Genomic DNA, 112,673 nt, shown 5'->3' on the forward strand with positions numbered 1-112,673 from the left:
GCCCCGGGGCGCCCCCGCCCGGAGGAGACCCGCGACTGTGGCCAAGGCCACGAAGGACCCCTCCCGGCCCTCGCCCCGGTGACACGGGCGGGCTCGACGGGGCCGGCGCGGGGCGCCGACCGGCTGCGTAATAGGGTCGCCGCATGCTTGCTGCACTGACGATCGCGACCGCGGTGGCGGCGCTCGCGCTCGCCGCCTGGTGCGCCTTCGCCGCGTACCGCGACCAGCCCACCAAGGACTGGCACTTCATCGGGATGGTCGTGGTGTCCCTGCTGGCGCTCGCCCAGCTCGTGGTGGGGATCGTCCAGCTGGCGCGCGGGGAGAAGCCCGAGAAGGGCACCGCGATCTTCGTCGGGTACCTCATCGGCTCGGCGAGCTGCATCCCCGCCGCCGGCTTCCTGTCGCTCGCGGAGCGCACCCGCTGGGGTTCGGTGACGGTCGCGGCGGGCGGCGTGGTGCTCGCGGTCCTCCAGGTGCGGCTGTACGACATCTGGGGAGGTTGAGATGACGGAGGCCGGCCCACGGGCGCCGGGCGGGCGCACCCGGTTGATCAGCGGACCGGGGACCCTGCTGCTCTGGCTCTACGGGGTGATGGTCGTCGGAGCGGTGTCGCGCTCCGTCGTCCAGATCACCACCGACTTCGGACGGGCCCCGCTGGCCTACGCCCTGTCCGCCGTCGCCGGCCTGGTGTACGGATTCATCACGTACTCCCTGGTGCGCGGCGGGGAGAAGGCCCGCCGGGCGGCCTTGGTCTGCTGCGCCGTCGAGCTGGCCGGGGTCCTGGTGGTGGGCACCTGGACGGTGCTCGACCCCTCGGCGTTCCCCGACACCACGGTCTGGTCGGAGTACGGCATGGGCTACCTGTTCATCCCGGTGCTGCTGCCGTTGACCGCCGTGTACTGGCTGCGTCGGGCCCGGACCGCTCGGCCCGGGCCGACGCCCTCCTGACCCACCGCTCCGCCCGTCCGCGGCCGAGAGGCCCTCCTCCGCCGCCGGGTGCGTCAGGTCGCGGTGGTGAAGTCGCCCGCCTGCTTGGCGAGGGTGACGACGGTGAGCCGCTCGTCCACCTGACGGCTGCCGACCGGCGCGTAGCCGTGCTTGCGGTACAGCCGCAGGTTCCGGTCGGAGCGTCCGCCGGTGAACAGTTCGAAGCGGGTGGCCGTGCCGGCCGCCTCCAGCCGCTGCTCGATGGCGGCGAGCAGCCGTCCGCCGATCCCGTGGCTGCGCATCCGGGGGTGGACCATGAGCTTGCCGATGTGGGCGACGCCCTCGGCGTCGACCGAGCCGCGCACCGAGGCGATCACCTCGTCGCCGAGCCGGGCGACCAGGACCAGTCCCCGGGCCAACTCCGCCCGGACGGACGCCAACGTCTGGGTGAGGGGTTCGATGGAGTAGTCCCCGTAGAGCTCCGCCTCGCTCTGGTAGCACAGGTACTGCAACTTCAGGATCTGTTCGGCGTCCTGCTCGGCCGCCGCGGAGATGGTCACGCTCATGCCCATGTGCGCATGCCTCCTGCTTACCTACTCCACCGGTTGTCTTAACGCTCCCTTCCCCTCGGGTCGGGAACCGCAACCTCCGCCGCGAGCATTCTGCGCAGACATCCCAGGCATCGGGAACGTTCCGGCCCTAGACTTCCCTGTGAGATACCCAACTCTCCTGCGATTTCTCGGTACGTCAGGTCATACGGCGAAAGAAGAGCGGTCATCAGCTTCCGGCAGCGCACGGGCATGCGCCGCACCGCCGCCCGCAGCCGCCGCCCGCGGTCGGCCACCAGGGCCATCTCCTCGGGGTCCGGCTGCGGATCACCGGGCAGGCGGGTGCCGCACGGCAGTTCGCGCTCCAGCAGTCGGTGGCTGCGGTGGACCTCCGAGCGGACTGCGGCGCTCAACCAGCCGGCGGGGTCGGCGGGCGGGCCGGCGGAGGCCCACTGTTCGAGCAGGCGCAGCCAGACCTCCTGGAGGAGGTCCTCGCGGGCGTCACCGGCGCAGGGCGCCTGCGCCACCACCTCCCGCACGAGCAAGGGGGCGAGGGTCTCCCACGGCAACGACAGCCGGGGCGGGGTGCGGTGGTCCATGTCCGCCCGAACGGCGGCGCCGGCCGTCGAGTTGTCGCACCGGGCGACGTTTCAGCCGTGTGAGGGGGCGCCCGCGGGGGCCGGTTGACGCGTCCGGACGGCCCCACCACCAGTGACGGAAGCGTGACACGACGTGACGATCCGGGGAGCCCGATGTGCGCGCGAGGGCGCCGCGCGAGTATCGTCCTCACCTGCACGGACTGGCGGCAGGCCGTGACCGGCGCAGCCTCGAATCCCGACCCCGGAGGGCCCGTTGTCCCGTTTTGCGCTCATCAAGGCAGTGCTCGGACCGATCATCCGCCTGGTCTTCCGGCTCCGGGTGGAGGGCGTCCAGCACGTTCCGGGAACGGGTCCGGTCATCCTGGCCGGCAATCACCTGACCTTCATCGACTCCATGATCCTGCCCCTCGTCTGCGACCGCCAGGTGGTCTTCATCGGCAAGGACGAGTACGTGACCGGCAAGGGCCTCAAGGGGCGGCTGATGGCGTGGTTCTTCACCGGGGTCGGCATGGTCCCGGTGGACCGCGACGGCGGCCGGGGCGGGGTGGCCGCCCTGATGACGGGCCGTCGCATCCTGGAGGACGGCCGCGTCTTCGGGATCTACCCCGAGGGCACCCGCTCCCCCGACGGACGGCTGTACCGGGGGCGCACCGGGATCGCCCGGCTGACCCTGATGACCGGGGCCCCCGTGGTGCCGTTCGCGATGATCGGCACCGACAAGCTCCAGCCCGGCGGCCGGGGCATCCCGCACCCGGGCAAGGTCACCGTCCGGTTCGGCGAGCCGATGGAGTTCTCCCGCTACGAGGGCATGGACCGCGACCGCTACGTGCTGCGGGCCGTCACCGACTCCGTGATGGCGGAGGTCATGCGGCTGTCCGGCCAGGAGTACGTCGACATCTACGCCACCAAGGCCAAGGCCGCCTAGGTCCTCCCGTTCCGACCCTGCCGGGCCCGCGCGCCCCGGCGCCCGCACCCTCCGGCCCGCCCGTGACCCGCTCACGGGCGGGCCGGGTGGTGTCGGGTGGCGTGGAGCCGGGTCCAGCGCCCCCGGTGCGCCCGGGCGAGTTCCGCCGCGCGGGCCGCGGCCGGTTCCGGCACCCGCTGGGCGTGGAGCTCGGCCAGCGCCCCTTCCATGCGCCGGGCGAACCGGGTGCCGACCGGGGTGAGCCGCCCGCTGTCCAGCAGCGTGCCGTTGGCCTCCCGGGTGACGTCCCGCCAGCGGGCGAACTCGACCCAGGCCCGTTGACGCCCCGCCGGTTCCCGCGCCACGCCCAGTTGGCGCAGCCAGAAGCGGGCGACGCCCAGATGCGCGTACACCCCGTGCAGCAGCCCGACGAGCGGGCGGGGGTCCTCGCGCCAGGGCGCGTAGAACAGCTCGCCGGGGCGGTCGTCGACCAGGTCGAAGAGGTGGGTCAAGGCGGCCAGCTTGTTGTGTTGGGCCTCGTGGGCCAGGTCCAGGGCGAACCCGAGGGCGGTGCGCGGGGCGGACATCCCGGTGCAGCCGAAGGTCTCGTTGGAACTGCCGCTCAGATCGCGGAAGTCGGGTGACAGCACCGGAACCACCGCCCGGAACACCGCGCCCACCTCGGCCAGTTGCTCTGGATGGGCGATCCGCAGGACCCGGCGGGCACGGGCGAACGCCCGTTGCCAGCGCACCCGTTCCGCCGCCGGGAGCCGGCCGGCGCCCGCCGAGGCGGGAAAGGCGTCCGGGTCGAGGTCGTCGAGGACCGGGCCCTTCCCGTCTCCGGCCAGCCCGTGCAGGGCCAGCCATCCGGTACCGTCCGGCTCCGGATCGTCCGGCGAGGTGGACGCCGCCCCCGGCGCCAGGGCGCGCACCCGCTGCCCGCCGACGCTCACGGTGGTGCCCGCCGGACCGGTGCGCACGCACGCGGGCTCGCCGTGCGCGGCGCCGCCGAACTGGGCCGCGCCCAGCGAGGGCAGGAGGACCCGACCGTGACGCACCGGGAGCGTCACCGCTCCGCTGAGCCCCGCCCGACCGGCGGCGACCACGGCGGTGGCCAACAGCAGGTCCGTGTCGGCGGGGCCCGCGGCGGGGCCCAGGAGCGTGCCGAGGGAGCGCAGTTGGGCCGGGCCCACGGACGGATAGGTGAGCGTCTCGACCACCGCAGTGGGGTTCGAGCGGTACGCGGCTGCCAGCAACTCCCAGGCCCGGTCGGCGTGTTCGGCGGCCGAACCGCCGTGCTCCCGCGCCCGGGCCACCACCTCGCGGACCAGCATCAGCCGTCGGCTGTACTGGGCGCTCCGCAGCACGCGTACGGCCTCGGGGCCGCCGTCGCCGACGGCGATCCGGTCGAAGAGCTCCCCGCCGAGCCGGTGCCGGGGCGCCGTCACGGAGCGCCCACCACCGGGCGGGCGAGCAACCGCCCCAGGTCCGCGGCGAGTCGACGTCCGACGTGGCCGATGAGGGCGGCGAGGTCGGGACAGTACACGCTGGGATTGGCGAAGCCCGAGCCGTCCGCACGGTAGCGGTGGGTGACGTGCCCGCCTCCGCAGACCCGGTGCAGCGGGCAGGCGCGGCAGGTCGTCGAGAGTCCGGCGAGCCCGGGGCCCGGGACCGCCCCGGTCGGGGCGGCCAGCGCACGGTCGAAGGGGTCGCGCAGCACGTGCAGCCCGGTGTCGATGGCCCCCGGGTAGGTGGTGCGCAGCGTGGCGTCCCGGCCGATCGCCCCGTCCGTCTCCACCACCGCGTAGCCCACCGGGGCGAGCCCCAGGCCCTCCGTCTCCGCCCGGCCGCCGAGCAGCAGGGCGAGCAGGTCGTCCAGCAGCCGCACCCGGGTCTCGCGGACCGGCGCGTCGAACCAGACGTCGAACACCGCCGCCAACCAGTCGGCGTACGGGGTGTCGACCCGGTCGGGACGGCGCCCCGGTGGGGGTGCGGACCAGTTGCCGTGCGGCAGCAGGAAGTCGATCACCGGGGGGCGGTGGCCGAGCAGGTGCCGATAGGTGGCGAGCGGATCGTTGCGCACGTCGATCACGCACAACAACCCGCTGAACAGGTGCCGGTGGGGCCCGTCTGCCAGGCGTCGCAGCGCGGCGGACACCTCCGCGTGGCTGCCGCGCCCGTCGGCCCGTCGACGGTGCCGGTCGTGGGCGGCCGCGTCTCCGTCGAGGCTGACCCCGATGCGGACGCCCAACTCGGCGAGGAGGTCCAGACGGCGCCCGTCCAGGCCCAGGCCGTTGGTCTGCACGAGCACGTCCAGGCGGACCCCCGGCGGGAGGGCCCGCCGCAGCACCCGGACCGTGCGGGTCAGCGCGGCGGGGCCGAGCAGCAACGGTTCCCCGCCGTGCAGCACGACCTTGACCGCCGGCAGTCGGTGCGCGGCGACGTGCTCGGCGATCCGGTCCGCGGTGCGGTCGAGCACCGCCGGGGCCATGGTCCGGGGGCGACCGCGCCAACTCTGGTCGGGCCCCTCGTACATGTAGCAGTAGTCGCAGGCGAGGTCGCACCGACCGTGGACCTTGAGGACGAAGGAGTGGAAGGGCGGAGGTGCGGGGGGTGGGGCCGGCGGCCCGGTGGCGGTCCGGGTCGGTACGCGGACCTCGCTCGTCCCCGGCTCACCGGTTCGGGCCGGATTCACGTCGCGCACGGTGCGTGCACTCCTCAGAACGGTCGTGCTGGGCCGGGTCCGACAGAAAGCCCGTTCAGTATTTTCAGTGGCCCTCGCGATCGTCAAGCGGGCGAATCGGCCGACCTGCCGTGCGCCGCCGCGCACCTGGTGGTCGGGGCGGCGCCCGAGGCCGCGCGGGGGTTTGCTCCGGTGACGCGGCGGGGGCGGGGCGAGCGGGGCGACGGGCACATCCGAGCGAGGGGTGACGGCCCGGTGCCGCCCCGTCGCCCCACGGGTGTGGTGGGCGTGCGACCTGGTTGACGGGGCGGCCCGAAACCTGGTTCCCCCTCGCCCGGGTGGCTACGATGGGACCACCGTGCGCCCGTCGGTGCGGACCCGCGGACGAGAAGGGTGGACGATCGCCCCATGGCCGACCCGGCCGAAGTGATAGACGACCTCGAATCCCTGTTGGCGGACCTCTCCGCACTGCCCTTCGAGACGGTGGCGGAGTTGCCGGCCTCGGCTCTCGGGTGCGCGCTGCGCCGACTCCACGAGGCGGCGCGGACCCCGGACCGGATGTTCGCCTCGCAGTACCAGGATTCCCTGTAGCGGTCCGGGACGGATCGATCGCCACCCCACGCGTCCGGCGGGGTCCGGCCGGTCCCGGACGTCCAGAAGTGGAGCGACCACCATGGCAGTTGAGGCCGGCAGCGAGATCCTCCGGGGCCCGCGCGTCACCCTGTTCTGTTCCCCGACGGAGAACATCGGCCAGACCACCACGGTCCTCAACACCGCACTCGTCCTCGCCGAGGCCGGCCGCCGCGTCCTCGTCGTCGACGCGGCGGTGAGCGGGGGCGCCCGGGTCGGCGCCGCACGCTACCTCGGTGCGCTGCCCGACGTGCAGCGCGAGGTGCCGCCCGGCACGCTGCCCGGCACCGGACTGCCCCGCCCCACCCGGTGGAGCCTGGTCACGCAGGGGGCTCCCCTGTCCCTGGACGTGCTGACCACCCGGGACGCCTCGGACCTCGCCGACCTCCCGGTCCGACAGCGCGGGACCGCCGCGGGACGGGCGCAACTGGCCGGGTACGACGACGTCCTGATCGATGCGCCGGTGACCCGCACCACCGACGACCACGCCGTCCTCGGACCGCTGCCGCACGTCATCGCGGCCTGCTTCACCCTCAACTCCTGGCTGATCGAAGGGGCCGCGGCACTCGCCCGGGGACTGCGCCGCCACGCCTCCGGACGGGTGGGGGTGCTCGCGGTGGGGCTGAAGGCCGACAGTCGCACCAGCGACCAACTGCGCATCGCCCGGGCCCTGATCCGGGACTCCTTCGACCCCTTCGGCGACGGTGCGGGCGCCCACTACGTGGAGTTCCCCTACGACCCGCTGTACACCCAGTCCGACACCCTGGCCGTGGTCGAGGAGCGCGACGGCGCACCGGACGAGGGGGAGGGTCTGCGGCCCGGTTTCCTCCAGCTCGCCGCGGAGCTCGCCCGCTCCCGGGCCGTGGAACTGCGTCGGGTGACCCTGCTGCACACCTGCCGCCACCTGGCCTGGGCGGAGTGGGTGGAGGCCCAGTTGGAGGCCCGCGGCATCGCGGTGCGCAGATTCGGCTTCGCCGCCTACAAGGGGGAGGTGCCGGCGCCCGGCAGCATGCTGCTCGCGCTCTCCCCCATCGGGGTGACCCCGGAACAGGCCGACCGGCTCGCCACCCTCTCCCACCCCGACGTGCGCATGGTCCTGGTCGACGAGGAGCCGCTGCCCCGCGGGCTGGGCCACCACGAACAGATCGTGCTGCGCCGGCTCACCGAACCGGAGGCGCTGCTCCGGCTGCGCCGAGGGCTGCGGTTGCCGCCCGGCGGCGAACGGTCCGTCGCGATGCGCCGCTTCCCCCGGTTGCCCGCCCGGCACAACCTGCGCCCCCGCAACCTGGGCTTCGTGGGCCGGGACGAGGTCTTCGAACGGATCAGGGCGGTGCTCGACGCGGCGGAGCGGGCCCGCAGCCACTGCGTCCTGATCGGCGCGCCCGGCGTCGGCAAGAGCCAGTTCGCCCTGGAGTACTGCCACCGCTTCCCCGGGGAGTACGACGTGGTGTGGTGGGTGCGGGCCGACGGCGCGGGCGCCGTCCGCCGCAGTCTGACCCAGCTCGCGGAGCGGCTCGGCGTGCCCACCGTGGGGGACGTGCCGAGCCGGGTGCTGGACCACCTGCGCTCCGCCGGCGCCGGTTCCTGGCTGCTGGTCTACGACGACGTCCGGGATCCCGAACTCCTCTTCGACACACGGCTGTTGCCGCCCTCCGGGGACGGCGGACACGTGCTGCTGACCGCCCGCCGCTCGGCCGGTCTGCCGGCCCGGCACCGGCTGGACCTCGCCTCGTTCTCCGAGTCGGAGAGCCGGGACCTGCTGGCCGGCCGGGTGCGCGGGCTGACCGTCGAGCACGCCGACCGGATCAGCCGCACCGTCGCCCACGTCCCCCTGCTCGTCCATCTGGCCGCGGCCTGGGTCGAGGTCCGCGCCTCGCTGCTCACCACCCTCAACCGGCCCCGTACCGAGGCCGTCGAACGGGCGGTCGAGGAGTTCGGCGACGCCTTCCTGTCCCAGCAGCAGGAGTTGCTGGGACGGCACAAGGAGGTCTCGCTGTCCCGGGTCATGCTGGAGGTCTCCCTACGGGCGCTGCGCGACTCCCCCGCCGCCGAGGCGTGGAGCCACGAGCGGGGCGACAGCGCCGTCACCCGGTGGTTGCTGGAGTGCTGCGCGCTGCTCACCGGCCCCGGGGCCAGCCTGCAACTGCTGCGCTCCGCGCAGATGCAGTACGCGCTGGCGCAGCGCACGGCCGCCCCCGGCGACGCACCCGACGCGTCGATCAGCGATGCGCTGATGGTCGACGTCGCCCTGTGGACCACCGCCCGCTACGGCCTGGTGGAGGTCGACTTCGCCCGCCCCGAGCGTCCCGTCCGCCAGCACCAGGTGTTGCGGGACGCGGTGCTGGCCCGGATGGGCACCGCCGAGCGGCGCCAGCGCGAACACGAGCTGCGGGCGGTCGTCGCCGGCTTCTCGTCCGCCGAGCCCCAGGGCCGCGCGGGCACCGACTTCAGCGACCAGCAGGCCCGGCAGCTGACCGCGCTGCGGATCTGGGAGGACCCCCGGCCCGAGGTGCGCAGACGCCTCATCGACCACCTGCTGAACCTGGCCCGCACCCGGGACGAACTGCGGCTGCGGGAGGTCCTGGAGCTGGGCGGGCGGGCGCACAAGCACTGGCAGGAGGACGAGCCCTCGGCGGAGTACCTCCGACTGCACCAGGTGATGGCCGCGGCGCTGCGCATCCTCGGGGAGTACGCGGAGGCGTCCCGGCACGCCCGGCTGGCGCTGCGCGGCTACCGGTCGACCTTCGGCGTCAACCACCCCCGCACCCTGCTGTCCGCGGACGCCTACGGGGCGCTGCTCCGGGCCGACGGGCACTTCGCGGACGCCCTGGCCGAGGGCCACCACGTCCACCAGCGGGTGCGCGAACTCCTCGGCCCCCACCATCCGACGACGGCGCAGGCCGAGCACAACCTCGCCCTGTCCGAGTCGCTGGTCGGCAAGGTGGCCTCCGCGCTGGACCGGCTCCAGGGCCAGCTGAACCGGCGGCGGGCGATCGGCGGCCCCGACGACCCGGCCGCCTGGAGCGTGGTCGTCCCGCTCGCCGCCGCCCAGCGGGCCCTCGGCCAGGACCGGGAGGCGTACGACCTGCTCAAGCAGTACGTGAGTTGGCAGAGCGGGGCCACCGGGGCCCGCATCCCGTACGCGGAGCTGGCCCGGGTGGAGACCGGGCTGGCCGTGTGCGAACGCCGGCTGGGGAACCCGACCGGGGCGTGGGAGCGGGATGACCGGGTGTTGCGGGAGTGCCTGCGCCAGCTCGGGGCGTCCAACCCGGTCACGGTGCGCACCCGGTTCGGCCTCGCGAGCGACCTGCACGCGCTGGGCCGGCAGGACGAGGCGCTGGACCAGTCGGCCCGGTGCCTGAGGGCCCTGGACACCAGCATGGGCACCGACCACCCCTACACCCACCTGGCGCGCATCCGGCACGCCGTGCACGAGCGGGGGGCGGGACGGCTGGAAGCGGCGCTGGAGGGCGGCGGGCACGCCTACCGGCGGTTGGAGGCGCGACTGGGGCCCACCCATCCGTGGACGGTCGCCGCGGCCTCGGCGCTCGCCGGGTCCCTGGTCGCGGACGAGGCCTACGAGGAAGCCGAGTGGCTGGAGGAGCGGGCCCTGGACGGCTTCGAGGAACTCCGCATGACCCAGCACCCGTCGCGGGCGGTGGTCGCGGCCAACCTGCTCGACACGCGGGCCCGGTTGGACACCGGACGGCCCGCGCCGGGCGTGCAGCGGGCCGACGTCGATCTGGAGCTGCCCGGTGTATGACGGAGACGGTGCGGGCAGGCCGCACCGAGGGCACGGGCGAGGGAGTGACAGGACGTGAGTGCAGAACACGGTCCCGGGGAACGGGAGTCCGCCGTCCTCGACCCGCTGTACGCGGAGCACTGGGACCGGGCACCGTTCGCCGAGGTCAGCGAGCGCTGCGAGCGCACCGTGGCCGGCTGTCCGGCGCTGCGGTCGCTGAGCTACTTCAACAACGGCATCGTGGACTTCGTGGTCCGGCCGGCCGGGGCCCGGCCGCTGCCCGGCGGGCGGGAGTCGGACCTGCCGATCGACGTGGAGAGCCGGCCGGGCAACCAGCTCGTGCTGAGCATGGAGACCTTCGACAAGGCGTTGGCGCCCCTGCTGACCGGTTCGCTGATGCGGATGGTGGTCGCCACCCCCTCCGGCGGGCTGTACTGCGGACGGGTGAAGGAACAGCAGCACCTCGTCGGCGTCTCGCTGCGCGGGGACGGCGTGGCGCCCATGGACCGGGCCCTGAACGACCTGGTGACGGACATCCGGGTGCACGTGCTGAGCCGGTCGGCGGAGAACCCCGGCGGCATACCGGATCAGCCGTACCACACGCCGGACGGCACCGTGGAGCCGCACTTCACGGCGGGTGCGCGGGTGGACGAGCCGATGGTGGCCAGGTTGCGCGGGATCTGGGGGCGCCACCTCAACCCGGTGGACCTCCAGTACCTGGGGTACTACGAGGACTGGCGGTTGACGTGCGTGGGCGACGCCTTCGACGACCCCCGGATAGGGAAGCGGTTCCTGAACATCAAGCCGGCGGCACGGCGTCGCAAGTACCGCGACCTGGCCGATCGGCTGCGGGACGACATCGCCCGGCTGAGGGACATGCTGCTGTTGGTGAGCCAGGAGCCGATGGACCGGCTGGTCCTGGACGTGGAGGAGGGCTGCGTCTTCTTCCACTGGCTGCCCGGTGGCCGGGGCGGCGACTTCGTGTGCGGGGTGACGCTCGACCAGCACGAGGTGGGCAACGCGGAGCGCCGGTTGCGGGAGTTGGTCAGCGAACTGCCGCGGAGGGCTCCCCGCCCCCGTTCCGGCCGTTGGTGACCGACGCCAACACGGCGGCCTGCACCCGCTCGGCCAGGGTGCTCAGCATCTCGGCGACCTGAGTGCTGCGCACTTCCCGGGTGCCGCGGTCCAGGGCGTCGGGTCCCGGCGGCAGGGTGTCGGGACGGATCTCCGGCAGCACCTCCACGGTGATCTCGAAGCTGCGGCACAGCACGAAGAGGCTGTTGCGCTCCTCCTCGGTGGGGTCCGCGCCGCCGTCGGCGACGGTGGCGAGCCAGTCGCCGACGCTGTCACGGAAGGTCCGGATGAGCATGCGGACCAGGGTGGTGACGCCGATCGCCTGGAACTGCGGTGCGGTGAAGGTGACGCGCTGGGGGCGGCCGTCCGGGGGGGCCATGCCCGTCGCGTCGACGCCGAGGGACCGGCGCAGGTCCACGGGCTCGCCCATGAGCCGGTCGAGGGCGTCCACCGCTTCGGTGAACAGCCTGCGCACCGTCTGCGGGAGGGCGGCTCCCCCGCCGTCGCCGGCGGAACCCGGCCCGCCGTCCGTGCGGACGGGCGCCAGGGCCAGCCGTTCGAGGCGGGCGTCGAGGTGCTCTATGCGCTCCAGGGTGCCGCTCTGCTGCTCGGTGACGCGGCCGAGCCGGGCCCGCACCTGGTCCAGGGTGCTTTCGCGCTGGGCGGCTTCCAGCCGGCGGGCGAGGACGTCCACGGCGTGGTCGAGCCGTTCGGCGAACCCGGTGTCGGTGACCACGACGGGCGAGGTGCGGGTGGTCTCCGCGATCCGGTCGCGCATCGCCCGGGAGACGTATCCGTTGGCGACCACCAGGATCTCGCACTCGCCGCGGGGGAACGCCCGGTGCGCGGCACGGGTGACCCGGCCGATCCGTTCGACGTCGTACGGCTCCAGCACGGACGCGGCCGGCAGCACCCCGAGGACGGCTCCGGCTCCCACCCGTACCCAGTAGGCGACCTCCCGGGTCCCGGGCGGGGCGGGGTCGCCGAGCTCCGGGGGTCGGGACTCGCGCCGCCACTGTCCCTGGGCGAGGGCGCGTTCGACGGTGCGCAGGACGTCGGCGTCGGCCCGCTGCTCGTACATCTGCCGTACGGCTGCGTGCACCTGGGCGACGTCCACCACGGGGGCGGCCTCGGGCGGCGGGCCGGTGGCGCCGTCGGCGGGCGTGACCGCGGCGGCGGCCTGCACGGCGAGCGCGTCCCGGGTGAGCTGCCACGCCTGGCGGCAGACCTTGAGCACTTCGCGCGGGACGCCGTTGGAGAGTTCGGCGACCGCGGCGACGGCCTCCGGGGTGAAGGGCGTGACGAGCACCTCCTCGGTGTCGTCGCGGGTGGGCGCCTCGGTGGTGTCGAAGTCGCTGGGGTCCGTGTGGTCCTCGTGCCCCGGGTCGGCCGCTCCCGTCCCGGGGCGGAAGCCGCCGACGCGGAGGTAGCCGCTGACGAGCCGGGCGGTCTCGGGTCCGTCGAGCCCGGTGGGCCAGAGCTGGAGCACCCGCTCGTGGAGTCCCTGCGGCATCCGGCTCCAGGGTTCGGGCTGGATGCACATGACCAGCAGCCCGTCCTGGTTGACGTAGGTGTTGACGAGCTTCTCGAAGCCGTTCATGAACTCGCTGCGTTCGCGCTGCGGCCAGCTCAGGACCGTCTCCAGCGCGTCGATGACCAGGACGTACCGCTGGCCCACCCGGCCTTGGAGGAAGCTGAAGACGCAGAGCGCGTCGAAGACCGCCTCGGTACTGTCGATGGGGCCGTCGATGCCCCTCTCCCGCAGTGCCTGGCTGGGCTCCGCGGCGGTCAGCCAGTCCCACACCTCCCGTTTGAAGTCGCCCTCCAGGAGCAGGGCCAGGGCGACGGCGAACCTCCGGTGGTCGACCGCGACCCGTAGGTGCTCGCGCAGGTGCCGGTGCATCAGTTCCTTGTCGATGCCGAACGCCTGGATGACCTTGCGCGGGTCGAAGGTGCCGTCGCTGAGTCCGGCGATCACGGCCTTGTGCTGGGGGCCGATGTGGAGGTCCGCCGCATCGGGCCCGGTCAGGAGTTCCACCACCACGTTGGCGTAGTAGGCGGAGACCACCCGCTCGAACGCGATCCGGGCCTCGGTCTCGTGGCGCAGGCTGACCATGCGGTTGCGGTAGACCACGACGAGGTCGAGGGCGGGCTGGTTGATGACCCAGAGCGGGATGGAGGCGTCGGCGCGGATGGCGGCGGTCACCTCCCGGGCCATGTGGGTCTTGCCGACGCCGAAGTCCCCGACCAGGGCCACCGCGCGCCCCAGGTCTCCGCCGGGCCCGGGGCGTTCCAGGTACTCGGCGACCTGGCGGCGGAGCCGGGCGAGTTCGGCGGTGACGATCGTCGGATACCGCTTGGGCCGTCGGGTGCCCATGCGCACCGCGTCGGCGAAGCTGCCCAGCTGCACGACCGGACTGGAGGGGAAGGGGTTGTCCTTCCGCAGGAAGTCGTCGGTCTGGCTCATCGTCGGTGGTCCTTCCCGGGCCGTGCGGTCAGCTTCAGAACTTCAAGGCCGACGGGTCGACCAGGGACCGGCGTTCGGTGAAGCGGCGCAGGCGATTCATCCTGACCGCGGCTTCCTGATTCCGGATCGCCTCGTCCGACACGTCATGCAGGAATCCCTGCAATTGTCTGACATTTCTGTACAGATGCCGCTCTGGGCGGTTCTGAATGACTTCATCCGCAAAGGTGATGCTGTCCCCCGGAAGTCCATCAACCACTGTACGGCGCTCGATGAACACATCCCAGTCCTCGACGTTCACCAATCCCATCTCCAGAAGCGTCAGATGGGGCTCGCGCACGCCCTCGAACTCCATCTCCAGCTCTTCCCGGAGTCCGGTGTGCGAGGTCTCCAGGAAGAAGACGATGAAGGGCTGGGCCCAACTGTGGAAACTGCTGACGAACTGGGTGGTCAACCCGTTGTCCAACCAGCGCATGTCCGGAACGATGACCAGCAGAATGCGTGGCAGAACGCTCAGGCGCTCGCTGATGTCCTCATAGACGTGGGAGAGGTCATCGTCATTTCTTCGACTCTGGTCGAATCCCTGCCAGAATTCCTCGTCCCGGCTGAGCCTTTCCAATACGCGATCGGCGATCTTCCGGTTGAGTTCATCCACGGTACTCCTGCGGCCGTTGCGACGGCTGAATCCGTTGTCCTCGTTCCGGAAGCCGACCAGGGGAATGATCTCCACCCCCGGATATCCGTCCCGGGGCGACCACATTTCCGTTCCGTCCTCGTCCTGCAACCCTCTCCGGGTCTGCTGGACGGCGGTCGGGGCGAGCCGTCTGGCCAGGTCGTCCACGCACCGGTTGAGCAGGGAGGTCTTGCCCGTGCCGCCGGAACCGCTGACGACCACGACGTGGCCGTGGTTGCTGGTGTCGGCGAGCACCACCGGGTCGGGCCCCTGCTCGACGAACCGCTTGAACAGCACCTCCGTGTGGTCCACCGGCACCCACAGGTCGGCATGGCCGCGGATCCACCACGGGGTGAGCGGTGCGTCCGCCTCCCAGCGGACCAGACCCGGGTGCCCGGGACCCCGTTCGTAGCTCACGGGCACCCCGAAGGGGTTGAACGAGACCCCGTCCGAACTCCGCTGCTCCGGCAGCGGTGTCGACGACGCCACGTCATCGGATGGGCTCATCGACCGTCACCCCCTCCTTCGGATCGTCCCCGCAGCCGACGTGCCGCACGCACCCCGACGGCCCCGGCGCGCGCCGCACCCCGCAGGGCGCGTCGGGTGTGCCACACCATGAACGAGGCGTTCAGCGCCTCGGTTCCGGCCACGGCGTCCGAAAGGAGGGTCCGTTGCCGGGTCGCTTCGGCGCGCAACTGGTCCACGCCGAGCGGACTGTACCCGCGTGCGCCCGCGCGCACCGAGGTGGCGAGCGGCTCGGGGAGTGGCAGGTGCTCGGCGAGGGCGAGGGCGTGCCGGCGGCGGGAGCCGGTGTCCCGCAGTCCGCGCAGTGCGGTGGCGAGTTCGGCCCGGCAGCGTCCCACCTCCTCGTGGAGGGTGCTGGCGCCGGTCTGCCAGCCGGCGAGGTACGTCTCGGCGGCGTAGGAGTAGGCGTGCACGGCGGCGGTGAGCGCCTCGGCGCGTTGCCGGCGGTAGGTGGCACCGCGTTCGACGGCGCTGCCCAGCACCGTGAACGCGGCGGCGACGGCGGCCAGCAGCAGTCCGGTGGCCAGCCCCCCGGCGGCGTCGCCGCCCTTGTCCGGGGCGTCCCCGTTGGCCGCCATCACCGTGCGGCACACCCGCCGGAAGTCGTCGGGACGCCGCTCGGCCCACTGCTGGACCGTCAGCTCCCCGCCCGAACCGGGTCCGGTGCGCACCTGCTCGGCCTCGCCGGGCACCGCGGTCACGGTGCCGAGGCGGACGGCGGCGGTGACCACCTCGGCGCGGCGGTCGTCGGCGAGGCAGTACACGCGGTGCAGGTCGTCCTCGGGGCCCGCGGCGGCGGGCGGTGCGGCGGTCAGCAGCACCGTCCCGGTCAGCAGGAGGACGGTCGTACGGGCACGGGCGGGGCGGCGGGGTGCGCCGGTGGTCATCGGGGTTCCGTCCGGTCAGGGGCGTGCGGTGTCTCCGGCGGGGCGGGCGGGGTCGTGGCGGACGGGCGGTTCGGCGGGCACGACGCTCTCGGGCGTTGGGGCCGACGGGGCGGCGGCACCGGGGTGTTGCCGGGGCTGGTCCCCGGGCGCCGAGCGGGAGGTGCGCTGATGCTGGGGCGGTGGGTCGTCCACGGGCGGGCGCGGGGTGCGGGCGCCGAGGGCGTGCCACAGGCCGCCGGCCGCGTAGTGCAGGGTGTTGACGACGAGGACGGCCGGACCGACGATCGCCACCGTGCCGGGGAAGTCGGGTTCCAGGGCGAGGGCCAGGATCACGGCGGTGATGCCGTTCTGTTGGCCGATCCCGAGGTGGACCCGGTCGTCCCGGCCGAGGCCGGGGAAGAGCAGCGGGGCGATCAGCAGTCCGATGACGGCCTGCGCCCCGAAGGCGGCGAGTCCGAGGACGAGCCCCGGACCGAGGGCGACGCCGTCCGCGAGGAGCAGTCCGAGGACGAGGGCGGCCAGCACGAAGGCGATCGTGACGGCGCGGTCGACGAGGGCGGCGTACCGGCCGGTGCGCACCAGCAGCCCGAGCCCGGCGACGGCGAGCATCAGCATGTACGGCGCGGCCACGGCCACCACCAGGACGACCAGCAGCAGGGCCGTCGCGTCGGTGCGCCCGGGGCGGGGGGCGCGCTCCGACCGGGCGCGGGGGCCCCGGCGCAGCACCTGCCAGAGGCCGGCGGCGACGGCGAAGAGCAGCAGGTTGCCGCCGAGGGTGACGGCGTGGGCCGCGAGCCCTTCGCCGGTGGCGACGGCCGGGGCGCCCTCCCGGCCGGCGAGCCGGAAGGCGACGACCGTGGTGGTGAGGGTGAGCAGGACGGTCACCGGGTCGTCGAAGGACGCCCAGACGGAGAGCAGGTTCTTGGCGCGCGGCGACATCCGGCTGCTCCGGGTCATCGCCGCCACGGAGAGCGGGTCGATCTGGGCGACGGCGATGCCGAGGACGAGGTACTCCGGTTCCCGGAAGAGGGCGACCATGACGCCGGCGATCAGGGCGGCCTTGAGGAGCACGCCCAGGGTCACCGTGAGGAGCAGGGCCCGCAGGTCCCGGCGGACCTCCCGCAGGTCGATCGCGTGGGTGCTGCCGTAGAGGCCGACGGCGAGGAGGAGCCCGGCCAGGACGGGGTACCACGGCGTCGCGGTGAGCGCACGGGGGTCGAGGAGGTGGCCGGCGAGCAGGCCGGCGGCGACGGCGGCACCGGCGGCGACCAGGGTCCGGGGCACGGCGGGGCGACGCGCGTCAGGTCGTAAGAAGCGCTTCCTCACGTGTCGTTCCCCCGTTCCTCGTCGGCACCGCCCCCACGGGTGCGCCGGGTCCTCGTGGGGCGCGGCCGGGGCACGGGGCGTGCCGTCGGGCCGGACCGGTCGGGGCACCGTCCGTGCGGGCGCTTCATCATGCCGTACGGGGCGGGGAGTTCGCCGCGCGACCTCGACGGTTCCCGGGTCCGCGGGCCCGGGCCTCCGTTGCCCCGACCGGCACTCGTTCAAAAGTGCCCGGTGGGCGGGCGAATCTCAAGGGGCCCCGGACCGTCGGCTCCCGGTGTCGGGGGCCCGGGGGCGCTCGTGGTGGCGACGCCCGCGCGGACCCGTTGGAGGTTCGCTCCGCCACGCGCTCCGGGTGCTTCCGGTGGACGCGCTTCTCGTCAACGCGCCGCCGGGCCGGCTCCGTACGGGGGAATTCCCGGTACGGAGCCGGCCCGGCGTGTCGGGCGCGGGTGGTTCAGGAGACCGCCGCGTCGGACGGCTCCTCGGCGGAGACGTCCTCCAGCTTCTGCCCGCGCAGGGTGAACCAGGCGGCCACGGCGGTGGCCAGCAGCACCAGGGCGCCGACGCCGGCCGCGAGGCGCATGCCGTCCACGAACGCGTCCTGGGCGGCCGAGACGAGTGCGTGGGCCTGCTCCGGCGGGAGGGCGCTCGCCGCCTGGACCGCTCCGCCGAGGGACTCGTGGGCGGCGTCCGCGATCTGCGGCGGGGTCCCCGGCGGGGAGGTGAACCCGCGGTAGACGCCGGTGAGGATCGAGCCGAGCAGGGCGATGCCGAGGGCGGCGCCGAGTTCGTAGGCGGTCTCGGAGACGGCGGAGGCGGAGCCGGCGTGCTCCTTGGGCACGCTGGAGAGGATCACGTCCGCGGTGACGGTGAACGAGAAGCCCGCGCCGAGACCGACGACCAGCAGCGACGCGCCCAGGATCGGGTAGTCGGTGGAGCGGTCGAGGAAGGCGAGCGCGCCCAGGGCCAGGCCGATCGCGGCGAGGCCCGCGGCGACCACCGCGCGCACCGAGTAGCGACGGGCCATCCGGCCGGCGATCAGACCGGCGACCACCGCGCCGAAGGCGGCCGGCAGTTCGGCCACGCCGGCCTGGAGCGGGCCGCGCCCCTGGACGAGTTGGAAGAACTGGGACAGGAAGAAGACGATGCCGGCCAGGCCCAGGATGGTGAGCAGGTCCGCGAGGACCGCGCCGGAGAAGCCCCGGTGCTTGAACAGCCGCATGTCCAACAGCGGATCGGTGAGGGTCAGCTGGCGCCGGACGAACAGGTACAGGGCGAGCGCGCCGACCAGGGCGGCACCGGCCGAACCCACCGAGACGCCGTGTGCGGCGGTCTCCTTGATCGCGTACACCACGCCGATCATGCCGACCAGCGAGAGCAGGACGCTGGTCATGTCCCACGGGCCGGGGTTCGGGTTGCGGGACTCCGGCAGGAGCTTCACTCCGACCAGGACGAGGACCGCCATCACGGGGAGGTTGATCAGGAAGACCGAGCCCCACCAGAAGTGTTCGAGCAGGAACCCGCCGACCACGGGGCCGACCGCGGCGCCCGCGGAGGCCGCGGCGCCCCAGATGCCGATGGCGAGGCTGCGCTCGCGGGGGTCGTGGAAGAGGTTGCGGATCAGCGCCAGGGTGGAGGGCATCAGCGTCGCACCGGCGACACCGAGCAGCGCCCGGGCCAGGATCAGCATTTCGGGTGAGGTGGCGTACGCGTTGAGGACGGACACCGCGCCGAAGGCGACGGCGCCGATCAGCAGCAGTTTCTTGCGGCCGATGCGGTCGCCGAGGCTGCCCATCGAGACCAGCAGACCGGCGATGACGAACGAGTAGACGTCACCGATCCACAGCAACTGGGTGCCCGAGGGGGCCAGGTCCTCGCTGATGTAGGGGGTGGCGAGGCCCAGCACGGTCGCGTCGACCGCGACGAGCAGGACGGCGAGCACCAGGACCGCGAGGGCGATCCACCGCCCCGGCCCGCGCTCGTGGGTCTCCGGCCCGTTCGCGGGCTGCTTCTCGCTGGTCATGGGGTCAATCTCCGTCGTACTCCGCCGAGCAGCAACTCGACGATCATGGGTTGGAAGTCCTTGCGGGCCGTGCGCCCGCTGGCCACGGCCCAGGAGGCGGAACTGAGGAGCCCGTAGAACGCCTCGCTGAGCCAGGCGGCGCCGAGGTCGATGCGGAACTCGCCGTTCTCCTGGCCGCGGCGGAACAGGCCCTCGATCCGGTGGTCGAGCCGGCCCCAGCCTTCGTTGACGACTTCGCCCTCGAAGAGCTGGTTCTCGGTGATCAGGAAGGCGATCAGCCCGGCCGAGGGCTCCGCGGCGGCCACCAGCCGCCGCAGTGCGGACTCGGCGGTGCCCTCGTCGAGACGTGCCTCGTCGAGGGCCGCCTCACAGGCGCGCAGCCCGAAGTCCTCCAGTGCCCGGATCAACGCGTCCCGGCCCGCGAAGTGGCGGTGCAGGGTGGCGCGGCTGATGCCGGCGGCCTTCGCCACCTCGTCCAGGGTGGCGGTGGCCTTGCGGGTGAGGAGTGCGGCGGCACTGCACAACACGTCTTCGCGATCGACAGCCATGAGACAACCATAGCCCAGATGAGACATCAACGTCTCACCGGGAGGGGTGGACGCACCGCGGGCCCGGTCGCTCGGCACCGTGGTGGACGGATGCCGGGCGACCGGGCCCGGGCGTGCGGGACCGCGGAGGGGCGCCTACTGCTGCGGGACGGACCGCCCCTCGGGGTCGACCCACGCCCGCTGCACCGCGAGGTCGAACTTGACCTCGACGAGCTGGAGGGCGACCGCGGAGGGCGCGGTGCCGCCCCGCCCGTTGCGGGCGGCGAGGGCGCCGGGGACGTCGAGGACCGAGCGGACCTCGGGCGTCAGGTGCGGGGAGATCTTCGCGAACTGTTCGTCGGTGAGCTGGTCCAGCTCGATCCCGTGCGCCTCGCACTCCTTGACGCACCCGCCCGCGACCTCGTGCGCGACCCGGAACGGCACCCCGCGCTTGACCAGCCACTCCGCGATGTCGGTGGCCAGCGAGAACCCGGCCGGAGCCAGCTCCTCCATCCGCTCCCGGTTGACGGTGAGGGTGGCCATCATGCCGGTGAAGGCCGGCAGCAGCACCTCCAGCTGGTCGCAGGAGTCGAAGACCGGCTCCTTGTCCTCCTGGAGGTCCCGGTTGTACGCGAGCGGCAAGGCCTTCAGGGTGGCGAGCAGCCCGGTCAGGTTGCCGATCAGCCGGCCGCTCTTGCCCCGCGCCAGTTCGGCGATGTCGGGGTTCTTCTTCTGCGGCATGATCGACGAGCCGGTGGAGAACGCGTCGTGCAGGGTGACGAAGGAGAACTCCTTCGTGTTCCAGATGATGACCTCCTCCGCGATCCGGGAGAGGTCGACGCCGATCATCGCCGTGATGAACGCGAACTCCGCCACGAAGTCGCGGGCGGCGGTGCCGTCGATGGAGTTGCCCGACGAGCCGCGCTCGAAGCCGAGCTCACGGGCCACGGCCACCGGGTCGAGGCCGAGCGAGGAGCCGGCGAGCGCCCCGGAACCGTACGGGGAGACGGCCGTGCGCCCGTCCCACTGGCGCAGCCGCTCGGCGTCCCGGGAGAGCGCCTGGACGTGGGCGAGCACATGGTGGGCGAAGAGCACCGGCTGGGCGTGCTGGAGGTGGGTGCGGCCCGGCATCGCCACGTCCGCGTGCGCCTCGGCGAGGCCGACCAGCGCGTCCTGGAGGTCCACCAGGAGCCCGCCGATGATCCGGGCGTGGTCGCGCAGGTACATCCGGAACAGGGTGGCGATCTGGTCGTTGCGGGACCGGCCCGCGCGCAGCTTGCCCCCCAGCTCGGCGCCGAGCCGCTCCAGCAACCCCCGCTCCAGCGCGGTGTGCACGTCCTCGTCGGCGACGGTGCCGGTGAAGGAGCCGTCCGCCACGTCGGCCTCCAGGCGGTCGAGGCCGGCGAGCATCCGCTCCAGCTCGTCCGCGCTGAGGAGGTCGGCCGTGTGCAGCGCCCGGGCGTGGGCGCGCGATCCGGCGATGTCGTACGGGGCGAGCCGCCAGTCGAAGTGGACGGAGGCGGAGAGTTTCGCCAGGGCCTCGGCGGGGCCGTCGGCGAACCTGGCGCCCCAGAGCCGGACGTCTCCGCTGTTGCTGGTCACTGCACTTGCTCCTTGGCTCTGCTGCGATGGGTGGTGCGGGGCCGCGGGCCGCCCGGTGCGGGGCCGCGGCCGATGCGCGACCGCCTCCCGGCCGGGGCGGCGAGGAGGCGGTGCGTACGCTACGGGGTCCGGCGGGTGCCGGACGCCGGCTCAGGCCAGGTCGCGCTTGGCGGCGATCTTCGAGGAGAGCGCGAAGATGTCGATGAAGCCCTGCGCCTTGGACTGGTCGAAGGTGTCGCCGGTGTCGTAGGTGGCGAGGTTGAAGTCGTACAGCGACTCCGGGGAGCGGCGGCCCGTGACCACGGCGCGGCCGCCGTGCAGGGTCATCCGGACCTCACCGGTGACGTGCTGGTTGGCCTCCTGGATGAAGCCGTCCAGGGCGCGCTTGAGCGGCGAGAACCACAGGCCGTCGTAGACCAGTTCGCCCCAGCGCTGCTCGACCTGCCGCTTGTAGCGGGCCAGTTCGCGCTCGACGGTGACGTTCTCCAGCTCCTGGTGGGCGGTGATCAGCGCGATCGCCCCCGGCGCCTCGTACACCTCGCGGGACTTGATGCCGACGAGGCGGTCCTCGACCATGTCGATCCGGCCGATGCCCTGGGCGCCGGCGCGCTCGTTGAGCTGCTGGATGGCCTGGAGGACGGTGACGGGCTTGCCGTCGATGGCGACCGGGACGCCCTCCTTGAAGGAGATGAGGACCTCGTCGGCCTCCCGCGCCACCGCCGGGTTCTGCGTGTACTCGTAGATGTCCTCGATCGGGGCGTTCCAGATGTCCTCCAGGAAGCCCGTCTCGACCGCGCGCCCGAAGACGTTCTGGTCGATGGAGTACGGGGACTTCTTGGAGGTGGCGATCGGGAGGTTCTTCACCTCGGCGAAGGCGATGGCCTTGTCCCGGGTCATGGCGTAGTCGCGGACCGGGGCGATGCACTTGAGGTCGGGCGCGAGGGCGACGATGCCGGCCTCGAAGCGGACCTGGTCGTTGCCCTTGCCGGTGCAGCCGTGGGCGACCGTGTCGGCGCCGTGCTTCTTGGCGGCGGCGACCAGGTGCTTGACGATCGCCGGGCGGGACAGCGCCGACACCAGCGGGTAGCGGTCCATGTAGAGGGCGTTGGCCTGGATCGCCGGCAGACAGTACTCGTCGGCGAACTCGTCCCTGGCGTCGGCGACCTCCGCCTCCACCGCACCGCAGGCGAGCGCGCGCTTGCGGATGACGTCCAGGTCCTCGCCGCCCTGGCCGACGTCCACGGCGACGGCGATGACCTCGGCGCCCGTCTCCTCGGCGATCCAGCCGATGGCGACGGAGGTGTCCAGGCCGCCCGAGTAGGCGAGTACGACGCGCTCGGTCACGGGTTTCTCCTCACAGTGCATTCGCTGATATGCATGAGTATGCAGTCCTTCGCATGCTTCGTCAATCCCAGGCTTTCGACCTGCACCGACGGGCGGCAGCCCGGACGGCCCCGCCCGGGCTGCCGCCGCCGCGCGGGCGCACTACGGTGCGCCCATGCGCACCGGTGCCCCCGCCCTGCTGACCGTCGCCCTCCTCCTCACCCAGGCCGCCCCCGCCCCCGCCGCCGGGCCCGGACCGCTGCCCGCCCGGATGGCGGACACCGGCGGCAGCCAGCTGATCACCGCGGTCGCTCCCTCCCCCGACGCCACCACCGGCACCCTCACCTGGTGGGACCGGCGGGGCGGACGGTGGACCGCCACCGGAACGGCGCCCGCACGGTTCGGCGCGGGCGGCCTGGTCGAGGGCAGCGTCCGCCGCCAGGGCACCCGCACCACCCCCACCGGCCTGTACGGCCTGCCCTTCGCCTTCGGCAGCACGGCGCCCCCGCCCGGCACCCGCACCCCGTACCGTCCGGTGCGCCCCACCTCCTGGTGGTGCCAGGACAACGCCGCCGCGGCCTACAACCGGTGGGTCGACCCGCTGCCCGCGGACTGCCGCGCCGAGGAGGCCGAGCGTCTGCTCGACTACGGCGCGCAGTACGCCCACGCCCTGGTGGTCGACTTCAACTACCACCGCCCGGTACGGGGCCGGGGCGCCGGCATCTTCCTCCACGTGAACGGCGAGGGCGCCACCGCCGGCTGCGTGTCCGTGCCCGCCCCCGCGATGGCCGCGCTACTGCGCTGGGCCGAGCCGGCCCGCCGGCCGCACCTCGCCATCGGCACCGAGTCCGGCGCGACGGCCGTGATCCGGTACTGAGACGCGCGAAGGCCGGTCGGCCACCGGGGACGCGCCCCGGGAGCCGACCGGCCCGTACCGCCGCCGCGCCCGTCAGCGCGCGTTCTGCGCCAGTCGGAGCAGGTGCTCGGCGAGCGCGCGGCCGCCCTGCGGCTCCCGGCTGATGAGCAACAGCGTGTCGTCCCCCGCGATCGTCCCCAGGATGTCGTGCAGTTCGGCCTGGTCGATGGCGGAGGCGAGGAACTGGGCGGCCCCGGGCGGGGTGCGCAGGACGACGAGGTTGGCGGACGCCTCGGCGGAGATCAGCAGTTCGCCGGAGAGCCGGCGCATCCGTTCCTCCTTCGCCGACTCCCCGAGCGGGGCCCGCGGGGTGCGGAAGCCGCCCTCGCTGGGCACCGCGTAGATGAGGTCCCCGTCGGTGTCGCGGATCTTCACCGCGTTCAGCTCGTCGAGGTCCCGGGAGAGCGTCGCCTGGGTGACGCTCAGCCCGTCGTCCGCGAGGAGCTTGGCCAGCTGGCTCTGGGAGCGCACAGGCTGCCGGTTGAGGATGTCCACGATCCTGCGGTGCCGCGCCGTGCGGGTCTGCGGCACCGCGGCGCCCGTCTGCTCGTTGCCCTGCGCCTGCGTCATCGTCGCTTCATTCTCCGGCTCGTCCGTCCTCGTGGGCTGTGTCGAGGGCGCCGGGCAGGGCCTGGAGGAACGCTTCCGCCTCGTCGTCGCGGAGGTTCAGCGGCGGCATCAGCCGGACGACATCGGGGGCGGGCGCATTGACCAGGAGACCGGCGTCCTGCGCCGCGCGCTGCACCTGGGCGGCGCGCGGTTCGGTGAGCACGATACCGAGCAGCAGCCCGGCGCCCCGGACCCGGCGGACCAAGGGGTGCCCCCACGACTCGATCGCCTCGCGCAGCACCGCGCCCTGCCGCTTGACGTTGGCAAGCAGGTCCTCGCCGGCCAGGGCGTCCAGGACGGCGAGTCCGGCGGCGCAACAGACCGGGTTGCCGCCGAAGGTGGTGCCGTGCTGACCGGGCCGCAGCAGTTCGGCGGCCGGCCCGAAGGCGAGCACCGCGCCCAGCGGCAGCCCGCCGCCGAGCCCCTTGGCGAGGGTGACCACGTCGGGTCGGACGTCCTCGTGCGCCTGGTGCGCGAACCAGTGCCCGGTGCGGCCCACGCCCGTCTGGACCTCGTCCAGCACCAGCAGGGTGCCGGTGGCCTCGGTGATCGCCCGGGCGGCGGTGAGGTAGCCGGGGGGCGGGACGACGACGCCGTTCTCCCCCTGGATCGGTTCGATGATGACGAGGGCGGTCTCCTCGGTCACCGCCGCCCGCAGGGCCGCCACGTCGCCGTAGGGGACGTGGGTGACCTCTCCCGGCAGCGGGCGGAAAGGCTCCTGCTTGCCGGGCTGGCCGGTGAGCGCGAGGGACCCCATGGTGCGGCCGTGGAACCCGCCCTCGGTGGCGACCATGTGGGTGCGCCCGGTCAGCCGGCCGATCTTGAAGGCGCCCTCGTTGGCCTCGGCCCCGGAGTTGCAGAAGAACACCCGTCCGTCCCGGCCGGCCAGCTGGAGGAGGCGTTCGGCGAGGGCGACCGGCGGTTCGGCGACGAACAGGTTGGAGACGTGCCCCAGGGTGGCGATCTGTCGGCCGACCGCCTCCACGACGGCGGGGTGGCCGTGTCCGAGCGCGTTGACGGCGATCCCGCCGACGAAGTCGAGGTACCCGGTGCCGTCCGCGTCCCACACCCGGGTGCCCTCGCCCCGCACCAGCGGCAGCGCGGGGGTGCCGTAGTTGTCCATCAGGGCGCCCTGCCAGCGCCGGGTCAGCTCCTCGTTGGCGGTGGTCACTGCGTTCCCCCTCCGGTGGTGGCGTGGTGCGGTCGAGCGGCGTCGTCGGGCACGACCATGGTGCCGATGCCCTCGTCGGTGAAGATCTCCAGCAGGATCGAGTGCGGGACCCGTCCGTCGATGACGCGGGCGGTGCGCACCCCGTTGCGGACGGCGTACAGGCACCCCTCCATCTTGGGGACCATGCCGCTGGCCAACTCGGGCAGCAGCTTCTCCAGTTCGCGGGCGGTCAGTCGGCTGATGACCTCGTCGGTGTGGGGCCAGTCCTCGTAGAGGCCCTCGACGTCGGTGAGGACCATCAGCGTCTCGGCGCCGAGGGCCGCGGCGAGCGCGGCGGCGGCGGTGTCGGCGTTGACGTTGTACACGTGGTCGTCGTCGATCGAGCGGGCGATCGAGGAGACGACCGGGATGCGGCCGTCCGCGAGCAGCGCCTCGACGGCCCCGGAGTCGATGTCGGTGATCTCCCCGACCCGTCCGATGTCGACCAACTCGCCGTCGATCTCGGGCCGGTGCTTGCGTGCGGTCAGGGTGTGGGCGTCCTCGCCGGTCAGTCCGACGGCGAGCGGGCCGTGCCGGTTGAGCAGGCCGACCAGCTCGCGCTGCACCTGTCCGGCGAGCACCATGCGGACCACGTCCATGGCCTCGGGGGTGGTGACGCGCAGCCCCGCCTTGAACTCGCTGACCAGGCCCTGTCGGTCCAGTTGGGCGCTGATCTGGGGGCCGCCGCCGTGCACCACGACGGGCTTGAGCCCGGCGTGGCGCAGGAAGACGACGTCCTGGGCGAAGGCGGCCTTCAGCTCGTCGTCCACCATGGCGTTGCCGCCGAACTTGATGACGACGACCTTGCCGTGGTGCCGGGTCAGCCAGGGCAGTGCCTCGATGAGGGTCTGCGCCTTGGGCAGGGCGGTGTGTTTGCGGGTGCTCATGGCTCCTCGGGTTCCTGGGGTGCGGATGTCCACGGCCCGCCGAGGGCGCGGGTGGCGCGGGCGGGCCGGGTCGTGCTCCGTCCGGGCCCCGGGCCGCCGGGGGTGGCCCGGGCGGCCCGGCGGTGGTCAGGAGGAGTACGCGCTGTTCTCGTGGACGTAGTCGGCGGTGAGGTCGTTGGTCCAGATGGTGGCGGACTCCCCGCCGGCGGCGAGGTCGGCGGTGATCACGACCTCCCGGTAGCGCATGTCGACGAGGTCGCGGTCCTCGCCCACGCTGCCGTTCTTGCACACCCACACACCGTTGATGGCCACATTGAGCCGGTCTGCTTCAAAGGCTGCGGAGGTGGTGCCGATCGCGGACAGCACCCGGCCCCAGTTGGGGTCCTCGCCGTGCAGGGCGCACTTGAGGAGGTTGTTGCGGGCGATGGACCGGCCGACCTCGACGGCGTCGGCCTCGCTGGCCGCGCCCACCACGTCGATGCGGATGTCCTTGCTGGCGCCCTCGGCGTCCCCGATGAGCTGCCGCCCGAGGTCGTCGCACACCTCGCGCACGGCCCGGTCGAAGGCGTCCGCGTCGGGGGTGGTCCCGCTGGCCCCGGAGGCCAGCAGCAGCACGGTGTCGTTGGTGGACATGCAGCCGTCGGAGTCGACCCGGTCGAAGGTGACCCGGGTGGCGGCGCGCAGCGCGCGGTCGAGCCCGGCAGCGTCCACGTCGGCGTCGGTGGTGAGGACGACGAGCATGGTGGCCAGTCCCGGGGCGAGCATCCCGGCGCCCTTGGCCATGCCGCCGACGGTCCAGCCGTCCCCGGTGCGGACGGCCGTCTTGTGGACGGTGTCGGTGGTCTTGATGGCGATGGCGGCCTTCTCGCCGCCGTGTTCGCTGAGTTCGGCGGCGGCCGCGGCGACGCCGGGCAGCAGCTTGTCCATCGGCAGGGTCACGCCGATCAGGCCGGTGGACGCCACGGCGACCTCCCCCGCGTTGACCCCGAGGACCGAGGCGACCTGCTCGGCGGTGGCGTGGGTGTCCTGGAAGCCGGTCGGGCCGGTGCAGGCGTTGGCCCCGCCGGAGTTGAGGATCACCGCGGAGACCCGGCCGCCCTTGAGGACCTGCTCGGACCAGAGGACGGGGGCGGCCTTGACCCGGTTGGAGGTGAAGACGCCCGCGGCGGCGAGGCGCGGACCGTTGTTGACGACGAGGGCGAGGTCGGGGTTGCCGTTGCTCTTGATCCCGGCGGCGATGCCGGCCGCCGCGAATCCCTGTGCTGCCGTGACGCTCACTGCATCTCCTTGTCGCTGCCGGCGCGCGCGGGCGGCCGGGTTTCCGCTTCTCCGCGCGGTCGGCGGGGCGGGGCGGGGCGCTGGTCCTGGTGGGGCGGGGTGGTGGCTCAGGGGGCGAGGCCGACGGTGGACAGCCCGGTGGTCTCGGGCAGGCCGAGGGCGATGTTCATGCTCTGGATCGCGCCGCCCGCGGTGCCCTTGGTGAGGTTGTCGATGGCGCTCACCGCGATCACCCGCTGCGCGGCCGCATCGTGGACGACCTGGAGGTGCACCGCGTTGGAGCCGTACACCGAGGCGGTGGCGGGCCACTGGCCCTCGGGCAGCAGCCGCACGAACGGCTCGTCGGCGAACGCCTTCTCGTAGGCGGCGCGCACCGCCTCGCCGGTCACCCCCGCCCGGGCCCGGGCGGAGCAGGTGGCGAGGATGCCCCGGGACATCGGCACCAGGGTCGGGGTGAAGGAGACGCTCACCGGCCCGCCCGCCACCGCGCCGAGGTTCTGGCTCATCTCGGGGGTGTGCCGGTGGACGCCGCCGACCCCGTACGGGGAGGCCGAGCCCATGACCTCGCTGCCCAGCAGGTGAGGCTTGGGCGCCTTGCCCGCACCGGAGGTGCCGGAGGCGGCGACGACCACGGCCTCCGGCTCGACCAGGCCCGCCGCGTAGGCGGGGAACAGGGCGAGGGTCACGGCGGTCGGGTAGCAACCGGGCACCGCGATGCGCTTGGACCCCTCCAGCGCAGCGCGGCCACCCGGCAGTTCGGGGAGGCCGTAGGGCCAGGTACCGGCGTGCGGGGAACCGTAGAAGCGCTCCCAGTCGGCCGCGTCGCGCAGCCGGAAGTCGGCGCCCATGTCGATGACGAGCACGTCGGGGCCGAGTTGCTCGGCCACGGCGGCGGACTCGCCGTGCGGCAGCGCCAGGAAGACCACGTCGTGTCCGGCGAGGGCCTCGGGGGTCGTGGCCTCCAGCACCCGCTCGGCCAGCGGCAGCAGGTGCGGCTGGAGGGCGCCGAGCCGCTGGCCCGCATTGGAGTTGCCGGTCAGCGCTCCGATCTCCACGTCCGGATGCCCGATCAACAGTCGCAGCACCTCGCCCCCGGCGTACCCACTGGCCCCGGCCACCGCCACCCGCGTCGTCATGCCGTTCCTCTCCTCTGGATGACATGACTATACGCAGGCATGCACATTTATGCAATGGAGGCGCAGGGCGGGCACTAGCCTGTGCCGCATGGAGGAGATCGCGGGGGTAGAGGTCATCGCCTACGGGGACGCCGCGGCGTTCGAGGGCTGGCTGGCCGAACACCACACGCGCCGGGAGGGCGTGTGGATCAAGGTGGCCAAGAAGAAGTCCGGCATCCCGACGGTCACCGACGACGAATTGGTCGACATCGGGCTGTGCTACGGGTGGATCTCCGGACAGCGACGGTCGTTCGACGAGCAGTACTACCTGCAGAAGTACGTACCGCGTCGACCCGGGAGCCTCTGGTCGCAGGTGAACGTGGACAAGGTGGCGGCGCTGACGGCCGCCGGTCGGATGCGCGAACCGGGGCTGGCCGAGGTGCGCAGGGCGCAGGAGGACGGACGCTGGGCCGCGGCCTACGCATCGCAGAGCACGGCGACGGTGCCGTCCGACCTCGCGGCGGCCCTCGACGCCGACCCCCGGGCCGGGGCGGCGTTCGAGGCGCTCGACAGGACCGGCCGCTACCTGCTGGTCCTGCCGCTGCTCCAGGCGCGCACCCCAAAGACCAGGCGGGTCCGGCTCGACAGGGCCCTCCGCCTGCTGCGCAGCGGCGACCCGGAGGAGTAGGGCTCCCGCTCCCGGCGGACGACGGGCCGTCGCCCCGAGGGGACCGCCCCGTGGACTACAGTGCCCGTGGGTCGTGACTGGCGCTGAGGTGGAGCACCACCGGGGAGCGACCCGGCGAATGCGTCGTTGCCGTGCGCCTGGGCGAAGTGGTCCCACCACGCCCAGGAGGCAGTCGTGTCCCCCACCCGGACGGCACAGCTCATGGACGGCACCGGCCCGGCCCGGCGCCTGCTCGAAGAAACGGCCCGCCGGGCCGAGGAGTTCACCCGGCGCACGGGGACGGAACCGTGCCTGGCGACCGTGCTCGTGGGCGAGGACCCCGCATCGGTCACCTACGTGCGGATGAAGCGGGCCCGCTGCGCGAAGGTCGGCATCCGCTCCCGTCACCTCGGATTGCCCGCCACCACCACGACCGCGGAACTGGTCGACGCGCTCACCGCGCTCTCCCGGGACCCCCAGGTGCACGGCATCCTGCTGCAACACCCCGCGGGCCCGCACATCGACGAGCGGGCGGCCTTCGAGGCCATCGCACCGGAGAAGGACGTCGACGGGGTCACCATGCGCTCCTTCGCCGCGATGGGTTTCGCCCTCCCCGGCTTCGTCTCGTGCACTCCCGGCGGCATCGTGCGCCTGCTGGACGAGTACGACGTGGAACTGGCCGGCAAGCACGCCGTCGTGATCGGCCGCAGCGCGATCCTGGGCCGGCCGACCGGCATGCTCCTGCTCGCGAGGGACGCCACCGTGACGTACTGCCACTCCCGCACCGCGGACCTGTCCGCGCACGTCAGGGAGGCCGACGTGGTGGTCGCCGCGGTGGGGGTGCCCCGTCTGGTGCGCGGCGAGGACGTCAAGCCGGGCGCCGTCGTGATCGACGCCGGCTACAACGCGGGCAACGTCGGTGACGTCGACTTCGACGCCGCCCGCACCCGGGCCCGTCTGATCACCCCCGTCCCCGGCGGGGTCGGTCCGATGACCATCGCGGTGCTGCTGGCCCAGACCGTGGACGCCGCCCGGCAGCAACTCGACGCGTGAGGCCCCGGCCGGCGTGCGGTGCCGCCGGCCGGGCGGCGGGGCGTACGGCATCCCGATGACGTCCGGCGCCGCGGCGCCCTGCGATGTCAGTGCGCCGGGTTAGGGTCCCTCCCACTGTCCCACCCAGCAGGACCGGCCCGGGGAGAACGCCATGAGCAGCGCGGACGACAGCACGAGCAAGGGCTTCACGGCCGAGGAACGGGCCGCGATGAAGGAGCACGCCCAGGAACTGAGGAAGGAGGCGCGCCGCGCCTCCCGGGCCGACAAGGCGGAGGCCGCCGCACGAGACGTGGTCGCGAAGATCGCCGAGATGCCGGAGGCGGACCGGATCATCGCCGAGCGCGTGCACGCCCTCGTCACGGCCAACGCTCCGGACCTGGCGCCCAAGCTCTGGTACGGCATGCCCGCCTACGCCCTGGACGGCAAGGTCGTCTGCTTCTTCCAGGGCGCCGACAAGTTCAAGGCCCGCTACGCGACCCTCGGTTTCAACGACGGGGCGAAGCTGGACGAGGGGGCGATGTGGGCGACCGCCTTCGCCCTGACCGAAGTGACCCCCGAGGTGGAGGCGCGGATCACCGAGTTGGTCCGGCGGGCGGTCGACTGACCCCGGCGGTCAAGGCGCGCCCTCAGCGGACCGGCCCGTTCGCGGCCCCGCCCGACGCCCACTCGGCGGACGGGGCCGGCGACCGCGGAACCGCGGTCGAGGGCGGGGTGGACGAGGGCGAGGGGGACGGCGAGGAGTTCTCGGCCGGCAGGTCGAACACGTGCCGCGGGGTGACGAGCTCGGTGATCGCCCGGCCGAACAGGGTGCTGGGCTGTTGGCCGTCGTGCACCGTGTCGGTGTTGAGCAGCACCACCAGGGTCGCCTTCGGTCCGGGGAGGTAGATCGTCAGCGACTCGTACCCGGGCAACGACCCGTTGTGACCGAGCCAGCCCTGGACGTTGAAGATGCCCAGGCCGTAGCCGGCACCGGGAACGATGGCGGGTCCGGTCTTCAGCCGTTCGGCCTGGGTCTCGGGGGTGAGCAGGGTGCCGTTGGCGAGGACCGGCGCCCAGATGCGCAGGTCGTGCAGGTTGCTGATCATCGCTCCGGCGGCCCAGCCCCAGGAGGGGTTCCAGTCGGTGGCGTCCTCGGTGCGGCCGGAGGCGGTCTGGTCGGTGTAGCCGTGCGCGTGCGGGCTGGGAAAGGCCGCGTCGGTGGGGAAGACGGTGTGGCGCAGCCCCGCGGGGTCCAGGACGTTGCGCTGGACGTACTCGTCGAGGGGCATGCCGCCCGCCTGCTCCACGACCAGCCCCAGCAGGATGAGGTTGGTGTTGCTGTACTCGAACTGCGTCCCGGGTTCGAACTGGAGGGGGTGCTTGAACGCGTAGTCGAGCAACTCCTGTGGGGTGAAGGGGCGTTCCGGGTCGGAGGTGAGCGCCTTGAAGAAGTCCTCGTCCATCGAGTAGTTGAACAGCCCGCTGCGCATGCCGGCCAGCTCCCGGAGCGTGATGCGGTCGCCGCTCGGGACTCCGTCGACGTACCGGGAGATCGGGTCGTCGAGTCCCACCTTGCCCTGGTCGACGAGTTCCAGCAGGGCGGTGACGGTGAAGGTCTTGGTCTCGCTGCCGATCCGCAGGAAGAGGTCGGGGTCCATCCGCTCCCCCGTGGTCTTGTCGGCGACGCCGAAGGAACGGACGTAGCTGCCCTTGCCGGGGGCCCAGAGCCCCACGGTCACGCCCGGCACGTTCGCCTCGGACATGACCTTGCGGACGGCGTCGTCGAGGCGTGCGGAGAGATCGGCGTCGAGTTCGGGGAAGGCGGTGCCGGTGGACGTGGGCGGTGGGGACGGGGTGTCGGAGGCGGCGGTCACCGCGGGGGGCGTGGTGGTCACCGCGACCCCGGAGGACACGGGGACGACGAGCAGTCCCGCCGTCACCGCCACCGTGCACACCGTGCGCCAGTGCCTGCGCGAGTACCGCATGGGGCCTCCTGCCGGCCGAGGACAACGGCCTTCCCAGGCTAGGCCCGTCCCGCCGGCCCCGCACGGCGGCCCGCGGTCAGGGGGCGGCGCGCAGACAGACCTGTGCGGAGAACCGGGAGTCCGGGACGCCGGACGGGCTCTCCAGCGCACGGGCGATCCGCTCCCGCTCGACCCGTCGCGCCAGCTCCTCGCAGGACTCCGCGAGCGGGTCCACGGAGTCCTGCGACGGGTCGTTGCACAGCGACGGGTCCCGGGTGCAGTCGGCCGTCCTCCAGGCCCCCCGCTGCTCCGGCAAGGGGCTGGTGGACGTCGTGTCGTTGAGGTGGTCGGTGGCCGCCCAGCCCACGGCGCTCACCAGCAGCGCACCGGCCACGAAGCCCTTCGTCCGTCGTGCTCCGGTGCCCTTCTCGGCCGTCATCCGTGCCTCCCCCACGGCGCCTGGGTCAGGGGCACCGCTGTGAATCCTCGCCCGTGTGCGTCCTCATCCTAGGCCCGCGGCAAGGGAGTTGGGCTCGCGGGGTGCCTAGCCCAGCCGTAGGCTCCACTGTCCGGCGCCGCCGGTGAGGGTCACCGCCGACAGGGGGCGGGCGTCGATGCTCCAGTACGTCAGGGGCGGCACCCTCAGGGCGTAGACGAGGACCGCACGGACCACGGCCGGTTCGGCGACGGCGACGATGCTCACCCCGCCGTCGGCGGGGCGGGTGTCCAGCCAGTGCCCCACCCGGCCGATGAAGCGCCACAGCGACTCGCCGCCGTGCGGGGCGAGTCGGGGGTCGCGCAGCCAGGCGTCGAAGGCGGCCGGTTCCCGCACCGCCACCTCGGCGAGGGTGTGACCGCGCCAGCGACCCATGTCGCAGTCGCTGAGCGCGGGCTGGACGAGGGGGGCGAACCCGAGCGCGGTGCCGGTGTCCCGGCTGCGCGGGGTCGGCGAGCAGTAGCGCAGTTCCGCGGCGCCGAACGGGACGAGGGCGGGGGCGGCGAGGCGCACCTCCTGCCAGCCGGCCTCGTCGAGCGACCGGTCCTCGTCGAAGCGCTCCGCGAGCAGCGGGGAGCTGCGGGCGGCCGCGATGAGCGTGACCCGAACCTGCATGCGGCGATCGTGGGGGCCGGCGAAGCTCAGGTCAAGGCTTAACGGAAGGTAATCTTCCGCTGCGAACCCCCGAACCGGACGTAAACTGGCGAACACGGGCACAACCGATGAGCACCGCGGCACGGGTCGCCGTCCCGGCACCGGCCCGTTCGGAGGGGACGACGCCCCGCGCACCACGAGGAGGGCAGCGCGATGCGGGCAGCCAAGGGCGACCGGCTGCTGGTCCACGGCAGGACCGTGGGGCAGCACGACAGGGTCGCGGAGATCGTCGAAGTGATGGGCGACGCGGGCGCACCGCCGTACCGGGTGCGCTACGCCAACGGGCACGAGGCGGTGAAGTCGCCGGGACCCGACTGCGTGGTCCGTCACGGAACCTCCCGGCGGGAGCAGCGCGGGAGCCGCTGACCCCGGCCCCGCGGAGGTTCAGCGCCGCCCGCGGAGCCGGACGCGGTAGTGGTCGTCTACCAGTCGGGCCATGGCCCCGGACGGATCGTCCCGGACCTCCCGACCGGAGAAGAACACGTGCCCGTCCACCCGGGGGTGCTCCCGGGCGAGGTCGAGGTGGCGGGAGAGTTCGGCCGGGTCCTGCCAGCCGGCCGGCTGCGCCGGATCGCCCGCCTTGTAGAGCGCCTCGCCGACGTACAGGTCGACGTCCGTCCCCTCCGCCGTGCGCGCCCACCAACCCAGCAACTCCGCGTAGTCGGCGGGCTCGAACCCGATGTTCCAGTACAGCTGGGGGCAGACGTAGTCGATCCACCCCTCGCGCACCCAGGTGCGGGTGTCCGCGTACAGGTCGTCGTAGGTCTGCACGCCGGCCCGGGTCCGGGAGCCGCGCGGATCGGTCGCCGCGTTGCGCCACACCCCGAAGGGGCTGATCCCCAGCCGGACGCCGGGCCGCACCTCGCGCAGCCGCTCGGCGGTCTCCCGCACCAGCAGGTCGGTGTTGTGCCGGCGCCAGGACGCCCGGTCCCCGAAGCCGTCGCCGTGCTCCGCGTAGGCGTCGGCGTCGTCGAACTCCTGCCCGGCGACCGGGTACGGGTAGAAGTAGTCGTCCCAGTGCACGGCGTCCACCGGGTAGCGGCGGACGGCGTCCAGCATCGCCTCCCGGACGAAGGCCCGCACCTCGGGCAGCCCGGGGTTGTAGTACAGCTTGCCGCCGTACGGCACCGCCCAGTGCGGGTTGCGGCGCACCGGGTGCCCGGCGGAGAGCCGACCCGGATCGGTGTGGAAGGCCACCCGGTAGGGGTTGAACCAGGCGTGCAGTTCCAGCCCCCGGCGGTGCGCCTCCGCGACGGCGGTGCCGAGCGGGTCCCAGCCGGGGTCGCGCCCCTGGGTGCCGGTGAGGTACTGCGACCACGGCTCGTGCGGGGACGGCCACAGGGCGTCGGCGCAGGGGCGGACCTGGAGGACCACCGCGGTCAGCCGCCGCTCGACGGCGACGTCGAGGAACCCGGCCAGTTCGGCCCGCTGCGCGGCGGCCGACAGACCGGCCGCGGAGGGCCAGTCCCGGTTGGTGACGCTGGCCAGCCACATGCCCCGGATCGGGTGCCCGGTGCGGCGCTCCTGCGCTACGGGCGCCTGCCGTCCGGCGCCGGCCGCCGCGTCCCCGGCGACCGCCATCCCTGCCAGGGTCACCATCGACCCCACCGCGAACTCCCTACGACTCACCGACCCCATGCGTGCTGCCCCGTCCTTCCGTCCACCGCGCCCGGCGGCCCCGGCCGGGACGCCCGTCGTACGGCCAGCATGCCGCACACCCGAGGGGCGGACCCGGCGGCGATCCGGAGTACGGTGCAGGCCGAGGCAGTCGCCGGGCCGCGGGCCCGGCCGTACCGAGGTTCACGAAAGGGACGAAGTGACGGACACACTGACCGACATCACCCGCGTCGGAGTGGTGGGCTGCGGCCAGATGGGTGCGGGCATCGCAGAGGTCTGCGCCCGCGCCGGACTGGACGTCAAGGTCGCCGAGACCACCGGCGAGGCACTGGAGCTGGGCCGCACCCGGCTGTACGGCTCCCTGGCGAAGGCCGCCGAACGCGGCAAGATCAGCGAGGCGGAACGCGCCGCGGCGGTCGACCGGCTCGCCTTCACCACCGACCTCGGCGCCTTCGCCGACCGCGATCTGGTGATCGAGGCCGTGGTGGAGAACGAACAGGTCAAGACCGAGATCTTCCGGGTGCTCGACCAGGTGGTCACCCGCCCGGACGCCGTCCTCGCCTCCAACACCTCCTCCATCCCGCTGGTCCGGCTCGCGGTCGCCACCTCCCGCCCCGACCAGGTGATCGGCATCCACTTCTTCAACCCCGCGCCGGTCCAGGCGCTGGTCGAGCTGATCCCGGCGCTCACCACCTCGGAGGGCACCCTCAGCCGTGCCCAACTGCTGGTGGAGAAGGTGCTCGGCAAGCACGCCATCCGGGCCCAGGACCGCAGCGGGTTCGTGGTCAACGCCCTGCTGATCCCGTACCTGCTCGCCGCGATCCGGATGTTCGAATCGGGCTCCGCCAGTCGCGAGGACATCGACAGCGGGATGGAGCTGGGCTGCGCCCACCCCATGGGTCCGTTGAAGCTGGCCGACCTGATCGGCCTGGACACCGTGGCCTCCGTCGCCGACTCCATGTACGCCGAGTTCAAGGAGCCCCTGTACGCCGCTCCCCCGCTGCTCCAGCGGATGGTGGACGCGGGCCGGCTGGGCCGGAAGTCGGGCTCGGGGTTCTACCCCTACGGTTGAGCCTCTGGCCTGCTGCGCAGCCCAGTACGGGCCGGCACGAGGACCCCGGCCAGCGCCCTCCGCCCTTTCGGCGCTGTCGGGGTCTTCCCTCGTTCCGGCGCAATCCTTACCTCCGGCTCCGGACTCCTCGCCGCCCACGGGATCGACGAACACCCCCGCGGCACCCGCCCGAACCAGCCACAAGGGCAGTGGCCGGGACCACAAGTCGGCCGCCACAGCCGCTGTTCGTGAAGAACACATTGCAGCCCGTCGTTCCCCAGCAGGCACCGCCGATACTGGCGACGCAGCGGGGGAAGGGCGGAACAGCGGTGGAGTGGTGGACGATCTGGGCGGGCCTGGCAGCCGGCCTGATGATCTCAGCAGTAACGGCACCCGTCGGGGTCTCGGGAGCGGTCTTCCTGCTTCCGGTCCACCTGAGCGTCTTCGGCGTACCCAACCCTGCCGTCACGCCGACCAACCTGCTGTTCAACGTCGTGGCCGGACCGGGTGCCCTCTGGCGGTACCGCCGCGACGGGGCCCTGCGCGGCAGCCTGGTCCGGCGCATGGTCACCGGAACCCTTCCCGGCGTCGTCCTCGGCGCAACCGTCCGCGTCTTCGTCCTGCCCGGCCCAGGCGTCTTCCGGGTGCTCGTCGCCGCCCTGCTCCTCCCGCTCGGCCTGTGGCTGTGCTTCCGCACCCTCTCCCGGGCTCGCGAGGACCGGGGTGCGGCCACGGAACCGTCCCCGGCCGCGCTCACCGCTCTGGCCGTGGGGGTGGGAACGGTCGGCGGGATCTACGGCATCGGTGGCGGCTCCCTCCTCGGTCCGATCCTCGCCGCCCGCGGTCTGCCCATCAACAGGGTGGCGCCGGCCGCCCTCGCCGCCACGTTCGCCACCTCCATCGTGGGTGCGGCCACCTACGCTGCGCTGTCCCTCCTCAGCTCGGGCGATGTCGCGCCCGACTGGCCGCTGGGACTGGCCTGCGGCCTCGGCGGACTGGCGGGGGGCTATCTGGGAGCACGCCTCCAGCCCCGCCTCCCGGAGAAGGCCCTACGTCTCCTCCTCGGCACGCTCGCCACCACCGTGGGCACGCTCTACGCGCTACAGGCCCTGGCCTGACGGAACAAGCAGCGGGCGGACGCCCCGGGTGGTGCGACACGGCCGCCGACCACCCCGGCCTATCCGCTGATGCGGAACCGCGTCCCTCAGATGACCCGGTGGGCCGGTCTCGGCACCGGTCCGGCCGGGCCCGGGCCGGTCCGGGGGCGGTCGTTGCGCAGCACCAGCAGGGTCACGTCGTCCGTGAGCGGACCGCCGGTGTGGCGCAGCAACTGGTGGAACACCGTGCGGACCACCCCCTCGGGACAGAGCGGGACGGAGCGGATGGCGTCCATCAGCACCACGTCCAGCGGGAAGAACCGGCCGCACCGGTCGCGGGCGTCCACCGCGCCGTCGGTGTGCAGGAACAGCGCTTCGCCGGGCAGCAGCCGTCCGCAGTCCACCGGCGGGAGCAGTTCCGGGAGCGGGAACGGGCCGAGCGGAGGCAGCGGGTCGGCGTCGGTGACGGGGAAGGCCCGGCCCCGGGTGCCGCACGGCCCGGCGAGGGCGCGCAGCCGGTACGGCCAGGGGTGTCCGCAGTTGAGGGCGAGGACCCTGCCGTCGCGGGCGATCTCCAACAGCAGCAGGGTGACGAAGTCCTCGCCGGCGGCGGATACCGCGGCCCCGGGGCGGGTGGCCCGTTCGGCGAGGTGGCGGGCGAAGGCCCGGTCCAGGCGGTGCAGCACCGCGGCGAGTCGGGGCTCCTCGTGGCCCGCCTCGCGGAAGCAGCCGAGGACGGCGGCGACCGCGGCGAGGGCGGCCGGACCGTGCCCGCGGACGTCGCCCATGACCACGCGGACCCCGTGTTCGGTGGCGAGCACCTCGTAGAGGTCGCCCCCGACTCCGGCACCGTGCGCGGCGGTGCGGCGCCCGCCGGCGAGGGCGAGGCCGTCGAGCCGGTCCGGCAGGGGGTGGAGCAGGGCGTTCTGCACGGCCCGGGCGAGCTGCCGCAGGTGGCGCGTCTCCCGCCGTACGGCGGCGCGGGCGTGCAGGGCGTACCCGGCGCCGGCGGCGCAGAACACCGCACCGGTGAGGAACCGGGCGGCGAGGTCCTCGGCGCGGGCCAGGGGGCAGACGAGTTCGTAGGTCGCGGCGAGGGCGCCCCAGAGGGCGGGCGGGCCGACGGCGCGCAGGGCGGATCGGGCCCGGGGAAGGTCCCCGGCACTGGTGCGGATCATGCCGGCGGTCTCCCTCGTAGGCCCTGCTCCCGGGCCGAAACCCTTACGTTCGGGGTCGATTCTGGCGAGTGCGCGGGGCTGCCGTGCCGCAGGAGCCGGTAGTGCCACCCGATCGAGTGAGCGGGGTGCGGGCATGCACGAGGGGGCGCGTCCCGGACTCGGGACGCGCCCCCTGAGGTGCGCTCACCGGGCGGAGGGCCCGGTGGAAAGGCGGTCCGCCCGTGGGCTCAGGCCCCGCGCAGGACCGCTCCGACACCCTCCGCCGCCGAGGCGACGGCCGCGTCACGGGCGGCCGACGCCTCCTCGACGGTCAGCGTCCGGTCGGGTGCCCGGAAGCGCAGCGCGTACGCCAGCGACTTCTTGCCCGACTCGATCTGGTCGCCGGTGTAGACGTCGAACAGCCGGACGGACTCCAGCAGCGGACCCGCGCCGAGGCGGAGCCGGTGCTCCACCGCGGCGGCCGGCACCGAGGCGTCGACCACGAGCGCCACGTCCTGGGTCGCCACCGGGAAGGTGGAGATCCGGGGGGCCTCGGGCAGGCCCTCGCCGGCCCGCTGGAGGAGGTCGAGGTTGAGCTCCATGGCGCTGGTCCGGGCCGGGAGCCCGAACGCCTTGACGACCCGCGGGTGCAGTTCACCGGCATGGCCGACGAGGGTCTTCACCCCGTCGAGCACCACGTGCAGCACCGCGCAGCGACCGGGATGCCAGGGTCCGTACCGGCCCTGGTCCACGGCGAGTTCGGCGCCCATCTCGCGGGCGACCGTCCGGGCGGCCTCGATCGCGTCGGCCCAGTCCCCGGGGCGTCCGGCGCCCCACCAGCCGGCCTGTTCACGGGCGCCCGCGAGGACGACCGCGACATGGCGGGGCTGGACGGGCAACGCGGCGGTGAGCGCCACGATCTGCTCGTCCGAGGGCCGGTGCTCGACGGGCAGCCGGGCCGCGGTCCGCTGCTCCTCACGGGGGTGGAACACCAGTCCGGTCTCGAACAGGGCCAGGTCGTGGCTGCCGCGGCCGTCGTTGCGGCGCAGCGCGCCGAGCAGGCCCGGCAGCAGCGTGGTGCGCAGCGCCGGTTCCTCGTCGCTCAGCGGGTTGACCAGCCGGACCGTGCGGCGGTCGGGGTCGTCGGCGTCCAGTCCGAGCTGGTCCAGCGCCTGCTCACCGAGGAACGGGTAGTTCAGCGCCTCCACGTAGCCGGCTCCGGCGAGCGCCCGACCGACCCGGCGGTGCAACCGCTGGCGGTGGGTCAGGCCGCGGCCCGCGGGGGGCCGGGGCAGGGTGGCGGGCAGGTTCTCGTAGCCCTCCAGCCGGATGACCTCTTCGGCGAGGTCGTTGGGGTCGGTGAGGTCGGGACGCCAGGACGGCACGGTGACCGTCAGCTCGTCCTGCCCGTACACGTCGCAGCCGACCTGCTGGAGGCGGCGCACCACCGTCTCCCGCCCGTAGGTGACGCCCGCCACCCGGTCCGGGTGGTCGGCGCTGATCCGGATGGTGTGCGGGGCGGCCGGGCCGATGAACTCGGTCACGCCCGCGTCCGCGGTGCCGCCCGCGAGCAGGATCAGCAGGTCCACGGTGCGCTGGGCGGCGGCGGACGCGGCCAGCGGGTCGACGCCGCGCTCGAAGCGCTTGGACGCCTCCGAGGACAGCTTGTGCCGTCGGGCGGCCCGCGCGATGGTCACCGGGTCGAAGTGCGCGGCCTCCACCACGATCTCGGTGGTGCCGGTGACCTCACCGCTGTGCGGGTCGGTGACGGCGTCGGCGATCTCGGTGTCCGCACCTCCCATGACCCCCGCGAGGCCGATGGGCCCGCGGTCGTCGGTGATCACCAGGTCCTCGGCGTCGAGGGTGCGTCGGACCCCGTCCAGGGTCGTCAGTTCCTCCCCCGCGGCGGCCCGGCGCACGCCGAGCGGACCGCCCACCCGGTGCCGGTCGTAGGCGTGCAGGGGCTGGCCGAGCTCCAGCATCACGTAGTTGGTGATGTCGACGGCCAGCGAGATCGGGCGCATCCCGGCCTTCTGGAGGCGGCGGCGCAACCAGATGGGGGACCGCGCCTCGGGGTCGACCCCGGTGACCGTGCGGGCGGTGAAGCGGTCGCAGGCCCGCGGGTCGGCGACCTGGACCGGGTAGCCGTAGGCGTTGGGGCCGGGCACGTCGAGCAGGGCGGGGTCGCGCAGCGGCAGCCCGTAGGCGGTGGCCGCCTCGCGGGCCACGCCGCGCATCGACAGGCAGTAGCCGCGGTCGGGGGTGACCGCGATGTCGAGGACCTCGTCCACGAGCTCCAGCAGCTCGATGGCGTCGGTGCCCACCTCCAGCTCGGGCGGCAGCACGATGATGCCCTTGGTGCCGTCGTCGCCCATGCCCAGCTCGTCGCTGGAGCAGATCATGCCGCGCGAGACCCTGCCGTAGGTCTTGCGCTCGGCGATCGCGAAACCGCCGGGCAGTTCGGCCCCGGGCAGCACCACGACGACCTTGTCGCCCACGGCGAAGTTGCGGGCGCCGCAGACGATCTCCTGCGGCTCGCCGGTGCCGTTGGCGGCGCCGACGTCGACGGTGCAGAAGCGGATGGGCTTCTTGAAGCCCTCCAACTCCTCGATGGTGAGGACCCGGCCGACGACGAGGGGGCCCTTGAGGCCGGCGCCGAGTTGTTCGACCGTCTCCACCTCCAGGCCGGCGGCGACCAACCGGGCCTGGACGTCACGGCCGGTTTCGGTGGCGGGGAGGTCGACGTACTCCCGCAGCCAGGAAAGCGGGACCCGCATCAGATCTCCATCCCGAAGGGCCGGGTGAACCGGACGTCACCCTCGACCATGTCTCGCATGTCTTCGACGTTGTGGCGGAACATCAGCATCCGTTCGATGCCGAACCCGAACGCGAACCCGCTGTACTTCTCCGGGTCGACGCCGCAGGCGACCAGCACCCGGGGGTTGACCATGCCGCAGCCGCCCAGCTCGATCCAGCCCTCGCTGCCGCAGGTGCGGCAGGGGCGGTCGGGGTTGCCGACGGACTCGCCGCGGCACACGTAGCAGAGCATGTCCATCTCGGCGGACGGCTCGGTGAAGGGGAAGTAGTTGGGCCGCAGCCGGGTCGTCATGTCGGCCCCGAAGAGCGACTGGACCATGTGGTCCAGGGTGCCCTTGAGGTCGGCCATGGTGAGGCCCTCGTCGACGGCCAGCAGCTCGATCTGGTGGAAGACCGGGGTGTGCGTCGCGTCCAGTTCGTCGGTGCGGTAGACCCGTCCCGGGCAGACCACGTAGACGGGCAGTTCGCGGGCGAGCAGCGCCCGGGCCTGCACCGGGGAGGTGTGGGTGCGCAGGACGACGCCGGACTCCGTGCCCTCGCCCTCCGGCCCGGCGACGAAGAACGTGTCCTGCATCTGCCGGGCGGGGTGGTCCGGGGTGAAGTTCAGGGCGTCGAAGTTGAACCACTCGGCCTCGGCCTCGGGGCCCTCGGCGATCTCGTAGCCCATGTCGACGAAGACGTCGGCGACGCGCTCCATCAGCGTGGTCAGCGGGTGGCGGGCGCCGGCCGGTACGCGGTCGTACGGCAGGGTGACGTCCACCGCCTCCTCGACCAGGACGCGGGCGTCGCGCTCGGCCTCCAGTTCGGCCTGGCGGGCTGCGAGCGCCTTGTTCACGGCTCCCCGGGCCTGGCCGACGCGCTTGCCGGCCTCGGCCTTGGCCTGCGGGGGCAGGGCGCCGATCTCCCGGTTGGCGAGCGCCAGCGGGGAGGTGCCTCCCGTGTGGGCGATCTTCGCCTCCTGGAGCCCGGCGAGGTCACCGGCGGACGCGAAGGCGGCGAGCGCCTCGTCCCGCATGCGCTCGATCTCTTCCGGTTTCAGTGCCTCGACCTCGACAGGGTCGTACGACTTGTTCGGTGCCGACATCTCTTCCCGTGCTTCCGATTGGCTGGCGGATGGTCCCCGTCCCGGCTCGTGGACGCCCCGTCCCGGGAGAGGGACGGTGCCGTCCCGGACTGTGGGGACGCAAAGGTGCCAGGGGCCGAGTCTAACGGGGTCGGGCTCCGCTCCCGCGCCGTAGGGCCCCGCCCCCGGTGTGCGGGGAGGGGGGCGGGTGCGTCGGGGAGCCGCCCTGTCTGGGTGTGCCCGTGACCCCTCAGACCAGATAGGCGGGGATGGCCACGGGCAGGGTAAATCGGAACTGCGCCCCGCCGTTGGGGTTCCGTCCGACGGTGATCGTTCCCCCGTGGGCCTCGACGATGCCCTTGACGATGTACAGGCCGAGTCCGGTGCCGCCGCGCTTGCTGCCCCGCCAGAAGCGGGTGAAGACACGGTTCATGGACTCCTCCGGGATGCCTGGCCCCTCGTCGCTGACCGTGACCGAGGTCCCGGTGATCCCGGGTTCCCGCGGGCACGGCGTGGGTTCCACCTCGATGGTGACAGTTCCCTCGCCGTGCCGCACCGCGTTTTCCAACAGGTTGCTGAGCACCTGGTCGATCTTGTCGGGGTCGGCCCAGAGCGCGGGCAGCGGCTGGCGCAGCCGGACCAGGAACCGGTCCGCGGGCTGTCCGGCTGCCACGTGGGCCTGGACGTGCCGACCGACCGCCGCCCCGATGTCGACCGGCTGGCGCCGGACCTCCAGGCGCCCGGAGTCGATGCGGGAGATGTCGAGGAGCTCCGCGATCAGCCGGGTGACGCGGTTGGCGTCGGCGTCGACGGTCTCCAGCATCAGGCGCTTCTGGTCGTCGGTGAAGCGCTCCCACTTGGCGAGCAGGGTCGCGGTGAAGCCCTTGACGGAGGTGAGGGGGGAGCGCAGCTCGTGGGCGACGGTCGCGATCAGCTCGGCGTGGCTGCGTTCGGTGCGGCGGCGGGCCTCGGTGTCCCGCAGGGACACGACGACGCGGCGAACCGGCCCCTGCGGTGCGCTCCGGACGTAACGGACGGTGACCATGACCTCGCGTCCGCCGGGCAGCAACAGGTTCCGCTCGGGTTGTCCGACCCGGATGGCGAGCCCCCCGTAGGGGTCGGTCAGCCGCCACCAGCGCCGGCCCTCCAGGTCCTCCAGCGGGAGGGCGACGTCCAGCGGCCTGCCGAGGGCCTGGTCGGGGGGGACGGCGGTGATCCGGGCCGCCGCGGCGTTGAAGCAGATGACCCGACCGCCCTCGTCGGCGATGACCAACCCGTCGGGGAGGTCGTCCGGGGTGGTTCCGTACGCGTCCTGATCTGCGGGCACGACGGCGCCGCATGCACCGTCCGTGTCCGCCGCACCACCGGTGCCGACCGTCATCACCCCGTACCCCACCTCTCGAACTGGCGCAGTGGGCCCCCGAGTTCGTCACCCTACTAGTCGTCGGTCCCCTACTACCAGTCACCGACGGCACGGGTGGACGCCCCGCAGGCGCACCCCGCGACGTACGGACGGACGGGCGGGGGGCGTGCCCCGTGGGCGCACCCTATGCCCGGCAGCCGCCCCGTGTGCGCTGTGCCCGGGCGGATGCGTAGAGACATACGGCTGCGGCGGTCGCGAGGTTCAAGCTCTCGGCCCTGCCGTGGATGGGCACCCGGACCACCGCGTCGGCGAGGGCCCGGGTCTCCTCGGGCAGGCCCCACGCCTCGTTGCCGAACACCCAGGCGGTGGGACCGCCCATGGTGCCCCGGTCGAGTTCGGTGTCGAGGTCGTCCGCGCCCGCGCCGTCCGCGGCGACGATCCGCACCCCGGCCTCCCGCAGCCGGGTGACCGCCGTCTCCACCGGCACGCCGACGGCCACCGGAAGGTGGAAGTGGGAGCCGACGGAGGCCCGGACCGCCTTGGGGTTGTACAGGTCCACGGAGGCGTCGGTCAGGACGACCGCGTCCGCTCCCGCGGCGTCGGCGCAGCGCAGGACGGTGCCGGCGTTGCCGGGGTCCCGGACGTGGGCGAGGACGGCGACCAGTCGGGGGCGGGCGGCGACGATGTCGGCGAACGGGGTGTCGAGGAACCGGCAGACGCCGACGAGGCCCTGCGGGGTGACGGTGGTGGAGATGTCCGCGATCACCTCCTCGCCGGCGAGGTGGACGCGGGCGCCGACCTCGCGGGCGCCGGCCATGATCTCGGGATAGCGCTCGGCGGCGTCCGGGGTGGTGAAGAGTTCGACCAGGGTGGCCCGGTCACCGGTCCGGTGGGCCGCCGCCTCGCGCACCGCCTGCGGTCCCTCGGCCAGGAAGAGGCGCTCCTTGCCGCGGACGTTGCGGCGGGCGAGCCGCCGGGCCGCGGCGACCCGCGCGGAGCGCGGGGAGATCAGCTCGGGACCGGTGGACATCGCGGGGCTCCCTGCGTTCGTGGCTCGGTGCGGGACCGCTCCGGCCGCGGTCTGGCTCCTCGCGCGGCGGGGCGGTGTGCGGACGCGACCGGACCCGTGGACCTCAGGGTCCACGGGTCCGTACGTCACCGCCGCGGTGCGGCGGGGGCGGCGGTTCAGGCAGCCGCGCGCGGGGCGTTCACGTCGCTCGGCAGCGCCTTCTGCGCGACCTCGACGAGCGCCGCGAAGGCGTTGGCGTCGTTGACGGCCAGCTCGGCGAGGATCTTGCGGTCCACCTCGATGTTGGCGGCCTTCAGACCCTGGATGAAGCGGTTGTAGGTGATGCCGTTGGCGCGGGCCGCGGCGTTGATCCGCTGGATCCACAGCTGACGGAAGTCGCCCTTGCGCTTCTTGCGGTCGTTGTAGTTGTAGACGAGGGAGTGGGTGACCTGCTCCTTCGCCTTGCGGTACAGGCGCGAGCGCTGGCCGCGGTAACCGCTGGCCTGCTCCAGGATCGCCCGGCGCTTCTTGTGGGCGTTGACTGCCCGCTTGACGCGTGCCACTTGTTAGCTCCTTGTAGCGGGGCCGCGGTGATCCTCACACGGCCCGGTATCGATTGGGTCCCGGTCCTGACGTCGCGCGGCCCCCGGCGAGGGGGACCACCGCGTCACTTGCCGAGAAGCTTCTTGATCTTCTTGGCGTCGCCCGGGGCCATCTCGGCGTTGCCGGTGAGGCGACGCGTCAGACGGGACGACTTGTGCTCGAGCAGGTGGCGCTTGCCGGCGCGCTCGCGGAGCACCTTGCCGGAGCCGGTGACCTTGAAGCGCTTGCTGGCACCGCTGTGCGACTTGTTCTTCGGCATAGCGCCGTTATCTCCTCGTCGGTGGCGCCCCGGTGCCCGGCCCTGGAGACCGGGCGGGTGGAGCGTCATGTGTGTTGATGGACATCCCCGGACGCGAGCCCTGGGATCACGCCTCGGCGGACGCCTCGGCCTGGGCTTCCTGGACCGGAGCGTCCTGCGCCGGGGCCTCTTCGGCCGCGGGCTGCGGGGAGCGGCCCGGCTGCTGGGCCTGGCGCTCGGCCTTGCGGGCGGCCTGGGCCTCCCTGGCCTCGGCCATGGCCTCGGTCTTCTTCTTGTGCGGACCGAGGACCATGATCATGTTGCGGCCGTCCTGCTTCGGGTTGGACTCCACGAAGCCCAAGTCCTGGACGTCCTCCGCGAGCCGCTGGAGCAGTCGGTAGCCGAGCTCCGGCCGGGACTGCTCGCGACCACGGAACATGATCGTGATCTTGACCTTGTCACCCTGCTTGAGGAACCGGACGACGTGACCCTTCTTGGTGTCGTAGTCGTGCGGATCGATCTTCGGCCGGAGCTTCATCTCCTTGATGACCGTGTGCGCCTGGTTCTTGCGCGCCTCACGGGCCTTCATGGCCGACTCGTACTTGAACTTCCCGTAGTCCATGAGCTTGCAGACGGGCGGGCGGGCGTTCGCCGCGACCTCGACCAGGTCCAGGTCGTACTCCTGGGCAAGCTCCAGGGCCTTGGCGAGCGGAACAATCCCGACCTGCTCGCCGCTGGGACCGACAAGTCGCACCTCGGGAACGCGAATCCGGTCGTTGATGCGGGGCTCGGCGCTGATGGATCCTCCTCGGTAGCACCACGCGACGGCCTGGCGGGCAGCCGCGTAACGTCTCTTCTTCGTGAGACCTAACCGCGCCGACGCACGAAAAATGCCCCGGACGATCACAGCGGGGCTCCTCACATACCGGAACACCGCCGCGATGCCGCGGGGCGTACGTTCGGGCTGGTCGCACCGGAGTGCGATCGCCTGACCGGTGACCCGCCACCCCGGAGGGCGGTCAGGTGGGAGAGCGGAGCCTCCACTTGTGGGCCGGACACGCGGGTGTCCAGCCGGTCGCCTCACAGGCTAACAGTTCCGCGACAGCACGGCCAATCCCCACGGTCAAGACCGCCTGACCGCGGGATTTCCGAGCCCCGGTCCGGCGGGACCGGCCGTCCCGACCCGCCCGAACGGGGCCTATCGTGTGGGACATGAGTGACGCCACCCCGCAGAACCCGGCCGCCGCGGCCACCGAACCCCCCGGGACCCCCGAGCAGGCGGTCTCCGACTTCGACACCCTGACCCGGGACATCGCCGACGTCCCGGCCGTCGAGGTGATCACCACGGTGGCGGTCCACCTGATGAGCGCCGCCGCCGTGAACCTCGGCCTCGCGGAGGACGGCGAGCGGCACAAGGACCTCGACGAGGCACGGAAGCTGATCCACGCGCTGGCCGGTCTGGTCGACGCGGGCGGCACCGAGATCAGCTCCTTCCACGCGGCCCCGCTGCGGGACGGCCTGAAGTCGCTCCAGCTGGCCTTCCGCGAGGCGTCCGTCGTGCCCGACGAGCCCGGTCAGGGCCCCGGCGAGAAGTACACCGGTCCCCTCTACCGCTAGCAGGACCCTCCCCGTCGGTCCCGGGCCGCTCAGCCGCGTGCGTACAGCGGCCGTCCCGGCGGGGTGCTGCCGGGCGGCAGCAGGGCCAGGTCGAGGCCCTGCACCAGCCGGGCCCGCAGGGTGAGGTCCTCGGCGAGCCGCTCCGCGAGGGCGCGCACCACCTCGGTGGGGGACGCCGTCGCGTCCAGCACCAGGGCGAGGATCCCGTCCGCCCGGCCGGGGCCCAGGTGGGCGCTGGCCACGGCGGGCTCGGCGGCGACGACCGCCCGGACCGCCTCGGTGACGGCCGGATCGGCGAGCGGGTCGGTGGAGGTGCGGCCCTCGGCGAGGGCCAGGAGGGCGGGGCCGGTGAGTTCGTAGGGGACGGGGCCGGCCAGGTCGATGACGAGGGTGTCCGCCTTCTCGTGGGCGAGGGCCTGGAGGGCCTGTTCCAGCGGGACGGCGATGGGGCGCGCCGCGGGGTCCCAGCGGGCGAGCGAGGCGGTGGAGGTGAAGGCCGGCAGGGCCGTGCGGCCGTGCGCCTTGAGCGTCGGCACCGCCATGTCGCTGGTCTTCTCCCGGCGCAGGCCGTTCTCGTCCTCCTCGACCTCGCCGAGCAGGGCGACCACCGGCACCAGCAGACGGGTGCCCCGCAGGGCTTCGAGCACCGGGCCCTCGGCGGTGCGGTCGCCGGCCCAAGCGGTGAGCGCGGCGCTCAGCCGGGGGTCCGCGGAACCGTCGTCGTCGGAGTACCCGGGCTGCGGGATGTTCTTCTTCGCCTCGTTCGCCACGGCCCCGATCCTAGTGGGGCGCCCGGGGCGGGCCGCGGGCGGTCCGAGGGAGGTCGGCGGCTTTCTCAGCGGAAGCTGAGATTCATCTCACGGGCCCCACAGCGGGGCGCCGGAGCAACCCGGCATGGTGCTGCGCCCGCGCGCGGCGGCACGGGCCGCCGCCCCCCGGATCGTCCTGTGTTGGTCGTCGTCGGCTCGTTGCTGGGCGGCCCTTGGGGCTGTGCCCCGGGCGGTGCCCGCCCGGTGGCGGCGAGCCCGCCCGCGTCCCTGGCCGGTCCGCCGCGGCCGGTGCCCTCCCCGACGCCGACCGGGCCGGCCGGCGGTGCCGGGGCGGCGCGGGCGGAGGGCGCCGGGGAACGGCTGGCCGAGGCCCTGGAGGCGGTCCGCACCCCCGGGCGGGCGCGGTTCTCGGTGGCGGTGGTGCCGGTGGGGAGCGGGGAGGTGGCCGGGTACCGGAGCGGTCCGTCGTACGTGACCGCGAGCATCGTGAAGGTGGACGTCCTGGTGGCCCTGTTGGTGACGGCACAGCGCGCGGGCCGGGGGCTGACCGCCCGCGAGCGGAGCAGCGCGGCGGCGGACGCGCTGGGGGCGCGGATCGGCGGCGCGGCGGGTCTGGACGCGGCGAACGCGCGGCTCGGGATGGAGCGGACGGCGGCGGGGGGCGCCGGGCGGTGGGGGCTGACCCGGACCACCGCGGCCGACCAGGTGGAGTTGTTGCGGGCGGTGTCCGGCCCGCGGGGTCCCCGGCGCTGAGCCCGGCTTCCCGGGCCTACGTCCAGCGGCTGATGGGAGGGGTGGTGGCCGGGCAGGACTGGGGGGTGTCGGCGGCCGGCGAGGGGGGTCCGGTGCTCAAGAACGGGTGGTTGCCCCGCTCCGCCACCGGCTTGTGGGTGGTCAACAGCATCGGTCGGGTGACCGCAGGGGGGCGGGCGTACCTGGTGTCGGTGCTGTCGGACGGGAACGCTTCGAGGGCGGCGGGCGTCGCCCTGGTGGAGCGGGCCGCCGCGGAGGCGGTCCGGGCGGTGGCTGGTGCGGAGCCCGACCCGGCGGCCGCCGCGGGGTGAGTCCGGTGCCGGCGGCCCGGTCAGGCCGGGCGGCGGCGCCAGAGGATGACCGCCACGGCCAGCAGGGCGACCCCGATCCCGCCGGCGAACGGTCCGACCCAGCGGTGGTCCTCCTGCGGTGCGGGACGGTCCGGGCCGGGGCCGAAGTAGCGGGCGGGGTAGTCCCCGGCGCGGGGCGCGGGGCCCACCGCGGCGCCTTCGGCGATGGCAGCGACGGGGTCGACCATGCCGAACCCGCGGGAGTCGTCCCGGCCGCCTTCCGGGGCGTTGCTGGCGGTGTCCTCCAGCAGCCGCTTGATCTGGGCGGGGGCGAGGTCGGGGTGGGCGGCCCGGATCAGGGCGACCGCACCGGAGACGAAGGCGGCGGCGGCGCTGGTACCCCAGCCCCCGTAGTAGTCGCGGTCCGGGTCGACCAGGACCACGTCCTCGCCGGGTGCGCTGACGGTCGCGTACCAGCGTCGGGTGGAGAACGGGGCCCGGGTGCCGAACCGGTCCACGGCGGTGGCCGCGATGACGCCCGGATAGGCGGCGGGGTAGGAGACGTGGTCCCCCTTCTCGCCCCCGTTGCCGGCCGAGGCGACGACCGAGGCGCCCTTCCTCAGGGCGTACCGGACGGCCGCGTCCTCGGCGGGTTCGGGATGGGCGGAGGCGGAGTCGTCGCCCAGGGAGAGGTTGATGACGTCGGCGCCCTGGTCGGCGGCCCACCGGATGCCTTCGGCGAGGGCGGTGCCCCGGGTGTCGCGGGCCTTCTTGCGGGCCGGGTCGCCGTCCTCCAGGATCACCCGGATCGGCAGGATCTTCGCCTCGGGCGCGATGCCCATGACCCCGTCGGCGTTGCCGATCCCGTGGCCGTGTCCGGCGATGATCCCGGCCATCGCGGTGCCGTGCCGGGCCCAGGGCCGGTCGCCGCGGCGGGCGCCGAACCCGATCAGGTCCTTGCCGGGCAGGACGTTGCCGGCGAGGTCGGGGTGGAGGTCGTCGACCCCGGTGTCGAGGACGGCGACGGTGATGCCAGCGCCCCGGGTGGTGCGCCACGCCTCGGAGACCCGCAGCGCCTCGTGGCTCCACTGCTGCCGGGCGCGGACGTTGTCGGCGTGGGCGGCGGTCGTCGGCAGCAGCCCGAGGGCGGTGCTCAGGGCCGCGCACAGGACGGCCGTGACCGTGCGGGACGGTGCCCCGGTGGCCCGGGGCGGGGGTATCGGTCGGTGCCGTGACGTCATGAGGTCTGCTCCGTGGTCACGGTGATGCGGGTGCGCAGGGCCCGCTCGATGCGGTCGGCCAGGCCCTTCGCCTCGTGGCCGAGGCCGGACTGGGCGGGGGCGGAGGTGCCGTCCCCGCGGGCGGCCTCGGCGGCCGGTTCCGGGTCGGGGACCACCCGGCCGTCCGCGAAGCCCGACACGGCGAAGACGACGACCGGCACGTCGGTGAGGACGGACAGGGTCCAGGTGGCCCGTTGCGGGTCCCCGAATCCGGCGGCGGGGGTGCCCTCGGGGCCGTAGGCGCGGGGCATCAGTTCGCGCAGCCGGTCGAGGCCCTGTTCGGAGAAGCGGGTGTGCAACCGGTCCATGCCGGGGGCGTCCGTCGTGGTGAACAGCAGGCCGACGGTGGTCAGATGGCTCCGGGTGGCGTCGGTGTAGGTGGCGCGCACCAGCCGTTCGCACCCGGCGGGGGCGAGGGCCTTGCGCAACTGCGGGTCGAGGCCGGGGCCGCAGGTGCTGTCGGGGGCGACGGCGACCCGCTTCCAGATCCGGTCGGCGCCACCGGGTCCGGCCTCGTCGCCGCGCACGGTGGGGGGGAAGAGGCCGTCGACGGGGGTGTCGTGCCACAGCTCCGCGGCGGCGGCGAAGCGGTCGGCCGGTCCGGGGGCGGCATTGCTGTCCTCGGTGAGCCAACTCCCGGTGACGGCACCACCGATGAGGCCGAAGCCGAGGATGGCACAGGCGGTGGCGGTGGCCGCGCGGTAGCGGGCGAAGCCCCGGGGTTCGCCGTCCTCCCGGTCGGCGGGGGCGCGCAGCGGATGCAGCGCGTCGGCGGGCAGTCGATGGAGCGGCTCGTCGTCGTATCCCGCCCCTGCCGGGCCGCGCGGGTCGGGCCGGGACGGGCGCCCCTGGCTCGGGGGCGGGGCCTCGAAGGGGGCATCGAACCGGGCGGACCGGTCGTACCCGTAGCCGGATGCGCCGGCGCGCGGGACGGTGCGCGGGGCCGGCGGACGGCGCGGGGAGCGCGGCGGGTGCGCGGGCCCGGTGCCCGGCAGTTCGGCGCCGGGGGCGCCGGCGGGTGGCACGGGTCTGTACGGCGGCCGGGCGGCGGGGGGCTCGGGGGGCGGCTCGTCGGGGAAGCGGGCGGAGGCGACCGGGGGCGGGGGCGTGCCGTGCCCCGGGGCGGGCGCACCGGGGGCGGGGACCTGGTCGGGCCGGGTCCGACCGGGCGTGCCGGCGGTCCCCGGGCGTGCCGGGACGGGGTTGTCGTCAGCCATTCCGCGAACGTCGAACACCCCTTGAGTATCCAGCGACGGGTACGCGCCGTGGACGTCGGAGGCCGAACTCGCCCCGATCGAAGCGTGCGTGCCGGGTGCGTGGGGACCGACGCCCGGATGGGGGGCGTGGGCGGGGCGCGGGGGCGCCGAGGGGCGGGGCGGGTGCGGGGCGACGCCGGGGAAGGGCGGGGGCACGGGGGCGGGGCCGGTCGTGTCCGTGCTCATGCGCCCCCCGTTTTCCGGCCGGTCCCCTCGGACCGGTTCGCCCGTTCCGGGCGCGCCGCCCGGGTGGTCTCCCGCGGGTCGTCGGGGCCGTGTCCGGGGCGGGGCGGGGCGTGCCCCGTCCGGTGCCCCGGGCGGGTCGCGCCGACCGCCCGGAAGGGTTCGGTGTCCGCGGTGCCGGGCCCTCCCCCGGCGGCCCGGCAGCGGCGCGGACGGCCGCCCGCCGTCACACGCCGTGGTCGGGCCACGGACGTTCATCGCTCCCGTCCGCGGCAGGGGCCGCGGGGCGGGCCGACCGGTCGTCGGGGGCTGCCCGCCGTCCGGCCGTTCGTCTGCGTGGGCGTCACTCTACGGGTTGATGACCTTCGCCGGGGAGCCGGTCGCGGCACTGGTGGCATCTGCCCGGTACGTCCCCCCGTCCGGGAGGCCCGCGGGCCATGGCCGGTTCCCGACGCACCGCCGGGAAACCGCGGGGTGCGGGAGGGGCAGCGGGTTACGGTGGGTCACCGGTGTGCCGTGCGGCAAGGGCGACCGGTGCTCCCCGAACGCGCCCGTTGCCCCGACCGGGGAACGGCCCACGTCAGCAAGGAGATTCCATGCCACTCACGCCGGCGGAACGCGAGGAGTTCCTCGCCGAGCCCCGCATCGCGGCCCTCTCGGTGGACTCGGGCGATCCGAACCGCGGACCGGTCTCGGTGCCGATCTGGTACCAGTACGAACGGGGCGGCGACGTCTGGATCCTCACCGGGGCCACCTCGCGCAAGGCCGAGCTGATCGCCGCGGCCGGACGGTTCACGCTGCTGGTGGAGCGCACCGAGCCGACCGTGCGGTACGTGTCGGTGGAGGGGCCGGTCGTGGAGACGGCCCCGGTCACCGACGCGCGCCACCGCGAGTTGGTCGCCCGCTACCTGCCCGCCGACAAGGCGGCGGCGTACCTGGAGTTCGCCGAGCGGGACCTCGGCGAACAGGTGATGATCCGGATGCGTCCGCAGTCCTGGATCGCCGCGGACCTCGGCTCGCTGTGACCGTGCGGCGTCCCGGCCCGGGCCGGGACGCCGACCGTCCGCCCTACAGCGGCGTGACGTACGCCCCGGCGATCCCGCCGTCCACCAGGAAGTCGGTGGCGTTGACGAACGAGGCGTCGTCGCTGGCGAGGAAGGCGACGGCGGCGGCGATCTCCTCCGCCTCGGCGAACCGGCCCACGGGTACGTGCACCAGTCGGCGGGCGGCCCGCTCGGGGTCCTTGGCGAACAGTTCCCGCAGCAGCGGGGTGTTGACCGGCCCGGGACACAGGGCGTTGACCCGGATGCCCTCGCGGGCGAACTGGACGCCCAGTTCGCGGGACATGGCGAGGACGCCGCCCTTGGACGCGGTGTAGGAGATCTGGGAGGTGGCCGCGCCCATCCGGGCCACGAACGAGGCGGTGTTGATGATGGAGCCCTTGCCCTGGCGCCGCATGTAGGGGATGGCGGCCTTGCAGCAGAGGTAGACGGAGGTGAGGTTGACCTCCTGGACCCGGCGCCACGCCTCCAGTCCGGTGTCGAGGATGGAGTCGTCGTCGGGGGGCGAGATGCCGGCGTTGTTGAAGGCGATGTCCACCGAGCCGTAGGTGTCGTGGGCGGTCCGGAAGAGCGCCTCGACCTGGTCGGCGTCGGTGACGTCGACCCGGACGAAGGTGCCGCCGACCTCCTCGGCCGCCGCCCCGCCCGCGTGTTCGTCGATGTCCCCGCAGACCAGGTGCGCGCCTTCGGCGGCGAGTCGGCGGGCGGTGGCCAGTCCGATGCCGCTGCCGGCTCCGGTGATGACGGCGGTGCGGCCGACCAGGCGCCGGCAGGTGCCGTCGGCGGCGGTACCGCGGGGGGTGTCGGTCATGGGTCAGACCTCCGTGCTGAGGAAGACGTTCTTGGTTTCGGTGAAGGCGGCGAGCGCGTCGGGGCCTAGCTCGCGGCCGAGCCCGGACTGCTTGAAGCCGCCGAACGGGGTCCAGTAGCGGACGCTGGAGTGGGAGTTCACGGAGAGGTTGCCGGCGGCGACCGCTCCGCAGACGCGCAGCGCGCGGCCCACGTCCCGGGTCCACACCGAGCCGGACAGCCCGTACTCGGTGGCGTTGGCGAGGCGGACGGCGTCCTCCTCGTCGCGGAACGGGAGCACCACGGCGACGGGGCCGAAGACCTCTTCGACGGCGACGGGCGCGTCGGGGGCGAGGTCGGTGAGGACGGTGGGCGGGAACCAGAAGCCGGGTCCGTCCGGGCACCGGCCGCGGATGCCGGGGTGGTCGGCGGGGACGTAGCCGCGGACCCGGTCGCGTTGGGCGCGGGAGATCAGCGGGCCCATCTGGGTGTCCTCGTCGGCGGGATCGCCGACCCGTACCGCGTGCACGGCGGGGGCGAGCAGGTCGAGGAAGCGGTCGTGGACGGACTCCTGGACCAGGATGCGGGTGCGGGCGCAGCAGTCCTGCCCGCTGTTGTCGAGGAAGGACATCGGGGCGCTGGCCGCGGCGGCCTCCAGGTCGGCGTCGGCGAAGACGATGTTGGGGCTCTTGCCGCCGAGTTCGAGGGTGACCCGCTTCAACCGGTCGGCGCACTTGGCCATGATCGACTTGCCGACCGCGGTGGAGCCGGTGAACACGATCTTCGCGACGCCGGGGTGGGTGACCAGGGCGTCGCCGGCGACGCTACCGGCGCCGGGCAGCACCTGGAAGAGGTACTCCGGCAGACCGGCCTCCAGGCCGAGTTCGGCGAGCCGCAGCGCGGTGAGCGGGGTGGTCTCGGCGGGCTTGAGGAGGACGGCGTTGCCGGCGGCGAGGGCGGGGGCGGTGCCCCAGGCCGCGATGGGCAGCGGGAAGTTCCACGGGGCGATGACGCCGACCACCCCCAGGGGTTCGAGGAGGGTGACGTCGAGTCCCCCGGGGACCGGGATCTGACGCCCCATCAGCCGTTCCACCCCGCCGGCCGCGTAGTCCAGCAGATCGCGGACGTTGCCGGCCTCCCAGCGGGCGTTGCCGAGGGTGTGTCCGGCCTCGCGGACCTCCAAGGCGGCCAGTTCGGGCACGTGCGCGTCGACGACCGCGGCGAAGCGGCGCAGGGTGCGGGCCCGGTCGCCGGGGGCGAGGGCGGCCCAGGTCCGCTGGGCCGCGGCGGCGCGGCGCACGGCCCGGTCCACGTCGTCGGCGGTGGCGCCGGGAACGGTGGCGATGACCTCCTCGGTGGCCGGGTTGAGGACGGTCAGTTCGTACGGCTCGTGCGGGGGGTTCGGCACGGCGTTCCTCACAGGCGTTCGAAGGAGCGGCGCAGCTCCCAGTCGGTCACCGCGGCGTCGAAGGCGGCGAGTTCGACCCGGGCTGCGTGGTGGTAGTGGTCGACGACCTCGTCCCCGAAGGCGGCGCGGGCGATCGGGCTCGCGGTCCAGAGTTCGGCGGCCTCGCGCAGGGTGGTGGGCACCTGGGCGTGGCCGGCGGTGTAGGCGTTGCCGGTGCAGGGCTCGGGCAGTTCGAGGCGCTGCTCGACGCCGTGCAGTCCGGCGGCGATCAGACCGGCGACGGCGAGGTGGGGGTTGACGTCCCCGCCGGGCAGCCGGTTCTCGAACCGCAGCGAGGGGCCGTGGCCGACGACCCGGAGGGCACAGGTCCGGTTGTCCGGGCCCCAGGCGACGGCGGTGGGGGCGAAGGAGCCGGGTTGGAAGCGTTTGTAGGAGTTGATCTGGGGGGCGTACAGCAGGGAGAAGTCCCTCAGGGCGGCGAGTTGTCCGGCGAGGAAGTGACGCATCACGGGGGACATGCCGTACGGGTCCGTCGTCGGGTCGCCGGCCAGTACGGCGCGGCCGTCGGCGTCGGTGAGCGAGAGGTGGACGTGGCAGGAGTTGCCCTCCTTCTCGTTGTACTTGGCCATGAAGGTCAGGGACACGCCCTCCTGGGCGGCGATCTCCTTGGCCCCGGTCTTGTAGACCGCGTGCTGGTCGCAGGTGACCAGGGCCTCGTCGTAGCGGAAGGCGATCTCGTGCTGACCGGGGTTGCACTCGCCCTTGGCCGACTCGACGGTCAGGCCGGCGCCGGCCATGTCGTTGCGGATGCGGCGCAGCAGGGGTTCCACCCGGCCGGTGCCGAGGACGGAGTAGTCGACGTTGTACCGGTTGACCGGGGTGAGGTCGCGGTAGCCGGTGTCCCAGGCCCGTTCGTAGCTGTCCTCGAAGACGATGAACTCCAGCTCGGTGGCGGCCCGGGCGCTCCAGCCGTGGGCGGCGAGCCGGTCGAGTTGGCGGCGCAGGATCTGCCGGGGCGCGGCGACCACCGGTGAGCCGTCGTGCCAGGCCAGGTCGGCCAGGAGGAGGGCGGTGCCCGGGTGCCAGGGCAGCAGGCGCAGGGTGGCCGGGTCGGGCCGCATGGCGAAGTCCCCGTAGCCACGGTCCCAGGAGGACATGGCGTAGCCGTCGACGGTGTTCATCTCGGTGTCGACGGCGAGCAGGTAGGTGCAGCCCTCCGTGCCGTGCGCCAGGACCTCGTCCAGGAAGAAGCCGGCGGCGAACCGCTTGCCCTGGAGCCGTCCTTGCATGTCGGGGAAGGCCAGGACGACGGTGTCGATCTCACCGCTCGCCACGAGGGCGCGCAGTTCCTCGACCGCGAGCGGGGGTGTGCGGTCTGCCACGGGCGGGCCTCCTTCGGTCAGCCGGAGCACATAAGGTATGCACGAGAACCATTGATGGGGAAGGGGGTGCGCTCGGATGGGGCAGGACGCCGACGACCGGCTGACTCCGATACTCCGCCCGGTGCGGGCCGGGAACGGTTTCGAAGAGGCGCTGGAGCAGGTCCTCCAGGTGGTCCGCCTGGGACTGGTGCCGGAGGGCGAACGGCTGCCGTCCGAACGGGAGCTGTCGGAACGGCTCGGGGTCAGCCGGGTCACCCTGCGCGAGGTCCTGAGGGTGCTCACCGACCAGGGGCTGGTGGAGTCGCGGCGCGGCCGGTACGGCGGAACGTTTGTGCTGCCCCGGGGCGGTGCGCCCGGGGAGGCGGAGTTGCGCCGGCGGGTCGCCGGGGTGGACGTCGAGGACGTGTTGCGGTTCCGCGAGGTGCTGGAGGTCGGCGCGGCGGGACTGTGCGCCGGACGGGAGCTCGACCGGATCGGCGCGGACCGCCTGCGCACCGCCCTGGCCGCCACCGGGGACGCCGCGCCCGCCGACTACCGGCGGCGGGACACCCTGTTCCACCTGACCCTCGCCGAACTCTCCGGCTCCCCCAGCCTCACCGCCCAGTACGCCGCGGTGCGGGCCCGGGTCAACGACCTGTTGGACTGCATCCCGCTGCTGGTGCGCAACCTGGAGCACAGCCAGGAGCAGCACAACGCACTGGTGGCGGCGGTGCTCGCCGGGGACGCGCCCGGGGCCCGCGCGGTGATGCGCGAGCACTGCGAGGGCACCGCGTCCCTGCTGCGCGGCTTCCTCGGCTAGCCGGTCCGGTCCGGGCAAAACCGGCGCAGGGGGCTTGCCAACTCCCCATCCGCGGCGCAAAGGTATGGCCTCGTTCCATTGAGCCCGCCCAGGTGTCGCACCAGTGGGGAGCCCCGCCATGACCCTGAAGCCCCTGAAGTCCCCGTCGCCCGGGTCCGGGGACGGCCAGGACGCCTACTTCGCCCGCCGGGCCCTGCGCCGGGGCAGTGCCGGCTGGCTGCTGCTCACCGGTCTCGGCGTGGCGTACGTCGTCTCCGGCGACTTCTCCGGCTGGAACTTCGGCCTGGCCGAGGGCGGCTTCGGCGGACTCGCCATCGCCATGCTGCTGATGGGTGTGATGTACGCGTGCATGGTGTTCTCGCTGGCCGAACTGTCGTCGATCCTGCCCACGGCGGGCGGCGGCTACGGCTTCGCCCGTCGTGCGCTCGGCCCCTGGGGCGGGTTCCTCACCGGCACCGCGATCCTCATCGAGTACGTCCTGGCACCCGCCGCGATCTCCATCTTCATCGGTGACTACGTCGAGTCGCTGGGGCTGTTCGGACTGACCTCGGGCTGGCCGGTCTACCTGGCGTGCTTCGTGGTCTTCATAGGCATCCACCTGTGGGGCGTCGGGGAGGCGCTGCGGTTCAGCTTCGTGGTCACCGGGATCGCGGTGACCGCCCTGCTGGTCTTCGCGATCGGGGCGTTCACCGAGTTCGACGCCTCCGGGCTGAACGACATCCCGGTGGACCCGGAGGCGTTCGGCGCCAACTCCTGGCTGCCGATGGGGCTGCTCGGCATCTGGGCGGCCTTCCCGTTCGGCATGTGGTTCTTCCTCGGGGTCGAGGGGGTACCGCTGGCCGCCGAGGAGACCCGCGACCCGGCGCGCACCCTGCCCCGGGCGATCGTCTGGTCCATGGGCGTCCTGGTGGTGCTGGCGCTGCTCACCTTCCTGGCCTCGACGGGCGCCCGCGGCTCCGCCGCCATCCAGGACGCGGGCAACCCGCTGGTGGCGGCGCTCCAGCCGGACGGGGAACCCACCACGCTGAGCCGGATCGTCAACTACGCCGGGCTGGCCGGGCTGATCGCCTCGTTCTTCTCGCTGATCTACGCGGGGTCCCGGCAGTTGTTCGCCCTCTCCCGGGCGGGCTACCTGCCGCGCTTCCTCTCCCTCACCAGCCGCCGCAAGGCCCCCTACCTGGGGCTGCTGGTGCCGGGGGCGGTGGGCTTCGGCCTGGCGGCGTCGACCGGCGACGGCGCCAGGATGCTGAACGTCGCGGTCTTCGGGGCGACCATCTCCTACGCACTGATGTCGCTGTCCCACATCGTGCTGCGGCGACGGGAACCCGGACTGCCCCGGCCCTACCGCACCCCGGGCGGGACGGCCACCTCCTCGGTGGCCCTGGTCCTCGCCTGCGCGGCGCTGGTCGCCACCTTCCTGGTGGACGTGACGGCCGCCGTGATCGCCCTGCTGGTCTACGGCGCGGCGTTGGCCTACTTCGGCGTCTACAGCAAGGACCGGCTGGTGGCCCGGGCCCCCGAGGAGGAGTTCGCCGCGCTGGCCGCGGCCGAGGCCGAGCTGCGGTGACCGTCCGGGGCCACCGCGGCGGACGGACCCGCGGGAACGAGAACGAGCGAGGAGTGGAGGCCGTGGTGAACGGACCGCTGATCGGAGTGAGCACCTACCGGGAGGAAGCGCGCTGGGGGGTGTGGCGGTCGGAGGCGGTGCTGCTCCCGCTGGGGTACCCCCGGCTCGTGCAGGACGCCGGGGGGCTCGCCGTGCTGCTGCCGCCCGACGATCCCGCGCGCGCCGCGGCGGCGGTGGCGCGGCTGGACGGGGTGGTGATCGCCGGTGGCCCGGACGTGGAGCCCGGACGGTACGGGGCCGACCCGGACCCCCGGACCGGCCCGCCCGCCCGGGAGCGGGACGCCTGGGAACTCGCCCTGATCCACGCGGCGCTGACCGCGGGGACCCCGCTGCTGGGCATCTGCCGGGGGATGCAACTGCTGAACGTGGCCCTCGGCGGCACCCTGCTCCAGCACCTGGACGGGCACACCGGTGGGGTCGGCGCCTTCGGCGCCCACCCGGTGACCGCGGTGGCGGGCACCCACTACGCGGCGCTGGCCCCGGGCACCGCCGAGGTGCCGACCTACCACCACCAGGCCGTGGACCGGCTCGGCGACGGGCTTGTCGCCTCCGCGTACGCCGCGGACGGCACGGTGGAGGCGGTGGAGCGCCCCGGGCCGTCCTGGGTGCTGGGGGTGCAGTGGCACCCGGAGGCGGGCGAGGACCTGCGCGTGGTGCGGGACCTGGTCCGGGCCGCCGGACTCACCCCCGGGAGCGGGTGAGGGCCAGCAGGTCGCGGGCGGGTCCGGTGGGGCGGGGGCCGGTGGGCCAGGCGGCCCGCAGGGCGCGGGTGAGGGTGACGTCCCGCAGCGGGACGGCGACCAGCCGGCGCGCGGCGAGTTCCTCCCCCACCGCGAGTTCGCTGAGCACCGCCGGGCCCGCCCCGCCGACCGCGGCGGCCTTGACCGCGGTGGTGGAGGACAGTTCGATCAGCGGCCGGGCCAGTTCCCCCAGGGCCGCCACCAGCACCTGCCGGGTCCCCGACCCCTCCTCCCGCAGGATCAGCGGCGTCCCGGCCAACTCGGCGGCGGACACCGGACGCCGGCGCCGGGCCCAGGGGTGCGCGGGCGGGACCACCACGACCAGCCGGTCGTGGGCGATCACCGCGGTGTCCAGCCCGGGCGGCACCCCCACGCCCTCGACGAACCCGAGGTCGGCGGTGCCGGACAGCAGGCGCTCGGCGACCGCCGTGGAGTTCCCGGCCAGCAACGACACCGCGGTGTCCGGGCGTTGGGTGCGCAGCGCGATCAGCCAGCCGGGCAGCAGGTACTCCGCGATGGTCATGCTCGCGGCCACCCGCAGCCGGGAGTCGCGCCGGCCGCGCAGCGCCTGGGTGCCCGCGTCGAACGCCTCCGCCGCCTCGACCACCCGTCGGGCCCAGTCGGTGACCAGCGCCCCGGCCTCGGTGAGCCGCGAACCCCGCGGCGACCGGTCCACCAGGGTCACCCCCAGCAGCCGCTCCATCGCCCTGATCCGACCGCTCGCGGCGGGCTGGGTGATGCCGAGCTCCCGGGCCGCCCGGCCCAGGCTGCCCAGGCGCGCCACCCCGAGCAGCAGTTCCAGCGCGCCCAGGTCGGGCACCCGGTGCGCGAGCGGAGTGTGCGGCGGGGCACCGCCGACTCCCCCGGTGGATTCGCTCATCAGCTCAGCTTATGTCCTGATAGCGAGGAACCCCCTGGTGAGCCGGGGGCGCCCGGAGGACGGTGGGGGCATGGCCCCCGCCGCGACCGCACCCCCGCCCGCACCCCCCGTCCCGTCCCCGGCACGGCGGCGTGCCGGACCCGCACCGGGCGGCGGGGCGCGCCGCTCGGTCCGTCACCTCGGGCCGAACTGGTACGCCACGGTGATGGGCACCGCGATCCTGGCCACGGCGGGCGCCGAGGTCGCCCCCGGGGCGCCCCTGCTCTGGCTGGTGCTGTGGTCGCTGTCCCTGGTGGTGCTGGTGGTGCTGGTCGCGGCGCGGGCACGGCACTGGCGCCGCCATCCCGACCAGGCCCGTGCACACCTGGACGACCCGGCGGTGGCCCCCTTCTACGGCTGTCTGGCGATGGCGCTGCTCGCGGTCGGCGGCGGCGCCGCGACACTGGGCCCGGACCTCCTGGGGACGCCCGGCGGTGTGCGGCTGGGGCTGGTGCTGTGGGTGCTGGGCACCCTCGTGGGCCTGGTGGTGGCGGTGGGCCTGCCGTACCGACTGGTGACGGCGGCCCGGCGGAGCGGCCGGCGGCCGACGCCGGTGTGGTTGCTGACGGTGGTGGCCCCGGTGGTGTCGGCGGCCACCGGACCGCTGTTCGTGCCGCACCTGCCGACACCGGCCCGGCAGCCGCTGCTGTTCGGCTGCCTCGTCCTGCTCGGGGCGGGCGTGCTCGGCACCCTGGTGCTGTTGCCCTCGGTGTGCGCGGCTCTGGTGGCCAGCGGAGGGCCGCCGCTCGCGCTGACCCCGACGCTGTTCCTGGTGCTGGGGCCGCTGGGCCAGTCCACCACGGCGCTGGACCGGATCGCGGGGGCGTCCGGCTCCCCCGGGTGGGGCGCGTTCACCGTGGTGTACGGGGTGCCGGTGCTGGGGTTCGCGATGTGCTGGCTGGTGGCGGCGACGGCCCTGGTGGTACGGGCCCGACGGCGGGGCATGCGCTTCACGATGGCCTGGTGGTCGTTCACCTTCCCGGTGGGCACCTGTGTGACCGGCGCGGCGGCCCTGGCCGACCGCACCGGGTCCGCCGGCTACCGGGTGCTGGCCGTCCTGCTGTACGCGGGGCTGGCCGCGGCGTGGGCGGTGGCCGCGGTCCGCACGGCCCGGGAGGTGGCGCTGGGGCGGTTGCCCGCCGCGCCCCGGTGAACCGGGTGTCGTCCCGCGCGGGACGACACCCGGTCACAGGCTCCGCAGCACACCGCGCAGGCTCGCCCCGATCATGCCGGGCGCCTGCGCCATCGACGGCCCGTACCAGGTGAGGTGGCGTCCGCTGACGCAGACGGCGGGGAGCCCGAAGGACTCGGGTCCGTCGTCCTCGCCGAAGGGGTAGGGCTCGTCCGGCAGCACCACGATGTCGGCACCGCACTGCTGGAGCCGCTCCAGCGGCACGTGCGGGTAGCGGTCGCTGTGTTCCGCGTACACGTTGTCGACGCCGAGCCGGGCCAGCACGTCGCCGGCGAAGGTGTCGCGGCCCAGCACCATCCAGGGGCGCCGCCACACCGGAACCACCGCGGTGACCCGGTCCCACGGTTCGGGCATCCCCGACCACACCGACTCGGCGAGGTCCAGCCAGCCGGGCCGGCTGGCGGCGCCGCACTCCCGGACCACCCGGTCGAGTTCGCGGAACGCCTGTTGCACCGAGCGGATCTCGGTGACGAGGACCTCGATGCCGGCCGCCCTCAGGTCGGCGATGTCGCGGGCGCGGTTCTCCTCCTCGTTGGCGATCACCAGGTCGGGGACGAGGTCGACGATCCGCGGCACGTCGGGGTTCTTGGTGCCGCCGAGACGGACGGCGTCGAGCCCCTCGGGTTGGGTGCACCAGTCGGTGACGCCGACGAGCACACCGGGCAGGGTCACGGCCACGGCTTCGGTCAGCGAGGGGACCAGTGAGACGATCCGGGCAGATTTCACGGGATCAGCGTAGTGAGCGGACCGTGGTCCCCGATCCACCCGCAGTCATCTCCTGCGGTCCTGCACGGCGTCGATGTGCTCGGCGACGGCCACCACGAGGACCCGGGTGTCGGGCTCGGTGGCGCGCCAGCGGTGCCGCACGCCCCCGGTGAGGTACAGGGTGTCGCCCCGGCCGAGGCGGTAGGCGCGGCCCTCCGCCTCGATCTCCACCGCCCCGTCGGCGACGTACAGCAGTTCGTCGTTGCGGTGCTGGAACTCCCGTGCGGTGTCGTGGTCGCCGGTGAACTCGGTGGCGTGCAGTTGCTGATGGCCCCTGACCAGGGGCCGGACCCGGCTGGGCGGTGGTGCGGCGGACGGGTCGGCGCGCTCCGGCACCTCGACGGGGGCCTCGTCGCGCACCACGTCCACCGTGCAGGCCGGGTCCGCGGCGGCGAGCAGTTCGACGGCGGTGGTGCCCAGGGCGTCGGCGACCTTCTCCAGGGAGGCCCGACTGGGCCGCGCCCGCTCGTTCTCCACCTGGCTGAGGAACGGTACGGACAGCCCGCTGCGGGCGGAGACCACGGCGAGCGTCAGCTCCAGGGAGCGACGACGGCGGCGGACGGCCGCGCCCACCCGAAAGGATTCCTTCTCGTCCATGGTGACGGCTCCCTCCCCCGCTCGTTCGTGGTGCTCGGGCCCGGCACGGCCCCGTGGAGTACCTGCACCCCACACGTGTTCGGCAAACAAACGTCGCCAGTAGAGCACGCGCAGGGGGCGGACCCCGCCGGAACGGCGAAGCCCGCCCCGATTCTCCCGGGTGCGTGCCGCTCCCCCACATTCTCGCGCCATTCCCCCCGAAGGGCGAGGCACCGTGTTGACGGGGCCCTCCGGCGGTCCCGGTCAGCCGTCCGAGGGGAGCGGGGCCCAGGTGTCGAGGAGCTCCGGACGCTCCGCGAGCCAGCCGCGGACCGCCTCCTGCTCCTCGCCCTTGCCCGCCTTCTGGATGTCCGCCTCCAGGCTGGTGAGCTGTTCCTCGCTCATGGCGAAGTCCTTCAGCCAGCGTCCCACCTCGGGGTGGTCGTCGGCGAAGCCGTCCCGGCTGAGGGTGTGCACCCCGTCGCCCTCGCCCCAGGACCCCTTGGGGTCGGCGAGCTTCCTGAGGTCGTAGTCGCTGTAGGCCCAGTGCGGGGACCAGAGGGTCACCGCGATGGGCTCCTTCCGGGCGTAGGCGCGCTTCAGCTCGGCCAGCATCGCCGGGGTGGAGCCGTCGACGACCTCGTACTCCCCGTCGAGCCCGTAGTCGGCCAGGACGTCCTTCTTGAGCAGGCCCATCATGCCGGCACTGGGCTCGATCCCGACGATGCGTCCGTCGAACAGGTCGGCCTTCCCCTTGAGGTCGGCCAGCGACTCCACGCCCTCGACGTACGAGGGCACCGTGATCTCCAGCGAGGTCGGGCTGTACCAGGAGCCGAGGTCGTCGAGGCGGTCGCCGTACTTCTTCCAGTACTCCGCGTGCGTGACCGGCAGCCAACTGTCCGTCTGGAAGTCGATCTGCCCCTGGGCCAGGCCCGTGTAGAGCGGCCCGGCGGTGTACTGGGTGGTCTCCACTTCGAATCCGCGGCGCTCCAGCAGTTCCTTCCACAGGTAGGTGGAGGCGATGCCCTCGTCCCAGGGGATGTAGCCGATGCGGATCTTCTCGCCCTTGCCGATGCCGGCGGCGCTCGCGTCCTTCGCCCCGCCGCCGAGGAGGTTCGTCCCGCCCGCGACCAGGGCGAGCACCACGACGGCGACGACGGCGACCGCCGGCCGCGGGCGGTGCTGCCAGATCCGCAGGTCGCCGGCGGCGCGGGCCTTGGCGGCGGCGCGGCGGCCGAGCGGGGAGAGCCGTTCGCCCAGGGCGCCGGTCATCCGATCGAGGTAGATGGCGAGGACCACGATGCCGAGGCCCGCCTCGAAGCCCAGGCCGATGTCGAGTTGGCCGATGGCCTCGTTGACGGCGCCACCGAGGCCGCCGGTGCCGACCATGCCCGCGATGACCACCATGGACAGGCCCAGCATGATGACCTGGTTGACACCGGCCATGATCGTGGGCAGGGCGAGCGGCAGCTGGACCCGGAACAGGGTGTCGCGCGGGGTGGTGCCGAACGCCTCGGCGGCCTCCACCAGTTCCGTGTCGACCTGACGGATGCCGAGTTCGGTCATCCGCACCCCGGGGGCGATCGCGAAGATCAGCGTGGCGACCACACCGGCCGGGACGCCCATGCCGAAGAAGAGGATGGCCGGGATCAGGAGCACCATCGACGGCATGGTCTGGAGCAGGTCCAACACCGGTCGGACGACGGCGCTCACGGTCTGCGAGCGGGCCGCCCAGATGCCCAGCGGGACCCCGAGGAGCAGCGCGATCAGGGTCGCGACCAGCACCAGGGCCAGGGTCGACATCGACTTGTCCCACAGTTCCAGGGAGTCGATGAGGGCGAAGCCGCCGAAGGCGAGGACTCCGGCGGTCAGACCACGCAGCCACCAGGCGAGCACGGCGAACACGCCCGCGAGGAGCAGCGGCTCCGGGGCGCCGAGGACGGCGTCCACCGCCCCGTAGAGGCCCTCGACCACGCTCTTGAGCGCGTCGAAGAGCCAGGCCAGATGGGTGACGAGCCAGTCGACCCCGTGGTCGACCCAGTCGCCGAGGGACAGCCTAGGCATCGGCGTTCACCGCCCCGGCGCGGGGCGCGTCGCAGGGCGCGGCGGCGCGCGGCGGCCCGGCTTCCTCGCCGAGCACGCCGAGGAGTCGGCGGCGCGGGACCACCCCGACGAGCCGGTGCCGGGCGTCCAGCACCGCGACCGGGTGCGGGACGCGCGCGCTGAGCAGGCACAGTTCGGTGAACGGGGTGTCCACGCGGGCGGTGGCGCAGGAGCAGTCGGCCTCGTCGCCGACCGGCTGCCCGTCCATGACGGCGGCCGCGGTCAGCACCCGGGAGCGGTCGACGTCCTGGGTGAACGCGGCCACGTAGTCGTCGGCCGGGGTGAGCAGGACGTCCTGCGCGGTGCCGTTCTGCACGATGCGGCCGTCCCGCATCACGGCCACCCGGTCGCCGAGCCGCATGGCCTCGTTGAGGTCGTGGGTGATGAAGACGATGGTCTTCTTGAACCGGGCCTGGAGTTCCAGGAGCTGGTCCTGCATGTCACGGCGGATCAGCGGGTCCAGCGCGCTGAACGACTCGTCCATGAGCAGCAGGTCGGCGTCGGTGGCCAGGGCCCGGGCCAGCCCGACCCGTTGTTGCATGCCGCCGGAGAGTTCGTCCGGCCAGCTCGCGTCCCAGCCGGCGAGACCGGTGAGGGACAGGGCTTCGGCGGCGCGCTCCTCCCGCTCGGCGCGCGGCACGCCCTGCACCTCCAGTCCGTAGGCGGCGTTCTCCAGGACGCTGCGGTGCGGGAAGAGGGCGAAGTGCTGGAAGACCATGCTGATCTTGCGGGCCCGGACCTCGCGCAGCTCGCGGGGGTCGAGTGCGGTGAGGTCCTGGCCGTCGTACCGGACCTGCCCGGCGGTGGGGGCGAGCAGGCCGTTGAGCATCCGCAGCAGGGTCGACTTGCCCGAGCCGGACAACCCCATCACCACGAAGATCTGGCCGGGGTCGACCGTGAAGGAGGCGTCGATGACGGCGGCGGTGGCCCCGTCCGCGCGCAGTTCCTCCCGGTCGGCGCCGCGGCGCAGCCTCTCGACGGCGGAATCGGGTCGTCTTCCGAACACCTTGTACAGGTGTGCGGCTTCAAGCCTGGACACATGAACCTCTCGGGTCGAACCACGTACGGCCCGCCGTCCCCCGGGCGGGCCGTGGAGTTCCGCGGGGTCGGCCCGCCGCCCGGCGGCCGTGCTGCGCGGGTCGAGACGGGGCCGGGGTCACTCCGGCGGCGCGCCTGCCCGGACCTCCCGCACACAAACGTGTAAGTGACACGCATCACCTGTCGGCCGTTGGGCGCCGCGCACCACGACGGGTCGGCTGCGGCGGCCCCGTCAGTGCCGTGGGGCATGATGCGGACGTGACTCAAGGAACGCGACGGCTCATGCTCCTGGACACCGCCTCCCTCTACTTCCGGGCCTACTTCGGGGTCCCGGAGTCGGTACGGGCACCGGACGGCACCCCGGTGAACGCGGTGCGCGGGCTGCTCGACTTCATCGACCGGCTGGTCAAGGACCACCGCCCGGACGACCTCGTCGCCTGCATGGACGCCGACTGGCGCCCGCAGTGGCGGGTCGACCTCATCCCCTCCTACAAGGCGCACCGGGTCGCGGTGGAGACGGCGACCGGGCCCGACGAGGAGGAGGTGCCGGACACCCTGTCCCCGCAGGTGCCCGTCATCGAGGAGGTCCTGGACGCGCTCGGCATCGCCCGGGTCGGCGTGGCGGGCTACGAGGCGGACGACGTCATCGGCACCTTCACCGCACGGGCGACGGGACCGGTGGACATCGTCACCGGGGACCGCGACCTGTACCAGTTGGTGGACGACGCCCGGGGGGTGCGGGTGCTGTACCCGGTCAAGGGGGTGGGCACCCTCCAGCTCACCGACGAGGCGCTGCTCCGCGAGAAGTACGGGGTCGGGGGTGCCGGGTACGCGGACCTGGCCCTGTTGCGCGGCGACCCCTCGGACGGTCTGCCGGGCGTGCCGGGCATCGGCGAGAAGACCGCCGCCAAGCTGCTCGCCGAGTTCGGCGACCTCGCCGGCATCGTGGCCGCGATCGACCGACCGACCGCGAAACTGACCCCCACCCAGCGCAGGAGGCTGCACGAGGCGCTGCCCTACCTGGCGGTGGCACCGGAGGTGGTCCGGGTCGCCGCCGACGTCCCGCTGCCCGTCGTGGACCCCGCACTGCCGCGCGCCCCCCGCGCCCCGGAGGCGCTCGACCGGCTCGCGGAGCGCTGGGGGCTCGGGGGGTCCCTCGGCCGCCTGAGGTCGACCCTCTCCCCGTGAGGTGTTAGCTTAGGCAAGCCTAAGTAGCACGATCAGGGAGTCCGCCATGGCAGAGCGACCGGCCCGCAAGCCACCGATGACGCACGTCGGGCGCGTGGTGCGCACGGAGCGCCTCACCCCGCACATGCAACGGGTGGTGCTCGGCGGCGACGGGCTCTCCGCCTTCTCCGCGGACGAGTGCACCGACCACTACGTCAAGCTGCTCTTCCCGCCGGCCGGCGTCAGCTATCCGGAACCGTTCGACATCCAACAGGTGCGCGCCGAGTTCCCGCGCGCCCAGTGGCCCGTGACCCGTACCTACTCGGTACGGGCCTGGGACCCCAAGACCCGCGAACTGACCATCGACTTCGTCGTGCACGGGGCGGAGGGCATCGCGGGCCCCTGGGCCGCCGGGGTCCAGCCCGGCGAGGAGATCCGACTGCTCGGCCCCGGCGGCGCCTACGCGCCCTCCGCCGACGCAGATTGGCACCTGCTGGTCGGTGACGAGAGCGCGCTGCCCGCGATCGCCGCCTCGCTGGAGGCCCTGCCGCCCGATGCCACGGTCCACGCCTTCGTCGAGGTCACCGGCCCCGAGGAGGAGCAGCGGATCGACACCGATGCCGAGGTGGTCTGGCTGCACCGCGGAGAGCGCCCGGTCGGCGAGGCCCTGCTCGCCGCGGTGCACGCCCTGGAGTTCCCCGCCGGCCGCTGCCAGGCGTTCGTCCACGGCGAGGCGGGGTTCGTGAAGGAACTGCGCCGGCTGCTGCGCCTGGAGCACCAGGTGCCCCGGGAGGACCTGTCGATCTCCGGGTACTGGCGCCTCGGCCACAACGAGGACGGCTGGCAGGCGTCCAAGCCGCAGTGGAACGCCCAGGTGGAGGCCGAGCAGGAGACCGCGGCCTGACCTCCCGAGAGCTCACCGAGCCGAACCCCCAGGGACCGGAGCCCCCTGGGGGTTCTTCGGGTCCGCGACCGGTCCACAGCCCGGGGACTACCCTCGGCAGCACGATGTCCCGCACCCGACGCAAGAGTCCCGCCCCGCTCCCCCAGCGCCAGGGGATCGACGCCGCACGGCTGCGGCTGCCGTTGACCGGCGGTCCCTGGCGCACCGTCCGTGACCACCTGGTGGAGCGGTTGGCCCCGCCGCCCGAGGTGATCGACGCGATGCTGACGGCCGGCGAGTTCGTCACCGCCGACGGACGTCCCCTCGCGCCGGACGCCCCGTACGCACCGGGCCTGACCCTCTGGTTCCACCGGGAGCTGCGCCCGGAGCCCCCGGTGCCGTTCCCGCTGCGCATCGTCCACCGCGACGCGCACATCGTCGTGGTGGACAAGCCGCACTTCCTGGCCACCACCCCGCGGGGCGGCCACGTCACCGAAACCGCCTTGGCCCGGCTGCGCCGGGAGCTGGACCTGCCCGCCCTCGGCGCCGCGCACCGTCTGGACCGGCTGACCGCCGGACTGGTGCTGTTCACCGTCCGCCCCGAGGAACGGGGCGCCTACCAGGGCCTGTTCCGGGAGAAGCGGGTGTACAAGGAGTACGAGGCGCTGGCCCCGGACGACCCGGCCCTGGACCTTCCGCGCACGGTCCGCAGCCGGATCGTCAAGGAGCGCGGGGTGTTGACCGCGCAGGAGGTCCCGGGCGAACCGAACGCGATCAGCCGGGTGGAGCGGCTCGGCCCCGTGCCGACGGACGGACGGCACGGGGCCCTGGCGCGCTACCGCCTGCTGCCGCTGACCGGTCGGACCCACCAACTGCGGGTGCACATGACCGCCCTCGGCGTACCGATCCTGGGCGATCCGTTGTACCCGGTGGTCCGCGAGCCGGTGCCGCCCGGGGACTTCGGCGAACCGCTGCGGCTGTTGGCGCGGGTGCTGGCGTTCACCGATCCCGTCACGGGCGTGGCGCACCGTTTCACCAGCGACCGCGAACTCGCCCCCTAGCCGGGGTCAGGCCCCCCGCCACCACTGGGTGAGCCGCCGCCACACCCCCTGTTGCGCCGGGTGCGGTGCGGGCGCGACGGGCTCGGCGGTCGGGGGGAGCGGAACCGAGGCGGCGCCCGCCAACTCCCCCACCGCGGACAGCGGTGCGGGGGTGGAGACCTGCCAGTCGCCGGCCGCGCCCACCGGTTTGCCGATGCTGGGGCGGGCCCGGACGTCCTGCGGGGGCCGCGGCGCGAAGACCACGGGGAGTTCGACCAGGTGGCGGGAGAGGATGGTCGAGCGCCAGCGCAAGCGGGTGGGGTCCGCGGCGAGCCGGACGTCCGGCAACCGCATCAGCAGGGCGTCCACCCCGGTGTCGGCGATCGCCCGCCCGATGTCCTGGCCGGGGCACTCGTGCGGTCCGCTGCCGAAGGCCAGGTGCGAGCGGTTGCCCTGCATGTTCGCCGACAGGTCCGGACGGACCGCGGGATCGAGGTTGCCCGGGGCGATGCCGAAGATGAGGCCGTCGCCGGCCCGGATGCGCTGTCCCCCCAGTTCGGTGTCGCACTTGGCGAAGTAGCCCACCATCGCGGAGAACGGGGGCTCGTCCCACAGGGTCTGCTCCACGGCTTCGGGCACGGTCATCTGGCCGCCGTTGAGCTGCGCCCGGAACCGCGGGTCGGTGAGGACCATGCGCAGCACGTTGGCGATGAGGTTCGCGGTCGCCTCGTAGGCCGCGACCAGGACCAGCCGCAGGTGCTGGGCCACCTCGTCGTCGGTGAGTCGGGACTCGTGGGTGATGAGGGCGCTGGTGAAGTCCTCCACCGGCTTCGCCCGACGCCGGGCGACCAGGTGCATGAGGGTGCTCATCACGTACTCGTTGCTGGCGATGGCGGTCTCGGTGCCCTTGATCATGTCGCGGGCGGACTGCACCATCCGCTCGTTGTACTCCTCGGGCATGCCGAGGATCTCGCACATCACCGCCATCGGCAGTTGCTCGGCGAACTCGCTGACCAGGTCGGCCTGGCCCCGTTCGCAGAACTCGTTGACGAGCCGCTGGCTGTAGCGGTTGATGTGGCGCCGCACGCCCCGGTGGTCGATGGTCGCCATGGCACCGGTGACGGCGCCGCGCAACCGCTGGTGTTCCGCCCCCTCGGCGAAGCTGCAGATCGGTTGCCAGGAGTACACCGGCGCGAGCGGGTGGGCGGGGCCGGCGCTGCCGTCGAGGACGGCGGTCCAGTGGCGGGAGTCCCGGTTGTACTGGGAGGGGGTGCGCACCATGTGCAGGTTCTCGCCGTGGCCCAGCACGGCCCACATGGGGACGTCGTTGTGGATCAACACGGGTGCCACCGGCCCGTGTTCGGCGCGCAGCTGCTCGTAGAGGTCCGCGAGGTCCGCATCGGCCTCGGCGTCGTGGAGGCGCCGGCGCCCGACGCCGGCGCCGTGTGCGGGACAGCCGGGGGGCGGGGACGCGGTGGGGTCGCCGAGAGGCGGGCCGGCGGGGAGACGGGGCTGGGTGGTCACGTGAGTGCTCCGAGGAGTCCGGGGATGGCTCGTGGGCCGGGGGGACGCCGGCAGGTGCCGGAACGGGCGAAGGGGTGTCGGGGACGGTCGGCCGCCGGGGCCGGGGACGGCCCGGCCGGCCGGGCGGCAACGGGGCGGCGGAGGCCCGGTCGGACCGGGTCAGGCGCGGGCGCCGGTCAGCGAGTGCAGGAAGTGCATCAGGGTGAGCAGGGCGTCCCGGCTGGACGCCCGGAGCCGGGCGTCGCAGTTCATGATGGGGACGTACTCCGGCAGGTCGAGCGCGACCCGCAGTTCCGTCATCGGGTAACGGGGCGCGCCGGGGAAGTCGTTGACGGCGATGACGAACGGCACCCCCCGTTCCTCCAGGCGCCCGATGACGTCGAAGCTGACCTCCAGGCGCCGGGTGTCGACGAGGACGACGGCGCCGAGGGCGCCCTCGAACAGCCCGTTCCACAGGAACCAGAACCGCTCCTGCCCGGGGGTGCCGAACAGGTACAGCACCAGTTGCTCCGTGATGCTGATCCGGCCGAAGTCCATGGCCACGGTGGTGGCGGTCTTGGAGTCGGAACCGTAGTCGTCGTCGACCCCGATGCCGGCCTGGGTCATGGTCTCCTCGGTCGTGAGCGGGCGGATCTCGCTCACGGCCTGGACCATGGTCGTCTTGCCGACCCCGAAGCCTCCGACGATCACGATCTTGACGGCCGCACTGGCCGTGGCCGGCAGGTGGTCCTCGGCACGCGGGCCGGTACGGACACCGGTGCTCCGAACGGGGACGACGGGGACCGCGCCCACCGCGTCCTCATAGCTTTTGAAGTCCATGCATCACCGCTTCGAGAAGGGATCGATCGGGCAGCGCGGAACGTACGATCGGCGAGCGCGCCTGCACGAGTTCGGCCGCCAACAGCTCCGTCAGCAGCACGGTCACGACACTGAACGGCAGGTTGAGGTAGGCCGAGATCTCCGCCACGGACAGGGGGGACCGACAGAGCCTGAGCAGTGCGGTCTGCTCCGGCGGGGCGGTGGGCGCGGGATCGGCGCGGCTCACGATGAGGGTGACCAGGTCGACCTCGGCCCGGCCCTCCTCCGACCCCCCGGTGATGACGTAGAGGCGTTCCGGCTCCTTCTCCTGGACGGGTTCGGGGGGACGGCGCTGGCGTTGCGGAGCGGTCATGCCGTCCGTCCGTCGCGCCTGGGCGGACTGGTCAGATGGGCGCCGATGCGCACCACGAGGTCGCGCATGCGATTGCTCATCAGACCCGCGTCCACGGTCTCGTCGGCGAGGACGGCGAGATAGGCGCCCGCGCCCGCGGCCATCAGGTAGAAGTAGCCGCCGCTCACCTCGATGATCACCATGCGCATCCGGCCGTCGCTGTCGGGGATCTCGCCGGCCACCGCGCTGGCGAGGCTCTGGAGTCCGGCGCACGCCGCGGCGAGCCGGTCGGCGGCGTCGGGCTCCCCGCCATAGCGGGCGATGCGCAGCCCGTCCGCGGACAGCACCACCACCTGACGGGTCTGCGGCACACCGTCCGCGAGCTCCTTGAGCATCCAGTCGAAGTTGGCGCGCTGCTGGATCACGTGCGGTCCCCCTCGTCCATGAGGTCGTCGTTGTGCGGGTGGGTGCCGAAGTGGCCCGCGTGCGCGGTGCCGTTGACCGCGCCCTCGGCGCGGTGGACCGGCTGGGCCGGGGCGGGTCCTTCGGCGGGGCCCTTGATGCCGTTCATGAACGCCTCGACCCACAGGCCCGGCTCGGGCTCCGCGGGCTTATCGCCCTGCGGCGGAACGGGCAGTTGCCAGGGTTCCGGGGCGAGCGGCTCGGCGCTCTGGGCGGTGGCGTCGGCGTAGCGCTGGCTGAGCGGGGTGCGGACCCGGCTGCGCCGTTGGGGCAGACCACCCGCGGTCCACTCCGTGACGACGGGGGCATCGCCGTCCTGACGGGCGGCGGCGAGGTCGTCCTCGGGGCGTCGCGGGCCGGTGGTGGGGCGCCGCTTCTTCGCCTTGCGCTGCGGTTCCTGCACGGGCGAGCCGTCGTCGTTCACCCGGGGCACGGCGGTCGCCCCGATGCCGTGGGCGAGACCGGGTGCGGGGCCGGAGGTGAGCATGTCGCGCGGCACGATGAGCACGGCGCGGACCCCGCCGTACGCGGACTGCCGCAGGGACACCTGCATGTCGTACATCTGGGAGAGGCGGCCGAGGACGGCCATGCCGAGCCGAGGGGTCTCGCCGAGGTCCTTCAGGTCGATGCCCGCCTTCGCCTGGGCGAGCATCCGTTCGGCGCGCAGTCGGGCCTCCTCGCTCAGGCTGACCCCGCCGTCCTCGATCTCGATGGCGATGCCGGTCTGCACCTCGACCGCGGTGACGTGCACCCGGGTCTGGGGCGGCGAGTAGCGGGTGGCGTTGTCGAGGAGCTCGGCGGCGGCGTGGATCAGCGGCTCCACGTGGGTGCCCTTGACGGCGACCTTGGCGATGGAGTGCAGGTCGACGCGGCGGTACTCCAGGATGCGGGACATGGCGCCGCGCAGCACGCTGAACAGCGGGACGGGCTTGGGCCACTGCCGGCCGGGCCGGGCGCCGCCGAGGACGGCGATGGAGTCGGCGAGCCGCCCGATCAGCGCGGTGCCGTGGTCGATGCGCAGGAGGTCGTCGAAGACCTCGGGGTTGCGCCCGTGGTCCTCCTCCATCTCCCTCAGTTCCGCCGCCTGTTGGTGCACGATCGCCTGGACCCGGCGGGCGATGTTGACGAAGGCCCGCTGGGTGGACTCGCGCACCGCCTCCTCGTTGTCGACGATGTCGAGGACGTCCTTCAGCAGGGCGCGCTGGGTGTCGGGGAGGTCTCGGTAGGCCGGGTCGGCGTCGACCACGGCGCGCACCACGTCGGCGGGCGACTCCCCCTGGCGGAGTCGGAACAGGGCGTCGGGCAGCAGTTGACGACCGAGGTGGATCAGCTCGGCGTCCTGGGTGGCGAGGCGCTTCTCCAGGTACGCGGCGCGGTGGGCGAAGTCGGCCCGCAGGTTCCTCAGCAGCCGGCCCCTGCGGGCGGCCTCGCCCGCCGAGGCGAGGACCAGCACGGTGCCGACCGCACCCCACAGACCCACCATCAGCCGGGACGGTTCCGGGACGGCGGCGATGCACCCGCCGGTCACGGCGGCCATCAGGACGGTCGGCAGCAGCAGCACGCGCAGGTTGGGGATCTTTCGGCCACCGGGAGGTGCTTGAACACTCACCATGTATGCCCTCTGAGGGAGTCGACTCGGGGATGGTCGGTATATCCGAATAATTGGGGTTTTCACGGGATCAGAACGGTTTCCAGTGTGGATTCTGGATGCCGGGCGCGCCGCAGCATCCGGAACGATTCCCACCAACGGGAAACCCGGAGAACAAGCGAACGATTTACCTCATTCGCCTCAACTCAGCACGCTACGGGCGAGCTTAGTGCGGCACGCCCATCGCCGTGTCATATTCGGGAAGCACCTGAAATCCAGCAGCACGGGCCGCTACACTCGGCCGATTTGCACGCTGGGGAGTTCTCCGTACACGGGGAGTGACGGAGCGGAGGCGCGCCGAGGGCCCGACCGTGCAGGTCACGGAAGGATGCCGAGACGGAGCGGAACCCCGTGCGGTGGTGGAGCGAGCCCCCGGCCGGCTCGGACCGCCCGGGCCCCGGTCACCCACGGGCGGGACCCCGGTCAACGCGGAACGGCCCGTCCCCCTCGGAACGGGCCGTCACGTTTCTCCGGACGCGGGCGTCAGCCCGACGACCCAGCCGTCATCCCACCGAGGAGTAGGCGACCACCCCGCGCAGCAGGGCGTCCACGGCCCGCCGGGCGTTCTTCGGCACCGTCGACTCCCCGTCCACCGGAGCGGCCGCGATCTGTCCGAGCACGTCGATGACCTGCTTGCACCAGCGTACGAAGTCGCCCGCCGGCATCTCCGCCTCGCGCAACACCTCGTCCAGGCCCTTGCCCGAGGCCCACGTGTACGCGGCCCAGGCGAAGCCGAGGTCGGGCTCGCGCTGGCCGACGCCCTCGGTCTGGCTGATCTTGAAGTCCTCTTCCAGGGCGTCGAGCCGCCCCCAGATGCGGACCATGTCCCCCAGGGCCGCCTTGGCCCTGCCGGACGGCAGCTTGGGCGCCGTCGCGTCGTCGGCCGCCCGTGCCTCGTAGACCAGCGCGGACGCGCAGGCGGCCAGCTCCGCGGGGTCGAGCTGCTCCCACACCCCGGCCCGCAGGCACTCGCTGGCCAACAGGTCCAGCTCCCCGTAGAGCCGGGCCAACCGCCTTCCGTTGGGGGTGACCTCGTCGCCCCGCAGGTAGTCGAGCTCCGTCAAGAGGGCAACGATCCGGTCGAAGGTGCGCGCGATGGTGTTGGTGCGCCCCTCGATGCGCCGCTCCAACTGGTGCGTGTCACGCACCAGTCGGTGGTACCGCTCCGCCCACCGGGCGTGGTCCTCACGGTCCGCGCAGCCGTGGCAGGGGTGGGCCCGGAGCTCGGTGCGCAGCCGGGCCAACTCGCGGTCGTCGGCGGCGGCCGCGCGCTGCTTGCGGTGCCGCTCGGGCACCAGGTGACCGGCCTTGGTGCGCAGCGCCGACGCCAGGTCCCGACGGGACTGCGGGGAGCGGGCGTTGAACGAGCGCGGAATGCGCATCCGTTCCAGGGCCTCCACCGGGACCGGGAAGTCGATCGGGGCGAGCCGCTTGACCTGGCGCTCCGCGGTGAGCACCAACGGACGGGGCCCGTCGTGCTGGTCGAAGCCCCGGTGCCCGTTGGAACGCCCGGCCGGCAACCCCGGGTCCAGCACCAGTGCCAGCCCCGCGTACTTGCCGGTGGGCACGTGGATCACGTCCCCCGGCTTCAGCTTCTCCAGGGCACCGGCCGCGGCGGCCCGGCGCTGGGACACGCCCTGACGGGCGAGTTCCGTCTCGCGGTCCTTGAGCTGGCGGCGCAGCCGTGCGTACTCCTCGAAGTCGCCCAGGTGGCAGGTCATCGACTCCTTGTAGCCGGCCAGCCCCTCCTCGTTGCGCTGGACCTGCCGGGAGATCCCGACCACCGAACGGTCGGCCTGGAACTGGGCGAAGGAGGTCTCCAGCAGCTCCCGCGAGCGGTGCCGCCCGAACTGCTCCACCAGATTGACGGCCATGTTGTACGAGGGCCGGAAGCTGGAGCGCAGCGGATAGGTGCGGGTCCCCGCGAGGCCCGCGAGGTGTTCGGGGTTCATGCCGCGCTGCCACAGCACCACGGCGTGTCCCTCGACGTCGATGCCCCGGCGCCCGGCCCGGCCGGTGAGCTGGGTGTACTCCCCCGGGGTGATGTCGGCGTGCTGCTCGCCGTTCCACTTGACCAGCTTCTCCAGGACCACCGAGCGCGCCGGCATGTTGATGCCGAGGGCGAGCGTCTCCGTTGCGAAGACCGCCTTCACCAGGCCGCGCACGAAGAGCTCCTCCACGACCTCCTTGAAGGTGGGCAGCATGCCGGCGTGGTGGGCCGCGATGCCGCGCTCCAGCCCCTCCAGCCACTCGTAGTAGCCGAGGACGTGCAGGTCCTCGGCCGGGATCGCGGAGGTGCGCTCCTCGACGATCGCCCGGACCTCCGCGCGGGCATGGTCGTCGTTGAGCCGCAGCCCCGCGTACAGACACTGCTGGACGGCCGCCTCGCAGCCGGCGCGGCTGAAGATGAAGGTGATCGCGGGCAGCAGGCCGTCGGCGTCCAGGCGCTCGATGACCTCCGGACGACCGGGGGTCCACACCCGGGTGCGCTGCCGCCGCTCACGCTCGCGGTCGGCCTCGCGCACCCCTCGCCCGCGGCGCTTGTCCCGGCCCCAACTGGGGCGGGAGGACTCCATCCGGGCCATCCGGGTCAGATCCGGGTTGACCGCCTTCTTCTGGCCCTCGCCCTCCTCGAAGAGGTCGTAGACCCGCCGCCCGGCCAGCACGTGCTGGAAGAGCGGAACGGGCCGGTGCTCGGAGACGATGACCTCGGTGTCGCCGCGGACGGTGTCCAGCCAGTCACCGAACTCCTCCGCGTTGGACACCGTCGCGGAGAGCGAGACCAGCGTCACCGATTCGGGGAGGTGGATGATCACCTCTTCCCAGACGGCGCCCCGGAAGCGGTCGGAGAGGTAGTGCACCTCGTCCATGACCACGTAGCCGAGCCCCAGCAGCGACTGCGACCCCGCGTACAGCATGTTGCGGAGCACCTCCGTGGTCATCACGACCACGGGGGCGTCGGAGTTCACGCTGTTGTCGCCCGTCAGCAGGCCGACCCGGTCGGCGCCGTAGCGCTTGGCGAGGTCGGCGTACTTCTGGTTGGAGAGCGCCTTGATGGGCGTGGTGTAGAAGCACTTCTTGCCCTGGCCCAGCGCGAGGTGCACGGCGAACTCGCCGACGATCGTCTTGCCGGAACCGGTGGGTGCGGCGACCAACACGCCCTTGCCCGCTTCGAGGGCCTGGCACGCCTCGACCTGGAAGGGGTCCAGTCCGAATGCGTACATCTCGCGGAAGGCGCCGAGGGAGGTGGCCTGCTCGGCGGCGCGCCGCCGCGACGCCGCGTACCGCTCGGCCGGTGAGAGATCCTCTGTCATCGTGCTTCCGAGGTTACCCGCCTCCGGTGACAGCAAGCGATCAATATCCGGATCGTCCTATCGGTGCTGGTCAGGGAAGTGCGGACGAGCGGAACGCGACGAGGGGCCCCGGGTGGTCCCGGGGCCCCTCGTGAGCGTCGTCCACGCCGAACCGCGAGGGCTCAGGTGATGTCGTCGTAGCCGTTGATCCGCTGCTGGCGTCCGGCTTCCGACTGCGGAGGCACGGTCGGGCCCGCGCCGACCGACTCGGCCTCACCGATGTCGGAGGGCGTGAGGTCCAGTTCCGATGCCTCGTCGTCGGCCGGCCCCGCCGCCGCGATCATGGCCCGGCGGCGGTCGTTGAGGAGCGAGATCAACGTGGCACCGAAGTAGAGGAGCCAGATCGGAACGGCGAGCGCGAGCATCGACAGGGGCTCGACTCCGGGGGTGACGAAGGCGGAGAAGATGCTGATCCCCAGAACCATCCCACGCCACCAGCCGAGCATGCGCTTGCCCGTGATCATGCCGGTGAAGTTGAGCATGACGAGGAACAGCGGCAAGGTGAAGGAAGCGCCGAAGACCAGCACCATCCGCGTGATCTGGTCGAGCAGTTCGTCCAGTGGCAACTGGTTGTCCAGCCCTGCGGGTGAGAACTGCAACAGCACAGTCGCCATGGTGGGCAGCGTCAGGTAGGCGAAGAAGCCACCGCCCGTGAAGAGGGGGACACCGGCGGCGACGAAGGTCAGGGTGTACTTCTTCTCGCTGTTGTGCAGCCCAGGTGCGACGAACGCCCACAGCTGGTAGAGCCAAACCGGCGAGGAGGCGACCACGCCAGCCATCAGGGACACCTTGAGAGCCAAGGTGAACGGAGTGATCAGACCGTTCAGCACGATCCGAGCGCAGGTACCGTCCTCGCGCTCGGCCAGCTCCGTGAAACTGGACTCACACCCCACGGCCGTCAGGACCGGATTGGTGATGAACTCGACGATGTCCTTGTAGAAGAAGGCGGCGACGACGGTGAACACCAGGATCGCCACCACCGCCTTGGCCAGGCGGTTGCGCAGTTCGCGCAGGTGCTCCACGAGGGGCATGCGCCCCTCGGGATTCTTCTCCTTCTTGCGGGCAGACTTGAGCAACCCACGTCCTCATCTCGTGCGGCAGGCCGGAGACACCCGGGGCTGCGTCAGCGCTGCGTGGTGTCCGTGTGCTCGTTGACCGGACGTGAGCTGGTCACGTCGCCCGGCGCGGCCTTGATGGTGCGCTGAGCCGGCGGCTGCTCCTTGTGCAGGGGCTCGGTCGGCGCGGGCTCCTGGCCCTCCGCCTTCATCGCCTTGGCCTCGCTCTTGAGGATGCGGGCGGACTTGCCGAGGGAGCGCGCCATGTCGGGGAGCTTCTTCGCACCGAACAGCAGCAGGATGATGACGAGGATCAGAGTGATCTCGAGCGGGCCGATCCGTCCACCGAACATCTACGTCTACCTTCTCACCGAGGCGGCTTGGGGGCGGGTTGCTGACCGATCGGCCGGACCCCTGCCCGACCGCCGTGCTGGCAGCGATCGTAACGCTCCAGGGTGAACCGGGGGCAATCCCCGTCCGCACTCCCCGTGGCGGTGGTCCGACGGCTCGGCCGTCCGGCGTTCCGACCCGCGCCTCACTTCCCGGGCCGTACGGGGCAGCCTACCTGCCCCTCCTCAGCGGCGGACAGATCGGGAACGAGGGTTTGACGAGGTCGTTGCCGTTGTGCCTCGGCATCCGGTCCGACACGGACGGTCACCGTCCTCGAACCTCCCCGAGGGCACCGGGGCGAGGCTACAGACGGGCGTCGTGCCCGGCCCGGGCGGCGTCCACCGACGCCCGCTCCAGGTCCTCGGCGGCGCCGCCGATCCGGCGGGCGGCCTTCGACACCTCGCGCCCCAGCCGCTCGGCCGCCACGAAGACCCGCACCGCGAGCACCCCGAGGACCAGGAGACCGAGGAAGCCGAGGGCGATCGCGAACATGGGCCAGAACATGCGCCGAGCCTAGACGGTGGTGTGCAGGCGCAGCGTGCGCACCCCGCCACCGGTGAGGAGTTCCACGATGCGCTCGCCGGCCGGCTTGCGGACGGCGGTCCCGCACTCCGGGCAGGTGAAGGAGTAGAAGGTGGTGCTCGCGGATCCGCCGATGGCCAGCCGCAGGGCCGCGGCGGGCAGTTCGAAGCGGGCCCGGCAGTCCGGGCAGCCGGCGCGGAAGACGACGGGGGTCACCATCGCCAGCTCCGGCACGGCGGATATCTCGGACGCCTCGGCGCGGGCCGGTCCGTCGGGGGCGGGCCCAGGGCCCACGGGCGTGCTCACAGCGCTGGCTCCTGCGGTTCGGCGGAGGCCGGGGGCGGTCCCTCGCCCCGGTCGTAGGCGGCGAGTGCGTCACGGGCCGCCCGGCACGCGCTCGCGGCCAGCGCCTCGGGGGCGACGATGCGCCCGTCCCCGCCCAGTCGGAGCGCGAGCCGTCGCAGCGAGGCCGGGTCCGGGGTGCGCAGGGTGATCCGCAGCCCGCCGTCCGGGAGCTCCTCTGCACGGTCGTGGGGGTAGTACTCGGCGACCCAACGGCCGCCGGGCCCGACCTCCACCACCACCTCCGGGTCCTCGGCCGCGGGCTGGACCAACGCTTGGGAGAGGTCGCGCAGCTCGACCTGGGGCGGCGCCGACGGCTCGTCCAGGACGGTGATCTCCACCACGCGGTCCAGCCGGAAGGTGCGCCGCGCCTCGGAGCGCCGGCACCACGCCTCCACGTAGGTGTGCCCGATGCTCACCAGCCGGATGGGGTCGATCTCCCGCTCGGTGATCTCGTCCCGGGCGGGCGAGTAGTACCTGATCCACAGTCTGCGGCGCTCGGAGATGGCCCGGTCCACATCGGCGAAGACCCCGCCCTCGGACTCGAAGGTGACCGAGAGCCGGGCGCTGGGGGCGGCGGCCTCGCCCGCCGCGGCCTCCAGTTTGGCGGTCGCCCGCAGCAGTGCCTGCCGGTCGCCCTCGCGCAGCCCCGGCAGGGTGGCGACCGCCCGGGCGGCGACGAGCAGCGCGGTGGCCTCGTCCGCGGAGATCCGCAGCGGAGCGGCCGCCTCGGCGCTGAGGGCCTGCGGGTTGCGCCACCAGATGCGGTCGCCGTCCGTGTCGATGTCGAGGAGGTCGCCGCCGCGGAAGCTGGTTCCGCACAGCGGCAGCACGTCGAGGTCGGAGATCAGTTCGTCCTCGCTGATGCCGAAGGCCCGTGCCACGTCCTCCACCCGGGCACCGGGCCGCTCGCGCAGATACGTCACCAGGGACAGCATCCGACGGGTCTGGTCGATCGCGTTCGCCGGGCGCGCGGGCCTGGCCGGCTTTCCTGCCACGGTGGTACGTCTCCCCCTCTAGCCCTTGGCCACGGCGCGCAGCCGGTCCACGACGTCGGCCCGCAGTTCGGCGGGCTCCAGCACCACCACGTCGGGACCGAACTCGACGAGCCAGGCGTCGAGGCCGTGCCCGTACGGGATCTCCAGTTCGTCCCAACCGTCCCCGAGCTCCCGGACGGTCTCCGCCTTGGCCCGCAGTGGGTACCCGGCCCCGGCGCGCAGCCTGATGCGGGCGCTGCGCTCCGCGCCCTCCCCCGCCCAGCGGGCCACGGTCTCCCGGACCGTGACGACGTCCGGCACGGGTGCACGGTAGGCGCCGGCGCGGCTACGGACCCGGCCGGTGATGCGGGAGAGCCGGAAGACCCGCTCCGCCTCCCGGTCGCGGTCCCAGCCCGCCAGGTACCACTGGCCGCGCCAGCACTCCAGGGCCCAGGGCTCGACCTGGCGGGGCTCGGGGCGGGCGGCGTTGGCCTTGCGGTAGTCGAACTGGACCGGGCGGCGGTCCCGGCAGGCCAGCATCAGCGGTTCGAAGGCGGCCTCGTGGACCGGGATGCGCGGTTCCAGGGCGCTGTGGCCGCCGTGCGGGTCGACCTCGTCGGGCAGTCCGGCGGCGCGCAGCTTCTGGAGGGCGCCGCTGGCCGCGCCGGCGAGCCGGGCCTGCTGCCACACCTTGGCCGCCAGGCCGAGCGCTGCGGCCTCCTCGGCGTCCAGGGATATCGGCGGCAGCCGGTTGCTGTCCCGGCGGGCCAGGTAGCCGACGTCGCCGTCGAGGTTCTCGACGGTCTCGATGACGAGCCCCAGCTCGCGCAGGTCGTCCTTGTCGCGCTCGAACATCCGGTTGAAGGAGTCGTCGCTGCCGAGGGCGCCCTCACCGGGTCCGAACGCCTCGATGTACGCCTCGATGGAGCCGCGTAGTTCCCGCTTGCTGAGGGGGCGCCGCGTCCCGAGCAGACACAGCGCCAGATTCATCAGCCGCTCGGCCTTGGAGATGGCCATCGACGCCCTACGTCCTCTCGTTCGCCCACCCGCCCGACGACCGTACCGTTTCGGGGCGTCGCGGGAAAAGCCGAGGGCCCACGCCCGAAGGCGTGGGCCCGTGCCCGCGATCGTTCGCGGGCGACCGCGGTGTCCTCAGACGGCCACCAGGTCGCAGACGAAGATCAGGGTCTCGCCGGGGGCGATCCGACCGCCGGCGCCGCGGTCGCCGTACGCGAGGTGCGCCGGGATCGTCAGCTTGCGGCGACCGCCGACCTTCATGCCCTGGATGCCCTGGTCCCACCCGGGGATGACCTGGCCCGCACCGAGCTGGAACTGGAGCGGCTTGCCGCGGTTCCAGCTCGCGTCGAACTCCTCACCGGTGGAGAAGGCCACGCCCACGTAGTGCACGGAGACGAAGTCGCCCTTGGCGGCGACCTTGCCGTCGCCCTCCCAGACGTCCACGATCTCCAGGTCCTTGGGAGCCTCGCCCTCGGGGAAGTCGATCTCGGGCTTCTCGATGTTCACTCACTCACTCCTGCTCGCACGGATGGGCAACCGTCCCAGTGTTACATCTTCGCGAGGATGTCCACCGAGAAGACCAGGGTCGAGTCCTTCTTGATCGGGGTGCCCTGCGGCGGGGTGTCCCCGTAGCCGAGCGCGGGCGGGATCACGATGAGGACCCGGCTGCCGACCTTCTTGCCGGTGAGGCCCTGGGCCCAGCCCTTGACGACCTCGCCGAGACCGAACTGGGCGAGCTGGCCTCGCTGGTACGAGGAGTCGAACTCCTTGCCGTCCGCCCAGAGCACGCCCTTGTACTGGACCAGGAGCGAGTCGGTGGCCTTGACCACGTCGCCGTCGCCCTCCAGGACGTACTCCGACACCAGCCCGGTCGGCGCGGCCGTCTTGGGCACCTTGACGGCGGGGGCGGAGCCGTTGGTGTTGGTCCCCACCTCGGGCAGGTCCGCGTCCTCCTGGGGGACGGCCTTGCCCTTGACCGAGCTCTTGCCGTTGAAGGAGTTCACCACGTCCACCACGAACACCAGGGTGTCGGTGCCCTTGATCCCGGCCTTCTCGTTGCCCGCCTCGCCGTAGCCGAGGCCGGGCGGAACGGCGAGTTCGACCCGGGAGCCGGCCTTCTTGCCCACCAGGGCCATGTCCCAGCCGGGGATGACCTGGCCCACCCCGATCGGGAACACCGAGGGGGACCCGCGGTCGTAGGAGTTGTCGAAGACCTTCGCGGTGCTCCAGATCTGGCCCAGGTAGTTCGCCTGGAGGAAGTCCCCCTTGGCGACGGCCGTCCCGGTGCCGGCGATGAGGGTCTTCACCGCGAGTTCCGGGGAGGGCTCGCCCGGCCCCTTGGCCACGGTCGGCTTCTCGCCGAACTCCTTGCCCGCGGTGACGTCCGGCAGGGGGCCGGGCACGATCTTCGTGGACTTCTGGGGCGAGGGGCTGGTCGAGGGGGACGAGCTCGCGCTCGCACTGCCCCCGTCGGACGAGTCGTCACCGCATCCGGCGAGCGTCAACAGTCCGGCGGGCACGGCGAGGAGGAGTGAGCGTCGGCGCACGGTGGGGGCCTCGTATCGATCGTTCTGGCGGTTGGCGTCGCGCCACCTTACTGAGTTCCCCGCGCGCTGCGGCGTTCCGGCCCGCGGTCGGCTCCACCGGGCCCGTGGGCGACGCGGCACCACGGGGAAGGGGCGCCGCACGATGAACGCGCGACGCCCCCGGAGCGTTCCGACCCACCCGGACCGGACGGCCGGTGCGGCCGCCGGGTCGCCCCCCGGGCCGGTCACATGCCGGCGATCAGCTTCTCCACCCGGTCGTCGACGGACCGGAAGGGGTCCTTGCACAGCACGGTGCGCTGCGCCTGGTCGTTGAGCTTGAGGTGGACCCAGTCGACGGTGAAGTCCCGTCGCTGTTCCTGGGCCCGGCGGATGAAGTCGCCGCGCAGTCGGGCACGGGTGGTCTGCGGGGGCACCGACTTGCCCTCGAAGATCTTGAGGTCGTTGCAGATCCGGGCGGCCTGGCCGCGGCGCTCCAACAGGTAGTACAGGCCGCGGCGGCGGTGGATGTCGTGGTAGGCGAGGTCTATCTGGGCGACCCGCGGGTTCGACATGCTCATGCTGTGCTTGGCCCGGTACCGCTCGATCAGCTGGTACTTCATGACCCAGTCGATCTCGGTGGCGATCCGGTCGAGGTCCTCGGCCTCGATGGCGTCCAGCGTGCGGCCCCACAGCTCCAGCACCTGCTCGACCGTTCCGGTGCGGATGCCGCGCCGCTCGCAGAAGTCCACGGCCTTCTCGTAGTACTCGCGCTGGACCTCCAGCGCGGACGCCTCCCGCCCGCTGGCCAACCGGACCTTGCGCCGACCGGTGATGTCGTGGCTGACCTCGCGGATCGCCCGGATCGGGTTCTCCAGCGTCAGGTCCCGCATCACGGTGCCGGCCTCGATCATCCGCAGCACCAGATCGGTGGCGCCGACCTTGAGCAGCATGGTGGTCTCGGACATGTTGGAGTCGCCGACGATGACGTGGAGCCTGCGGTAGCGCTCGGCGTCGGCGTGCGGTTCGTCACGGGTGTTGATGATGGGACGGGAGCGGGTCGTGGCCGAGCTGACACCCTCCCAGATGTGTTCCGCCCGCTGGCTGACGCAGTAGACGGCGCCGCGCGGGGTCTGGAGGACTTTGCCCGCGCCGCAGAGCAGTTGTCGGGTGACGAGGAAGGGGATGAGGATGTCCGCCAGCCGGGAGAACTCCCCGTGCCGGGCCACCAGGTAGTTCTCGTGGCACCCGTAGGAGTTTCCCGCCGAATCCGTGTTGTTCTTGAAGAGGTAGACGTCGCCCGCGATGCCTTCTTCGTGCAGGCGGCGTTCGGCGTCGACGAGCAGCCCTTCGAGAATGCGCTCGCCGGCTTTGTCATGGGTGACCAGTTCGGTCACGTTGTCGCATTCGGGGGTGGCGTATTCCGGATGCGATCCGACATCGAGGTACAGACGGGCACCGTTGCGCAGGAAGACGTTGCTGCTCCGGCCCCATGACACGACACGGCGGAAGAGGTACCGCGCCACCTCGTCGGGGGACAGTCGCCGCTGTCCCCTGAACGTGCATGTGACGCCGTACTCGTTCTCCAGCCCGAAAATGCGGCGGTCCATGACTGAACATTACGCCTGATGCCCGTTACTGAAACCGGGTTCGGCCGTACCGTTCCGATCATTTTCCGCAGTCCCGACCGCCACGGTGGTGACCGTGACCGCACGCGGCACGGCCGCGAGGGCGCTCCGGGCGAGGAGGAGCACCAGCAGCGCGACGGTCCCCGCCGCGGCGGGGACCGCGAACGCCGCCCGGGCACCGCCCCACTCCACCACCGGCCCGGCCACGGCGGTCCCCACCGCGGCGCCCACGCTGAACGTGGTGACCAACCAGGAGAACGCCTCGGTCACGGTACCGACCGGGGCGTGTCGGTCCACGACCACGAAGGCGCAGGCCAGCGCGGGCGCCAGGAACACCCCGGCCAGTGCGCTGAGGAGGGTCATGGCCACCGGTCCGGGCACCAGGGTCAGCGGCAGGTAACACACGGCCAGCAGCCCCACCAGGACCCGGAGCCGGGGCTCCGGGGCTCCGGCCCACGGGCGCGCCCCGTACACCGCGCCGCCGACCAGCGCGCCGAAGCCGACGGCCGCCATCAGCCAGCCGTACACCGCGCCCCCGCCGCGCCCCTCCGCGTACGAGGAGCCCGCCACCGCGATGGCGCCCAGGGCGGCGCCCACGCACAGGAAGGCGGCCAGCAGGGTGAGCAGTCCGCGCGAGCGCAGCGCCCCCAGCCAGTGGGCCTCGCGCGGGGCGGAGCGCCAGGCGCGGGACGGCTGGGAGGTGACCACGGACAGCGCGCCGAGCACCCCCAGGGCGTTGATGACCAGCAGGGCGACCGAGGGCGACCACACGGCCACGCACAGGGTCACCAGCAGCGGTCCGAGGGTGAACATGACCTCCTGGGCCACCGCGTCCATCGCGTACGCCCGGTGCACCTGGCCCTCGTGGGGCAGCACGGAGGGCCACAGCGCCCGCAACCCGCCCTCCAGCGGCGGTGCGAAGAACCCGGACACGGCGACCGCCGCGTACGCCACCGGGAGCGGGTCGGTGCCGACGAGGGCGAGGACCACGGCGCCGAGCGCAGACAGCAGCGAGGCCGGCAGCTGGACGCCGGGCTGGCCGCGCAGGTCCACCAGCCGGCCCAGGAGGGGTTGACCGACCGCGTGGGTCAGCCCGTAGACCGCCGCGAGGCCGGCCGCGAGCCGGTAGCTGCCGCCCTCCGCGCGCACCAGCAGCAGGATCGCGATGGTGGCGGTGGCGTTGGGGAGCCTTCCCACGAGGGTGCCGACCAGCAGCCGCGCGGCGTGCCGCGCCCGGAATATCTCGCCGTACCCCCAGGCCATGTCGGCCCTCCCCACCCATGAAGTGTTACGTATAACGTCAGCCCCGCATACGTACCATGTGAGCAATCCGGCGGTCCACCCGCGTTCCGGCCGTTCCCGACCGGGCGGCCCGGCGGGAACGGGCAGGACGGCACCGCACGGCAGGAGACGACGATGAGGACCCAGGGCCCCGGCGGTCAGGAGGCGACCGCGGGGAGACGGCGCCCGGCGCCCGGCGCCCGGCCCACCAGCCGGGACGTCGCCCGGGCGGCGCAGGTCTCGCAGGCGGCCGTCTCGCTGGTCCTGGGCGACAAGTGGCGGGGGCGGGTCGCGGAGGCGACCGCCGAGCGGGTGCGCGCCGCCGCGCGCGACCTCGGCTACCGCCCCAACGCCGCCGCCCGCACCCTGCGGCTGGGCCGGACCCGTACGGCGCTCCTCGTCGTGCCCGTGCTCAGCAGCGACTTCTTCGCCGGGGTGCACGCGGGTGCCGCCCGGGTGGCGGCCGAACACGGCTTCGGCGTCGTGCTGTACCCCTTCGACACCGTCTCCGAGGAGGCCCCCGACCCCTTCGCCTCGGCCCGGGCCGCCCTGGACGGGGTCATCGCCTCGTCCATGACCCCGGACGCGGTCGCAGCGATCAGGGGCGATGCGCTGCCCCTGGTCATGTTGGACTCCGACCCCGCCGCCGAACCGGGGGCGGCGGTGGTCAACGTGGACGTCGCGGACGGCCTGCGGCAGGTGGCCGCGCACCTGCTCGCCCTCGGGCACCGTCGGGTGCTGCACCTGGGCGCCGACGTCGACTCCTGGACCTTCCGGGTGCGCGCCCGGGCCCTCGCCGAAGCCCTGGGCAGCTCCGTGGAGCGGCCCGGGCGGGTGGTCGCCCCGCTCCGCGTCGACGCCGCCCGGGCCACCGCGGAGGGCGTCCTGGCCCGACCTGCGGATCGCCGGCCCACCGCGGTGGTGTGCGACAGCGACCTCCTGGCCGCGGGCGTCCTCAAGGCGGCCCGCCGCCTCGGCCTGCGAGTGCCGGAGGACCTCTCCGTGACCGGCTTCGACGACCTGTCCCTGGCCACCGCCGTCGACCCCGAACTGACCACCGTCCGGCTGCCCGCCGAGGAGGTCGGCGCCCAGGGGATGCGGGCGCTGCTGGCCCTGCTGGACGACGAGCGGTTCCCCCCCGTGAACCTGCCGGTCGCCCTGGTGCCCCGGGGGTCCACGGGCACCGCGCCCGGGGTCTGAGCACACACGCCGAAGAGGGCCCCGGCTGCGGCCGGGGCCCTCGGTGCGCGGGGGCTACGCCTCGGAGTCGGGCGCCCCGTCCTCGTCCTTCGCCGCTGCGTCGGCGGCCGCGGCGTCCTTCGCCGTCGCCCCGGCCCCGCCGTCCGGCCGCGCGCCCTCCTCCAGCAGCTGGACGAGCTGGCGCCCCACGATCCGCTTGAACTTGCGCTGCTGGGGGCGGGCGCGGTCCAGGACCGCCACCTCCAGGCGCTCGGCGGGGATCTCCCGCTCGGTCCCGTTGGTGTCCCGGGACAGCGCCTGCACCGCCAGCCGCAGCGCCGCGGCCAGCGACATGCCGTCCTCGTGACGCTGGTCCAGGTAGTTGCTGATCTGCTCGGCGTTCCCGCCGACGGCGACCGAACCGTGCTCGTCCACGATCGACCCGTCGTGCGGCAGCCGGTAGATCTGGTCGCCCTCCGGTTCGTCCCCGACCTCGGCGACGACCAACTCGACCTCGTAGGGCTTCTCCGCCGAGCTGGAGAAGATCGTGCCGAGCGTCTGGGCGTACACGTTCGCCAGACCGCGGGCCGTCACGTCGTCGCGGTCGTAGGTGTAGCCGCGCAGGTCGGCGTAGCGCACCCCGCCGATCCGCAGGTTCTCGTACTCGTTGTACTTGCCGGCGGCGGCGAAACCGATCCGGTCGTAGATCTCGCTGAACTTGTGCAGCGCGCGGGACGGGTTCTCACCGACGAACACGATGCCGTCGGCGTACTGGAGAACGACCAGGCTGCGCCCCCGGGCGATGCCCTTGCGCGCGTACTCCGCCCGGTCGGCCATGGCCTGCTGAGGTGAGACGTAGAACGGCGTAGACACCGGCTGTCCGCCCCTTCCTGTGAGTGGTTACGGTTTCGGCAGGCGGTCAGAGCAGGGCGGCACGGGGGCCGTCGGGCTGCTCCAGGCGCCGCTCCAGGATCGAACGCGCGATCTCGGAGGACTCGACCTCCGTCAACCTGCGGAATCCGTTCTCGGTGATCACGGTCACGATCGGATAGATCCGCCGGGCCACGTCGGGACCGCCGGTCGCCGAGTCGTCGTCGGCGGCGTCGTACAGCGCCTGCACCACCAGGGTGGTGGCCTGCTGCTCCGTCAGGTCCTCGCGGAAGAGCTTCTTCATCGAACCGCGGGCGAAGATCGACCCGGAGCCGGTGGCCGCGTAGCCCTGCTCCTCGCTCCGACCTCCCGTGACGTCGTAGGAGAAGATCCGGCCCCGCTCTCGGTCCACGTCGTAGCCGGCGAAGAGGGGCACCACGGCCAGGCCCTGCATGGCCATCCCGAGGTTGGAACGGATCATCGTGGACAGCCGGTTGGCCTTGCCCTCCAGGGAGAGCTGGGCGCCCTCCACCTTCTCGAAGTGCTCCAGCTCCAGCTGGAACAGCTTCACCATCTCGATGGCGAGGCCGGCGGTGCCGGCGATGCCCACCGCCGAGTACTCGTCCGAGGGGAACACCTTCTCGATGTCGCGCTGGGCGATCATGTTGCCCATCGTGGCCCGCCGGTCGCCGGCGAGGACCACGCCACCGGGGAAGGTCACGGCGATGATGGTGGTGCCGTGCGGCGCCTCGATCGCCCCCTTCACCGGAGGCAGGGCGCGGTTGGCCGGAAGCAGATCCGGCTGGTGCGCCGAGAGGAAGTCCACGAAGGACGACGACCCCGGCGTCAGGAAGGCAGCTGGTAGACGCCCGGTGCCACGGTTGTTGGCTTCCACGAGATTCCTCCCAGGTTAAGCGGCAGCCCTGCGGACGGTGTCGGGATCGGCGCCCAACTCGCCGATGGCCGAATTGCCGTTGAAGCACGGTACGCCAGGGACCTTACCCGCCTCACAGCCGTGATCCACATGCGTGGTCGGGCCGGTTGGAACGGCGGGTGGCGGCGGGACGACGGCACGGCTGCGTCCGCACGGGCGCGACCCGTCCTCCGGCCGGTCGCGTCCGTCGGCCGACCCGCGGTCGGGGAAACGGTGGTGCGTGGCCGGGGTCCGGCCACGCACCTGGGAACACGGCCCCGCCCTCGCGGGCGGGGCGGGGCGGAGCTCGTCCGTCCGCCCCGCCCGGCTCCTACTGCCCGCCCTTCTGCACGAAGGAGCGCACGAAGTCCTCGGCGTTCTCCTCCAGGACGTCGTCGATCTCGTCGAGGACGGAGTCGACGTCGTCGCTCAGCTTCTCCTGGCGCTCCTTGAGGTCCTCGGATGCCTGCGCGTCCTGCGCCTGCTCCTCGGTCTCCTCGGTGCTGCGCGTGGCCTTCTGCTGTCCGCCGCCGGTGTCCTTGGTCGCCATCAACCCTCACCCCGCTCGGTTCGCCCGACTCAGTTCGATCGGTCAAGATCAGACCCTACAAGCTGGGCCCGACATCGGCCCCCGCGTTCCGTACTCCCGGTTTTCCCGGTCCTCTCCGTCCTCCGTACGACGAAGGGGGTCGTCACCATGATTCCCGGCGGCGGGGCCCTTCAGCCCCGTCCGGCCCGGTTTCGCCGGCGTCCCGGCACCGGTCAGCCGCCGGAGAGCACCTTGACGAGGTCCTCGGCGGTGCGGCACCGGTCCAGGAGCGCCTCGACGTGCTGGCGCGTTCCGCGCAGCGGCTCCATGGTCGGCACCCGCTGGAGCGAGTCCCGACCGGGCAGGTCGAAGATGACGGAGTCCCAGGAGGCGGCCGCCACGTCGTCGGCGTACTGTTCCAGGCACCGTCCACGGAAGTAGGCCCGGGTGTCCTCCGGCGGCTTGGTGCGGGCCCGCTCCACCTCGTCCTCGTCCAGGATCCGCTTCATCCTGCCGCGGGCCACCAGCCGGTTGTAGAGGCCCTTCTCCTCGCGGACGTCGGCGTACTGGAGGTCCACCAGGTGCAGTCGGGCGGCGTCCCAGTCGAGGCCGTCCCGCCGCCGGTAGCCCTCCATCAGCTCCCGCTTGGCGACCCAGTCCAGCTCGCCGGCGAGGCTCATCGGATCGTTCTCCAAGCGGTTCAGCACGTCCTCCCAACGGGTGAGGACGTCCTTGGTCTGCTCGTCCGCATCGGCCCCGAACCGTTCCTCCACGTACTTGCGGGACAGTTCGAAGTACTCCATCTGGAGCTGCACGGCGGTCAGCGTGCGACCGCTGCGGAGCGTGACGAGCTGTCGTAGGCCCGGGTCGTGCGAGACCTGGTGGAGGGTGCGCACGGGCTGGTCGACGGCGAGGTCCACGGCGATGAAGCCGTCCTCGATCATCGACAGGACCAGGGCGGTGGTGCCCAGCTTGAGGTAGGTGGAGGTCTCCGACAGGTTGGCGTCCCCGATGATCACGTGGAGCCGCCGGTACTTCTCGGCGTCGGCGTGCGGTTCGTCCCGGGTGTTGATGATGGGCCGCTTCAGGGTGGTCTCCAGGCCGACCTCGACCTCGAAGTAGTCCGCGCGCTGGCTGATCTGGAAGCCGTGCTCGTGGCCGTCCTGGCCGATGCCGACCCGCCCGGCCCCCGTCACGACCTGCCGGGAGACGAAGAAGGGCGTCAGGTGGCGCACGATGTCCGAGAAGGGGGTCTCCCGCTTCATCAGGTAGTTCTCGTGCGTCCCGTAGGAGGCGCCCTTGTTGTCGGTGTTGTTCTTGTAGAGGTGGATGGGCTGGGCACCCGGCAGCTGGGCGGCCCGCTCCGCGGCCTCCGCCATGATCCGCTCCCCCGCCTTGTCCCACAGGACCGCGTCCCGCGGGTTGGTGATCTCCGGGGAGCTGTACTCGGGGTGGGCGTGGTCCACGTAGAGCCGCGCACCGTTGGTCAGGATGACGTTGGCGAGACCGATGTCCTCGTCGGTGAGCTGGCTGACGTCGGCGGCTTCGCGCGCGAGGTCGAACCCGCGGGCGTCGCGCAACGGGTTCTCCTCCTCGAAGTCCCAGCGGGCCCGGCGGGCGCGGTGCATCGCCGCCGCGTAGGCGTTGACGATCTGGGACGAGGTGAGCATGGCATTGGCATTGGGGTGGCCGGGGACGGAGATGCCGTACTCCGTCTCGATGCCCATTACTCGCCGTACGGTCATGCGGCCCTCCTTGCCCGGCGCGCCCCCGGTCGGGGGCCGCGCTCACGTACCGCCGGTGCTCCACTGGGCGTGCGGTGCCGGTCCCCGCACGGCGCGGCGCGGCGGTAGTGTCGAGCCTATGCCGCTCGACACCAGCGGGGAGATCGTTTCCGTCATTGCCGTGTCGCCGGCCGCACGGTCGGCTGCGGGGGGCCCTGCCCGCCCGCAGCCGAGCGGCGTGCCTAGAGGTACTGACCGGTGTTCGCCACCGTGTCGATGGAGCGGCCGGTGTCGGCGCCCTGCTTCCCGGTGACCAGGGTGCGGATGTAGACGATCCGCTCGCCCTTCTTGCCGGAGATCCGGGCCCAGTCGTCCGGGTTGGTCGTGTTGGGCAGGTCCTCGTTCTCCTTGAACTCGTCCACGCACGCCTGGAGGAGGTGGGAGACCCGCAGACCCTTCTGGTTCTGTTCGAGGAACGCCTTGATCGCCATCTTCTTGGCGCGTCCCACGATGTTCTCGATCATGGCGCCGGAGTTGAAGTCCTTGAAGTACAGGACCTCCTTGTCACCGTTGGCGTAGGTGACCTCCAGGAAGCGGTTCTCCTCGGACTCGGCGTACATCTGCTCCACCGCGGTCTGGATCATGCCCTGGACCGTGGCGCCGCGGTCGCCGCCGTGCTCGCCGAGGTCGTCGCCGTGGAGCGGGAGGCGTTCGGTGAGGTACTTGCCGAAGATGTCCTTGGCCGCCTCGGCGTCCGGACGTTCGATCTTGATCTTCACGTCGAGCCGTCCGGGGCGCAGGATCGCGGGGTCGATCATGTCCTCGCGGTTGGAGGCGCCGATGACCACCACGTTCTCCAGGCCCTCCACGCCGTCGATCTCGGCGAGGAGCTGCGGGACGATGGTGTTCTCCACGTCCGAGCTGACGCCCGAGCCGCGGGTGCGGAAGAGGGACTCCATCTCGTCGAAGAAGACGATGACCGGGGTGCCCTCGCTGGCCTTCTCGCGGGCCCGCTGGAAGACCAGGCGGATCTGGCGCTCGGTCTCGCCGACGTACTTGTTGAGCAGCTCCGGGCCCTTGATGTTGAGGAAGAAGCTCTTGCCCGCGGCCTGACCGGTGACCTCGGCGACCTTCTTCGCCAAGGAGTTGGCCACCGCCTTGGCGATGAGGGTCTTGCCGCAGCCGGGCGGGCCGTAGAGCAGCACGCCCTTGGGCGGGCGCAGTTCGTGCTCCTTGAAGAGGTCCGGGTAGAGGTAGGGCAGCTCGACCGCGTCGCGGATCATCTCGATCTGGTTGCCCAGACCGCCGATCTGCTCGTAGCCGATGTCCGGGACCTCCTCCAGGACGAGTTCCTCGACCTCGCTCTTGGGCACGACCTCGTAGACGTAGCCGGAACGGGGTTCGAGCAGGAGGGCGTCGCCGGGGCGGATGGTGACGTCGAGGAGGGGTTCGGCGAGCCGGACCACGCGCTCCTCGTCGGTGTGCCCGACGACCAAGGCGCGTTCGCCGTCCTCCAGGACCTCCTTGAGGGTGACGATGTCGCCGACGCGCTCGTAGGTCATGGCCTCGACCACGTTGAGCGCCTCGTTCAACATGACTTCCTGGCCGCGACGCAGTCCGTCGACCTCGACGCTCGGGCTCACGTTCACCCGGAGCTTGCGGCCCCCGGTGAAGATGTCGACGGTGCCGTCCTCGTTGGCCGTCAGGAAGACGCCGAACCCGGCCGGCGGCTGGGCGAGCCGGTCGACCTCTTCCTTGAGGGCCACGATCTGGTCGCGGGCCTCACGGAGCGTGTTCGCGAGGCGTTCGTTCTGGGCGGACACACCGGAAAGGTTGGTCTGTAGCTCGACGATCCGCTCTTCGAGAATCCGCGTGTGGCGCGGTGAGTCGGCGAGCTTGCGCCGCAGTACGGCGATCTCCTGCTCAAGATCGGCGATCTGACCGGCCGGGTCTTCGGACCCTCGACCCGGGCGGATGCCGCGGTTCATGTCGTCGTCGTGGGCTGCCACGGTCCTCACCTCCTCCAAAGGGAGCTGGACGCTTCCTGACCCTACCTGGGTGGGTGACGATTGAAACCCCTAGATCACAAAGACCGTGGGGGTGTGTCCGATCTTCACCCTTGCGCTCTCCCTCACGCCAGGGGAATACCCACGGAATGACCTCTGGAAGCGGCCGGGTATGCCCGGGAACCGGTCAACACCCAACAGACTGCGGCCGACTTGTGGGGGTGGCAGGCCCCTCGGCGGACGAAACGGTGCATCTCCTGTGACGAGCGCCACGGGCCCGGAAGCACCGTGCCGACCGGGTTTTCGCCAGCGGCGGGGATGCCCGGCACCTCACGCTCCGTGTCCCGGGCCGGGGGCTCCCGCCCTGCTCGCGGGCGGTTGTTAAGGTCGGTCGTCAGGCACCCGCGGGCACGGCCTCGACGGGTGAGCATCGGGAACACGGCAGGAGCGACGACGGTGGGGCAAGCGGACCGGTCGGACGGACTCGGAGGCGACGGCGCCGAGCTGGAGGTCTGGATCGACCAGGACCTGTGCACGGGCGACGGCATCTGCGTCCAGTACGCCCCGGATGTCTTCGAGCTGGACATCGACGGGCTGGCGTATGTGAAGAGCGCCGACGACGAGTTGCTCCAGGAGCCCGGCGCGACCACCAGGGTGCCGCTGCCCTTGCTGCGGGACGTGGCCGACTCGGCGAAGGAGTGCCCCGGGGACTGCATCCACGTGCGGCGGGTGGCCGACCGGGTCGAGGTGTACGGACCCGACGCGGCCTGAGCGCCTCCCGGCGCCGTCACGCCCCGAAGGCCGTCCCCGCGTCGGTGCTCGTGAAACGGCCGTCGCGCCAGGTCCAGGTGGTGCGTCGGCGCTCGTCCGGGCAGCAGTTGGGCACGTCGCGCGAGGAGTAGCCGAGCAGCGTCGCGGTCACCGAGCCCGCGCGCACGCCCAGCTCGGCGACGTTGAGCCGCTCCGCGGGCCGGACCAGGGTCGCGACGACCCGGGGGTCGGCTCCGGGCACCCGACCGCGGGTGAGGACGTACACGCCGTTCGGCGGGGTCCCCATGGCGGTGTCGCAGCGCGCCACGGCGACGGTCTCCGGGCTGCCGTCCCCGTCCAGGTCACCGGTGGCCTTCTTGATCACCCGGACCGTGACCGGGCCGCAGTCGATCGGGAAGGTCACGTCGGCGGGGTCGGGCGCGGGGCCCGGGGCGCGGGGCGCTTCGGCGGCGGAACGCCCCGGCTGGACGGCGGTCGCCGGATCCGGTTGCAGGACGGAGGAGGCCGCGATCACGCCGGCGAGCGCGGTGGCGGTGGCCACCCAGTGGATGGGCCGGGTGTGGGTGTGCGCCAGTTCCGGAACGGCGGGTTGCTGCACGAGGAGTGTCTCCTGTGAGGGCTGTGCCGGTGGGGTGGCCAGCATCGTGTCACACCCGCACGGGGCCGGGGAACGGCGGGGCACGGAACGACTGAACGCCCGGACGGCTCCGCCGGGTTCTCCCGTGGGATCGGGAACTCGACGGAGCCGTCCGGGCGTTGGGTGGGTGACCGACGCGCCGGGGCTGGCGGTTCAGCGGGGGGCGCCGCCATCGGCGTTGGGGCCGGCGTAGTCCTCGCCGTAGGCGCCCTTGGCGGGGCGGCGGCGGCGCATCGGGGGCTCGACGCCGTCGGCGAGGCGCCGGGCGGTGAGCAGGAAGCCGGTGTGGCCGATCATGCGGTGGTCCGGGCGGACCGCCAGGCCCTCGATGTGCCAGTTGCGGATCATCGTCTCCCAGGCGGTCGGCTCGTTGAAGCAGCCGATCTCCCGGATGGACTCCACGGTCCGGGCGAGCTGGGTGGTGGTGGCCACGTAGCAGCAGAGGATGCCGCCGGGGACGAGCGCCTTGGAGACGGCCTCCAGGCACTCCCACGGGGCGAGCATGTCGAGGATCACCCGGTCGACGTCGGTGTCGGACAGGTTGTCCTGGAGGTCCCCCACGGTGAGCTGCCAGGCCGGGTGCGGGCCGCCGAAGTAGCGCTCCACGTTCTGCCGGGCGATGTCCGCGAAGTCCTCACGGCGCTCGTAGGAGTGGAGCATGCCCTGGTCCCCGACGGCCCGGAGCAGGAAGCTGCTCAACGAGCCGGAGCCCACCCCCGCCTCCACGACGCGGGCGCCGGGGAAGATGTCCGCGAAGGAGAGGATCTGCCCCGCGTCCTTGGGATAGACCACGGCAGCGCCGCGGGGCATGGACAGGACGTAGTCGGGGAGCAGGGGGCGCAGCGCGAGGTAGGCGACGTTCCCCGTGGTGCGGACAACGCTGCCCTCGGGGGAGCCGATCAGCTCGTCGTGCGGGAAGGAACCCTTGTGGGTGTGGAAGTTCTTCCCCGCTTCGAGCGTGAACGTGTAGTGGCGTCCCTTGGGGTCGGTGAGCTGGACCTGGTCCCCGACCTGGAAGGGCCCGCGGCGGCGGGCGGCACCGGTCGGTTCGGACATGTGACCAGCCTACCCGCCGTCCCGGGGGGCTCGGACCACGGACGGGCCCGGGCCCGGTTCAGGAGGGGCGGGCCATGGCCCGGACGAAGGCCCTCTCCACGTCCGTCGCGGAGAGGACGCCGTAGATCTCGCCGGAGTCCTCGACCACCAGGTACTCGGTGGCGGGGGTGGCGCGCAGGGCGTCCAGGAGGTCCTCGCCGGCCAGCTCGGCGGAGACCCGCATCCCGTCGGTCAGGTCCTGGGCGAGGCCGCTGACGGCGACCCAGGGTCGGCGGTGCTCGGGGACGCCGACGATCGCCGCCTCCCGGACCACGGCGAGCGGTTCCCCGTCCGGGGCGACGACGACCAAGGCGCGGGCCCCGGCGTCGTTGGCGCGCCGCAGCGCCTCGGACAGAGGGGTGTCGGTCTCCACCGGGACGGCGCGGCGGGTCAGGGTGCGGGCCCGCAGTTCGGGCAGGTGCTCCCGGAGCCGGGCCATGCGCAGGCTGTTGCCGGCCCCGGTCCAGATGATGGCGGCGAGGATGGCGGCCAGCAGGGCGTCGGTGATCGTGTCCATCGCGCTGATGTCGTCGGACGCGGGGCCGAGCAGACCGGACTGGGTGAGCAGGGGCAGGCCGATCAGGACCGAGACGGCGAGGGCGCGCCCCACCCAGGCGGCGGCGATGGTGCCGCTCATGGGCTTGCCGGTGATCTTCCAGACCACGGCGCGCAGCATCCGACCGCCGTCGAGCGGCAGGCCCGGCAGCAGGTTGAAGGCGGCCACGATCAGGTTGGAGATCATCAGCCCGGCCAACAGCACTCCGGGGACCGTGTCGGGCTCGACGAACAACATGCCCGCGTAGAAGACCGCGGCGAGCACCAGCGACAGCAGCGGTCCGACGAAGGCGAGGACGAACTCCCGGCCGGGTGTCTCCGACTCCTTCTCGATCTCGGAGACGCCGCCGAAGAACTGGAGCTGGATGCGGCGCACCGGCAGCTTGAAGCGGAGGGCGGCGACGGTGTGCGCGAGCTCGTGGACGAGCACGGAGGCGTAGAACGCGACGGCGAAGAACAGGGAGACCAGGTACCGGGCGCCGCCCAGCTCGGGCAGGACGCGGTCGAGCTGGCCGCCGAAGACCCAGGTGATCAGGGCCGCCACCAGGAACCAGCTGGGGGCGACGTAGACGGGGACCCCGAAGGGCCGGCCCATGAGGATGCCGCCGCCGGGCTCCTTGGTCCGTTGCCGCTGGTCCGGGCCCGCCCCCGGTGCCCCGGGGCCTGCGGGCGGATCGGTCGGCGGGGGGGTGTGGGCGTACGGGTGGCCGGGCGCCCGGTCCGGGGGCCCGCCGTGCTGGGGGCCGCTCGAAGGGGGCGGGCCGTCGTCGGGGTCCGTGGGCGGGGTCGCCGCGACGGGGGCCGCCGGAGTGTCGGGGGCGGGTGTCCCGTCCGCGGGTGCGGCACCGGGCCGGGCGTCGGGGGTGACGTCCGGGTGGTCCGGGTGCGGGGGCCGTCCGGCCGCCGCGTCGCTGTCCGGCTGCGGCTGACCGCTCCCGCCGCTCTCAGTCACGGTGTCCCCTCGTTCGGTGTCCCTCGCCCCCGATCATGCAGTGCGCGGGGGGCCGTGGTCGATGGTATGCGTCCTGGTGTCGGTGGCGGGCCGTAGGGTCTGTCCCCATGGAGACCCGTACCGGCGAGGCCGTGGCACCCGCGCGCCCGGATTCGTTGTCGCCGTCCCGTGCGAGCGATTTCATGCAGTGTCCGCTGTTGTACCGCTTCAGGGTGATCGACAAGCTGCCCGAGAAGCCCAGCGCGGCGGCGACGCGCGGCACCCTGGTCCATGCCGTGCTGGAACGGCTGTTTGACGCTCCTGCCATCGAGCGTACGGCGCCGCGGGCGAAGGCGCTGGTTCCCGGCCAGTGGGAGCGCATGCGCACGGCGAGGCCGGAGCTGGCCGACCTCTTCGCGGCCCCGCAGGACGCGGCGGAGCCCGACCCGGACGGCACCGGCGACGCGGACCGGCTGGCCCGGTGGCTGGCGGAGGCGGAGTCCCTGGTCGAGCGGTGGTTCACACTGGAGGACCCGACCCGGCTGGAGCCCGCCGAGCGCGAACTGTTCGTGGAGGCGCGGCTTCCCTCCGGCCTGCGGCTGCGGGGGATCATCGACCGGGTCGACGTCGCCCCCACCGGCGAGGTCCGGATCGTCGACTACAAGACCGGCAAGGCTCCGCGCCCCGAGTACGCGGAGGGCGCGATCTTCCAGATGACCTTCTACGCGCTGGTGGTGTGGCGCCTCAAGGGCCTGGTGCCGCGGCGTCTGCAACTGGTCTACCTGGGCAGCGGCGACGTCCTCACCTACGACCCGGTGGTCGCGGACCTGGAGCGGGTGGAGCGCAAGGTGCACGCCCTGTGGGAGGCGATCCGGCAGGCCACCGAGACCGGCGACTGGCGCCCCCGGCGGACCAAGCTGTGCGGCTGGTGCGACCACCGGGCGGTCTGCCCGGAGTTCGGGGGCACTCCCCCGCCGTATCCGCTGGCGCTCGGGCCACGGGACGCGGCCTCGGGCGGGGAGTCCGGGGCGGCACCGGCGAACGGCCCCGAACAGGGCAGAATGGGCCCGGACTAGCCGAAGGAGACTCACGTGGCCATCCGTGTCCTACTCGTCGACGACCAGCCGCTGCTGCGCACCGGGTTCCGGATGATTCTGGAGGCCGAGGCCGATCTCGCGGTCGTCGGCGAGGCCGGGGACGGCCTCCAGGCGCTCGACCAGGTGCGCGCGCTCCAGCCCGACGTGGTCCTGATGGACATCCGCATGCCCCGCATGGACGGGGTGGAGGCCACCCGGCAGATCACCGGCCCCGATCGGGACGGGCCGGCCAAGGTCCTGGTGCTGACCACCTTCGACCTCGACGAGTACGTGGTGGAGGCGCTCAAGGCGGGGGCGAGCGGCTTCCTGCTGAAGGACGCGCCGGCGAACGAGTTGGTCCAGGCGATCCGGGTGGTGGCGGCGGGCGAGGCGATGCTCGCGCCGAGCATCACCCGCCGGCTGCTCGACAAGTACGCCGACCACCTCCCCTCGGGGGACGAGCCGGTGCCCGACACCCTGCACACGCTCACCGACCGCGAGGTGGAGGTGTTGAAGCTGGTGGCGCGCGGACTGTCCAACGCGGAGATCGCGGCGGAACTCTTCGTCAGCGAGACCACGGTGAAGACCCACGTGGGCCACGTGCTGACCAAGCTGGGCCTGCGGGACCGGGTCCAGGCCGCGGTGTACGCCTACGAGAGCGGACTGGTGCGCCCCGGCGCCCAGTGACCGCCCGGATGCCACGCGAACGGGCCGGGTCGGGACCCCCGGGGGTCCCGACCCGGCCCGTCGGCAGCCGGTGGCTCAGCTCTTGTTGATCTCCCAGAAGCGGAACACCGTGGAGGCGTCGAGGCAGTTCTCCAGCCCGTAGACGCCGTCCTGGACGACCGCGTACTGCTTGGCCTGCCAGAGCGGGACGATGGGCACCTCGCGCGCCACGATCTGCTGGAGTTCGCCGTACTCGTCGTTGGTGGCGCCGCGGTTGCTCTCGGCGGCGGTCGCCGGGATGAGGTCCCCGGTGATGGTGCGGTTCTCGTAGTTGTTGCCCAGCACGTTGCCCTTGCCGAAGAAGGGTTGGGTGAAGTTGTCCGGGTCCGGGTAGTCCGGCACCCAGCCCTTCACGTACACGCCGTACTTGTTCGCGGCGATGGCCTCGTCGTACCGGTCGATCTCGATCGACCGGACCTCGGCGTCGAACAGCCCGCTGTCGTTCAACTGCCGGGCGATGGCCTTGAACTCCTCGTCGGTGGAGGGCCCGTAGCGCACCGGCGTCGACCACAGGGTCAGCTTCACCTTGTCGGTGATGCCCTCCTCGGCGAGCGCCGCCTTGGCCTTGGCCCGCTGCGGACGGCTGCCGTACTCGTCGAAGAACGCCGTGTTGTGGGCGGTGATCCCGGCCGGGATGATGGAGTACAGCGGTTCGGCGGTGGAGTCGTAGACCTCCTGGACGAGGGCCTCGCGGTCGATCAGGTAGGCGATCGCCTTGCGAACCCCCTTCTTCCCGACCACCGGGTCCTTCAGGTTGAAGACCAGGTGCTGCACCTCGGCGCTGCTCCCGGCGACGACGTCGATGCCGGAGGCGGTGCTGGTGTCGGTCTCGATCTCGGCGATGTCCTTGGCCGCGAGGCCGCGGTAGGCGACGTCGACCTCCTTGCCGAGCAGCGCGCGCTTCAACGCCTTCTGGTCGCCGCGGAAGAGCCGCAGGGTGATCTTGGAGTTGCGGAGCTTGGCGGTGCCCCGGTACGCGTCGTTGCGGGAGAACTCCGCCCGGTCCTCGGCGAAGGAGTCGAGCGTGTAGGGGCCAGAGCCGACCGCCTCGCCGTCCGTGCGCAGCTTGTCCGCGGGGTACTCGCGGCGGTCCACGATCGAACCGGCACCGGAAGCGATCTTGCTGGGGAAGGTGGCGTCGGGGACGTTCAGCCGGAAGACGACCGTACGGGCGTCGGGCGTCTCGACCTCGTCGAGCATGGGGAACATGATCGCCGGGCCGGCATCGTCATTGATGCGCATCATGCGGTCGAAGGAGTGCTTCACGTCGGCCGAGGTCAGCTCGTTGCCGTTGCTGAACTTGAGGTCCTTGCGCAGGATGCACTCGAACACCTTGGTCTCCACGTCGGTGAAGCCGCAGCGCTCGGCCGCCTCCGGCTCCGGTTCGGTGCTGCCGACGGGGAAGCTCAGTAGGGACTGGAACACGTTGTTGAACAGCAGCCACGAGCCGGGATCGTATCCGGCGGCCGGGTCGGTGGACTGTACGTCGTCGGACATGCCGACCACGACGGAACCACCGCTACCGGAACCGCCGTTCTCCGTGCCGCAGCCGGTCAGGGTGGCGGCGGCCAGTCCCGTCGCGACGGACAGGGCGGACCACTGGGTGCGCTTCTTCACTATCTACCTTGGGGGGGTCAGAGGGAGTCAGCCGCTGACTCCGCGGCTCAGCTCCCACAACTGAAGGTTCGACGAGGAGTCGAGTGCCCATTCGGCTCCTTGGACGTCGTCGCGCGCGGCCACGTACTGCCGGCCTTGCCACAGGGGCAGTACGGGAACGTCCTCGGCGACGATGTCCTGGATCTCCTCGATGCTGCGCGACGCGCCCGTGCGGTCGGCCTCCCGGCGCGACCGGGGGATCAGGTCGTCACGGATGGCGCTGTTCACGTACGGCAGCGCGAGGAAGTTTCCCTTGTCGAGGAAGGGGGCGAGGAAGTTGTCGGCGTCGGGGAAGTCGGGGAACCATCCGAGGCCGTACACCGCGTACGTACCGTCGAGTTCTTCGGCGCGGAACTTCTTCCATTCCGTGCCCTTGACCTCGACGTCGAACAGACCACTGGCGTTGAGTTGCTTCTTCAGCACCGCGAACTCCTTCGCGGTGCCGGGGCCGTAGTGGTCGGTGGTGTAGTGCAGGGTGAGCTTGACCGGTGTGGTGACACCCGCCTTGCTCAGGATCGAGCGGGCCTTGTCGGTGCTCGGTGCGCCGTACCGGTTGAAGAAGGCGCTGGAGTGTCCGGGGAGGGTGACCGGAACCAGGGAGTACAGCGGGTCCGCCATCTCCCCGTACACGGTGGAGGTCAGTGCGCCGCGGTCGACGAGTTGGGCCATGGCCTGCCGGACCGCCTTCTTGCGGACCCCGGGCGCCTCGGTGTTGAAGCCGAGGTAGCGGATCTCCAGCCCGGGCGTCTCGACCAGCTTGACGTCCTCGTCGGCGCCGTCGGACAGCTTCTTGATCTGCTCCGGGGACATGGTGCGGGTCATCAGGTCGATCTCGCCCGCGTCGAGCGCCGCGCCCATGGCCCCGGCGTCCACGAACGGACGGAGTTCGACCTTGCCGTTCTTGGGCGTGTGCTGGCCCTGGTACTTCTCGTTCTTGGTGAACACGGCCTTGGTGAGGCGGCCGTCCTTCGTCTCGGCCTCCAGGGTGTACGGCCCGGAACCGTCGACGCGGAACCCCTCGCGGAGCCGGTCACGGGGGTACTCCTCGGGGTGCACGATCCCCGCGACGGGGGTGGCGAGCTTGAACGGGAAGGTCGCGTCGGGGGTCTTCAGATGGAAGATGACCTTCTTGTACCCCTGGGTCTCGACGGTGTCGATGGTGTTCAACAGGCTGGCGACACCGCTGGACGACTTGATGCCCAGGACCCGGTCGATGGAGTACTTGACGTCGGTCGCGGTGACGGCTTCGCCGCCCGCGAAGGTGAGGCCGTCGCGCAGGGTGCACTCGTAGCGCTCGTTGCCGGTGTCGGTGAAGGCACAGCTCTCGGCCGCCTCCGGCACCGGTTCGCCGCCGCCCCGTTCCATCGTCATCAGCGTCTGGAGGGTCTGCCGCAGCAGGTTCCAGGAGCCCGCGTCGTAGGCGTGCGCCGGGTCGAGGGGACCCGGGGAGTGCTCGGTCGCCGCGAAGGAGTCGGTGGTGCCGACGGTGATCGCGTGACCCTTCCGGTCCCCGCCGCCCGGCTCGCCGCATCCGACGAGGACCGGAGTGAACAGGCCGAGGACGGCCGGCAACACCAACGTCTTGCGGTTCATGGGCGGGGTTCTCCAGAGCGGTTGCTCCCGGACGTCGGCGGGGGGTGTGGGCGGCGTCAGGGATTCCGGTGATGTTCTGGCGACGACCCTAGTCCGATGCGCCCCTTTGCCCGGACCGGGCGGTTCCCCTCCTCCATCACGCTCCGGAACCGGCGGTCGACGGACCGAACAGCGGGGCGGCGGAAGGTATCGTGCACCCTCCCCCCAATCGGGACACATGGACCCGACCGCGGGTCGCCCCCGGAGACGCTCCGCAGGGGGTGGGCGTCCCGATCACACCCAGCGATGTGTCAAAGCTCACAGGGTTGGGCACGGCGATCCGTCGGGCCCTCCCCCGATCCACCGGAACATTCCACCCGAACCGGTCACATGACATGCACAGTTGATGGTTTCATCACCTGCGCGGGGGTGGGAACGGTCGGAAGCCCACCGGTCGGAGGCGCCTGCGGCCGCCTCCCGCCGACACCCACGGTGACGGCGGGCGCGGCCCCCGGCGGCGGTTCCCGGGAGGACGGGGGGTCAGTTCGGGCTCATCAGGTCGTGGAGGAAGGCCAGGTCCACGTCCTCCAGGGACGTGACGATCGTGCGGCCGGCGGCGGCCAGGATCGGGGAGACCGAGGGCACGACCACCACCCGGCAGCCCGCGGCCTCGGCGGCGGCGACCCCGGTGGCGGCGTCCTCGACGACGGCGCAGCGGGTCGGGTCGACGCCCAGCCCCGCCGCTGCCCGCAGATACGGGTCCGGGAAGGGCTTGGTCCGCTCCACCTCGTCCCCGGCGACCGTCAGGTGGAAGTTCTCGTGTCCGAGCGAGTGCAGGACCCGGTCGATGACCCGGCGGTGCGAGGCCGAGACCAGGGCGGTGGGGACCCGGTGGGCGGCCAGCTCGGCGAGCAGCCGCGTCGCGCCCGGCATCAGCGGCAGCGCTCGGCTGATGCGCCGCTCGAAGCCCTCGTTGAGCAGCACGGTCAGTTCGGGGAGCGTGATGTCGGCGCCGGTCGCCTCGATGAGGAACCCCGCGCTGCGGGACATGGGGCCGCCGACCACGACCGTGCGCCAGGCGTCGTCCAGCCGGTGCCCGAGCGCGGCGAAGACCTCCGCCTCCGCCTCCCACCAGATGCCCTCGGTGTCGACGAGCGTGCCGTCCATGTCGAGGAGGACGGCCTGGAGCGCGGAACCGTCGGAAGGTCGACTGCCGAACGCGGGAACCGTGGTGGTCATCCGGGCACCTCCGGGAGGGACGAAGAGGCCGGCTGCGGTTCCGCGGAGGATCTCACGAACGGGCAGCCGGCCTGCACTGGACAGACCAGTGTACGACCTCGGGGCGCGGCACGCCGGACGGAAGCGGGCCGGTCCCGGTCCGTCCGGCCCGCAGGCCGGAAACCGGGTGCGCGGCTGGTGGCGTCCGGGTGGGGGACGCCACCGGCCGCACCGGTCGACCCGGCTCAGCGGGCGTTGAAGTACTTCGCCTCCGGGTGGTGGATCACGATGGCGTCGGTGGACTGCTCGGGGTGCAGCTGGAACTCCTCGGAGAGGAGCACGCCGATCCGCTCCGGCTCCAGCAGCCGGGCGATCTTGGCGCGGTCCTCCAGCTCGGGGCAGGCCCCGTAGCCGAGCGAGAAGCGGGCCCCGCGGTACTTCAGCGCGAACATGTCCTCGATGCCGGCCGGGTCCTCCCCGGCGAAGCCCAGCTCGGAGCGGACCCGGGCGTGCCAGTACTCGGCCAGGGCCTCGGCGAGCTGCACGGAGAGCCCGTGCAGCTCCAGGTAGTCGCGGTAGGCGTTGGCCTCGAAGAGTTCGGCGGTGGCCTCGCCGATCCGGGAGCCGACGGTGACGACCTGGAGGCCCACCACGTCGACCTCGCCGGACTCCTCGGGGCGGAAGAAGTCGGCCAGGCACAGGCGCCGGCCCCGGCGCTGGCGCGGGAAGGTGAAGCGGGTGCGCTCGTTGCCCTGCTCGTCCAGGACGACCAGGTCGTCGCCCTTGGAGACGCACGGGAAGTAGCCGTACACGACGGCCGCCTCCAGCAGGTTCGCGGTCTGGAGCTTGTCGAGCCAGCCCCGCAGTCGGGGGCGGCCCTCGGTCTCGGCCAGTTCCTCGTAGCTGGGGCCGTCACCGGCGCGGTTCTGCTTCAGCCCCCACTGCCCCTTGAACAGGGCGCCCTCGTCCAGCCAGGAGGCGTACTCCTTGAGCTGGATGCCCTTGACCACCCGGGTGCCCCAGAACGGCGGGGTCGGGACCGGGTTGTCGGTGGCGACGTCGGAGCGGACGGTGCCCTCCTCGGGCAGGTCCTGCGCGACCGGGGAGGCGGTCGCCCGCACCCGGCGCTGCTTGAGCTCGGGCAGCACCGCACCCGGCACCCCGCGCTTGACGGCGATCAGCGCGTCCATCAGCCGTAGGCCCTCGAAGGCGTCCCGGGCGTAGCGGACCTCGCCCTCGTAGATCTCGTGCAGGTCCTGTTCGACGTAGGCGCGGGTGAGGGCGGCGCCGCCGAGGATGACCGGGTAGTCGGCGGAGAGCCCGCGCTGGTTCAGCTCCTCCAGGTTCTCCTTCATGATCACGGTGGACTTCACCAGGAGGCCGGACATGCCGATGACGTCGGCGCGGTGCTCCTCGGCGGCCTCCAGGATCGCGGAGACGGGCTGCTTGATGCCGATGTTGACGACGTTGTAGCCGTTGTTGGACAGGATGATGTCCACGAGGTTCTTGCCGATGTCGTGGACGTCCCCGCGGACGGTGGCGAGCACGATGGTGCCCTTGCCCTCCGCGTCCGACTTCTCCATGTGGGGTTCGAGGTAGGCGACCGCGCCCTTCATGACCTCGGCGGACTGGAGCACGAACGGCAGTTGCATCTGGCCGGAGCCGAAGAGCTCGCCGACGACCTTCATGCCGTCCAGCAGGGTCTCGTTGACGATGTCGAGCGCCGGACGTTCGGCGAGCGCGGCGTCGAGGTCGGCCTCCAGCCCGTTCTTCTCGCCGTCGATGATGCGGCGCTTGAGGCGCTCGTCCAGCGGCAGCGCGGCGAGTTCCTCGGCCTTGCCCGCCTTCATCGACTTGGTGTCGACGCCCTCGAAGAGCTCCAGCAGCCGCTGGAGGGGGTCGTACCCCTCGGCCCGGCGGTCGTAGACCAGGTCGAGGGCGACCTTGACCTGTTCCTCGTCGAGCCGGGCGATGGGCAGGATCTTGGAGGCGTGGACGATGGCCGAGTCGAGGCCGGCCTTGACGCACTCGTCGAGGAAGACGGAGTTAAGGACCAGTCGGGCGGCCGGGTTGAGGCCGAAGGAGATGTTGGACAGCCCGAGGGTGGTCTGCACGTCGGGGTGGCGGCGCTTGAGTTCGCGGATGGCCTCGATGGTGGCGACGCCGTCCTTGCGGGACTCCTCCTGACCGGTGCAGATGGTGAAGGTCAGGGTGTCGATGAGGATGTCCGACTCGTGGATGCCCCAGTTGCCGGTGAGGTCGTCGATGATGCGCTCGGCGATCTCGACCTTCTTCTCGACGGTGCGGGCCTGCCCCTCCTCGTCGATGGTCAGGGCCATCAGGGCGGCGCCGTGCTCCCGGGCGAGTGCGGTGACCCTGGCGAACCGGGACTCGGGGCCGTCGCCGTCCTCGTAGTTGACCGAGTTGATGACGGCCCGTCCGCCGAGCTTCTCCAGCCCGGCCCGGATGACCTCGACCTCGGTGGAGTCCAGGACGATCGGCAGGGTGGAGGCGGTGGCGAAGCGGCCGGCCAGTTCCGCCATGTCCGCGACGCCGTCGCGGCCCACGTAGTCGACGCACAGGTCGAGCATGTGGGCGCCCTCGCGGATCTGCTCCCGGGCGATCTCCACGCAGTCGTCCCAGCGTCCGTCGAGCATGGCGGTGCGGAACTTCTTGGAGCCGTTGGCGTTGGTGCGCTCGCCGATGGCGAGGTACGAGGTGTCCTGTCGGAAGGGCACCGTCTGGTACAGCGAGGCCGCGCCGGGCTCCGGGTGCGGTTCACGGGCGGGCGGGGTGACGCCGCGGACGCGTTCCACGACCTGGCGCAGGTGCTCGGGGGTGGTGCCGCAGCAGCCGCCGACCAGGGAGAGCCCGTACTCGCGGACGAAGGTCTCCTGCGCGTCGGCGAGTTCGGGGGCGCCGAGCGGGTAGTGGGCGCCGTCCTTGCCGAGCACGGGCAGACCCGCGTTCGGCATGCAGGAGAGCGGGATGCGGGAGTTGCGGGCGAGGTAGCGCAGGTGCTCGCTCATCTCGGCGGGGCCGGTGGCGCAGTTCAGCCCGATCATGTCGATGCCGAGCGGCTCCAGGGCGGTGAGCGCGGCGCCGATCTCGGAGCCGAGCAGCATGGTGCCGGTGGTCTCGACGGTCACCGAGCAGATGATCGGCAGCCGGCCGCCGGTGGCCTCCAGTGCGCGGTGGGAGCCGAGGATGGACGCCTTGGTCTGGAGCAGGTCCTGGGTGGTCTCGACGATGAGGGCGTCCGCCCCGCCGGCGATGAGTCCCTCCGCGTTGCGTTGGTAGTAGTCGCGCAGCGTGGTGAAGGGCGCGTGTCCCAGGGTGGGCAGCTTGGTGCCGGGGCCGATGGAGCCGAGCACCCAACGCTGCTGGCCGGTGGCGGTGGTGAACTCGTCGGCGACCTCGCGGGCGATGCGGGCGCCCGCCTCGGACAGCTCGAACACCCGCTCGGGGATGTCGTACTCGCCGAGGGCGGAGTAGTTGGCGCCGAAGGTGTTGGTCTCGACGCAGTCGACGCCGACCCCGAAGTACGCCTCGTGGACGGTGCGGACGATGTCGGGGCGGGTGACGTTGAGGATCTCGTTGCAGCCTTCGAGGTCCTGGAAGTCCGCAAGGGTGGGGTCCTGTGCCTGGAGCATCGTGCCCATGGCGCCGTCCGCGACCACGACACGGCTGGCGAGGGCTTCTCGCAGGGCGTCGGTGCGGGCTCGGCTGTCGGCGGGCACGGCGGACGGGTGGGGCGACGAGGCCATGTGAGGGGCTCCCTGGGATGCGACGGCTGTCGGCTTTGCGACTCCACGGGGAAGTCGCACGTGCCCAGGGTAACCGGGAGGCCGGGGAGCGCGCGGGGCGCGTCCACGGGGCGGACGTGCACACAGGGCGCACGCCCCCCTTGGGGCGTACGCGGGGCGGCTTCCCGTGGTCACCGGTTCGGGGCCGGCGGGACGGCCGCCGGCTGGGCCGATCGAGGGCATTCGGTCGGCCGCTCGGGTGGCGTGCTCCGCACCCGATCCACCGGGTCGCGCGCGCCCGGCGGCCGGGAGCGCGGCGGATGCGGACCGGGGCGGTCCGCGCGCCGCCGGGGCGGCGGACGTCCGGCGGTGGTGGCATCGGGTGTCACCCTCGCCTCCGGGCGGGTGGAAACATACGTGGACCGTTCGACATCCCCGGACGACGAAGACCGATACTGTTCAGCATCGTCGAACGTGCTACGCGGGCGGCGGCGAGTGGACCAGAGAACGGAGAAGGCTGCGATGGCCAGGAACATCCAGTCGCTCGAACGGGCCGCGGCGGTGTTGCGCCTGCTCGCCGGCGGTGAGCGACGACTCGGCCTCTCGGACATCTCCTCCGCCCTCGGCCTCGCCAAGGGCACCGCCCACGGCATCCTGCGGACCCTCCAGTCGGAGGGCTTCGTCGAGCAGGACCAGGCGTCCGGCCGCTACCAGCTGGGCGCCGAGTTGCTGCGGCTCGGCACCACCTACCTCGACGTCCACGAACTGCGGGCGCGCGCCCTGGTGTGGACGGACGACCTCGCCCGGTCCAGCGGCGAGAGCGTGTACCTCGGCGTGCTGCACCAGCACGGGGTGCTGATCGTGCACCACGTGTTCCGTCCGGACGACAGCCGACAGGTGTTGGAGGTGGGGGCGATGCAGCCGCTGCACTCCACGGCCCTGGGCAAGGTGCTCGCGGCCTACGACCCGGTGGCGCACAGCGAGGCGCTGGAGGGGGAGCGCAAGGCGTTCACCCCGCGGACGGTGTGCGACGCGGAGGGCTTCGAGGGCCTGCTCGACCTGACCCGCTCCCGGGGGTACGCCTCCGACGTCGAGGAGACCTGGGAGGGCGTGGCCTCGGTGGCGGCGCCGATCCACGACCGGCGCCGGATGCCGGTGGGCGCGGTGGGCGTCACCGGCGCGGTGGAGCGGGTCCGCCAAGCGGACGGCGCACTGCGCCCCGAGCTGATCGCCTCGGTGCGCGAGTGCGCCCGGTCGGTCTCCCGGGACCTGGGCGCGGGCCGCTTCTGACCCCGGGCCGCCCCCCTCCTCCTCTCTCCCCCCGCCCCGCGGGCGGGGGGCGCTCCGCCCTGCGCGGACGCGCCTGCACACCCACCACCGAGACCGCCGGGGGACGCGCTCGGCGATGACGGAACCCTTGACGCGCCGATGACGCCCGGCGAGACTCCCGTCCATCGGTCGGCATTGTCGAACACCTAACGGCAATAGGCGTTAGAGTGTGGCGACACAAGCAACAAAGGAGTCGCGGGTGTCCACCTCCGACATCTTCATCGGCGAGACGATAGGCACCGCCGTCCTCATCCTCTTGGGCGGTGGTGTGTGCGCCGCGGTCACCCTGAAGCGGTCCAAGGCCAGGGACACCGGCTGGCTGGTGATCGTCCTCGGCTGGGGCCTCGCGGTGATGACCGCGGCCTACCTCGCCGGCGGGGTCTCCGGGGCCCACCTCAACCCCGCGGTCACCCTGGGCCTCGCCGTCCAGGGCGGTACCGCATGGGGCGACGTCCCCGCCTACGCCGCCGCCCAGCTCCTGGGCGCGATGCTCGGCGCCGTGCTCGTGTGGCTCGCGTACTACGGCCACTTCCAGGCGCATCTGACCGACCGGGACCTCGTCGGAGCACCCGGCACCCGGGACCCCGCGGCGCCCGGCCCGGTCCTCGGGATCTTCTCCACCGCCCCGGAGATCCGCAACGCGGTGCAGAACGTCACCACCGAGGTCCTCGCCACCGTCGTCCTGGTCCTCGCGATCCTCACCCAGGGCCTGAACGCGGACGGCGACGGGCTCGGCGTCCTCGGGGCGCTGATCACCTCCCTGGTCGTGGTGGGCATCGGCCTCTCCCTGGGCGGCCCCACCGGCTACGCCATGAACCCGGCCCGCGACCTCGGCCCCCGCGTCGTCCACGCCCTGCTCCCGTTGCCCAACAAGGGCGGGTCCGACTGGAGCTACGCATGGGTACCCGTGGTGGCCCCGCTGATTGGCGGGGCCGCCGCGGGCGGTATCTACAACATCGCCTTCGCGTAGTCACCGAGACCCGCGCGCACCAGAACCAGCGAGACACGCACGGCCCGGGCCGACCGCCCGGGGCCCGGAACCAGGAGCAGAACCGTGACCGACGCCGCCACCGCCCCCGCCGGACCGTTCATCGCCGCGATCGACCAGGGCACCACGTCCAGCCGCTGCATCGTCTTCGACCGGGACGGCCGGATCGTCTCCGTCGACCAGAAGGAGCACGAACAGATCTTCCCCAAGCCCGGCTGGGTGGAGCACGACGCCACCGAGATCTGGACCAATGTGCAGGAGGTCGTCGCCGGAGCGATCCGCAAGGCGGGCATCACCCGACAGGACGTGCTCGCCATCGGCATCACCAACCAGCGCGAGACCACGCTGCTGTGGGACCGGAACACCGGCGAGCCGGTGCACCACGCCATCGTCTGGCAGGACACCCGCACCGACGGGCTCTGCAAGGAACTGGGCCGCAACGTCGGCCAAGACCGGTTCCGCCGCGAGACGGGCCTCCCCCTCGCCAGCTACTTCTCCGGGCCCAAGGCCCGCTGGCTGCTGGAGAACGTGCCGGGGCTCGCGGAGCGCGCCGAAGCCGGGGACATCCTCTTCGGCACCATGGACAGCTGGGTGATCTGGAACCTCACCGGCGGCGTCGACGGCGGGCGGCACGTCACCGACGTCACCAACGCCTCCCGCACCCTGCTGATGAACCTGCACACCCTCCAGTGGGACCCGAAGATCGCGGCGTCCATCGGGGTGCCGATGCAGATGCTGCCCGAGATCCGCTCCTCCTCGGAGGTGTACGGCGAGGTCACCGGCGGCGCCCTCGGCGAACTGCTCGGCGGCATCCCGGTCGCCTCCGCCCTCGGCGACCAGCAGGCGGCCCTGTTCGGACAGACCTGCTTCGACGTCGGCGAGGCCAAGTCCACCTACGGCACCGGCACGTTCATGCTGATGAACACCGGCGACAAGCGGATCAACTCCTACTCCGGCCTGCTCACCACGGTCGGCTACCGCATCGGCGAACAGGACCCGGTGTTCGCCCTGGAGGGCTCCATCGCCGTCACCGGCTCCCTGGTGCAGTGGATGCGCGACCAGATGGGCCTGATCAACTCCGCGGCGGAGATCGAGACCCTGGCCTCCTCCGTCGAGGACAACGGCGGCGCCTACTTCGTCCCCGCCTTCTCCGGGCTCTTCGCCCCGTACTGGCGCTCCGACGCCCGCGGGGTGATCGCCGGCCTGACCCGGTACGTCACCAAGGCCCACCTCGCCCGCGCCGTGCTGGAGGCCACCGCCTGGCAGACCCGGGAGATCACCGACGCGATGACCAAGGACTCCGGCGTCGAACTGACCGCGCTCAAGGTCGACGGCGGCATGACCTCCAACAACCTGCTGATGCAGACGCTCTCCGACGTCCTGGACGCGCCCGTGGTGCGGCCCATGGTCGCCGAGACGACCTGCCTCGGCGCGGCCTACGCGGCCGGCCTCGCGGTCGGCTTCTGGCCGGACACCGACGCCCTGCGCGCCAACTGGCGCCGGGCCGCCGAGTGGACGCCCCGCATGGACGCGGAGAAGCGGGAGCGCGAGTACAAGAGCTGGCTCAAGGCCGTCGAACGGTCCATGGGCTGGATCGACCACGCAGAAGAGAGCTGACCCCCGGCGCCGCCGGGCCACCCCCGGCGGCGCCCCGCACGACGAGGAGCACCACCATGACCACCCGACCGGGCGCCGCCTACCCCACCCTCGGACTGCACCCGCCCGCCGGCTCCACCCCCAGCCGCGCGCAGACCCGGGAGCAGTTGTCACGGGCGACGTACGACCTCCTGGTCATCGGCGGCGGCATCCTGGGCATCTCCACCGCCTGGCACGCCGCCCAGTCCGGACTGCGGGTGGCCCTGGTGGACGCCGCCGACTTCGCCGGCGCCACCTCCTCCGCCTCCTCCAAACTGCTCCACGGCGGGCTGCGCTACCTCCAGACCGGCGCCGTGAGGCTGGTCGCCGAGAACCACCTGGAACGACGTGCGGTCTCCCGCGAAGTGGCGCCCCACCTGGCGAACCCGCTGACCTTCTACCTCCCCGTCTACAAGGGCGGCCCGCACGGCGCGGCCAAGCTCGGCGCGGGCGTCTTCGCCTACTCGGCGCTCTCCGCCTTCGGCGACGGCGTCGGCCACCTGCTCTCCCCCGCCCGGGCCCGGCGGGACGTGCCGGAGCTGCGCACCGAGAACCTGAAGGCGGTCGCGGTCTACGGCGACGGCCAGATGAACGACTCGCGGATGGCCCTGATGACGGTGCGCGCGGCGGTGGAGGCCGGAGCGGTGGTCCTCAACCACGCCGAGGTCACCGGCTTGCGCTTCACCCGGGGCCGGGTCACCGGAGCCGAACTCAAGGACCGGCTGGAGGGCACCGAGTTCGGCGTGGACGCGCGGCTGGTGCTCAACGCGACCGGTCCGTGGGTGGACCGCCTGCGGCGGATGGAGGACCCGGGCGCAGCCCCCTCGGTACGGCTCTCCAAGGGCGCCCACCTGGTCCTCAAGCGCACCTCACCCTGGCGCGCGGCACTGGCCACGCCCATCGACAAGTACCGCATCACCTTCGCCCTGCCCTGGGAGGACATGCTGCTGCTCGGCACCACCGACGAGGCGTTCGAGGGCGACCCGGCGGACGTGGCGGTGACCGAGCGGGACACCGCCCAGATCCTCGACGAGGCCGCCTTCTCGGTGCGGGACCGCCAGCTGGACCGCTCGCTGATCACCTACGCCTTCGCGGGGCTGCGGGTGCTGCCGGGCGGGCCGGGCGACACCTCCAAGGCCAAGCGGGAGACCGTGGTCAGCGAGGGCCGCGGCGGCATGCTGTCGGTGGCCGGCGGCAAGTGGACCACGTTCCGGCACATCGGCCGGACCGTGGTGGAGAAGCTGGCCGCGCTGCCCGGCCGACCGCTGGGCGAGGACATGGAACCGGTGTCGGCACTGCCCGGCCGGCTGCCGCTGCCCGGCATCGCCAACCCCCGGGCGGTGGCGCACCGGCTGCTGGTCGACGGCCCCGCACCGGGCCCGCGGATGGCCGCCGACACCGCCCGCCACCTGGCCACCCACTACGGTTCCCTCGCCTTCGACGTGGCCCGGCTCGCCAACGAGGACCCCGCGCTGGCCGAGCGCATCCACCCGGACGCTCCCGAGGTGTGGGCCCAGGTGGTGTACGCCCGCGACCACGAGTGGGCCGTGACCGTCGACGACGTGCTGCGCCGCAGGACCACGCTGACCGTCCGCGGACTGGACACCGAGGAGGTCCGGGCCCGCACCCGGCGGCTGCTGGACGCCCGCCGCTGAACCGGCGCGCGGGGTCCGCCGTCGCCCCCGGCGGCGGACCCCGCGCCGGGCG

100 protein-coding genes and 1 riboswitch are annotated in these 112,673 nt (G+C 72.9%); of the genes, 32 read left to right on the forward strand and 68 right to left on the reverse strand.

All coding sequences use genetic code 11. The features are described 5' to 3' along the window. The first annotated feature begins 143 nt into the window (after positions 1-143). Both ACSMX9_RS03215 and ACSMX9_RS03220 read left to right on the forward strand, forming a co-directional pair. Positions 144-503: a hypothetical protein gene (locus ACSMX9_RS03215; protein ID WP_351240426.1), complete on the forward strand. Its 360-nt coding sequence runs from the start codon at positions 144-146 to the stop codon at positions 501-503. Position 504: 1 nt separating this feature from the next. After that, positions 505-948 carry a hypothetical protein gene (locus ACSMX9_RS03220; protein WP_445399794.1) on the forward strand — a complete coding sequence of 148 codons (444 nt, stop codon included), beginning with the start codon at positions 505-507 and terminating at the stop codon, positions 946-948. Between the two features lie 53 nt (positions 949-1,001). Here the strand turns inward: ACSMX9_RS03220 and ACSMX9_RS03225 are convergent, their stop codons facing one another. Together ACSMX9_RS03225 and ACSMX9_RS03230 are read right to left on the reverse strand one after the other, a co-directional pair. Continuing rightward, a complete protein-coding gene (locus ACSMX9_RS03225) occupies positions 1,002-1,499 on the reverse strand; it encodes a GNAT family N-acetyltransferase (RefSeq protein ID WP_445399796.1) in 498 nt (165 codons plus the stop codon). A gap of 38 nt (positions 1,500-1,537) precedes the next feature. Beyond that, complete coding sequence (locus ACSMX9_RS03230; RefSeq protein WP_445399798.1) at positions 1,538-2,074, reverse strand: RNA polymerase sigma factor; 537 nt, start codon at positions 2,072-2,074, stop codon at positions 1,538-1,540. A gap of 253 nt (positions 2,075-2,327) precedes the next feature. On the opposite strand from ACSMX9_RS03230, the gene ACSMX9_RS03235 reads away from it, so the two are divergent. Beyond that, positions 2,328-2,999 (forward strand): lysophospholipid acyltransferase family protein, encoded by a 672-nt coding sequence (locus tag ACSMX9_RS03235; RefSeq protein WP_445399800.1) that lies wholly within the window; start codon positions 2,328-2,330, stop codon positions 2,997-2,999. A 71-nt stretch (positions 3,000-3,070) separates the two neighbouring features. On the opposite strand, the gene ACSMX9_RS03240 is transcribed toward ACSMX9_RS03235, so the two are convergent. Continuing rightward, entirely contained in the window at positions 3,071-4,426 is a 1,356-nt protein-coding gene (locus ACSMX9_RS03240) for an HEXXH motif domain-containing protein (protein ID WP_445399802.1), read from the reverse strand. Next, positions 4,423-5,673 (reverse strand): FxsB family cyclophane-forming radical SAM/SPASM peptide maturase, encoded by a 1,251-nt coding sequence (locus ACSMX9_RS03245; RefSeq protein WP_445399804.1) that lies wholly within the window; start codon positions 5,671-5,673, stop codon positions 4,423-4,425. Before ACSMX9_RS03245 ends, ACSMX9_RS03240 begins: the two co-directional genes overlap by 4 nt. Positions 5,674-6,069: 396 nt before the next feature. On the opposite strand from ACSMX9_RS03245, the gene ACSMX9_RS03250 reads away from it, so the two are divergent. From ACSMX9_RS03250 to ACSMX9_RS03260, 3 genes are all read left to right on the forward strand, one after another. Then, the gene (locus tag ACSMX9_RS03250) at positions 6,070-6,252 is read left to right on the forward strand and encodes a hypothetical protein (protein WP_351240412.1); all 183 of its coding nucleotides are present in this window, start codon (positions 6,070-6,072) and stop codon (positions 6,250-6,252) included. Between the two features lie 82 nt (positions 6,253-6,334). Next, positions 6,335-10,054, forward strand: a complete 3,720-nt coding sequence (fxsT, locus tag ACSMX9_RS03255) for an FxSxx-COOH system tetratricopeptide repeat protein (protein ID WP_445399806.1) — start codon at positions 6,335-6,337, stop codon at positions 10,052-10,054. A 54-nt stretch (positions 10,055-10,108) separates the two neighbouring features. Beyond that, positions 10,109-11,128 (forward strand): hypothetical protein, encoded by a 1,020-nt coding sequence (locus ACSMX9_RS03260; RefSeq protein WP_445399808.1) that lies wholly within the window; start codon positions 10,109-10,111, stop codon positions 11,126-11,128. On the opposite strand, the gene ACSMX9_RS03265 is transcribed toward ACSMX9_RS03260, so the two are convergent. The 8 genes from ACSMX9_RS03265 to ACSMX9_RS03300 all read right to left on the reverse strand — a co-directional run bounded on the left by ACSMX9_RS03265 (position 11,079) and on the right by ACSMX9_RS03300 (position 22,478). Further along, positions 11,079-13,574, reverse strand: a complete 2,496-nt coding sequence (locus ACSMX9_RS03265) for a hypothetical protein (protein ID WP_445399810.1) — start codon at positions 13,572-13,574, stop codon at positions 11,079-11,081. The genes ACSMX9_RS03260 and ACSMX9_RS03265 overlap by 50 nt on opposite strands. A 34-nt stretch (positions 13,575-13,608) precedes the next feature. Then, complete coding sequence (locus ACSMX9_RS03270) at positions 13,609-14,751, reverse strand: hypothetical protein (RefSeq protein ID WP_351240404.1); 1,143 nt, start codon at positions 14,749-14,751, stop codon at positions 13,609-13,611. Next, positions 14,748-15,656, reverse strand: coding sequence for a hypothetical protein (locus tag ACSMX9_RS03275; protein ID WP_445399812.1), 909 nt, complete (start codon positions 15,654-15,656; stop codon positions 14,748-14,750). Before ACSMX9_RS03275 ends, ACSMX9_RS03270 begins: the two co-directional genes overlap by 4 nt. Before the next feature lie 15 nt (positions 15,657-15,671). Continuing rightward, positions 15,672-16,982 carry a hypothetical protein gene (locus tag ACSMX9_RS03280; protein WP_445399814.1) on the reverse strand — a complete coding sequence of 437 codons (1,311 nt, stop codon included), beginning with the start codon at positions 16,980-16,982 and terminating at the stop codon, positions 15,672-15,674. 454 nt (positions 16,983-17,436) lie between these two features. Beyond that, positions 17,437-19,005 carry a DHA2 family efflux MFS transporter permease subunit gene (locus ACSMX9_RS03285; RefSeq protein WP_445399816.1) on the reverse strand — a complete coding sequence of 523 codons (1,569 nt, stop codon included), beginning with the start codon at positions 19,003-19,005 and terminating at the stop codon, positions 17,437-17,439. Continuing rightward, positions 19,002-19,553: a TetR/AcrR family transcriptional regulator gene (locus ACSMX9_RS03290; protein ID WP_445399818.1), complete on the reverse strand. Its 552-nt coding sequence runs from the start codon at positions 19,551-19,553 to the stop codon at positions 19,002-19,004. Before ACSMX9_RS03290 ends, ACSMX9_RS03285 begins: the two co-directional genes overlap by 4 nt. A 135-nt stretch (positions 19,554-19,688) precedes the next feature. Then, complete coding sequence (gene argH, locus ACSMX9_RS03295) at positions 19,689-21,134, reverse strand: argininosuccinate lyase (protein WP_445399820.1); 1,446 nt, start codon at positions 21,132-21,134, stop codon at positions 19,689-19,691. A gap of 150 nt (positions 21,135-21,284) precedes the next feature. Continuing rightward, a complete protein-coding gene (locus ACSMX9_RS03300) occupies positions 21,285-22,478 on the reverse strand; it encodes an argininosuccinate synthase (protein ID WP_366113574.1) in 1,194 nt (397 codons plus the stop codon). Positions 22,479-22,632: 154 nt separating this feature from the next. Here ACSMX9_RS03300 and ACSMX9_RS03305 point away from each other — a divergent pair, with 154 nt between their 5' ends. Next, positions 22,633-23,334 carry a L,D-transpeptidase family protein gene (locus ACSMX9_RS03305; protein ID WP_445399822.1) on the forward strand — a complete coding sequence of 234 codons (702 nt, stop codon included), beginning with the start codon at positions 22,633-22,635 and terminating at the stop codon, positions 23,332-23,334. 72 nt (positions 23,335-23,406) lie between these two features. Here ACSMX9_RS03305 and ACSMX9_RS03310 read toward each other — a convergent pair whose 3' ends face one another. The 5 genes from ACSMX9_RS03310 to argC form a co-directional block, all read right to left on the reverse strand. After that, positions 23,407-23,943, reverse strand: coding sequence for an arginine repressor (locus ACSMX9_RS03310; protein ID WP_445399824.1), 537 nt, complete (start codon positions 23,941-23,943; stop codon positions 23,407-23,409). Positions 23,944-23,950: 7 nt separating this feature from the next. Next, positions 23,951-25,153 carry an acetylornithine transaminase gene (locus ACSMX9_RS03315; RefSeq protein WP_445399826.1) on the reverse strand — a complete coding sequence of 401 codons (1,203 nt, stop codon included), beginning with the start codon at positions 25,151-25,153 and terminating at the stop codon, positions 23,951-23,953. Then, positions 25,150-26,079, reverse strand: a complete 930-nt coding sequence (gene argB, locus ACSMX9_RS03320; protein ID WP_351240384.1) for an acetylglutamate kinase — start codon at positions 26,077-26,079, stop codon at positions 25,150-25,152. Before argB ends, ACSMX9_RS03315 begins: the two co-directional genes overlap by 4 nt. 126 nt (positions 26,080-26,205) lie before the next feature. Beyond that, positions 26,206-27,357, reverse strand: coding sequence for a bifunctional glutamate N-acetyltransferase/amino-acid acetyltransferase ArgJ (gene argJ, locus ACSMX9_RS03325; RefSeq protein WP_445399828.1), 1,152 nt, complete (start codon positions 27,355-27,357; stop codon positions 26,206-26,208). Between the two features lie 107 nt (positions 27,358-27,464). Beyond that, positions 27,465-28,493, reverse strand: coding sequence for an N-acetyl-gamma-glutamyl-phosphate reductase (gene argC / locus ACSMX9_RS03330; RefSeq protein ID WP_445399830.1), 1,029 nt, complete (start codon positions 28,491-28,493; stop codon positions 27,465-27,467). A gap of 88 nt (positions 28,494-28,581) precedes the next feature. Here argC and ACSMX9_RS03335 point away from each other — a divergent pair, with 88 nt between their 5' ends. The 3 genes from ACSMX9_RS03335 (at position 28,582) to ACSMX9_RS03345 (ending at position 30,796) form a co-directional block, all read left to right on the forward strand. Continuing rightward, a complete protein-coding gene (locus ACSMX9_RS03335; RefSeq protein ID WP_445399832.1) occupies positions 28,582-29,160 on the forward strand; it encodes a YdeI/OmpD-associated family protein in 579 nt (192 codons plus the stop codon). 63 nt (positions 29,161-29,223) lie between these two features. After that, positions 29,224-29,310, forward strand: a riboswitch (ZMP/ZTP riboswitch). A gap of 24 nt (positions 29,311-29,334) precedes the next feature. Then, the gene (locus ACSMX9_RS03340) at positions 29,335-30,192 is read left to right on the forward strand and encodes a bifunctional 5,10-methylenetetrahydrofolate dehydrogenase/5,10-methenyltetrahydrofolate cyclohydrolase (RefSeq protein ID WP_445399834.1); all 858 of its coding nucleotides are present in this window, start codon (positions 29,335-29,337) and stop codon (positions 30,190-30,192) included. Positions 30,193-30,343: 151 nt separating this feature from the next. Continuing rightward, on the forward strand, positions 30,344-30,796 hold the full coding sequence (locus ACSMX9_RS03345; protein WP_445399836.1) for an iron chaperone: 453 nt from the start codon (positions 30,344-30,346) through the stop codon (positions 30,794-30,796). A 22-nt stretch (positions 30,797-30,818) separates the two neighbouring features. Here ACSMX9_RS03345 and ACSMX9_RS03350 read toward each other — a convergent pair whose 3' ends face one another. The 3 genes from ACSMX9_RS03350 to ACSMX9_RS03360 all read right to left on the reverse strand — a co-directional run bounded on the left by ACSMX9_RS03350 (position 30,819) and on the right by ACSMX9_RS03360 (position 33,246). Continuing rightward, positions 30,819-32,156: a serine hydrolase domain-containing protein gene (locus tag ACSMX9_RS03350; RefSeq protein ID WP_445399838.1), complete on the reverse strand. Its 1,338-nt coding sequence runs from the start codon at positions 32,154-32,156 to the stop codon at positions 30,819-30,821. A 76-nt stretch (positions 32,157-32,232) separates the two neighbouring features. Beyond that, entirely contained in the window at positions 32,233-32,574 is a 342-nt protein-coding gene (locus ACSMX9_RS03355; RefSeq protein WP_445399840.1) for a hypothetical protein, read from the reverse strand. Positions 32,575-32,679: 105 nt separating this feature from the next. Continuing rightward, the gene (locus tag ACSMX9_RS03360; protein WP_351240368.1) at positions 32,680-33,246 is read right to left on the reverse strand and encodes a histidine phosphatase family protein; all 567 of its coding nucleotides are present in this window, start codon (positions 33,244-33,246) and stop codon (positions 32,680-32,682) included. Between the two features lie 192 nt (positions 33,247-33,438). Between ACSMX9_RS03360 and ACSMX9_RS03365 the strand changes: the two genes are divergently transcribed. Then, positions 33,439-33,651 (forward strand): DUF1918 domain-containing protein, encoded by a 213-nt coding sequence (locus tag ACSMX9_RS03365; RefSeq protein ID WP_351240366.1) that lies wholly within the window; start codon positions 33,439-33,441, stop codon positions 33,649-33,651. An 18-nt stretch (positions 33,652-33,669) separates the two neighbouring features. Here the strand turns inward: ACSMX9_RS03365 and ACSMX9_RS03370 are convergent, their stop codons facing one another. Next, on the reverse strand, positions 33,670-34,923 hold the full coding sequence (locus tag ACSMX9_RS03370) for a glycoside hydrolase family 10 protein (RefSeq protein ID WP_445399842.1): 1,254 nt from the start codon (positions 34,921-34,923) through the stop codon (positions 33,670-33,672). Between the two features lie 190 nt (positions 34,924-35,113). Here ACSMX9_RS03370 and ACSMX9_RS03375 point away from each other — a divergent pair, with 190 nt between their 5' ends. Beyond that, positions 35,114-35,974, forward strand: coding sequence for a 3-hydroxybutyryl-CoA dehydrogenase (locus tag ACSMX9_RS03375; protein ID WP_351240656.1), 861 nt, complete (start codon positions 35,114-35,116; stop codon positions 35,972-35,974). A gap of 350 nt (positions 35,975-36,324) precedes the next feature. After that, entirely contained in the window at positions 36,325-37,071 is a 747-nt protein-coding gene (locus tag ACSMX9_RS03380) for a TSUP family transporter (RefSeq protein ID WP_445402875.1), read from the forward strand. An 86-nt stretch (positions 37,072-37,157) separates the two neighbouring features. Here ACSMX9_RS03380 and ACSMX9_RS03385 read toward each other — a convergent pair whose 3' ends face one another. The 8 genes from ACSMX9_RS03385 to infC all read right to left on the reverse strand — a co-directional run bounded on the left by ACSMX9_RS03385 (position 37,158) and on the right by infC (position 46,099). After that, entirely contained in the window at positions 37,158-38,228 is a 1,071-nt protein-coding gene (locus ACSMX9_RS03385) for a PP2C family protein-serine/threonine phosphatase (RefSeq protein WP_445399844.1), read from the reverse strand. A 227-nt stretch (positions 38,229-38,455) separates the two neighbouring features. After that, positions 38,456-40,984 (reverse strand): phenylalanine--tRNA ligase subunit beta, encoded by a 2,529-nt coding sequence (gene pheT / locus ACSMX9_RS03390; protein WP_445399846.1) that lies wholly within the window; start codon positions 40,982-40,984, stop codon positions 38,456-38,458. Beyond that, positions 40,984-42,108 carry a phenylalanine--tRNA ligase subunit alpha gene (gene pheS / locus ACSMX9_RS03395; RefSeq protein WP_351247842.1) on the reverse strand — a complete coding sequence of 375 codons (1,125 nt, stop codon included), beginning with the start codon at positions 42,106-42,108 and terminating at the stop codon, positions 40,984-40,986. The genes pheT and pheS overlap by 1 nt, the downstream gene beginning before the upstream one ends. A 229-nt stretch (positions 42,109-42,337) precedes the next feature. After that, on the reverse strand, positions 42,338-43,468 hold the full coding sequence (locus ACSMX9_RS03400; protein ID WP_445399848.1) for an ATP-binding protein: 1,131 nt from the start codon (positions 43,466-43,468) through the stop codon (positions 42,338-42,340). A gap of 166 nt (positions 43,469-43,634) precedes the next feature. Next, positions 43,635-44,480, reverse strand: coding sequence for a TrmH family RNA methyltransferase (locus ACSMX9_RS03405; RefSeq protein WP_351247846.1), 846 nt, complete (start codon positions 44,478-44,480; stop codon positions 43,635-43,637). Positions 44,481-44,635: 155 nt separating this feature from the next. Beyond that, positions 44,636-45,022, reverse strand: a complete 387-nt coding sequence (gene rplT / locus ACSMX9_RS03410) for a 50S ribosomal protein L20 (RefSeq protein ID WP_351247848.1) — start codon at positions 45,020-45,022, stop codon at positions 44,636-44,638. 104 nt (positions 45,023-45,126) lie between these two features. Next, positions 45,127-45,321 (reverse strand): 50S ribosomal protein L35, encoded by a 195-nt coding sequence (gene rpmI / locus ACSMX9_RS03415; protein WP_007829094.1) that lies wholly within the window; start codon positions 45,319-45,321, stop codon positions 45,127-45,129. 106 nt (positions 45,322-45,427) lie between these two features. Continuing rightward, entirely contained in the window at positions 45,428-46,099 is a 672-nt protein-coding gene (gene infC, locus ACSMX9_RS03420) for a translation initiation factor IF-3 (RefSeq protein ID WP_445402876.1), read from the reverse strand. Positions 46,100-46,512: 413 nt separating this feature from the next. Here infC and ACSMX9_RS03425 point away from each other — a divergent pair, with 413 nt between their 5' ends. Beyond that, the gene (locus ACSMX9_RS03425) at positions 46,513-46,917 is read left to right on the forward strand and encodes a DUF1844 domain-containing protein (protein WP_445399850.1); all 405 of its coding nucleotides are present in this window, start codon (positions 46,513-46,515) and stop codon (positions 46,915-46,917) included. 29 nt (positions 46,918-46,946) lie between these two features. Here ACSMX9_RS03425 and ACSMX9_RS03430 read toward each other — a convergent pair whose 3' ends face one another. Beyond that, complete coding sequence (locus tag ACSMX9_RS03430; protein ID WP_445399852.1) at positions 46,947-47,687, reverse strand: SseB family protein; 741 nt, start codon at positions 47,685-47,687, stop codon at positions 46,947-46,949. 180 nt (positions 47,688-47,867) lie between these two features. Here ACSMX9_RS03430 and ACSMX9_RS03435 point away from each other — a divergent pair, with 180 nt between their 5' ends. Together ACSMX9_RS03435 and ACSMX9_RS03440 are read left to right on the forward strand one after the other, a co-directional pair. Further along, a complete protein-coding gene (locus tag ACSMX9_RS03435; protein ID WP_445399854.1) occupies positions 47,868-48,440 on the forward strand; it encodes a hypothetical protein in 573 nt (190 codons plus the stop codon). Positions 48,441-48,484: 44 nt separating this feature from the next. Then, positions 48,485-48,751, forward strand: a complete 267-nt coding sequence (locus ACSMX9_RS03440) for a hypothetical protein (protein WP_445399855.1) — start codon at positions 48,485-48,487, stop codon at positions 48,749-48,751. Positions 48,752-48,771: 20 nt separating this feature from the next. Here ACSMX9_RS03440 and mycP read toward each other — a convergent pair whose 3' ends face one another. Together mycP and ACSMX9_RS03450 are read right to left on the reverse strand one after the other, a co-directional pair. Further along, positions 48,772-49,971 (reverse strand): type VII secretion-associated serine protease mycosin, encoded by a 1,200-nt coding sequence (gene mycP / locus ACSMX9_RS03445; protein WP_445399857.1) that lies wholly within the window; start codon positions 49,969-49,971, stop codon positions 48,772-48,774. Next, entirely contained in the window at positions 49,968-51,227 is a 1,260-nt protein-coding gene (locus ACSMX9_RS03450) for a hypothetical protein (RefSeq protein ID WP_445399859.1), read from the reverse strand. Before ACSMX9_RS03450 ends, mycP begins: the two co-directional genes overlap by 4 nt. An 818-nt stretch (positions 51,228-52,045) precedes the next feature. Between ACSMX9_RS03450 and ACSMX9_RS03455 the strand changes: the two genes are divergently transcribed. Beyond that, on the forward strand, positions 52,046-52,474 hold the full coding sequence (locus ACSMX9_RS03455; RefSeq protein ID WP_351247860.1) for a pyridoxamine 5'-phosphate oxidase family protein: 429 nt from the start codon (positions 52,046-52,048) through the stop codon (positions 52,472-52,474). Between the two features lie 43 nt (positions 52,475-52,517). Here ACSMX9_RS03455 and ACSMX9_RS03460 read toward each other — a convergent pair whose 3' ends face one another. The 3 genes from ACSMX9_RS03460 to ACSMX9_RS03470 are packed head-to-tail and all read right to left on the reverse strand — an operon-like array spanning position 52,518 to position 56,089. Next, positions 52,518-53,321 carry a 3-oxoacyl-ACP reductase gene (locus tag ACSMX9_RS03460; protein ID WP_445399861.1) on the reverse strand — a complete coding sequence of 268 codons (804 nt, stop codon included), beginning with the start codon at positions 53,319-53,321 and terminating at the stop codon, positions 52,518-52,520. Between the two features lie 3 nt (positions 53,322-53,324). Continuing rightward, positions 53,325-54,707 carry an aldehyde dehydrogenase family protein gene (locus ACSMX9_RS03465; RefSeq protein WP_445399862.1) on the reverse strand — a complete coding sequence of 461 codons (1,383 nt, stop codon included), beginning with the start codon at positions 54,705-54,707 and terminating at the stop codon, positions 53,325-53,327. Positions 54,708-54,715: 8 nt separating this feature from the next. Then, complete coding sequence (locus ACSMX9_RS03470; protein ID WP_445399864.1) at positions 54,716-56,089, reverse strand: glutamine synthetase family protein; 1,374 nt, start codon at positions 56,087-56,089, stop codon at positions 54,716-54,718. A gap of 76 nt (positions 56,090-56,165) precedes the next feature. Between ACSMX9_RS03470 and ACSMX9_RS03475 the strand changes: the two genes are divergently transcribed. From ACSMX9_RS03475 to ACSMX9_RS03485, 3 genes are all read left to right on the forward strand, one after another. Beyond that, entirely contained in the window at positions 56,166-56,888 is a 723-nt protein-coding gene (locus ACSMX9_RS03475) for a FadR/GntR family transcriptional regulator (protein ID WP_445399866.1), read from the forward strand. Positions 56,889-57,006: 118 nt separating this feature from the next. Further along, positions 57,007-58,455 (forward strand): ethanolamine permease, encoded by a 1,449-nt coding sequence (eat, locus tag ACSMX9_RS03480; RefSeq protein WP_445399868.1) that lies wholly within the window; start codon positions 57,007-57,009, stop codon positions 58,453-58,455. 65 nt (positions 58,456-58,520) lie between these two features. Then, positions 58,521-59,216 (forward strand): gamma-glutamyl-gamma-aminobutyrate hydrolase family protein, encoded by a 696-nt coding sequence (locus tag ACSMX9_RS03485; RefSeq protein ID WP_445402877.1) that lies wholly within the window; start codon positions 58,521-58,523, stop codon positions 59,214-59,216. On the opposite strand, the gene ACSMX9_RS03490 is transcribed toward ACSMX9_RS03485, so the two are convergent. Continuing rightward, entirely contained in the window at positions 59,197-60,135 is a 939-nt protein-coding gene (locus ACSMX9_RS03490) for a LysR family transcriptional regulator (RefSeq protein WP_445399869.1), read from the reverse strand. The genes ACSMX9_RS03485 and ACSMX9_RS03490 overlap by 20 nt on opposite strands. A gap of 70 nt (positions 60,136-60,205) precedes the next feature. Between ACSMX9_RS03490 and ACSMX9_RS03495 the strand changes: the two genes are divergently transcribed. Further along, positions 60,206-61,327 carry a TDT family transporter gene (locus ACSMX9_RS03495; RefSeq protein ID WP_445399871.1) on the forward strand — a complete coding sequence of 374 codons (1,122 nt, stop codon included), beginning with the start codon at positions 60,206-60,208 and terminating at the stop codon, positions 61,325-61,327. A gap of 33 nt (positions 61,328-61,360) precedes the next feature. Here ACSMX9_RS03495 and ACSMX9_RS03500 read toward each other — a convergent pair whose 3' ends face one another. The 4 genes from ACSMX9_RS03500 to ACSMX9_RS03515 all read right to left on the reverse strand — a co-directional run bounded on the left by ACSMX9_RS03500 (position 61,361) and on the right by ACSMX9_RS03515 (position 65,849). Then, positions 61,361-62,092, reverse strand: a complete 732-nt coding sequence (locus ACSMX9_RS03500) for a helical backbone metal receptor (RefSeq protein WP_445399873.1) — start codon at positions 62,090-62,092, stop codon at positions 61,361-61,363. Positions 62,093-62,137: 45 nt separating this feature from the next. Next, positions 62,138-62,728, reverse strand: coding sequence for a helix-turn-helix domain-containing protein (locus tag ACSMX9_RS03505; RefSeq protein WP_351247878.1), 591 nt, complete (start codon positions 62,726-62,728; stop codon positions 62,138-62,140). Between the two features lie 243 nt (positions 62,729-62,971). Then, complete coding sequence (locus ACSMX9_RS03510) at positions 62,972-64,771, reverse strand: ABC transporter permease/substrate binding protein (RefSeq protein ID WP_445399875.1); 1,800 nt, start codon at positions 64,769-64,771, stop codon at positions 62,972-62,974. Next, a complete protein-coding gene (locus ACSMX9_RS03515) occupies positions 64,764-65,849 on the reverse strand; it encodes a quaternary amine ABC transporter ATP-binding protein (RefSeq protein WP_445399877.1) in 1,086 nt (361 codons plus the stop codon). The genes ACSMX9_RS03510 and ACSMX9_RS03515 overlap by 8 nt, the downstream gene beginning before the upstream one ends. A 281-nt stretch (positions 65,850-66,130) precedes the next feature. Between ACSMX9_RS03515 and ACSMX9_RS03520 the strand changes: the two genes are divergently transcribed. The 3 genes from ACSMX9_RS03520 (at position 66,131) to ACSMX9_RS03530 (ending at position 68,959) form a co-directional block, all read left to right on the forward strand. Beyond that, positions 66,131-67,036: a 5'-3' exonuclease gene (locus ACSMX9_RS03520; protein WP_445399879.1), complete on the forward strand. Its 906-nt coding sequence runs from the start codon at positions 66,131-66,133 to the stop codon at positions 67,034-67,036. 46 nt (positions 67,037-67,082) lie between these two features. After that, positions 67,083-67,919 (forward strand): siderophore-interacting protein, encoded by an 837-nt coding sequence (locus tag ACSMX9_RS03525; protein WP_445399881.1) that lies wholly within the window; start codon positions 67,083-67,085, stop codon positions 67,917-67,919. 104 nt (positions 67,920-68,023) lie between these two features. Beyond that, entirely contained in the window at positions 68,024-68,959 is a 936-nt protein-coding gene (locus ACSMX9_RS03530) for a pseudouridine synthase (RefSeq protein WP_445399883.1), read from the forward strand. A gap of 6 nt (positions 68,960-68,965) precedes the next feature. On the opposite strand, the gene ACSMX9_RS03535 is transcribed toward ACSMX9_RS03530, so the two are convergent. The 16 genes from ACSMX9_RS03535 to ACSMX9_RS03610 all read right to left on the reverse strand — a co-directional run bounded on the left by ACSMX9_RS03535 (position 68,966) and on the right by ACSMX9_RS03610 (position 85,792). Further along, positions 68,966-70,462: a cytochrome P450 gene (locus tag ACSMX9_RS03535; protein ID WP_445399885.1), complete on the reverse strand. Its 1,497-nt coding sequence runs from the start codon at positions 70,460-70,462 to the stop codon at positions 68,966-68,968. 159 nt (positions 70,463-70,621) lie between these two features. After that, a complete protein-coding gene (locus ACSMX9_RS03540; protein WP_445399887.1) occupies positions 70,622-71,281 on the reverse strand; it encodes a GTP-binding protein in 660 nt (219 codons plus the stop codon). Next, positions 71,262-71,633: a DUF742 domain-containing protein gene (locus ACSMX9_RS03545; RefSeq protein WP_445399889.1), complete on the reverse strand. Its 372-nt coding sequence runs from the start codon at positions 71,631-71,633 to the stop codon at positions 71,262-71,264. The genes ACSMX9_RS03540 and ACSMX9_RS03545 overlap by 20 nt, the downstream gene beginning before the upstream one ends. Beyond that, complete coding sequence (locus ACSMX9_RS03550; protein WP_366113623.1) at positions 71,630-72,037, reverse strand: roadblock/LC7 domain-containing protein; 408 nt, start codon at positions 72,035-72,037, stop codon at positions 71,630-71,632. Before ACSMX9_RS03550 ends, ACSMX9_RS03545 begins: the two co-directional genes overlap by 4 nt. Continuing rightward, positions 72,034-73,686 carry an ATP-binding protein gene (locus ACSMX9_RS03555; RefSeq protein ID WP_445399891.1) on the reverse strand — a complete coding sequence of 551 codons (1,653 nt, stop codon included), beginning with the start codon at positions 73,684-73,686 and terminating at the stop codon, positions 72,034-72,036. The genes ACSMX9_RS03550 and ACSMX9_RS03555 overlap by 4 nt, the downstream gene beginning before the upstream one ends. Positions 73,687-74,225: 539 nt before the next feature. Further along, entirely contained in the window at positions 74,226-77,036 is a 2,811-nt protein-coding gene (locus ACSMX9_RS03560; RefSeq protein WP_445399893.1) for a DEAD/DEAH box helicase, read from the reverse strand. 161 nt (positions 77,037-77,197) lie between these two features. Next, positions 77,198-78,151 carry a twin-arginine translocase subunit TatC gene (gene tatC, locus ACSMX9_RS03565; RefSeq protein ID WP_445399895.1) on the reverse strand — a complete coding sequence of 318 codons (954 nt, stop codon included), beginning with the start codon at positions 78,149-78,151 and terminating at the stop codon, positions 77,198-77,200. Positions 78,152-78,198: 47 nt separating this feature from the next. Beyond that, positions 78,199-78,483 carry a Sec-independent protein translocase subunit TatA gene (gene tatA / locus ACSMX9_RS03570; RefSeq protein WP_445399898.1) on the reverse strand — a complete coding sequence of 95 codons (285 nt, stop codon included), beginning with the start codon at positions 78,481-78,483 and terminating at the stop codon, positions 78,199-78,201. A gap of 340 nt (positions 78,484-78,823) precedes the next feature. Continuing rightward, a complete protein-coding gene (locus tag ACSMX9_RS03575; protein ID WP_445399900.1) occupies positions 78,824-79,024 on the reverse strand; it encodes a hypothetical protein in 201 nt (66 codons plus the stop codon). Between the two features lie 9 nt (positions 79,025-79,033). Beyond that, positions 79,034-79,261, reverse strand: a complete 228-nt coding sequence (locus tag ACSMX9_RS03580; protein WP_366113655.1) for a hypothetical protein — start codon at positions 79,259-79,261, stop codon at positions 79,034-79,036. A gap of 83 nt (positions 79,262-79,344) precedes the next feature. Further along, a complete protein-coding gene (locus tag ACSMX9_RS03585) occupies positions 79,345-80,322 on the reverse strand; it encodes a helix-turn-helix transcriptional regulator (RefSeq protein WP_445402878.1) in 978 nt (325 codons plus the stop codon). Between the two features lie 78 nt (positions 80,323-80,400). After that, complete coding sequence (locus ACSMX9_RS03590; RefSeq protein ID WP_366113630.1) at positions 80,401-81,378, reverse strand: helix-turn-helix transcriptional regulator; 978 nt, start codon at positions 81,376-81,378, stop codon at positions 80,401-80,403. 135 nt (positions 81,379-81,513) lie between these two features. After that, positions 81,514-81,885 carry an FKBP-type peptidyl-prolyl cis-trans isomerase gene (locus ACSMX9_RS03595; protein WP_445399902.1) on the reverse strand — a complete coding sequence of 124 codons (372 nt, stop codon included), beginning with the start codon at positions 81,883-81,885 and terminating at the stop codon, positions 81,514-81,516. Positions 81,886-81,926: 41 nt separating this feature from the next. Next, on the reverse strand, positions 81,927-82,925 hold the full coding sequence (locus ACSMX9_RS03600; protein ID WP_445399904.1) for an FKBP-type peptidyl-prolyl cis-trans isomerase: 999 nt from the start codon (positions 82,923-82,925) through the stop codon (positions 81,927-81,929). A 224-nt stretch (positions 82,926-83,149) separates the two neighbouring features. Continuing rightward, positions 83,150-84,511, reverse strand: coding sequence for a Pup--protein ligase (pafA, locus tag ACSMX9_RS03605; protein ID WP_366113632.1), 1,362 nt, complete (start codon positions 84,509-84,511; stop codon positions 83,150-83,152). Between the two features lie 9 nt (positions 84,512-84,520). After that, entirely contained in the window at positions 84,521-85,792 is a 1,272-nt protein-coding gene (locus ACSMX9_RS03610) for an MFS transporter (RefSeq protein ID WP_445402879.1), read from the reverse strand. A gap of 153 nt (positions 85,793-85,945) precedes the next feature. Here ACSMX9_RS03610 and ACSMX9_RS03615 point away from each other — a divergent pair, with 153 nt between their 5' ends. Next, positions 85,946-87,010 carry a LacI family DNA-binding transcriptional regulator gene (locus tag ACSMX9_RS03615; protein WP_445399906.1) on the forward strand — a complete coding sequence of 355 codons (1,065 nt, stop codon included), beginning with the start codon at positions 85,946-85,948 and terminating at the stop codon, positions 87,008-87,010. 54 nt (positions 87,011-87,064) lie between these two features. Here the strand turns inward: ACSMX9_RS03615 and prcA are convergent, their stop codons facing one another. The 5 genes from prcA to arc form a co-directional block, all read right to left on the reverse strand. Continuing rightward, positions 87,065-87,862: a proteasome subunit alpha gene (prcA, locus tag ACSMX9_RS03620; protein ID WP_445399908.1), complete on the reverse strand. Its 798-nt coding sequence runs from the start codon at positions 87,860-87,862 to the stop codon at positions 87,065-87,067. A 46-nt stretch (positions 87,863-87,908) separates the two neighbouring features. Then, entirely contained in the window at positions 87,909-88,754 is an 846-nt protein-coding gene (prcB, locus tag ACSMX9_RS03625) for a proteasome subunit beta (protein ID WP_445399911.1), read from the reverse strand. A gap of 349 nt (positions 88,755-89,103) precedes the next feature. Next, positions 89,104-89,322, reverse strand: coding sequence for a ubiquitin-like protein Pup (locus ACSMX9_RS03630; protein ID WP_030782898.1), 219 nt, complete (start codon positions 89,320-89,322; stop codon positions 89,104-89,106). 212 nt (positions 89,323-89,534) lie between these two features. Next, the gene (dop, locus tag ACSMX9_RS03635; protein ID WP_351242628.1) at positions 89,535-91,046 is read right to left on the reverse strand and encodes a depupylase/deamidase Dop; all 1,512 of its coding nucleotides are present in this window, start codon (positions 91,044-91,046) and stop codon (positions 89,535-89,537) included. A gap of 221 nt (positions 91,047-91,267) precedes the next feature. Further along, positions 91,268-93,034, reverse strand: coding sequence for a proteasome ATPase (gene arc / locus ACSMX9_RS03640; protein WP_445399913.1), 1,767 nt, complete (start codon positions 93,032-93,034; stop codon positions 91,268-91,270). Between the two features lie 453 nt (positions 93,035-93,487). Here arc and ACSMX9_RS03645 point away from each other — a divergent pair, with 453 nt between their 5' ends. Beyond that, complete coding sequence (locus ACSMX9_RS03645) at positions 93,488-93,802, forward strand: ferredoxin (RefSeq protein ID WP_445399915.1); 315 nt, start codon at positions 93,488-93,490, stop codon at positions 93,800-93,802. 16 nt (positions 93,803-93,818) lie between these two features. Here the strand turns inward: ACSMX9_RS03645 and ACSMX9_RS03650 are convergent, their stop codons facing one another. The 3 genes from ACSMX9_RS03650 to ACSMX9_RS03660 form a co-directional block, all read right to left on the reverse strand. Further along, positions 93,819-94,400 (reverse strand): hypothetical protein, encoded by a 582-nt coding sequence (locus ACSMX9_RS03650; RefSeq protein WP_445399917.1) that lies wholly within the window; start codon positions 94,398-94,400, stop codon positions 93,819-93,821. Positions 94,401-94,592: 192 nt separating this feature from the next. Then, positions 94,593-95,495 (reverse strand): tRNA (adenine-N1)-methyltransferase, encoded by a 903-nt coding sequence (locus tag ACSMX9_RS03655; RefSeq protein ID WP_445399919.1) that lies wholly within the window; start codon positions 95,493-95,495, stop codon positions 94,593-94,595. Between the two features lie 58 nt (positions 95,496-95,553). After that, positions 95,554-97,041, reverse strand: a complete 1,488-nt coding sequence (locus ACSMX9_RS03660) for a site-2 protease family protein (RefSeq protein ID WP_445399921.1) — start codon at positions 97,039-97,041, stop codon at positions 95,554-95,556. A 107-nt stretch (positions 97,042-97,148) separates the two neighbouring features. On the opposite strand from ACSMX9_RS03660, the gene ACSMX9_RS03665 reads away from it, so the two are divergent. Both ACSMX9_RS03665 and ACSMX9_RS03670 read left to right on the forward strand, forming a co-directional pair. Then, positions 97,149-98,096 (forward strand): RecB family exonuclease, encoded by a 948-nt coding sequence (locus ACSMX9_RS03665; RefSeq protein WP_445399923.1) that lies wholly within the window; start codon positions 97,149-97,151, stop codon positions 98,094-98,096. Between the two features lie 15 nt (positions 98,097-98,111). After that, the gene (locus ACSMX9_RS03670) at positions 98,112-98,783 is read left to right on the forward strand and encodes a response regulator transcription factor (protein WP_351242642.1); all 672 of its coding nucleotides are present in this window, start codon (positions 98,112-98,114) and stop codon (positions 98,781-98,783) included. Between the two features lie 75 nt (positions 98,784-98,858). Here ACSMX9_RS03670 and ACSMX9_RS03675 read toward each other — a convergent pair whose 3' ends face one another. The 4 genes from ACSMX9_RS03675 to metH form a co-directional block, all read right to left on the reverse strand. Continuing rightward, the gene (locus ACSMX9_RS03675; protein WP_445399925.1) at positions 98,859-100,439 is read right to left on the reverse strand and encodes an ABC transporter substrate-binding protein; all 1,581 of its coding nucleotides are present in this window, start codon (positions 100,437-100,439) and stop codon (positions 98,859-98,861) included. A gap of 27 nt (positions 100,440-100,466) precedes the next feature. Further along, positions 100,467-102,071, reverse strand: coding sequence for an ABC transporter substrate-binding protein (locus tag ACSMX9_RS03680; RefSeq protein ID WP_445399927.1), 1,605 nt, complete (start codon positions 102,069-102,071; stop codon positions 100,467-100,469). A gap of 519 nt (positions 102,072-102,590) precedes the next feature. Next, positions 102,591-103,289 carry an HAD family hydrolase gene (locus ACSMX9_RS03685; RefSeq protein ID WP_351242648.1) on the reverse strand — a complete coding sequence of 233 codons (699 nt, stop codon included), beginning with the start codon at positions 103,287-103,289 and terminating at the stop codon, positions 102,591-102,593. Positions 103,290-103,513: 224 nt separating this feature from the next. Next, positions 103,514-107,035 (reverse strand): methionine synthase, encoded by a 3,522-nt coding sequence (metH, locus tag ACSMX9_RS03690; RefSeq protein ID WP_445399929.1) that lies wholly within the window; start codon positions 107,033-107,035, stop codon positions 103,514-103,516. A gap of 501 nt (positions 107,036-107,536) precedes the next feature. On the opposite strand from metH, the gene ACSMX9_RS03695 reads away from it, so the two are divergent. The 4 genes from ACSMX9_RS03695 (at position 107,537) to ACSMX9_RS03710 (ending at position 112,621) form a co-directional block, all read left to right on the forward strand. Further along, positions 107,537-108,304, forward strand: coding sequence for an IclR family transcriptional regulator (locus ACSMX9_RS03695; RefSeq protein ID WP_445399931.1), 768 nt, complete (start codon positions 107,537-107,539; stop codon positions 108,302-108,304). 238 nt (positions 108,305-108,542) lie between these two features. After that, positions 108,543-109,313, forward strand: a complete 771-nt coding sequence (locus tag ACSMX9_RS03700; protein ID WP_445399933.1) for an MIP/aquaporin family protein — start codon at positions 108,543-108,545, stop codon at positions 109,311-109,313. An 84-nt stretch (positions 109,314-109,397) separates the two neighbouring features. Then, entirely contained in the window at positions 109,398-110,948 is a 1,551-nt protein-coding gene (gene glpK, locus ACSMX9_RS03705) for a glycerol kinase GlpK (RefSeq protein WP_445399935.1), read from the forward strand. A gap of 56 nt (positions 110,949-111,004) precedes the next feature. Then, a complete protein-coding gene (locus tag ACSMX9_RS03710; RefSeq protein WP_445399937.1) occupies positions 111,005-112,621 on the forward strand; it encodes an FAD-dependent oxidoreductase in 1,617 nt (538 codons plus the stop codon). The last annotated feature ends 52 nt before the right edge of the window (positions 112,622-112,673 follow it).

It is taken from the genome of Streptomyces sp. LE64 (genome assembly GCF_052606915.1).

Coding starts and splice junctions, on each gene's coding strand:
- ACSMX9_RS03360 (WP_351240368.1), bottom strand. CDS start 33,246: ATGCAGGTTCGGGTCACGCTCATCGCGGCCGCCCGCAGCTCCCCGCTG.
- ACSMX9_RS03215 (WP_351240426.1), top strand. CDS start 144: ATGCTTGCTGCACTGACGATCGCGACCGCGGTGGCGGCGCTCGCGCTC.
- ACSMX9_RS03230 (WP_445399798.1), bottom strand. CDS start 2,074: ATGGACCACCGCACCCCGCCCCGGCTGTCGTTGCCGTGGGAGACCCTC.
- ACSMX9_RS03530 (WP_445399883.1), top strand. CDS start 68,024: ATGTCCCGCACCCGACGCAAGAGTCCCGCCCCGCTCCCCCAGCGCCAG.
- ACSMX9_RS03540 (WP_445399887.1), bottom strand. CDS start 71,281: ATGGACTTCAAAAGCTATGAGGACGCGGTGGGCGCGGTCCCCGTCGTC.
- ACSMX9_RS03355 (WP_445399840.1), bottom strand. CDS start 32,574: ATGACGGCCGAGAAGGGCACCGGAGCACGACGGACGAAGGGCTTCGTG.
- ACSMX9_RS03220 (WP_445399794.1), top strand. CDS start 505: ATGACGGAGGCCGGCCCACGGGCGCCGGGCGGGCGCACCCGGTTGATC.
- ACSMX9_RS03630 (WP_030782898.1), bottom strand. CDS start 89,322: ATGGCGACCAAGGACACCGGCGGCGGACAGCAGAAGGCCACGCGCAGC.
- dop (WP_351242628.1), bottom strand. CDS start 91,046: ATGACCGTACGGCGAGTAATGGGCATCGAGACGGAGTACGGCATCTCC.
- ACSMX9_RS03680 (WP_445399927.1), bottom strand. CDS start 102,071: ATGAACCGCAAGACGTTGGTGTTGCCGGCCGTCCTCGGCCTGTTCACT.
- pheS (WP_351247842.1), bottom strand. CDS start 42,108: ATGTCGGCACCGAACAAGTCGTACGACCCTGTCGAGGTCGAGGCACTG.
- ACSMX9_RS03505 (WP_351247878.1), bottom strand. CDS start 62,728: ATGGACGAGAAGGAATCCTTTCGGGTGGGCGCGGCCGTCCGCCGCCGT.
- ACSMX9_RS03610 (WP_445402879.1), bottom strand. CDS start 85,792: ATGGCCTGGGGGTACGGCGAGATATTCCGGGCGCGGCACGCCGCGCGG.
- eat (WP_445399868.1), top strand. CDS start 57,007: ATGACCCTGAAGCCCCTGAAGTCCCCGTCGCCCGGGTCCGGGGACGGC.
- ACSMX9_RS03555 (WP_445399891.1), bottom strand. CDS start 73,686: ATGGTGAGTGTTCAAGCACCTCCCGGTGGCCGAAAGATCCCCAACCTG.
- ACSMX9_RS03475 (WP_445399866.1), top strand. CDS start 56,166: ATGGGGCAGGACGCCGACGACCGGCTGACTCCGATACTCCGCCCGGTG.
- ACSMX9_RS03545 (WP_445399889.1), bottom strand. CDS start 71,633: ATGACCGCTCCGCAACGCCAGCGCCGTCCCCCCGAACCCGTCCAGGAG.
- ACSMX9_RS03310 (WP_445399824.1), bottom strand. CDS start 23,943: ATGACGCAGGCGCAGGGCAACGAGCAGACGGGCGCCGCGGTGCCGCAG.
- ACSMX9_RS03275 (WP_445399812.1), bottom strand. CDS start 15,656: ATGACCACCGGCGCACCCCGCCGCCCCGCCCGTGCCCGTACGACCGTC.
- ACSMX9_RS03525 (WP_445399881.1), top strand. CDS start 67,083: ATGGCAGAGCGACCGGCCCGCAAGCCACCGATGACGCACGTCGGGCGC.
- ACSMX9_RS03290 (WP_445399818.1), bottom strand. CDS start 19,553: ATGGCTGTCGATCGCGAAGACGTGTTGTGCAGTGCCGCCGCACTCCTC.
- ACSMX9_RS03685 (WP_351242648.1), bottom strand. CDS start 103,289: ATGACCACCACGGTTCCCGCGTTCGGCAGTCGACCTTCCGACGGTTCC.
- ACSMX9_RS03665 (WP_445399923.1), top strand. CDS start 97,149: ATGGAGACCCGTACCGGCGAGGCCGTGGCACCCGCGCGCCCGGATTCG.
- ACSMX9_RS03615 (WP_445399906.1), top strand. CDS start 85,946: ATGAGGACCCAGGGCCCCGGCGGTCAGGAGGCGACCGCGGGGAGACGG.
- ACSMX9_RS03455 (WP_351247860.1), top strand. CDS start 52,046: ATGCCACTCACGCCGGCGGAACGCGAGGAGTTCCTCGCCGAGCCCCGC.
- fxsT (WP_445399806.1), top strand. CDS start 6,335: ATGGCAGTTGAGGCCGGCAGCGAGATCCTCCGGGGCCCGCGCGTCACC.
- ACSMX9_RS03510 (WP_445399875.1), bottom strand. CDS start 64,771: ATGCCTAGGCTGTCCCTCGGCGACTGGGTCGACCACGGGGTCGACTGG.
- ACSMX9_RS03370 (WP_445399842.1), bottom strand. CDS start 34,923: ATGGGGTCGGTGAGTCGTAGGGAGTTCGCGGTGGGGTCGATGGTGACC.
- ACSMX9_RS03405 (WP_351247846.1), bottom strand. CDS start 44,480: ATGTCCACCGGTCCCGAGCTGATCTCCCCGCGCTCCGCGCGGGTCGCC.
- ACSMX9_RS03400 (WP_445399848.1), bottom strand. CDS start 43,468: ATGACGGTCGGCACCGGTGGTGCGGCGGACACGGACGGTGCATGCGGC.
- tatA (WP_445399898.1), bottom strand. CDS start 78,483: ATGTTCGGTGGACGGATCGGCCCGCTCGAGATCACTCTGATCCTCGTC.
- ACSMX9_RS03655 (WP_445399919.1), bottom strand. CDS start 95,495: ATGTCCGAACCGACCGGTGCCGCCCGCCGCCGCGGGCCCTTCCAGGTC.
- argC (WP_445399830.1), bottom strand. CDS start 28,493: ATGACGACGCGGGTGGCGGTGGCCGGGGCCAGTGGGTACGCCGGGGGC.
- ACSMX9_RS03590 (WP_366113630.1), bottom strand. CDS start 81,378: ATGGCCATCTCCAAGGCCGAGCGGCTGATGAATCTGGCGCTGTGTCTG.
- metH (WP_445399929.1), bottom strand. CDS start 107,035: ATGGCCTCGTCGCCCCACCCGTCCGCCGTGCCCGCCGACAGCCGAGCC.
- ACSMX9_RS03495 (WP_445399871.1), top strand. CDS start 60,206: ATGGCCCCCGCCGCGACCGCACCCCCGCCCGCACCCCCCGTCCCGTCC.
- ACSMX9_RS03380 (WP_445402875.1), top strand. CDS start 36,325: ATGATCTCAGCAGTAACGGCACCCGTCGGGGTCTCGGGAGCGGTCTTC.
- ACSMX9_RS03285 (WP_445399816.1), bottom strand. CDS start 19,005: ATGACCAGCGAGAAGCAGCCCGCGAACGGGCCGGAGACCCACGAGCGC.
- ACSMX9_RS03250 (WP_351240412.1), top strand. CDS start 6,070: ATGGCCGACCCGGCCGAAGTGATAGACGACCTCGAATCCCTGTTGGCG.
- ACSMX9_RS03520 (WP_445399879.1), top strand. CDS start 66,131: ATGCTCCTGGACACCGCCTCCCTCTACTTCCGGGCCTACTTCGGGGTC.
- pheT (WP_445399846.1), bottom strand. CDS start 40,984: ATGCGGGTCCCGCTTTCCTGGCTGCGGGAGTACGTCGACCTCCCCGCC.
- ACSMX9_RS03335 (WP_445399832.1), top strand. CDS start 28,582: ATGGAGGAGATCGCGGGGGTAGAGGTCATCGCCTACGGGGACGCCGCG.
- ACSMX9_RS03560 (WP_445399893.1), bottom strand. CDS start 77,036: ATGACAGAGGATCTCTCACCGGCCGAGCGGTACGCGGCGTCGCGGCGG.
- ACSMX9_RS03385 (WP_445399844.1), bottom strand. CDS start 38,228: ATGATCCGCACCAGTGCCGGGGACCTTCCCCGGGCCCGATCCGCCCTG.
- ACSMX9_RS03585 (WP_445402878.1), bottom strand. CDS start 80,322: ATGCTGTCCCTGGTGACGTATCTGCGCGAGCGGCCCGGTGCCCGGGTG.
- rpmI (WP_007829094.1), bottom strand. CDS start 45,321: ATGCCGAAGAACAAGTCGCACAGCGGTGCCAGCAAGCGCTTCAAGGTC.
- ACSMX9_RS03425 (WP_445399850.1), top strand. CDS start 46,513: ATGAGTGACGCCACCCCGCAGAACCCGGCCGCCGCGGCCACCGAACCC.
- ACSMX9_RS03350 (WP_445399838.1), bottom strand. CDS start 32,156: ATGCGGTACTCGCGCAGGCACTGGCGCACGGTGTGCACGGTGGCGGTG.
- ACSMX9_RS03270 (WP_351240404.1), bottom strand. CDS start 14,751: ATGAGCCCATCCGATGACGTGGCGTCGTCGACACCGCTGCCGGAGCAG.
- ACSMX9_RS03265 (WP_445399810.1), bottom strand. CDS start 13,574: ATGAGCCAGACCGACGACTTCCTGCGGAAGGACAACCCCTTCCCCTCC.
- argB (WP_351240384.1), bottom strand. CDS start 26,079: ATGAGCACCCGCAAACACACCGCCCTGCCCAAGGCGCAGACCCTCATC.
- ACSMX9_RS03225 (WP_445399796.1), bottom strand. CDS start 1,499: ATGGGCATGAGCGTGACCATCTCCGCGGCGGCCGAGCAGGACGCCGAA.
- ACSMX9_RS03490 (WP_445399869.1), bottom strand. CDS start 60,135: ATGAGCGAATCCACCGGGGGAGTCGGCGGTGCCCCGCCGCACACTCCG.
- ACSMX9_RS03580 (WP_366113655.1), bottom strand. CDS start 79,261: ATGGTGACCCCCGTCGTCTTCCGCGCCGGCTGCCCGGACTGCCGGGCC.
- ACSMX9_RS03305 (WP_445399822.1), top strand. CDS start 22,633: ATGCGCACCGGTGCCCCCGCCCTGCTGACCGTCGCCCTCCTCCTCACC.
- ACSMX9_RS03365 (WP_351240366.1), top strand. CDS start 33,439: ATGCGGGCAGCCAAGGGCGACCGGCTGCTGGTCCACGGCAGGACCGTG.
- ACSMX9_RS03695 (WP_445399931.1), top strand. CDS start 107,537: ATGGCCAGGAACATCCAGTCGCTCGAACGGGCCGCGGCGGTGTTGCGC.
- pafA (WP_366113632.1), bottom strand. CDS start 84,511: ATGGACCGCCGCATTTTCGGGCTGGAGAACGAGTACGGCGTCACATGC.
- ACSMX9_RS03575 (WP_445399900.1), bottom strand. CDS start 79,024: ATGTTCTGGCCCATGTTCGCGATCGCCCTCGGCTTCCTCGGTCTCCTG.
- ACSMX9_RS03345 (WP_445399836.1), top strand. CDS start 30,344: ATGAGCAGCGCGGACGACAGCACGAGCAAGGGCTTCACGGCCGAGGAA.
- ACSMX9_RS03450 (WP_445399859.1), bottom strand. CDS start 51,227: ATGGCTGACGACAACCCCGTCCCGGCACGCCCGGGGACCGCCGGCACG.
- mycP (WP_445399857.1), bottom strand. CDS start 49,971: ATGACGTCACGGCACCGACCGATACCCCCGCCCCGGGCCACCGGGGCA.
- ACSMX9_RS03460 (WP_445399861.1), bottom strand. CDS start 53,321: ATGACCGACACCCCCCGCGGTACCGCCGCCGACGGCACCTGCCGGCGC.
- ACSMX9_RS03710 (WP_445399937.1), top strand. CDS start 111,005: ATGACCACCCGACCGGGCGCCGCCTACCCCACCCTCGGACTGCACCCG.